This is a genomic window from Citrobacter freundii complex sp. CFNIH9 (assembly GCF_002903305.1).
GTDB lineage: Bacteria > Pseudomonadota > Gammaproteobacteria > Enterobacterales > Enterobacteriaceae > Citrobacter > Citrobacter portucalensis.
In genome coordinates this window covers 55329-168541 of sequence record NZ_CP026241.1, presented here as the reverse complement: position 1 = coordinate 168541, position 113213 = coordinate 55329, and the positions used below count along the sequence as shown (strand labels likewise).

Annotated in this window: 117 protein-coding genes and 12 pseudogenes (2 of these 129 cut by a window edge); 51 read left to right on the top strand and 78 right to left on the bottom strand. The window is 49.5% G+C overall.

Going from position 1 to position 113213, the window contains the following annotated elements; genetic code table 11:
- A protein-coding gene (locus tag C2U43_RS27025; RefSeq protein ID WP_000842134.1) for an S-(hydroxymethyl)glutathione dehydrogenase/class III alcohol dehydrogenase crosses the window boundary here: on the top strand, nucleotides 1–260 show its end. The gene continues 850 nt to the left of window position 1, outside the view; the window shows 260 of its 1110 coding nt (coding positions 851–1110); its start codon lies off the left edge, out of view; it ends in the stop codon at nucleotides 258–260.
- Nucleotides 261–281: 21 nt separating this feature from the next.
- Nucleotides 282–704 (top strand): annotated as a pseudogene (locus tag C2U43_RS27020) (alpha/beta hydrolase-fold protein); the annotation flags it as partial.
- Between the two features lie 45 nt (nucleotides 705–749).
- Here the strand turns inward: C2U43_RS27020 and C2U43_RS27010 are convergent.
- From C2U43_RS27010 to C2U43_RS26965, 9 genes and pseudogenes are all read right to left on the bottom strand, one after another.
- Nucleotides 750–1454: an IS6-like element IS26 family transposase gene (locus tag C2U43_RS27010; RefSeq protein WP_001067855.1), complete on the bottom strand. Its 705-nt coding sequence runs from the start codon at nucleotides 1452–1454 to the stop codon at nucleotides 750–752.
- 64 nt (nucleotides 1455–1518) lie between these two features.
- A pseudogene (locus C2U43_RS27005) lies at nucleotides 1519–2769 on the bottom strand (transposase); the annotation flags it as partial.
- Between the two features lie 74 nt (nucleotides 2770–2843).
- A complete protein-coding gene (locus C2U43_RS26995; RefSeq protein WP_001300294.1) occupies nucleotides 2844–3512 on the bottom strand; it encodes an EAL domain-containing protein in 669 nt (222 codons plus the stop codon).
- 35 nt (nucleotides 3513–3547) lie between these two features.
- On the bottom strand, nucleotides 3548–3784 hold the full coding sequence (gene merE / locus C2U43_RS26990; protein ID WP_000993386.1) for a broad-spectrum mercury transporter MerE: 237 nt from the start codon (nucleotides 3782–3784) through the stop codon (nucleotides 3548–3550).
- The gene (gene merD / locus C2U43_RS26985; protein WP_001277456.1) at nucleotides 3781–4143 is read right to left on the bottom strand and encodes a mercury resistance co-regulator MerD; all 363 of its coding nucleotides are present in this window, start codon (nucleotides 4141–4143) and stop codon (nucleotides 3781–3783) included. Before merD ends, merE begins: the two co-directional genes overlap by 4 nt.
- A 17-nt stretch (nucleotides 4144–4160) precedes the next feature.
- Nucleotides 4161–5855, bottom strand: coding sequence for a mercury(II) reductase (gene merA / locus C2U43_RS26980; RefSeq protein ID WP_000105636.1), 1695 nt, complete (start codon nucleotides 5853–5855; stop codon nucleotides 4161–4163).
- Nucleotides 5856–5906: 51 nt separating this feature from the next.
- Nucleotides 5907–6329 carry an organomercurial transporter MerC gene (gene merC, locus C2U43_RS26975; RefSeq protein WP_001447540.1) on the bottom strand — a complete coding sequence of 141 codons (423 nt, stop codon included), beginning with the start codon at nucleotides 6327–6329 and terminating at the stop codon, nucleotides 5907–5909.
- Between the two features lie 35 nt (nucleotides 6330–6364).
- Nucleotides 6365–6640 carry a mercury resistance system periplasmic binding protein MerP gene (gene merP, locus C2U43_RS26970; protein ID WP_000732292.1) on the bottom strand — a complete coding sequence of 92 codons (276 nt, stop codon included), beginning with the start codon at nucleotides 6638–6640 and terminating at the stop codon, nucleotides 6365–6367.
- 13 nt (nucleotides 6641–6653) lie between these two features.
- Complete coding sequence (locus tag C2U43_RS26965; RefSeq protein ID WP_001294663.1) at nucleotides 6654–7004, bottom strand: mercuric transport protein MerT; 351 nt, start codon at nucleotides 7002–7004, stop codon at nucleotides 6654–6656.
- A 71-nt stretch (nucleotides 7005–7075) separates the two neighbouring features.
- Between C2U43_RS26965 and merR the strand changes: the two genes are divergently transcribed.
- The gene (gene merR / locus C2U43_RS26960; protein WP_000429836.1) at nucleotides 7076–7510 is read left to right on the top strand and encodes an Hg(II)-responsive transcriptional regulator; all 435 of its coding nucleotides are present in this window, start codon (nucleotides 7076–7078) and stop codon (nucleotides 7508–7510) included.
- 78 nt (nucleotides 7511–7588) lie between these two features.
- Complete coding sequence (locus C2U43_RS26955; protein ID WP_000427623.1) at nucleotides 7589–8593, top strand: IS110-like element IS4321 family transposase; 1005 nt, start codon at nucleotides 7589–7591, stop codon at nucleotides 8591–8593.
- A gap of 525 nt (nucleotides 8594–9118) precedes the next feature.
- On the opposite strand, the gene C2U43_RS26950 is transcribed toward C2U43_RS26955, so the two are convergent.
- From C2U43_RS26950 to C2U43_RS26935, 4 genes are all read right to left on the bottom strand, one after another.
- On the bottom strand, nucleotides 9119–9979 hold the full coding sequence (locus C2U43_RS26950) for a broad-spectrum class A beta-lactamase TEM-1 (RefSeq protein WP_000027057.1): 861 nt from the start codon (nucleotides 9977–9979) through the stop codon (nucleotides 9119–9121).
- Between the two features lie 820 nt (nucleotides 9980–10799).
- Complete coding sequence (locus C2U43_RS26945) at nucleotides 10800–12170, bottom strand: IS1182-like element ISCfr1 family transposase (RefSeq protein WP_000971921.1); 1371 nt, start codon at nucleotides 12168–12170, stop codon at nucleotides 10800–10802.
- 114 nt (nucleotides 12171–12284) lie between these two features.
- Nucleotides 12285–13421, bottom strand: coding sequence for a DUF3883 domain-containing protein (locus C2U43_RS26940; protein WP_000080861.1), 1137 nt, complete (start codon nucleotides 13419–13421; stop codon nucleotides 12285–12287).
- Nucleotides 13422–13471: 50 nt separating this feature from the next.
- Entirely contained in the window at nucleotides 13472–13699 is a 228-nt protein-coding gene (locus C2U43_RS26935; protein ID WP_000248278.1) for a hypothetical protein, read from the bottom strand.
- Nucleotides 13700–13722: 23 nt separating this feature from the next.
- Between C2U43_RS26935 and C2U43_RS26930 the strand changes: the two genes are divergently transcribed.
- On the top strand, nucleotides 13723–13914 hold the full coding sequence (locus C2U43_RS26930) for a hypothetical protein (RefSeq protein ID WP_000951934.1): 192 nt from the start codon (nucleotides 13723–13725) through the stop codon (nucleotides 13912–13914).
- A 481-nt stretch (nucleotides 13915–14395) separates the two neighbouring features.
- Here C2U43_RS26930 and C2U43_RS26925 read toward each other — a convergent pair whose 3' ends face one another.
- Both C2U43_RS26925 and aac(3)-IId read right to left on the bottom strand, forming a co-directional pair.
- Nucleotides 14396–14938 (bottom strand): AAA family ATPase, encoded by a 543-nt coding sequence (locus tag C2U43_RS26925; protein WP_000587837.1) that lies wholly within the window; start codon nucleotides 14936–14938, stop codon nucleotides 14396–14398.
- Nucleotides 14939–14950: 12 nt separating this feature from the next.
- Nucleotides 14951–15811, bottom strand: coding sequence for an aminoglycoside N-acetyltransferase AAC(3)-IId (gene aac(3)-IId / locus C2U43_RS26920; protein ID WP_000557454.1), 861 nt, complete (start codon nucleotides 15809–15811; stop codon nucleotides 14951–14953).
- A gap of 232 nt (nucleotides 15812–16043) precedes the next feature.
- Between aac(3)-IId and C2U43_RS26915 the strand changes: the two genes are divergently transcribed.
- The 4 genes from C2U43_RS26915 to mphR(A) all read left to right on the top strand — a co-directional run bounded on the left by C2U43_RS26915 (nucleotide 16044) and on the right by mphR(A) (nucleotide 19594).
- Nucleotides 16044–16748 (top strand): IS6-like element IS26 family transposase, encoded by a 705-nt coding sequence (locus C2U43_RS26915; RefSeq protein ID WP_001067855.1) that lies wholly within the window; start codon nucleotides 16044–16046, stop codon nucleotides 16746–16748.
- Nucleotides 16749–16869: 121 nt separating this feature from the next.
- The gene (locus C2U43_RS26905; RefSeq protein WP_000219391.1) at nucleotides 16870–17775 is read left to right on the top strand and encodes an Mph(A) family macrolide 2'-phosphotransferase; all 906 of its coding nucleotides are present in this window, start codon (nucleotides 16870–16872) and stop codon (nucleotides 17773–17775) included.
- Complete coding sequence (mrx(A), locus tag C2U43_RS26900; RefSeq protein WP_000004159.1) at nucleotides 17772–19010, top strand: macrolide resistance MFS transporter Mrx(A); 1239 nt, start codon at nucleotides 17772–17774, stop codon at nucleotides 19008–19010. Before C2U43_RS26905 ends, mrx(A) begins: the two co-directional genes overlap by 4 nt.
- Nucleotides 19010–19594, top strand: a complete 585-nt coding sequence (gene mphR(A), locus C2U43_RS26895) for a macrolide-binding transcriptional repressor MphR(A) (protein ID WP_001137892.1) — start codon at nucleotides 19010–19012, stop codon at nucleotides 19592–19594. The genes mrx(A) and mphR(A) overlap by 1 nt, the downstream gene beginning before the upstream one ends.
- A 492-nt stretch (nucleotides 19595–20086) precedes the next feature.
- Here mphR(A) and C2U43_RS26880 read toward each other — a convergent pair whose 3' ends face one another.
- From C2U43_RS26880 to C2U43_RS26800, 16 genes and pseudogenes are all read right to left on the bottom strand, one after another.
- Nucleotides 20087–20851 carry an IS6-like element IS6100 family transposase gene (locus tag C2U43_RS26880; protein WP_001389365.1) on the bottom strand — a complete coding sequence of 255 codons (765 nt, stop codon included), beginning with the start codon at nucleotides 20849–20851 and terminating at the stop codon, nucleotides 20087–20089.
- A 157-nt stretch (nucleotides 20852–21008) separates the two neighbouring features.
- A complete protein-coding gene (locus tag C2U43_RS26870; RefSeq protein ID WP_001067855.1) occupies nucleotides 21009–21713 on the bottom strand; it encodes an IS6-like element IS26 family transposase in 705 nt (234 codons plus the stop codon).
- 44 nt (nucleotides 21714–21757) lie between these two features.
- Nucleotides 21758–23230, bottom strand: a pseudogene (locus C2U43_RS26865) (AAA family ATPase); the annotation flags it as partial.
- Nucleotides 23227–23664: a VPA1267 family protein gene (locus C2U43_RS26860; RefSeq protein ID WP_016807539.1), complete on the bottom strand. Its 438-nt coding sequence runs from the start codon at nucleotides 23662–23664 to the stop codon at nucleotides 23227–23229. The gene C2U43_RS26860 and the pseudogene C2U43_RS26865, both read right to left, overlap by 4 nt.
- A complete protein-coding gene (gene gmtX, locus C2U43_RS26855) occupies nucleotides 23664–24341 on the bottom strand; it encodes a gamma-mobile-trio protein GmtX (RefSeq protein WP_016807538.1) in 678 nt (225 codons plus the stop codon). Before gmtX ends, C2U43_RS26860 begins: the two co-directional genes overlap by 1 nt.
- Nucleotides 24341–24985 (bottom strand): annotated as a pseudogene (locus C2U43_RS26850) (gamma-mobile-trio integrase GmtZ); the annotation flags it as partial. The gene gmtX and the pseudogene C2U43_RS26850, both read right to left, overlap by 1 nt.
- Before the next feature lie 41 nt (nucleotides 24986–25026).
- Nucleotides 25027–26562 (bottom strand): IS66 family transposase, encoded by a 1536-nt coding sequence (gene tnpC, locus C2U43_RS26845; protein ID WP_001000409.1) that lies wholly within the window; start codon nucleotides 26560–26562, stop codon nucleotides 25027–25029.
- A 49-nt stretch (nucleotides 26563–26611) separates the two neighbouring features.
- A complete protein-coding gene (tnpB, locus tag C2U43_RS26840) occupies nucleotides 26612–26959 on the bottom strand; it encodes an IS66 family insertion sequence element accessory protein TnpB (RefSeq protein ID WP_000609174.1) in 348 nt (115 codons plus the stop codon).
- Nucleotides 26956–27339, bottom strand: a complete 384-nt coding sequence (tnpA, locus tag C2U43_RS26835; RefSeq protein ID WP_001201739.1) for an IS66-like element accessory protein TnpA — start codon at nucleotides 27337–27339, stop codon at nucleotides 26956–26958. The genes tnpB (C2U43_RS26840) and tnpA (C2U43_RS26835) overlap by 4 nt, the downstream gene beginning before the upstream one ends.
- A 79-nt stretch (nucleotides 27340–27418) precedes the next feature.
- Nucleotides 27419–29446, bottom strand: a complete 2028-nt coding sequence (gene gmtZ, locus C2U43_RS26830; protein WP_048242292.1) for a gamma-mobile-trio integrase GmtZ — start codon at nucleotides 29444–29446, stop codon at nucleotides 27419–27421.
- A complete protein-coding gene (gmtY, locus tag C2U43_RS26825; RefSeq protein WP_016807536.1) occupies nucleotides 29446–30903 on the bottom strand; it encodes a gamma-mobile-trio recombinase GmtY in 1458 nt (485 codons plus the stop codon). The genes gmtZ and gmtY overlap by 1 nt, the downstream gene beginning before the upstream one ends.
- A 151-nt stretch (nucleotides 30904–31054) precedes the next feature.
- Complete coding sequence (locus C2U43_RS26820) at nucleotides 31055–31243, bottom strand: hypothetical protein (RefSeq protein ID WP_007372207.1); 189 nt, start codon at nucleotides 31241–31243, stop codon at nucleotides 31055–31057.
- Between the two features lie 35 nt (nucleotides 31244–31278).
- Nucleotides 31279–32283, bottom strand: coding sequence for a hypothetical protein (locus tag C2U43_RS26815; protein WP_233899716.1), 1005 nt, complete (start codon nucleotides 32281–32283; stop codon nucleotides 31279–31281).
- Between the two features lie 20 nt (nucleotides 32284–32303).
- Nucleotides 32304–33511 (bottom strand): IS3 family transposase gene (locus C2U43_RS26810; RefSeq protein ID WP_089617520.1). Its coding sequence is split into 2 segments (ribosomal slippage): nucleotides 32304–33190 and nucleotides 33190–33511, totalling 1209 coding nucleotides; the frame shifts between segments, so codons are not numbered across the junction.
- An 88-nt stretch (nucleotides 33512–33599) separates the two neighbouring features.
- Nucleotides 33600–33821, bottom strand: a complete 222-nt coding sequence (locus tag C2U43_RS26805; protein WP_233899715.1) for a hypothetical protein — start codon at nucleotides 33819–33821, stop codon at nucleotides 33600–33602.
- 112 nt (nucleotides 33822–33933) lie between these two features.
- Nucleotides 33934–34332, bottom strand: coding sequence for a hypothetical protein (locus C2U43_RS26800; protein WP_016241897.1), 399 nt, complete (start codon nucleotides 34330–34332; stop codon nucleotides 33934–33936).
- A 160-nt stretch (nucleotides 34333–34492) separates the two neighbouring features.
- Between C2U43_RS26800 and C2U43_RS26795 the strand changes: the two genes are divergently transcribed.
- From C2U43_RS26795 to C2U43_RS26765, 6 genes and pseudogenes are all read left to right on the top strand, one after another.
- Entirely contained in the window at nucleotides 34493–34999 is a 507-nt protein-coding gene (locus tag C2U43_RS26795; RefSeq protein WP_007372203.1) for a hypothetical protein, read from the top strand.
- Between the two features lie 468 nt (nucleotides 35000–35467).
- Nucleotides 35468–35716 (top strand): annotated as a pseudogene (locus C2U43_RS26790) (transposase); the annotation flags it as partial.
- 64 nt (nucleotides 35717–35780) lie between these two features.
- Complete coding sequence (locus tag C2U43_RS26785) at nucleotides 35781–36932, top strand: IS30-like element IS30 family transposase (RefSeq protein ID WP_001254932.1); 1152 nt, start codon at nucleotides 35781–35783, stop codon at nucleotides 36930–36932.
- A 9-nt stretch (nucleotides 36933–36941) separates the two neighbouring features.
- A pseudogene (locus C2U43_RS26780) lies at nucleotides 36942–37370 on the top strand (IS3 family transposase); the annotation flags it as partial.
- Between the two features lie 672 nt (nucleotides 37371–38042).
- Nucleotides 38043–39551: a group II intron reverse transcriptase/maturase gene (gene ltrA, locus C2U43_RS26770; RefSeq protein WP_001189111.1), complete on the top strand. Its 1509-nt coding sequence runs from the start codon at nucleotides 38043–38045 to the stop codon at nucleotides 39549–39551.
- Between the two features lie 80 nt (nucleotides 39552–39631).
- Nucleotides 39632–40108, top strand: a pseudogene (locus C2U43_RS26765) (IS3 family transposase); the annotation flags it as partial.
- 152 nt (nucleotides 40109–40260) lie between these two features.
- On the opposite strand, the gene C2U43_RS26760 reads toward C2U43_RS26765, so the two are convergent.
- From C2U43_RS26760 to C2U43_RS26750, 3 genes are all read right to left on the bottom strand, one after another.
- Nucleotides 40261–40686 (bottom strand): hypothetical protein, encoded by a 426-nt coding sequence (locus tag C2U43_RS26760; RefSeq protein WP_016241518.1) that lies wholly within the window; start codon nucleotides 40684–40686, stop codon nucleotides 40261–40263.
- A 13-nt stretch (nucleotides 40687–40699) separates the two neighbouring features.
- Complete coding sequence (locus C2U43_RS29920; protein ID WP_032155219.1) at nucleotides 40700–41128, bottom strand: hypothetical protein; 429 nt, start codon at nucleotides 41126–41128, stop codon at nucleotides 40700–40702.
- 133 nt (nucleotides 41129–41261) lie between these two features.
- Nucleotides 41262–41576 (bottom strand): hypothetical protein, encoded by a 315-nt coding sequence (locus C2U43_RS26750; protein ID WP_009652923.1) that lies wholly within the window; start codon nucleotides 41574–41576, stop codon nucleotides 41262–41264.
- Nucleotides 41577–41790: 214 nt separating this feature from the next.
- Here C2U43_RS26750 and C2U43_RS26745 point away from each other — a divergent pair, with 214 nt between their 5' ends.
- Nucleotides 41791–43194 (top strand): ISNCY-like element ISKpn21 family transposase, encoded by a 1404-nt coding sequence (locus C2U43_RS26745; RefSeq protein WP_001567368.1) that lies wholly within the window; start codon nucleotides 41791–41793, stop codon nucleotides 43192–43194.
- 28 nt (nucleotides 43195–43222) lie between these two features.
- On the opposite strand, the gene C2U43_RS26740 is transcribed toward C2U43_RS26745, so the two are convergent.
- Nucleotides 43223–43855, bottom strand: a complete 633-nt coding sequence (locus C2U43_RS26740) for a DUF6904 family protein (RefSeq protein ID WP_001567369.1) — start codon at nucleotides 43853–43855, stop codon at nucleotides 43223–43225.
- A 227-nt stretch (nucleotides 43856–44082) separates the two neighbouring features.
- On the opposite strand from C2U43_RS26740, the gene C2U43_RS26735 reads away from it, so the two are divergent.
- The 11 genes from C2U43_RS26735 (at nucleotide 44083) to C2U43_RS26680 (ending at nucleotide 54574) form a co-directional block, all read left to right on the top strand.
- Nucleotides 44083–45429, top strand: coding sequence for an ISNCY-like element ISLad2 family transposase (locus C2U43_RS26735; RefSeq protein WP_076611902.1), 1347 nt, complete (start codon nucleotides 44083–44085; stop codon nucleotides 45427–45429).
- Nucleotides 45430–45487: 58 nt separating this feature from the next.
- On the top strand, nucleotides 45488–46291 hold the full coding sequence (locus C2U43_RS26730) for a hypothetical protein (protein ID WP_000589340.1): 804 nt from the start codon (nucleotides 45488–45490) through the stop codon (nucleotides 46289–46291).
- Between the two features lie 13 nt (nucleotides 46292–46304).
- Nucleotides 46305–47666: an FRG domain-containing protein gene (locus C2U43_RS26725; RefSeq protein ID WP_103286029.1), complete on the top strand. Its 1362-nt coding sequence runs from the start codon at nucleotides 46305–46307 to the stop codon at nucleotides 47664–47666.
- Between the two features lie 152 nt (nucleotides 47667–47818).
- Nucleotides 47819–48259 carry a hypothetical protein gene (locus C2U43_RS26720; protein WP_016239970.1) on the top strand — a complete coding sequence of 147 codons (441 nt, stop codon included), beginning with the start codon at nucleotides 47819–47821 and terminating at the stop codon, nucleotides 48257–48259.
- Between the two features lie 17 nt (nucleotides 48260–48276).
- Nucleotides 48277–49083, top strand: coding sequence for a hypothetical protein (locus C2U43_RS26715; RefSeq protein WP_016239971.1), 807 nt, complete (start codon nucleotides 48277–48279; stop codon nucleotides 49081–49083).
- A 365-nt stretch (nucleotides 49084–49448) separates the two neighbouring features.
- The gene (locus C2U43_RS26710) at nucleotides 49449–49853 is read left to right on the top strand and encodes a hypothetical protein (RefSeq protein WP_045269655.1); all 405 of its coding nucleotides are present in this window, start codon (nucleotides 49449–49451) and stop codon (nucleotides 49851–49853) included.
- Entirely contained in the window at nucleotides 49850–50185 is a 336-nt protein-coding gene (locus tag C2U43_RS26705; RefSeq protein WP_045269657.1) for a hypothetical protein, read from the top strand. Before C2U43_RS26710 ends, C2U43_RS26705 begins: the two co-directional genes overlap by 4 nt.
- A 16-nt stretch (nucleotides 50186–50201) precedes the next feature.
- Nucleotides 50202–50561 (top strand): hypothetical protein, encoded by a 360-nt coding sequence (locus C2U43_RS26700; protein ID WP_045269654.1) that lies wholly within the window; start codon nucleotides 50202–50204, stop codon nucleotides 50559–50561.
- A gap of 782 nt (nucleotides 50562–51343) precedes the next feature.
- Nucleotides 51344–52276: a hypothetical protein gene (locus C2U43_RS26695; RefSeq protein ID WP_045269653.1), complete on the top strand. Its 933-nt coding sequence runs from the start codon at nucleotides 51344–51346 to the stop codon at nucleotides 52274–52276.
- An 860-nt stretch (nucleotides 52277–53136) separates the two neighbouring features.
- Complete coding sequence (parM, locus tag C2U43_RS26685; RefSeq protein ID WP_009652920.1) at nucleotides 53137–54174, top strand: plasmid segregation protein ParM domain-containing protein; 1038 nt, start codon at nucleotides 53137–53139, stop codon at nucleotides 54172–54174.
- Between the two features lie 13 nt (nucleotides 54175–54187).
- Nucleotides 54188–54574, top strand: a complete 387-nt coding sequence (locus tag C2U43_RS26680; RefSeq protein WP_009652914.1) for a plasmid partitioning/stability family protein — start codon at nucleotides 54188–54190, stop codon at nucleotides 54572–54574.
- Nucleotides 54575–54600: 26 nt separating this feature from the next.
- Here the strand turns inward: C2U43_RS26680 and C2U43_RS26675 are convergent, their stop codons facing one another.
- The 19 genes from C2U43_RS26675 to C2U43_RS26585 form a co-directional block, all read right to left on the bottom strand.
- Nucleotides 54601–55317: a GntR family transcriptional regulator gene (locus tag C2U43_RS26675; protein WP_080940394.1), complete on the bottom strand. Its 717-nt coding sequence runs from the start codon at nucleotides 55315–55317 to the stop codon at nucleotides 54601–54603.
- Between the two features lie 324 nt (nucleotides 55318–55641).
- Nucleotides 55642–56247: a hypothetical protein gene (locus C2U43_RS26670; RefSeq protein WP_043016718.1), complete on the bottom strand. Its 606-nt coding sequence runs from the start codon at nucleotides 56245–56247 to the stop codon at nucleotides 55642–55644.
- 10 nt (nucleotides 56248–56257) lie between these two features.
- The gene (locus tag C2U43_RS26665) at nucleotides 56258–56680 is read right to left on the bottom strand and encodes a hypothetical protein (protein WP_043016719.1); all 423 of its coding nucleotides are present in this window, start codon (nucleotides 56678–56680) and stop codon (nucleotides 56258–56260) included.
- 14 nt (nucleotides 56681–56694) lie between these two features.
- Nucleotides 56695–57450 carry a hypothetical protein gene (locus C2U43_RS26660; protein ID WP_009654999.1) on the bottom strand — a complete coding sequence of 252 codons (756 nt, stop codon included), beginning with the start codon at nucleotides 57448–57450 and terminating at the stop codon, nucleotides 56695–56697.
- Nucleotides 57451–57603: 153 nt separating this feature from the next.
- Entirely contained in the window at nucleotides 57604–59313 is a 1710-nt protein-coding gene (locus C2U43_RS26655) for a DUF4942 domain-containing protein (RefSeq protein ID WP_007372173.1), read from the bottom strand.
- Between the two features lie 191 nt (nucleotides 59314–59504).
- Entirely contained in the window at nucleotides 59505–60089 is a 585-nt protein-coding gene (locus tag C2U43_RS26650; RefSeq protein WP_032951326.1) for a hypothetical protein, read from the bottom strand.
- Between the two features lie 51 nt (nucleotides 60090–60140).
- Nucleotides 60141–60581, bottom strand: a complete 441-nt coding sequence (locus C2U43_RS26645) for a hypothetical protein (protein ID WP_223226831.1) — start codon at nucleotides 60579–60581, stop codon at nucleotides 60141–60143.
- The gene (locus C2U43_RS26640) at nucleotides 60571–61053 is read right to left on the bottom strand and encodes a hypothetical protein (protein ID WP_032951323.1); all 483 of its coding nucleotides are present in this window, start codon (nucleotides 61051–61053) and stop codon (nucleotides 60571–60573) included. Before C2U43_RS26640 ends, C2U43_RS26645 begins: the two co-directional genes overlap by 11 nt.
- A 97-nt stretch (nucleotides 61054–61150) precedes the next feature.
- Nucleotides 61151–61579, bottom strand: coding sequence for an HNH endonuclease (locus tag C2U43_RS26635; RefSeq protein ID WP_032951321.1), 429 nt, complete (start codon nucleotides 61577–61579; stop codon nucleotides 61151–61153).
- An 18-nt stretch (nucleotides 61580–61597) separates the two neighbouring features.
- Nucleotides 61598–62200: a hypothetical protein gene (locus C2U43_RS26630; protein WP_223226832.1), complete on the bottom strand. Its 603-nt coding sequence runs from the start codon at nucleotides 62198–62200 to the stop codon at nucleotides 61598–61600.
- Complete coding sequence (locus C2U43_RS26625) at nucleotides 62197–63075, bottom strand: hypothetical protein (RefSeq protein ID WP_009654998.1); 879 nt, start codon at nucleotides 63073–63075, stop codon at nucleotides 62197–62199. Before C2U43_RS26625 ends, C2U43_RS26630 begins: the two co-directional genes overlap by 4 nt.
- An 11-nt stretch (nucleotides 63076–63086) precedes the next feature.
- Nucleotides 63087–64070 carry a recombination-associated protein RdgC gene (rdgC, locus tag C2U43_RS26620; RefSeq protein WP_103286028.1) on the bottom strand — a complete coding sequence of 328 codons (984 nt, stop codon included), beginning with the start codon at nucleotides 64068–64070 and terminating at the stop codon, nucleotides 63087–63089.
- The gene (locus C2U43_RS26615) at nucleotides 64057–64287 is read right to left on the bottom strand and encodes a hypothetical protein (RefSeq protein ID WP_007372166.1); all 231 of its coding nucleotides are present in this window, start codon (nucleotides 64285–64287) and stop codon (nucleotides 64057–64059) included. The genes rdgC and C2U43_RS26615 overlap by 14 nt, the downstream gene beginning before the upstream one ends.
- Nucleotides 64284–65105 (bottom strand): DNA adenine methylase, encoded by an 822-nt coding sequence (locus C2U43_RS26610; RefSeq protein WP_007372165.1) that lies wholly within the window; start codon nucleotides 65103–65105, stop codon nucleotides 64284–64286. Before C2U43_RS26610 ends, C2U43_RS26615 begins: the two co-directional genes overlap by 4 nt.
- Before the next feature lie 150 nt (nucleotides 65106–65255).
- Nucleotides 65256–66524 carry a DNA polymerase III subunit beta gene (gene dnaN, locus C2U43_RS26605; RefSeq protein ID WP_223307982.1) on the bottom strand — a complete coding sequence of 423 codons (1269 nt, stop codon included), beginning with the start codon at nucleotides 66522–66524 and terminating at the stop codon, nucleotides 65256–65258.
- Nucleotides 66525–66611: 87 nt separating this feature from the next.
- Complete coding sequence (locus C2U43_RS26600; protein WP_009653866.1) at nucleotides 66612–66911, bottom strand: hypothetical protein; 300 nt, start codon at nucleotides 66909–66911, stop codon at nucleotides 66612–66614.
- 13 nt (nucleotides 66912–66924) lie between these two features.
- Nucleotides 66925–67269 carry a hypothetical protein gene (locus tag C2U43_RS26595; protein WP_032951317.1) on the bottom strand — a complete coding sequence of 115 codons (345 nt, stop codon included), beginning with the start codon at nucleotides 67267–67269 and terminating at the stop codon, nucleotides 66925–66927.
- Entirely contained in the window at nucleotides 67259–67585 is a 327-nt protein-coding gene (locus C2U43_RS29915; protein WP_223227020.1) for a hypothetical protein, read from the bottom strand. The genes C2U43_RS26595 and C2U43_RS29915 overlap by 11 nt, the downstream gene beginning before the upstream one ends.
- A 62-nt stretch (nucleotides 67586–67647) precedes the next feature.
- Entirely contained in the window at nucleotides 67648–68061 is a 414-nt protein-coding gene (locus tag C2U43_RS26585; RefSeq protein ID WP_007372162.1) for a hypothetical protein, read from the bottom strand.
- A 133-nt stretch (nucleotides 68062–68194) separates the two neighbouring features.
- Between C2U43_RS26585 and C2U43_RS26580 the strand changes: the two genes are divergently transcribed.
- A complete protein-coding gene (locus C2U43_RS26580; RefSeq protein WP_127649446.1) occupies nucleotides 68195–68542 on the top strand; it encodes a hypothetical protein in 348 nt (115 codons plus the stop codon).
- Nucleotides 68543–68559: 17 nt separating this feature from the next.
- Here the strand turns inward: C2U43_RS26580 and C2U43_RS29495 are convergent, their stop codons facing one another.
- The 11 genes from C2U43_RS29495 to C2U43_RS26530 all read right to left on the bottom strand — a co-directional run bounded on the left by C2U43_RS29495 (nucleotide 68560) and on the right by C2U43_RS26530 (nucleotide 75182).
- Complete coding sequence (locus C2U43_RS29495) at nucleotides 68560–68874, bottom strand: hypothetical protein (RefSeq protein ID WP_127649449.1); 315 nt, start codon at nucleotides 68872–68874, stop codon at nucleotides 68560–68562.
- A 27-nt stretch (nucleotides 68875–68901) separates the two neighbouring features.
- A complete protein-coding gene (locus tag C2U43_RS26575) occupies nucleotides 68902–69582 on the bottom strand; it encodes a hypothetical protein (RefSeq protein ID WP_007372161.1) in 681 nt (226 codons plus the stop codon).
- Between the two features lie 277 nt (nucleotides 69583–69859).
- Nucleotides 69860–70213, bottom strand: a complete 354-nt coding sequence (locus tag C2U43_RS29490; RefSeq protein ID WP_154050669.1) for a hypothetical protein — start codon at nucleotides 70211–70213, stop codon at nucleotides 69860–69862.
- 55 nt (nucleotides 70214–70268) lie between these two features.
- The gene (gene ssb, locus C2U43_RS26565) at nucleotides 70269–70826 is read right to left on the bottom strand and encodes a single-stranded DNA-binding protein (protein ID WP_008786804.1); all 558 of its coding nucleotides are present in this window, start codon (nucleotides 70824–70826) and stop codon (nucleotides 70269–70271) included.
- A 322-nt stretch (nucleotides 70827–71148) separates the two neighbouring features.
- Nucleotides 71149–71679, bottom strand: a complete 531-nt coding sequence (locus C2U43_RS26560; RefSeq protein ID WP_007372158.1) for a hypothetical protein — start codon at nucleotides 71677–71679, stop codon at nucleotides 71149–71151.
- A gap of 82 nt (nucleotides 71680–71761) precedes the next feature.
- Nucleotides 71762–72214, bottom strand: coding sequence for a hypothetical protein (locus C2U43_RS26555; RefSeq protein ID WP_007372157.1), 453 nt, complete (start codon nucleotides 72212–72214; stop codon nucleotides 71762–71764).
- Nucleotides 72215–72226: 12 nt separating this feature from the next.
- On the bottom strand, nucleotides 72227–72532 hold the full coding sequence (locus C2U43_RS26550; RefSeq protein ID WP_032941601.1) for a hypothetical protein: 306 nt from the start codon (nucleotides 72530–72532) through the stop codon (nucleotides 72227–72229).
- A 5-nt stretch (nucleotides 72533–72537) separates the two neighbouring features.
- Nucleotides 72538–73065 (bottom strand): hypothetical protein, encoded by a 528-nt coding sequence (locus C2U43_RS26545; RefSeq protein ID WP_007372155.1) that lies wholly within the window; start codon nucleotides 73063–73065, stop codon nucleotides 72538–72540.
- A 79-nt stretch (nucleotides 73066–73144) separates the two neighbouring features.
- Nucleotides 73145–74029 carry a hypothetical protein gene (locus tag C2U43_RS26540; protein WP_007372154.1) on the bottom strand — a complete coding sequence of 295 codons (885 nt, stop codon included), beginning with the start codon at nucleotides 74027–74029 and terminating at the stop codon, nucleotides 73145–73147.
- Between the two features lie 199 nt (nucleotides 74030–74228).
- The gene (locus tag C2U43_RS26535) at nucleotides 74229–74630 is read right to left on the bottom strand and encodes a hypothetical protein (protein WP_020996135.1); all 402 of its coding nucleotides are present in this window, start codon (nucleotides 74628–74630) and stop codon (nucleotides 74229–74231) included.
- Nucleotides 74631–74720: 90 nt separating this feature from the next.
- Entirely contained in the window at nucleotides 74721–75182 is a 462-nt protein-coding gene (locus tag C2U43_RS26530; protein WP_009653863.1) for a hypothetical protein, read from the bottom strand.
- 481 nt (nucleotides 75183–75663) lie between these two features.
- Here C2U43_RS26530 and C2U43_RS26520 point away from each other — a divergent pair.
- Nucleotides 75664–76892, top strand: a protein-coding gene (locus tag C2U43_RS26520) for an IS3-like element ISEc27 family transposase (RefSeq protein ID WP_148116659.1) whose coding sequence is annotated in 2 segments (ribosomal slippage) — nucleotides 75664–75979 and nucleotides 75979–76892 — 1230 coding nt in all. Because the reading frame shifts where the segments join, the coding sequence is not laid out codon by codon here.
- A gap of 305 nt (nucleotides 76893–77197) precedes the next feature.
- On the opposite strand, the gene C2U43_RS26510 is transcribed toward C2U43_RS26520, so the two are convergent.
- The 4 genes from C2U43_RS26510 to C2U43_RS26495 all read right to left on the bottom strand — a co-directional run bounded on the left by C2U43_RS26510 (nucleotide 77198) and on the right by C2U43_RS26495 (nucleotide 80419).
- Complete coding sequence (locus tag C2U43_RS26510) at nucleotides 77198–78178, bottom strand: IS5-like element ISKpn26 family transposase (protein WP_016947617.1); 981 nt, start codon at nucleotides 78176–78178, stop codon at nucleotides 77198–77200.
- Nucleotides 78179–78455: 277 nt separating this feature from the next.
- Nucleotides 78456–78737 carry a helix-turn-helix domain-containing protein gene (locus tag C2U43_RS26505; protein WP_000780222.1) on the bottom strand — a complete coding sequence of 94 codons (282 nt, stop codon included), beginning with the start codon at nucleotides 78735–78737 and terminating at the stop codon, nucleotides 78456–78458.
- Nucleotides 78718–79047, bottom strand: a complete 330-nt coding sequence (locus C2U43_RS26500) for a type II toxin-antitoxin system RelE/ParE family toxin (protein WP_000493286.1) — start codon at nucleotides 79045–79047, stop codon at nucleotides 78718–78720. The genes C2U43_RS26505 and C2U43_RS26500 overlap by 20 nt, the downstream gene beginning before the upstream one ends.
- Before the next feature lie 418 nt (nucleotides 79048–79465).
- On the bottom strand, nucleotides 79466–80419 hold the full coding sequence (locus C2U43_RS26495; RefSeq protein ID WP_022652300.1) for an IS110 family transposase: 954 nt from the start codon (nucleotides 80417–80419) through the stop codon (nucleotides 79466–79468).
- A 187-nt stretch (nucleotides 80420–80606) separates the two neighbouring features.
- Between C2U43_RS26495 and C2U43_RS26490 the strand changes: the two genes are divergently transcribed.
- From C2U43_RS26490 to C2U43_RS26445, 9 genes and pseudogenes are all read left to right on the top strand, one after another.
- Nucleotides 80607–81215 (top strand): TetR/AcrR family transcriptional regulator, encoded by a 609-nt coding sequence (locus C2U43_RS26490; protein WP_004393990.1) that lies wholly within the window; start codon nucleotides 80607–80609, stop codon nucleotides 81213–81215.
- Entirely contained in the window at nucleotides 81212–82363 is a 1152-nt protein-coding gene (locus tag C2U43_RS26485; protein WP_022652304.1) for an efflux RND transporter periplasmic adaptor subunit, read from the top strand. Before C2U43_RS26490 ends, C2U43_RS26485 begins: the two co-directional genes overlap by 4 nt.
- A complete protein-coding gene (locus C2U43_RS26480) occupies nucleotides 82360–83565 on the top strand; it encodes an ABC transporter permease (RefSeq protein ID WP_022652303.1) in 1206 nt (401 codons plus the stop codon). The genes C2U43_RS26485 and C2U43_RS26480 overlap by 4 nt, the downstream gene beginning before the upstream one ends.
- Nucleotide 83566: 1 nt before the next feature.
- A complete protein-coding gene (locus tag C2U43_RS26475; RefSeq protein ID WP_022652302.1) occupies nucleotides 83567–84277 on the top strand; it encodes an ABC transporter ATP-binding protein in 711 nt (236 codons plus the stop codon).
- Nucleotides 84278–84305: 28 nt separating this feature from the next.
- Nucleotides 84306–84746 (top strand): annotated as a pseudogene (locus C2U43_RS26470) (hypothetical protein); the annotation flags it as partial.
- Nucleotides 84747–84897: 151 nt separating this feature from the next.
- On the top strand, nucleotides 84898–85851 hold the full coding sequence (locus C2U43_RS26465) for an IS110 family transposase (protein ID WP_022652300.1): 954 nt from the start codon (nucleotides 84898–84900) through the stop codon (nucleotides 85849–85851).
- Between the two features lie 557 nt (nucleotides 85852–86408).
- The gene (locus tag C2U43_RS26455) at nucleotides 86409–86951 is read left to right on the top strand and encodes a sigma-70 family RNA polymerase sigma factor (RefSeq protein WP_022652305.1); all 543 of its coding nucleotides are present in this window, start codon (nucleotides 86409–86411) and stop codon (nucleotides 86949–86951) included.
- 189 nt (nucleotides 86952–87140) lie between these two features.
- Nucleotides 87141–88109, top strand: coding sequence for a permease (locus C2U43_RS26450; RefSeq protein WP_225986354.1), 969 nt, complete (start codon nucleotides 87141–87143; stop codon nucleotides 88107–88109).
- Nucleotides 88110–88122: 13 nt separating this feature from the next.
- Nucleotides 88123–88353, top strand: coding sequence for a thioredoxin family protein (locus tag C2U43_RS26445; RefSeq protein WP_021314637.1), 231 nt, complete (start codon nucleotides 88123–88125; stop codon nucleotides 88351–88353).
- 277 nt (nucleotides 88354–88630) lie between these two features.
- On the opposite strand, the gene C2U43_RS26440 is transcribed toward C2U43_RS26445, so the two are convergent.
- The 3 genes from C2U43_RS26440 to C2U43_RS26430 all read right to left on the bottom strand — a co-directional run bounded on the left by C2U43_RS26440 (nucleotide 88631) and on the right by C2U43_RS26430 (nucleotide 91239).
- On the bottom strand, nucleotides 88631–88834 hold the full coding sequence (locus tag C2U43_RS26440; RefSeq protein ID WP_022652307.1) for a hypothetical protein: 204 nt from the start codon (nucleotides 88832–88834) through the stop codon (nucleotides 88631–88633).
- 81 nt (nucleotides 88835–88915) lie between these two features.
- Complete coding sequence (locus tag C2U43_RS26435) at nucleotides 88916–89743, bottom strand: universal stress protein (protein ID WP_032430841.1); 828 nt, start codon at nucleotides 89741–89743, stop codon at nucleotides 88916–88918.
- A 17-nt stretch (nucleotides 89744–89760) separates the two neighbouring features.
- Entirely contained in the window at nucleotides 89761–91239 is a 1479-nt protein-coding gene (locus C2U43_RS26430) for a SulP family inorganic anion transporter (protein ID WP_022652309.1), read from the bottom strand.
- Nucleotides 91240–91745: 506 nt separating this feature from the next.
- Between C2U43_RS26430 and C2U43_RS26425 the strand changes: the two genes are divergently transcribed.
- Nucleotides 91746–92768, top strand: a complete 1023-nt coding sequence (locus C2U43_RS26425) for an IS110 family transposase (protein WP_032430957.1) — start codon at nucleotides 91746–91748, stop codon at nucleotides 92766–92768.
- Between the two features lie 291 nt (nucleotides 92769–93059).
- Here C2U43_RS26425 and C2U43_RS26420 read toward each other — a convergent pair.
- Nucleotides 93060–93367: pseudogene (locus C2U43_RS26420) on the bottom strand (IS1-like element transposase); the annotation flags it as partial.
- Between the two features lie 476 nt (nucleotides 93368–93843).
- Here C2U43_RS26420 and C2U43_RS26410 point away from each other — a divergent pair.
- Nucleotides 93844–94584, top strand: coding sequence for a tyrosine-type recombinase/integrase (locus C2U43_RS26410; protein ID WP_022652310.1), 741 nt, complete (start codon nucleotides 93844–93846; stop codon nucleotides 94582–94584).
- Nucleotides 94585–94909: 325 nt separating this feature from the next.
- Here C2U43_RS26410 and C2U43_RS26405 read toward each other — a convergent pair whose 3' ends face one another.
- Entirely contained in the window at nucleotides 94910–95899 is a 990-nt protein-coding gene (locus C2U43_RS26405; protein ID WP_022652311.1) for a RepB family plasmid replication initiator protein, read from the bottom strand.
- Between the two features lie 855 nt (nucleotides 95900–96754).
- Here C2U43_RS26405 and C2U43_RS26400 point away from each other — a divergent pair.
- From C2U43_RS26400 to C2U43_RS26385, 3 genes are all read left to right on the top strand, one after another.
- On the top strand, nucleotides 96755–97024 hold the full coding sequence (locus C2U43_RS26400; RefSeq protein WP_022652312.1) for a type II toxin-antitoxin system TacA family antitoxin: 270 nt from the start codon (nucleotides 96755–96757) through the stop codon (nucleotides 97022–97024).
- A 3-nt stretch (nucleotides 97025–97027) separates the two neighbouring features.
- A complete protein-coding gene (locus C2U43_RS26395; protein ID WP_022652313.1) occupies nucleotides 97028–97558 on the top strand; it encodes a GNAT family N-acetyltransferase in 531 nt (176 codons plus the stop codon).
- Between the two features lie 167 nt (nucleotides 97559–97725).
- Nucleotides 97726–98583 carry an IS5 family transposase gene (locus C2U43_RS26385; RefSeq protein WP_022652314.1) on the top strand — a complete coding sequence of 286 codons (858 nt, stop codon included), beginning with the start codon at nucleotides 97726–97728 and terminating at the stop codon, nucleotides 98581–98583.
- Between the two features lie 140 nt (nucleotides 98584–98723).
- Here the strand turns inward: C2U43_RS26385 and C2U43_RS26380 are convergent.
- A pseudogene (locus C2U43_RS26380) lies at nucleotides 98724–99617 on the bottom strand (IS3 family transposase); the annotation flags it as partial.
- A gap of 67 nt (nucleotides 99618–99684) precedes the next feature.
- Here C2U43_RS26380 and C2U43_RS26370 point away from each other — a divergent pair.
- The 4 genes from C2U43_RS26370 (at nucleotide 99685) to tnpC (C2U43_RS26355) (ending at nucleotide 103257) form a co-directional block, all read left to right on the top strand.
- Complete coding sequence (locus C2U43_RS26370) at nucleotides 99685–100836, top strand: IS30-like element IS30 family transposase (RefSeq protein WP_022652315.1); 1152 nt, start codon at nucleotides 99685–99687, stop codon at nucleotides 100834–100836.
- A gap of 108 nt (nucleotides 100837–100944) precedes the next feature.
- Complete coding sequence (tnpA, locus tag C2U43_RS26365) at nucleotides 100945–101328, top strand: IS66-like element accessory protein TnpA (RefSeq protein ID WP_001201739.1); 384 nt, start codon at nucleotides 100945–100947, stop codon at nucleotides 101326–101328.
- Nucleotides 101325–101672 (top strand): IS66 family insertion sequence element accessory protein TnpB, encoded by a 348-nt coding sequence (gene tnpB, locus C2U43_RS26360; protein WP_000609174.1) that lies wholly within the window; start codon nucleotides 101325–101327, stop codon nucleotides 101670–101672. Before tnpA (C2U43_RS26365) ends, tnpB (C2U43_RS26360) begins: the two co-directional genes overlap by 4 nt.
- A 49-nt stretch (nucleotides 101673–101721) precedes the next feature.
- A complete protein-coding gene (tnpC, locus tag C2U43_RS26355) occupies nucleotides 101722–103257 on the top strand; it encodes an IS66 family transposase (protein WP_001000409.1) in 1536 nt (511 codons plus the stop codon).
- A gap of 56 nt (nucleotides 103258–103313) precedes the next feature.
- Here tnpC (C2U43_RS26355) and C2U43_RS26350 read toward each other — a convergent pair whose 3' ends face one another.
- Together C2U43_RS26350 and C2U43_RS26345 are read right to left on the bottom strand one after the other, a co-directional pair.
- The gene (locus C2U43_RS26350; RefSeq protein WP_008786676.1) at nucleotides 103314–104654 is read right to left on the bottom strand and encodes an IS110 family transposase; all 1341 of its coding nucleotides are present in this window, start codon (nucleotides 104652–104654) and stop codon (nucleotides 103314–103316) included.
- 230 nt (nucleotides 104655–104884) lie between these two features.
- A pseudogene (locus tag C2U43_RS26345) lies at nucleotides 104885–105127 on the bottom strand (transposase); the annotation flags it as partial.
- Nucleotides 105128–105497: 370 nt separating this feature from the next.
- Here C2U43_RS26345 and sopA point away from each other — a divergent pair.
- Entirely contained in the window at nucleotides 105498–106664 is a 1167-nt protein-coding gene (gene sopA, locus C2U43_RS26340; RefSeq protein ID WP_022652317.1) for a plasmid-partitioning protein SopA, read from the top strand.
- Nucleotides 106664–107629, top strand: a complete 966-nt coding sequence (locus tag C2U43_RS26335; RefSeq protein ID WP_022652318.1) for a ParB/RepB/Spo0J family plasmid partition protein — start codon at nucleotides 106664–106666, stop codon at nucleotides 107627–107629. Before sopA ends, C2U43_RS26335 begins: the two co-directional genes overlap by 1 nt.
- Nucleotides 107630–108361: 732 nt before the next feature.
- On the opposite strand, the pseudogene umuC reads toward C2U43_RS26335, so the two are convergent.
- A pseudogene (gene umuC, locus C2U43_RS29645) lies at nucleotides 108362–109416 on the bottom strand (translesion error-prone DNA polymerase V subunit UmuC); the annotation flags it as partial.
- Between the two features lie 241 nt (nucleotides 109417–109657).
- On the opposite strand from umuC, the gene C2U43_RS26320 reads away from it, so the two are divergent.
- Nucleotides 109658–111796, top strand: coding sequence for a hypothetical protein (locus C2U43_RS26320; protein WP_022652236.1), 2139 nt, complete (start codon nucleotides 109658–109660; stop codon nucleotides 111794–111796).
- Between the two features lie 303 nt (nucleotides 111797–112099).
- Nucleotides 112100–113213: the 5' portion of a DNA cytosine methyltransferase gene (locus tag C2U43_RS26315; RefSeq protein WP_022652237.1), read on the top strand. Its footprint extends 320 nt past the window's final position; only the first 1114 of its 1434 coding nucleotides appear in the window; its start codon is at nucleotides 112100–112102; its stop codon lies beyond the right edge, outside the window.

The window sequence follows — 113213 nt, the reverse complement described above, 5'->3', positions numbered from 1 at the left end:
CGGTAATTATCGGGGTGGCGGGTGCCGGAAAAGAGATTTCAACCCGTCCGTTCCAGCTGGTGACCGGCCGGGTCTGGAAAGGCACGGCGTTCGGCGGCGTGAAAGGGCGTACCCAGTTGCCGGGAATGGTGGAAGATGCCATGAGCGGCAAAATCGAGCTGGCGCCGTTTGTCACGCACACCATGGAACTGGATAAAATCAATGAAGCTTTTGATTTGATGCACGACGGCAAATCCATCCGCACAGTCATTCATTACTGATAACGTATTCAGGGAGATACTATGGAACGGATTGAACATCACGTCTGTTTCGGCGGCAGCCAGGAAGTCTGGCGTCACCACTCTGCGGTGACCGGCACGCCGATGACTTTTTCCGTGTTTCTGCCGCCGCAGGCAAAAACAGAGAAATGTCCTGTGCTGTACTGGCTTTCCGGGCTGACCTGCAACGAGCAGAATTTTATCACCAAAGCCGGGGCACAGCGTTACGCAGCGGAACACGGCCTGGTGATTGTCGCGCCGGATACCAGTCCGCGCGGCAGTCAGGTGGCGGATGATAAAGAGTACGATCTCGGCCAGGGTGCCGGGTTTTATGTCAATGCCACACAGGAGCCGTGGAAAGCGCATTATCAGATGTATGATTATATTCTGAATGAGCTGCACACCCTGGTAAGCGGGCATTTCGGCACATCGGAAAAACGGGCACTGTTGCAAAGTTAGCGATGAGGCAGCCTTTTGTCTTATTCAAAGGCCTTACATTTCAAAAACTCTGCTTACCAGGCGCATTTCGCCCAGGGGATCACCATAATAAAATGCTGAGGCCTGGCCTTTGCGTAGTGCACGCATCACCTCAATACCTTTGATGGTGGCGTAAGCCGTCTTCATGGATTTAAATCCCAGCGTGGCGCCGATTATCCGTTTCAGTTTGCCATGATCGCATTCAATCACGTTGTTCCGGTACTTAATCTGTCGGTGTTCAACGTCAGACGGGCACCGGCCTTCGCGTTTGAGCAGAGCAAGCGCGCGACCATAGGCGGGCGCTTTATCCGTGTTGATGAATCGCGGGATCTGCCACTTCTTCACGTTGTTGAGGATTTTACCCAGAAACCGGTATGCAGCTTTGCTGTTACGACGGGAGGAGAGATAAAAATCGACAGTGCGGCCCCGGCTGTCGACGGCCCGGTACAGATACGCCCAGCGGCCATTGACCTTCACGTAGGTTTCATCCATGTGCCACGGGCAAAGATCGGAAGGGTTACGCCAGTACCAGCGCAGCCGTTTTTCCATTTCAGGCGCATAACGCTGAACCCAGCGGTAAATCGTGGAGTGATCGACATTCACTCCGCGTTCAGCCAGCATCTCCTGCAGCTCACGGTAACTGATGCCGTATTTGCAGTACCAGCGTACGGCCCACAGAATGATGTCACGCTGAAAATGCCGGCCTTTGAATGGGTTCATGTGCAGCTCCATCAGCAAAAGGGGATGATAAGTTTATCACCACCGACTATTTGCAACAGTGCCCATCGGCGTAGTAGTGGATGTGGTCGATGACAAAGCCGGTGCGGGTCAGCGTGCGCCGGAGGATCGGCAGAAAATCGACCAGGAACGAAGTAGCGCGTGTGACGACGGCCGGTACGCCGACACGCGCCACGGCCTCGGCCCAGCGCGCGGCCGGCGGTTGGAGCAGGCCGTTGTGCACCGAACCGTGGTAGGTGCCGACCGCCAATGTGAGCCAGCGCTCTAGCTCGCGCAGCGTCAGGGCGGCCTTGTTTTCGGAATCGTAGTCGCCGCGCTGGTCAGGGTTGGAGAAGGTCGTTCCCGGCAGTTCGTCGTGAATCATCTGCATCGCCGTGCCGATGATCCGTTCCACGATGCCGCCATAGTGCGGCTGTCCCAGCGGGCGATAGTCCAGCCGGATGCCATGCTGCTCGCAACCCCGGCGCAGGGCCTCGCTCTTGAACTCGGCCGCGTTGTCTAGGTAGAGCAGCAAGGGCTTGCCGCTCATCTGCCAATCCATTTCCACGTTCAGTCCTTCCAGCCAAGGGCGCTTGTCGCAGGCGACATGCACGAGGCACAGGCCAACCGAAACGGCAGACGGCGCTTCCAGCGTGACGACCATGCCGAGCACGCAGCGGGTGAACACGTCGATGGCGAGGGTCAGGTACGGGCGGCCAATAGGTTGCCGGTCGCGGTCATCGACCACGATCAGGTCGATGACCGTATGGTCTATCTGCACCTGCTCCAGCGGCGCGGTCACGGCAGGAGGCTCGCCGCCCACACCTTGTAGGTCACGAGCGGCATCCTGGCCTTCCCGCCGGCGGATGACCTTGCGCGGGTCAAGGCTAGCGATCCGTAAGGCCACGGTATTGCGCGCCGGCACTCGCAGTTTTTGAGCCTTGCACACCTGAGTGACTTCGCGGTGAAAGGCCGCTAGGCTGCGCTTCTGCTTGGTCAGGAACCGCTTTTGCAGTAGCTCGTGGATGACGCGCTCGACCGGTTCCGGCAAGCGCCCCTTACCTTTACCTCCACCGGACTGGCCGGGCACCAGATCCGTCACGAGGCCGCTGCCTTGCCGGGCACGCCGGATCAGAACGTATACCTGGCGCCGAGACAAGCCCAGCGCCTGAGCCGCCATATCGGCCGCTTCGTGCCCGACCGTCTCCGACTGCGCCAACGGACTGATGATCTCCGCACGACGGCGCGCACGCTCCCAAGCCTCATCAGGCAGAGTGGCCACGCCTTGTTCTGGAATCCGTGGGGTGTCCGTCGCCATGCTCACCTCGCTTTGGTGCACACGAGTATTGAGCATAGTCGAGATTGGTGCAGATCACTTCTGATATTGAACTGTCAGGAGCTGGCTGCACAACAGCCATTACGCCCAATCAACTGGTGCAGTCGTCTTCTGAAAATGACATCCATGCCCAGCCCGTGCGCGAGCTGGATCACCGCCCGCACGATAGTTTGGTCACGGGCATCATCCGGGAGCCTGGCGACAAAGGATTGGTCGATTTTCAATGTGGTGATGGGGCAGCATTTCAGATGTTGCAGGCAGGAATAGCCGGTGCCGAAGTCGTCGGCGGCGAAGCGCACGCCGATGGCGCGCAAGGCGTCGAAACTGGCGAACAGGGCTGGATTGCCGAATGCGACCGATTCGGTCAGTTCGATCTCCAGAAGCTCGGCGGGCAGGGCCATATCGGCCAGCACCCGCTTTACCTCGTCGTCGAACGTTGGCCCAACCTGGCTGGCGGACACATTGATGGCAAGACGGAACGGTTGCCATGCCGGTCCTTGCCACTTGTGCATCTGGCGACAGGCCTCGCCCAGCACCCACGCGCCTATTTCCGGCATCAGGCCGAACGACTCGGCCAGCGGCAGGAACTGGCCGGGCGGCAACAGGCCAAGCCTCGGATGCCGCCAGCGCATCAACGCTTCCGCGCCAGCGATCCGGTGATCGCGCAGATCGACCAGCGGCTGGTAATGCAGGTCAAGCTGTCCGCGCGCCGCCGCCTGCGCCAACTCGGCCGCCGTCCATCCGGCGGGCTGCGAACTCGTCATGATCCGCCCCGGAAGGCGCGCAGCAGCCGCGTTACGGCCAGAACGAACAAGCCGGTCAGCGCGAGCGCGGCAACACCCCAATGCTCGCCAAGGAAGGCACCGGCGGTCGTCCCGGCCAGCACGGCGGCGAGAATCGGCAGATGGCAGGGGCAGGTCAACACGGCCAGCGCACCCCACAGGTAGCCGGAAACGGGTTGGCGCGTCTCGGGCGGCAGTTTGTCAGGGGCGTTCACGGCAATGCCTCCTCGTGCGCCCGCTCGGCTGGCATGGAGGCCAGTTGCGCGTCCAGATGGGCCAACGCCGCGCGCCGCCGCTCGACCAACTGGCGCAGCACGGCAAGCTGCGCTGCGGCTTGTGCGCCGTCCGCTGCGTCGAGCGCACGGCACAGCCGCGCCAGGGCATCCAGGCCGATACCCGCCTCGAAGGCCGCGCGCACGAAGCACAGCCGTTGCAAGGCCGCATCGTCGAACACGCCGTAGCCGCCCGTGGTGCAGGCCACCGGCCGTAACAAGCCGCGCACCAGGTAGTCGCGCACGATATGTACGCTCACCCCAGCGTTATGGGCCAGTTGCGATACCGTGTAGGCGCTCATCGCACACCTCCTTGTCCTCACCCGGCGCAGCAGGAAAGCTGCTTCACATCCTTGTTGAAGGTCTGCGCCGCGAGCTTCAACCCTTCGACCATCGTCAGGTAGGGGAACAACTGGTCGGCCAGTTCCTGCACCGTCATCCGGTTGCGAATCGCCAGTGCGGCCGTCTGGATCAGTTCGCCCGCTTCCGGGGCCACTGCCTGCACGCCGATCAGTCGTCCGCTGCCTTCTTCAACCACCAGTTTGATGAAGCCGCGCGTGTCGAAGTTGGCGAGCGCGCGCGGCACGTTGTCCAGCGTTAGCGTGCGACTATCAGTTTTGATGCCGTCATGGTGCGCTTCCGCCTCGCTGTAGCCTACGGTCGCCACTTGCGGGTCGGTGAACACCACGGCCGGCATCGCGGTCAGGTTCAGGGCCGCGTCACCGCCGGTCATGTTGATCGCGGCGCGAGTGCCGGCCGCTGCCGCCACATAGACGAACTGCGGCTGGTCGGTGCAGTCGCCTGCGGCGTAGATGTGTTCCACGCTTGTACGCATGCCGGGGTCGATGACGATAGCGCCTTGCGGGGTGAGCGTGACGCCCGTCGCATCCAGTGCCAGCTTGCGTGTGTTGGGCGCGCGGCCGGTGGCGACCAGCAGCTTGTCGGCGCGCAGTTCGCCGTGCGCCGTGGTGAGCACGAATTCGCCGTCCCCTTCACCATTGATATACGCGACCTGGCTGGCCTGGGTGTGTTCCCTCACCTCGATGCCCTCCATGCGGAATGCGGCCGTGACGGCTTCGCCTATAGCTGGGTCTTCGCGGAAGAACAGCGTGCTGCGAGCCAGGATCGTCACCTTCGCTCCGAGTCGGGCGAACGCCTGCGCCAGCTCCAGCGCCACCACTGATGAGCCAATCACGGCCAGGCGCTTAGGAATCGTCTCGCTGACCAGCGCTTCAGTGGAAGTCCAGTACGGAGTGTCTTTCAGGCCGGGAATCGGCGGCACGGCCGGGCTCGCGCCGGTGGCGATCAGGCAGCGGTCGAATGCCACCACGCGCTCGCCGCCGTCGTTGAGTTGCACGATCAGGTTGCGATTGTCCTTAAAGCGGGCGGAGCCGTGCAGCACAGTGATCGCCGGATTGCCCTCCAAGATGCCTTCGTACTTGGCGTGGCGCAGTTCATCGACGCGGGCCTGCTGCTGGGCCAGCAGCGCCGTGCGCTGGATGGTCGGCGTGGTAGCGGCGATGCCGCCATCGAACGGGCTTTCCCGGCGCAGATGGGCGATATGGGCGGCGCGGATCATGATCTTGGACGGCACACAACCGACATTGACGCAGGTGCCGCCGATGGTGCCGCGCTCGATCAGCGTGACACGTGCGCCTTGCTCGACGGCCTTCAGCGCCGCTGCCATCGCGGCCCCGCCGCTGCCGATGACGGCGATATGCAATGCGCCGCTGCTACCCGTCTTGTCGTTTCTGCCCAGCAGATCGCGCATCTTGTCGAGCAATCCGCCCGGCGTCGAAACTGAGGGGGCATCGGCCAGCGTGGCCCGATAACCGAGTCCAGCTACAGCGGCCGTCAGCGCGTCGGGTGACGTGCCGACCTCAATGGCGAGCTTGGCGCTGCCCTTGGCGTAGGAGACATCCGCTGATTGCACGCCGGGCACTTTCTCCAGGGCGTCCTTGACATGCACTGCGCACGAGTCGCAAGTCATGCCGGTGATTTTGAGAGTGCTCATACCATCGTTCCTTATTCGTGTGGGCCGCCGTGTCGCACGGTCAGCCGTCTTTCACAAGCGCTTGGCGGGGAGTTCGCAGCCGTCCAGTCCGCAACGGCGATGCGCCGGCGACACGAAGTCCCAGATCGACACCCCAATCATCAAGGCCAGGCCGACGTACATCAGGTTCGCCGTCCACCAGTTGCCGAGCAGCCAGACCGTGGCCGCAAACACGATGGCCGGGCCGATCATGCCGAGCAGACTGCGCAGCCATTGCCGATGACTGAACCAACCCAGCGCGTTCGCCAGGAAGGCCAGCGCGGCAAACAGCGGCAGCAGGCGGCTGATGAACAGTCCCTCGTACTGGCTCAAGAAGCCCAGCCCGATGGCCGCGCCGAAGCTGGCGAGGGCTGGAAAGCAGGCGGCGCAGCCCATCGCGGAAACGACGCTGCCGAGCGCGCCGGTTTTATCGGCAATGCGTGTCATCAGTCCCATGAAGCGGCTCTCGCTGTTGTCGTTGGCTTGCTGGCTCACTGCTTGACGCTGGACGGATAGCCGGCGTCTGCGGTGGCCTTGGTCAGCTTCTGTACGCTGGCCTTGGTGTCGTCAAAAGTGACGACGGCCTCGCGCTTCTCGAAGCCCACATCGACCTTGCTCACGCCTTCGACCTTGGAGAGCGCTTTCTTGACTGTGATCGGGCAGGCGGCGCAAGTCATGCCGGGAACCGCTAGCGTGACGGTCTGGGTAGCGGCCCACACCGGGGCAACAGCGGCGGCGAGGGCAAGGGAGGCAAACAGTTTCTTCATGATGAACTCCTGGTTAATAGAAAAATGGAACGACATAGGGAAATCCAAGCGCGACCAGGACCAGCACGGCCACGATCCAGAAAATCAGCTTGTAGGTGGCGCGCACCTGCGGAATCGCGCAGACCTCACCTGGCTTGCATGCCTGCACGGGCCGGTAAATCCGCTTCCAGGCGAAGAACAGCGCCACTAGCGCCGCGCCGATGAACAACGGTCGATAGGGTTCCAGCACCGTCAGGTTGCCGATCCAAGCACCGGAGAAGCCCAGGGCGACCAGTACTAGCGGCCCCAGGCAGCAGGTCGATGCAAGAATGGCGGCCAGCCCGCCGGCGAAGAGCGCACCGCGCCCGTTTTGTGGTTCAGACATACGTTGGCCCTTTTGAATTTGGATTGGATAGCGTAACCTTACTTCCGTACTCATGTACGGAGTCAAGCGATATGGAAAATAATTTGGAAAACCTGACCATTGGCGTTTTTGCCAAGGCGGCCGGGGTCAACGTGGAGACAATCCGCTTCTATCAGCGCAAGGGCCTGTTGCGGGAACCGGACAAGCCTTACGGCAGCATCCGCCGCTATGGGGAGGCGGACGTGGTTCGGGTGAAATTCGTGAAATCGGCACAGCGGCTGGGGTTCAGTCTGGACGAGATTGCCGAGCTGTTGCGGCTCGACGATGGCACCCACTGCGAGGAGGCCAGCAGCCTGGCCGAACACAAGCTCAAGGACGTGCGCGAGAAGATGGCCGACTTGGCGCGCATGGAAACCGTGCTGTCTGAACTCGTGTGCGCCTGCCATGCACGAAAGGGGAATGTTTCCTGCCCGTTGATCGCGTCACTACAGGGCGAAGCAGGCCTGGCAAGGTCAGCTATGCCTTAGCGTGCTTTATTTAATGAGATGGTCACTCCCTCCTTCCCGGTACTATGCTGAGGACAGGCTTTCATTCGGAGAACTATCATGGAAAACATTGCGCTCATTGGTATCGATCTGGGTAAAAACTCTTTCCATATTCATTGCCAGGATCGTCGCGGGAAGGCTGTTTACCGTAAAAAATTTACCCGGCCAAAGTTGATCGAATTTTTGGCGACATGCCCCGCTACAACCATCGCAATGGAAGCCTGTGGCGGTTCTCACTTTATGGCACGCAAGTTGGAAGAGTTGGGGCATTCCCCAAAGCTGATATCACCACAATTTGTCCGCCCGTTCGTTAAAAGCAATAAAAACGACTTTGTCGACGCCGAAGCTATTTGTGAAGCTGCATCGCGTCCGTCTATGCGTTTTGTGCAGCCCAGAACGGAATCTCAGCAGGCAATGCGGGCTCTGCATCGTGTCCGTGAATCCCTGGTTCAGGATAAGGTAAAAACAACCAATCAAATGCATGCTTTTCTGCTGGAATTTGGCATTAGCGTTCCCCGAGGAGCTGCCGTTATTAGCCGACTGAGTACCATTCTTGAGGATAATAGTTTGCCTCTTTACCTCAGCCAGTTATTGCTGAAATTACAACAGCATTATCACTATCTTGTTGAGCAGATTAAAGATTTGGAATCCCAGTTGAAACGAAAGTTGGACGAAGATGAGGTTGGACAGCGCTTGCTGAGCATTCCCTGCGTCGGAACACTGACAGCGAGTACTATTTCAACTGAGATTGGCGACGGGAAGCAGTACGCCAGCAGCCGTGACTTTGCGGCGGCAACAGGGCTTGTACCTCGGCAGTACAGCACGGGAGGTAGGACGACATTGCTGGGAATTAGTAAGCGAGGTAATAAAAAGATCCGAACTTTGTTGGTTCAATGTGCCAGGGTATTCATACAAAAACTGGAACACCAGTCTGGCAAATTGGCCGATTGGGTCAGGGATTTACTGTGCCGGAAAAGCAACTTTGTCGTCACTTGTGCTCTGGCAAACAAGCTGGCCAGAATAGCCTGGGCCCTAACGGCACGACAGCAAACTTATGTAGCATAACGGCAGAAATACACCGGTTTAAAGAATTACTGATCTGGTTTTGCGAATACTGATATTGATGATACTAACGGCCCACCGGCCTGTTGAGGAACCTGTAAAACGGAAAGGCTCATTGAAGCCGTATATTTTCTGGAGGTTCATCAGGCGCGGAACTCATCAAGGCGCGGGAATAAAATCCCATTCAGACGCCGGATAGATTCAAGCAAGCCAACTTGTCGTCAAAATCGGTGTTGCAAAAACGGGAGTGACCATAGATTCCGTTTTCTGAGGTGCCCCCTAATAGTGTTCTTCCATTTCGGTAAAAATCCCTACCATGGATTCCCACTCGTCCGGGGGGTAATGACTCCAACTTATTGATAGTGTTTTATGTTCAGATAAGGGGTCTGACGCTCAGTGGAACGAAAACTCACGTTAAGGGATTTTGGTCATGAGATTATCAAAAAGGATCTTCACCTAGATCCTTTTAAATTAAAAATGAAGTTTTAAATCAATCTAAAGTATATATGAGTAAACTTGGTCTGACAGTTACCAATGCTTAATCAGTGAGGCACCTATCTCAGCGATCTGTCTATTTCGTTCATCCATAGTTGCCTGACTCCCCGTCGTGTAGATAACTACGATACGGGAGGGCTTACCATCTGGCCCCAGTGCTGCAATGATACCGCGAGACCCACGCTCACCGGCTCCAGATTTATCAGCAATAAACCAGCCAGCCGGAAGGGCCGAGCGCAGAAGTGGTCCTGCAACTTTATCCGCCTCCATCCAGTCTATTAATTGTTGCCGGGAAGCTAGAGTAAGTAGTTCGCCAGTTAATAGTTTGCGCAACGTTGTTGCCATTGCTGCAGGCATCGTGGTGTCACGCTCGTCGTTTGGTATGGCTTCATTCAGCTCCGGTTCCCAACGATCAAGGCGAGTTACATGATCCCCCATGTTGTGCAAAAAAGCGGTTAGCTCCTTCGGTCCTCCGATCGTTGTCAGAAGTAAGTTGGCAGCAGTGTTATCACTCATGGTTATGGCAGCACTGCATAATTCTCTTACTGTCATGCCATCCGTAAGATGCTTTTCTGTGACTGGTGAGTACTCAACCAAGTCATTCTGAGAATAGTGTATGCGGCGACCGAGTTGCTCTTGCCCGGCGTCAACACGGGATAATACCGCACCACATAGCAGAACTTTAAAAGTGCTCATCATTGGAAAACGTTCTTCGGGGCGAAAACTCTCAAGGATCTTACCGCTGTTGAGATCCAGTTCGATGTAACCCACTCGTGCACCCAACTGATCTTCAGCATCTTTTACTTTCACCAGCGTTTCTGGGTGAGCAAAAACAGGAAGGCAAAATGCCGCAAAAAAGGGAATAAGGGCGACACGAAAATGTTGAATACTCATACTCTTCCTTTTTCAATATTATTGAAGCATTTACCAGGGTTATTGTCTCATGAGCGGATACATATTTGAATGTATTTAGAAAAATAAACAAATAGGGGTTCCGCGCACATTTCCCCGAAAAGTGCCACCTGACGTCTAAGAAACCATTATTATCATGACATTAACCTATAAAAATAGGCGTATCACGAGGCCTGTGGGAGGAAAATAAAGTGTCATCCTAACTACAGGACCCTGCAACGTAGCAATTCCTGCAAAAATCCATTTAAAACAATGACTTATTTCAATTCTGCCATCTGCAAGCGTTTTGTGGGGATGGAGGCCGGAATCATTAAAGTATCATCCTAATTTTCGCTCAACCTTGGAAAATGCTGAGAATCGTAAAAATAAAGTTTCATCCTTTCCGCTACTAGTTCAAGGCTTTCTTCCGGCCGCCGGCAACAACGCTGCTTGGCTGAGGCGATCCACTTGCGCTACCGCTCACTGATCAGATCGAACTTGAACTCGACGAGCAGCCAACCATCAGGCCGAGCGTGATCGCCAAAAAAAACGGATCATGCGAAATCCTTCGTTGAGTTTGGCGCGGGTTTTAGCAAATCAGCTGGCCCGCGATCCGGTTGAGAGTGATCCGAAGCGGTCCTTGACGACCGGCACAAATCGGCCGATTCTGTTGAAAAAGTAGCTTTAGCGGCAGCCTGCCGATCAGGTGTGCCTGCTGTCGAAGTGGCTGCAAGCCACTTCAAGTTGCCTTCCGGCGTTTCACTGAGCGTCCTTGCTCAGGTTTAAGGGTTAATTTGAGGGTTTCTGCTCGTAGCAGGCATACCTATCCCGTCAGCGGTGGCCCTTGAGGCAAAAGCTTGGCCATGCGGCGCAGGTTCTGCACCATCGCAGCCAAGGTGAATTCGTCAGTGGCACCCGTTAGGCCACGCAGTCGTAAACGGTCGAGTTTCATGATCCGTTTGAGGTGGGCGAAAAGCATCTCCACCTTCTTTCGTTCGCAGCGAGAGACGAGGTACTCCGGTGTCTTGGCGATGCGTCGAGCCACGTCGCGGGCAGCCTCATGGATGCTGCGGACGATCTTCCGATTCGGCGTGTTGGGGCAGCATTTCGCTTTCAACGGGCAGGTGGCGCAGTCGGTTTGGCTGGAGCGGTAAATGACGGTTTTGGCCTTAGTTACCCGCGACCTTTGCTGGGTGAAGGCGCGCCATTCACTGCGTAGCGGTTTGCCGGCTGGGCAGCGATATTCATTGGCGTCCTGACTCCAGTGAAAGTCGTTACTGGAGAGGCTGTCGTCCTTGCGCTCGGTCTTGTCCCACACCGGCACATGCGGTTCGATGTCCTTTTCTTCGACCATCCAGGCCAGCATCGGGGCGGTGCCATAAGCGGTATCGCCGATAAGGCGTTCCGGTGTGAGATCGAACTGCGCCTCGACACGCTCGACCATCGTCCTAGTCGAATCGACTTCGGCGGTACGGTGCGCCGGGGTAGCTTCCACGTCCATGATCACACCGTGCTCAGTGTCGATCAGGTAATTCGTGGAGTAGGCAAAAAAGGCCGGGCCACCTGGCGCTGCTGTCCAACGGGACTGAGGATCAGTGAGCGAAATTTTCTTGGGAAGAGCCTCAGCCAGCGCCTCTTCATCAAGGGCTTCGAGGTACTCGCGCACTGCGCGGCTGCTGAGCTTTGGATCGTTCCAATCGACCTCATCTCCCGCCACCCCACGTTGCCGGCTGGCATCCGCCTTAATGATGCTGGCGTCGACGGCGAAACCTTCACCCTTGACTAGGCCGGCTGCCATGCAGCGCCGCAGCACCTCATTGAATAACCAGCGGAATAGATCGCTGTCACGAAAACGCCCATGGCGATTCTTCGAGAAGGTCGAGTGATTGGGGACTTCGTCTTCCAGACCCAACCGGCAGAACCAGCGATAGGCCAGGTTCAGGTGCACCTCTTCGCACAATCGCCGCTCGGAACGAATGCCATAGCAGTAGCCGACGACCAGCATGCGCACCATCAACTCCGGGTCAATCGAGGGACGCCCGATGGGGCTATAGAAATCTGCCAGGTAGGCACGTAGATCACTGAGATCCAAGCACTGGTCGATGCTGCGCAGGAGATGTTGGGCCGGGACGTGATCTTCCAGATTGAACGAGTAGAACAGGCGCTGCTGTCCTCCCGGTAACTGTCCCATCATGCTGTTCGCCCCCACGCTCGCTGACAAAGCAATTTTGCCAACGGCATGGGGAGGCCGCTACTTTTTCAACAGAATCGGCCGCACACAGCCATTCGGCTCAACAGAACCCTGCCTTTACCCCACCAAACTCCGGAAACTCGCCCGGTAGTCCGTCGGCTTGAGATGCACATGTTGGCTGAGGTCGCCGGGTAGCGTGAACAGGCGCGGACCGTCCCGAAACTGGAACACGCGATACAGATGGAATTGATCGCCCGCCTCCTTGGAGAATTCGAGTTCGTTGTGGCTGACCAAGAAAGACGAGCCTACCCCGCCATTGGTGGTTTTCACCTCGATGAAGCGCTCATGGGCGTCCTCTTCGAACGACAGGATGTCGAACCCCGCACCGTCTCCCTGGGTGTCGGACACCCAATCCAGCCGCTGAAAAAGCTCTGGGTGGCCGAGCTCGGTCAGGCGTTGCTGTTCGTAGCCAATCACCCACTGCTCCCCTGCCCGGCCCAGCTTGCGGTTGGCTTCATCGCGAGCGGCATAATCGAACTTTCGCGGTAGGCGTTGCCGTAGAGATGCCGGGGTACGCACAAGCACTTCACGGGCGGGTGGTTCTACCAAAGCCGCTCGGTAGGTTTTGTCACCCGGAAGTTTTACCTCCTCCAGGGCATCGACAAGAGCGCCGACCGTCTGCTGATGTTCCAGAACGTAGGCGTGTACGGATTTACGCAGCAGCAGTTGGCTGTTGCCGCGTGGCTTGTAGCCGTTGATATAGGGCAGGCCCAGGGCATCGAGTACGGCGCTAATGTTCTGGTGCTTGAGCTCGACTGAAGACTTGCTGCGACCGTTCAGCAGTTGGCGCAGTGCCTGGTTGTGCTCGGACTTGTGGTACGGCTCCCCAGCCGCCTCGGCACGCAGCATGTCGAAATAGTCTTCGACCGTGGCCAGGACCTCTTCTTCGGACCAGTCTTCGCCGATGCGAATGATGCGAAACCCGAGCCGCGTCAGCGCCGGAACGACGGTCGTCTCGCCACCGGAGAAGCTGTCAGCAGTGAGCGGGCCCTGCTCGGGAAATTGCTTGCCGAAGGCCACACCGGCGATGGCCTTGGAATCGCAATCGGTGCCGGTCTTCGGATCACGTACCAGGAAGTCGCGGGACTTGCCGTAGCCGTGGCGCGCCAGGAATTTCGTGCGGCCCAGTTGCACGAACTCATCGATGGCAGCCTGCACGGCGGCGGGGCTTCGAAGCTGGGAGAGTTGAGACACAGGGTCCTTCCTTACTGTCATGGTGTGCCGGGAACCGCCGAGCCACGAGATTATGAGTAGCCCCTGAACAGAAACGTCACGATAAAAGCCGTGAACGCCACCAGGCCCATTAAATCCCTTGCGTATTTGCAGCCCGTGCTGTCCAAACCTGTACCAGGTCCGATCAACACGCTCCAACCATTGAGGTACGAAAACACCGCCTGACCGAACAAAAAATGCGTGATAGCCGCCGCAGCCATGACGCCGGAATCGTCAGACAGGCTGTAGCTGTTGACCATTGCCCTGTACGCCTGCATCTGAAATGGCTATTGCCCTGATGGGAGCCGGCTTTTCAGCCACCGACACCAGCGATGCCGTCAATATTCTTTACCCGATAACCATGACCGTACAAGCTAACAAGGCCTGGCAAGCCAGCGGACTTAAAAAGTCTTTTTTTCTACCATCCCACAAAAAAGTTCGTGGTGGAGAAAAGATAAGCTATGCAAGGCTTTAGGAGACGTGGTTTTTCAGGATGACGAAGAACGATTCGGCGCTAGGTGCAACATAGGTGCATCGCACGAGCGCTAGGAACGGCGAAAAAAGGCGGACGTGGCGAAATCGGTAGACGCAGCAGACTTTAAAATTGGAGTGCCCGCGGGGAAATCCGCGGAGTAGAACCGCTCAAAGTCGGGGAACGCTAACGGGCAATACCCTAAGCCAATCCCGAGCCAAGCCCCTTCGGGGGAAGGTGTAGAGACTGGACGGGCGGCGCCTAAAGCCTTCGGGCAATGGCGAAGGGACAGTCCAGACCACGAACGTCATCAGACGGCGGCGAAAGTCGAGGTGGTACGAAAATCTGCTTCTCTGTGAGAGTACGGGTTCGAGTCCCGTCGTCCGCACCACAAAGCCAAACATCCCTGCGATGATCGACCTCTGGGCGTTTGGTCGTGAGCCCGCCACCCTCGCGCTACGCTTTGCGCAGGCGTCGAAGGCGATCAGGTGCGCCCATCGATTCCGTCGAGCACCATCGCTGCGAGTTCATCGCTGGTGTGTGCACCACTATCGAGAACACGGGTTGTGCATGGAAGCCGTTCCCTTGCGGCCAAGCATCGGGCGACATTCGCTAATCGCCACTCTCGAATCTCCGCATTTCGATTCGGGTCAGGATGCATGGTCTGGTTCGCGATCCGGTGACGCAATAGGTCCTCGTTGAGCGTCAGAAAGATGTGCAGCAGCTGATCGTCGATCCGCCTTACCCCGTCGAGTATCTCAGTCAGATAGTCCGGGTGCACGAGCGTCATTGGGATGATGATGTCCTGCGAGTAATTCCTTCGAATCTCCCTGACCGCCGCGATCGTAAGTCCCCTCCACAAGGGGAGATCCTGATAGTCTCCGCTCGCTGGCATGGGGACCGTTTCTTTCACCACGAACCCGATTTCCTCGGGGTCAAAGATCAGCGATTTGGAACGCCGATCGCGCAGCCGCTTAGCGAGCGTCGTCTTTCCGGCGCCGAAAGGTCCGTTGATCCAGATTATCATTGTCGACGGCCTCTAACCTGAAGGCTCGCAAGAGCGCTCGACGGCCTCGTGCGGAGGCACGATCGGAGTGGTTCCGAAATGCTTCTCAAGATAGGTGACGCCGAACGTCACGATGTCCTGCGCGTCGAACAGGTAGCACTGAGCAAAGCCCACGACACCTTCTCGATGGCGACCGAGCTTCACGTAAGCATTTGCTATAGTTTCAACCGCATCCGGCTTTCCTTCGATAGCAAAGCAATCGAGAATGCCGTTTGAATCGTAATCCGATGCCGTTTTCCAGGCGACTTCACCGTCTCTTCCAAGCATCGGCATCTCATACGTCACCCACCGTTTGTTGGGGATATCGGCAACCGCCTCGGCGTAGTGCAATGCGGTAACGGAGTTTAGCGGCGCACCCAACAGCAGGGCCTTCCCGCCAAGGCGAACGAACCGCTCGACGGGCGATCCTTCCCCCAAGGCGTGACCGAGTTCGTGAGGCTCCGTCAGCGTTTCAGCCAGCGGACCAACCGCGACCATCGATGCATCGGGGTGCGCGCTGCGCCGCGCGCCGGGGGCTTGAACCAGAAATTGATTCAGCAGGCCGAACCCACGGTAAGTCCCGGCTGTTGCGGGATCGAACGGCAGCCAGGTACGGCGGGCTTCGTCATCCAGCCGAGCGCCATTCAGAGTCTCCTCGTAGGGTGATCGGTCCCACGACGCGTATCCCATCACAGTGCCAGTCGGCCCAACCGCGGAGCGTAACGCGGCAACGACCGTCTCCGCTCCTCCTTCGACCGGACCAATCGCTTTAAGTGAGGCATGCACCATCAAGAGGTCACCGGTTTGGACTCCGAGTTTTTGAAGCGCCTCCGTTATTGCCTTCCGCGTATGCATCGCGATATCTCCTCTAAACTGCAAAACACTATACGGGGTCTGACGCTCAGTGGAACGAAAACTCACGTTAAGGGATTTTGGTCATGAGATTATCAAAAAGGATCTTCACCTAGATCCTTTTAAATTAAAAATGAAGTTTTAAATCAATCTAAAGTATATATGAGTAAACGGCACTGTTGCAAATAGTCGGTGGTGATAAACTTATCATCCCCTTTTGCTGATGGAGCTGCACATGAACCCATTCAAAGGCCGGCATTTTCAGCGTGACATCATTCTGTGGGCCGTACGCTGGTACTGCAAATACGGCATCAGTTACCGTGAGCTGCAGGAGATGCTGGCTGAACGCGGAGTGAATGTCGATCACTCCACGATTTACCGCTGGGTTCAGCGTTATGCGCCTGAAATGGAAAAACGGCTGCGCTGGTACTGGCGTAACCCTTCCGATCTTTGCCCGTGGCACATGGATGAAACCTACGTGAAGGTCAATGGCCGCTGGGCGTATCTGTACCGGGCCGTCGACAGCCGGGGCCGCACTGTCGATTTTTATCTCTCCTCCCGTCGTAACAGCAAAGCTGCATACCGGTTTCTGGGTAAAATCCTCAACAACGTGAAGAAGTGGCAGATCCCGCGATTCATCAACACGGATAAAGCGCCCGCCTATGGTCGCGCGCTTGCTCTGCTCAAACGCGAAGGCCGGTGCCCGTCTGACGTTGAACACCGACAGATTAAGTACCGGAACAACGTGATTGAATGCGATCATGGCAAACTGAAACGGATAATCGGCGCCACGCTGGGATTTAAATCCATGAAGACGGCTTACGCCACCATCAAAGGTATTGAGGTGATGCGTGCACTACGCAAAGGCCAGGCCTCAGCATTTTATTATGGTGATCCCCTGGGCGAAATGCGCCTGGTAAGCAGAGTTTTTGAAATGTAAGGCCTTTGAATAAGACAAAAGGCTGCCTCATCGCTAACTTTGCAACAGTGCCGGATTGAATATAACCGACGTGACTGTTACATTTAGGTGGCTAAACCCGTCAAGCCCTCAGGAGTGAATCATGACCGTAGTCACGACCGCCGATACCTCCCAACTGTACGCACTTGCAGCCCGACATGGGCTCAAGCTCCATGGCCCGCTGACTGTCAATGAGCTTGGGCTCGACTATAGGATCGTGATCGCCACCGTCGACGATGGACGTCGGTGGGTGCTGCGCATCCCGCGCCGAGCCGAGGTAAGCGCGAAGGTCGAACCAGAGGCGCGGGTGCTGGCAATGCTCAAGAATCGCCTGCCGTTCGCGGTGCCGGACTGGCGCGTGGCCAACGCCGAGCTCGTTGCCTATCCCATGCTCGAAGACTCGACTGCGATGGTCATCCAGCCTGGTTCGTCCACGCCCGACTGGGTCGTGCCGCAGGACTCGGAGGTCTTCGCGGAGAGCTTCGCGACCGCGCTCGCCGCCCTGCATGCCGTCCCCATTTCCGCCGCCGTGGATGCGGGGATGCTCATCCGTACACCGACGCAGGCCCGTCAGAAGGTGGCCGACGACGTTGACCGCGTCCGACGCGAGTTCGTGGTGAACGACAAGCGCCTCCACCGGTGGCAGCGCTGGCTCGACGACGATTCGTCGTGGCCAGATTTCTCCGTGGTGGTGCATGGCGATCTCTACGTGGGCCATGTGCTCATCGACAACACGGAGCGCGTCAGCGGGATGATCGACTGGAGCGAGGCCCGCGTTGATGACCCTGCCATCGACATGGCCGCGCACCTTATGGTCTTTGGTGAAGAGGGGCTCGCGAAGCTCCTCCTCACGTATGAAGCGGCCGGTGGCCGGGTGTGGCCGCGGCTCGCCCACCACATCGCGGAGCGCCTTGCGTTCGGGGCGGTCACCTACGCACTCTTCGCCCTCGACTCGGGTAACGAAGAGTACCTCGCTGCGGCGAAGGCGCAGCTCGCCGCAGCGGAATGAGCGAACGTCGATATAGCCCGCTCGCGACGCTGTTCGCGGCGACCTTTCTCTTCCGGATCGGCAACGCGGTGGCGGCCCTCGCGCTTCCATGGTTCGTCCTGTCTCATACAAAGAGCGCGGCCTGGGCGGGCGCCACGGCCGCTAGCAGCGTCATCGCGACCATCATCGGCGCGTGGGTTGGTGGTGGCCTCGTCGATCGGTTCGGGCGCGCGCCCGTCGCATTGATCTCGGGTGTGGTGGGCGGCGTGGCCATGGCGAGCATCCCACTGCTCGATGCCGTTGGCGCCCTCTCGAACACTGGGCTGATCGCTTGCGTGGTGCTCGGTGCCGCGTTCGACGCACCCGGTATGGCCGCGCAGGACAGTGAGCTGCCCAAACTCGGCCACGTCGCCGGGCTCTCCGTTGAGCGCGTCTCGTCACTGAAAGCGGTGATCGGGAACGTCGCGATTCTAGGTGGCCCGGCCCTTGGGGGGGCCGCAATCGGCCTGCTTGGCGCTGCGCCAACGCTCGGGCTGACGGCGTTCTGCTCCGTCCTTGCAGGTCTGCTCGGCGCGTGGGTGCTTCCCGCGCGTGCCGCTCGGACGATGACCACGACGGCGACTCTCTCCATGCGCGCCGGCGTCGCTTTTCTCTGGAGCGAACCCCTGCTGCGCCCTCTCTTTGGTATAGTGATGATCTTCGTGGGCATCGTTGGCGCCAACGGCAGCGTCATCATGCCTGCGCTGTTTGTAGATGCAGGACGCCAAGTAGCAGAGCTCGGGCTGTTCTCCTCAATGATGGGGGCTGGTGGTCTCCTTGGCATTGCCATTCATGCGTCGGTCGGCGCCCGGATATCAGCGCAGAACTGGCTGGCGGTGGCATTTTGTGGCTCTGCGGTGGGCTCGCTTCTGCTTTCACAGTTGCCAGGCGTGCCGGTGCTGATGTTGTTGGGCGCGCTCGTGGGACTGCTGACCGGCTCAGTCTCTCCCATTCTCAACGCTGCCATCTACAACCGCACGCCGCCAGAACTTCTCGGCCGGGTACTCGGCACGGTCTCGGCGGTGATGCTGTCAGCCTCGCCCATGGTTATGCTTGCGGCCGGCGCGTTTGTCGACCTTGCTGGTCCGCTCCCTGGCCTCGTTGTATCGGCCGTGTTTGCGGGGCTCGTGGCTCTACTCTCGCTCCGTCTTCAATTTGCTACAATGGCGGCGGCAGCCACAGCCTCCGCCCCAACCCATACAGAAGGTGAACACTGATGCCCCGCCCCAAGCTCAAGTCCGATGACGAGGTACTCGAGGCCGCCACCGTAGTGCTGAAGCGTTGCGGTCCCATAGAGTTCACGCTCAGCGGAGTAGCAAAGGAGGTGGGGCTCTCCCGCGCAGCGTTAATCCAGCGCTTCACCAACCGCGATACGCTGCTGGTGAGGATGATGGAGCGCGGCGTCGAGCAGGTGCGGCATTACCTGAATGCGATACCGATAGGCGCAGGGCCGCAAGGGCTCTGGGAATTTTTGCAGGTGCTCGTTCGGAGCATGAACACTCGCAACGACTTCTCGGTGAACTATCTCATCTCCTGGTACGAGCTCCAGGTGCCGGAGCTACGCACGCTTGCGATCCAGCGGAACCGCGCGGTGGTGGAGGGGATCCGCAAGCGACTGCCCCCAGGTGCTCCTGCGGCAGCTGAGTTGCTCCTGCACTCGGTCATCGCTGGCGCGACGATGCAGTGGGCCGTCGATCCGGATGGTGAGCTAGCTGATCATGTGCTGGCTCAGATCGCTGCCATCCTGTGTTTAATGTTTCCCGAACACGACGATTTCCAACTCCTCCAGGCACATGCGTAAACGGAGGTGTGCAGAGTCCCTGCGGCAGGCGACGAACACGACCGTCGTCGATTAGTACCGGTACGGTCGGTGGTATCGAAGTCTTGATCACCACTCAGGTCTACGGCTTACAAATGGTGACCATCCCGATACTTGCGTCAGAGCACCGGGCCGATTCTTTGACAGTGAATCACTCCCGTAAGGTTGTGCCGGTGTGGGTGTCCCGGGTCGAGACGATACTCCGCCAATGCGCCCAGCAAACAACCTGGCCATCGCAGGTGGTGGGGAGCGGTGTGGCGGATGAGTTGGACAAGTTGGTGTAGCAGCACGAGCACGGCGAGATAACATCGCAGGAGTTCGACATGCTCAAGAGACAGCTGATTGCGAATCGCGATGCAGATTCATAACCCGATTGCGGGTTGGCTTCACTCCACCATCACCGAGCAGACTAGCACGGCGGGCTCTGTTGCAAAGATTGGCGGCAGTCAGAGGTAGGCTGTCGCTCTGCGCCGATCAGGCGGCTGCTGCGAAATGGTGGTTGAGCATGCCCATGGCCTCCGTCAGCGCCGAGGGCCCAATGCCAAAAGCTCTCTCCACAAGGCGCACCTCGCCCCTGATGCCGGGCTGCAGGCACCAGGGGCGAGCCTGTCCTTTGCGCAGGGCTCGCATGACTTCGAATCCCTTGATCGTGGCATAGGCCGTGGGGATCGATTTGAAACCGCGCACCGGCTTGATCAGTATCTTGAGCTTTCCGTGATCGGCCTCGATCACGTTATTGAGATACTTCACCTGCCGGTGGGCCGTCTCCCGGTCCAGCTTTCCTTCGCGCTTCAATTCGGTGATCGCTGCACCATAGCTCGGCGCTTTGTCGGTATTGAGCGTGGCAGGCTTTTCCCAGTGCTTCAGGCCTCGCAGGGCCTTGCCCAGGAACCGCTTCGCTGCCTTGGCGCTGCGGGTCGGCGACAGGTAGAAATCGATCGTGTCGCCCCGCTTGTCGACTGCCCGGTACAGGTAGGTCCACTTGCCCCGCACCTTGACGTAGGTTTCATCCAGGCGCCAGCTCGGATCAAAGCCACGCCGCCAGAACCAGCGCAGCCGCTTCTCCATCTCCGGGGCGTAGCACTGGACCCAGCGATAGATCGTCGTATGGTCGACCGAAATGCCGCGTTCCGCCAGCATTTCCTCAAGGTCGCGATAGCTGATCGGATAGCGACAATACCAGCGCACCGCCCACAGGATCACATCACCCTGGAAATGGCGCCACTTGAAATCCGTCATCGTTCCGTCCGTCCAATCTCCGCCAAGCATGCTCAAGCTTCACGATTTTTGCAACAGAGCCCACACGAGTATTGAGCATAGTCGAGATTGGTGCAGATCACTTCTGGCACTGTTGCAAAGTTAGCGATGAGGCAGCCTTTTGTCTTATTCAAAGGCCTTACATTTCAAAAACTCTGCTTACCAGGCGCATTTCGCCCAGGGGATCACCATAATAAAATGCTGAGGCCTGGCCTTTGCGTAGTGCACGCATCACCTCAATACCTTTGATGGTGGCGTAAGCCGTCTTCATGGATTTAAATCCCAGCGTGGCGCCGATTATCCGTTTCAGTTTGCCATGATCGCATTCAATCACGTTGTTCCGGTACTTAATCTGTCGGTGTTCAACGTCAGACGGGCACCGGCCTTCGCGTTTGAGCAGAGCAAGCGCGCGACCATAGGCGGGCGCTTTATCCGTGTTGATGAATCGCGGGATCTGCCACTTCTTCACGTTGTTGAGGATTTTACCCAGAAACCGGTATGCAGCTTTGCTGTTACGACGGGAGGAGAGATAAAAATCGACAGTGCGGCCCCGGCTGTCGACGGCCCGGTACAGATACGCCCAGCGGCCATTGACCTTCACGTAGGTTTCATCCATGTGCCACGGGCAAAGATCGGAAGGGTTACGCCAGTACCAGCGCAGCCGTTTTTCCATTTCAGGCGCATAACGCTGAACCCAGCGGTAAATCGTGGAGTGATCGACATTCACTCCGCGTTCAGCCAGCATCTCCTGCAGCTCACGGTAACTGATGCCGTATTTGCAGTACCAGCGTACGGCCCACAGAATGATGTCACGCTGAAAATGCCGGCCTTTGAATGGGTTCATGTGCAGCTCCATCAGCAAAAGGGGATGATAAGTTTATCACCACCGACTATTTGCAACAGTGCCTTAGCAATGGCTTTTGATAGAACGATATCAGCCAAAACCTTGCCGCACCCTATAGGTGGTAACTGGTCAGGGTCGCCAGTAAAGATAATACGAACCGATGGGTGAATATGGTTGACCAGGCGATACATGGTTGGCAAGTCAATCATACTGGCTTCATCTATTACCAGTAAATGCTTTGGCTGGTCTGAACTTGGCTCAATAGGTTCTCTACGTAATAACTTAGCGATAGTTGAGGTGATAAAGCCAATTGACTCATGCAAGCGCATAGCAGCTCGGCCACTCAGTGCTACTGCATGTATTTCAAATCCCATTTGATGGTAGGCTCGAAGTGCGGTTCTAAGGACTGTGGTTTTACCTGTGCCAGCTCCGCCCGTAATACAGCTCACGGCGTTATCCAAACACGTTGTCACTGCTTCAATCTGTTTCTTGGTTAGCTCGTATGGTAATTCATCAACCGAAGAGCAATATGCAGAATTTGCAACTTCGTCATAAAGGTTGTTTTGATTAGCTAGTGCTTTAAGTCGTTTGGCAACGACATTTTCCATCAACAACTGGGCGGTTGGATGATAAGAGCCAGTGTCAGGGTTTAGGATGTATTGCGCTTTGTTGTGACCTGCTTTAAACGCTTCCGTCACCAGTTCCTTATCTTTGAGCAATTTGGTTAGGTATGGGCGTAAACACGCTTGAGTTGTATAGGTGTGGCCTTTCTCAATCTCTTTTCGAATCGCGGTTTCAAGTGCGGCACTTAGTCTGCGGTGATCACAAACTGTGATCTTAAACTGGTCAAAATTAACCAGTTTATCGACATCCGTAAACGACATTCCAAACCCAATAAGGACATACGGATTTTGTTTAATAGCCTCAATGGACTCTTCTCCATGATGCTTCAATAAGCGCTGCTGAATACTTGCTGGTATCTTGTGTTCGGTCATCCAGTTGCAGTAGGCCAGATTCTTATATTTGGCGTAACCCTCAAATAACGCATTGATAGAATCTTCACTCAGGACACTTCTAAGGCGCTCTCTTGATTCATGAGTGTCTTTTCTAACCGTTGGGTGAAAATCCTTTCCTAACAGTTCCCAAAGTGCTCTAGCTTTACTTTCACCGATACCTTTGAAATCACTTTCTCTGGCAATAAAGCGAATAAGCTGTTCACCCGTTTCTGGCAGGCTGCATTCGATGTGCTCTGGTGATTCATAGGTATGCTGCTGCATCACGAAATCACCTGTTTCTACTTCCTCTACCAAACGAGTTCCCTTCACTGACCAGTGCTGGCCGAGGGCTGGTTGAACGGGGATGGCATCTGGATCAGCTTTGATGGTGACGTAATACTTGCCGCTATTGGTTTTGTGTGAGTTTTTTTTCAGTGGCACGCCACTGAATATCACCATTTTGGTAGAGCTGTACGGAATGCTCGTGACACGCATTTGGTCTTGATGGAGTGTAAATTTCATCGTGGCATAAACCCCATTTCTGACAAGGTTTCATTCAGTTCGCCAAACCGCTCCAGTTTACCTTCCAGCTCTTTAACTTTGGCTTTTAGCTCAATGTTTTCAGCTTCTAAGGTCGATACTCGTTTTGAGTCGAGCAGCTTGCGATTAGCCGTGTTGTCGTATTGCTTTGGTTTGTCGGTATTGTTCCTTGCAGATTCGGTCAGTGGCGGGAGTATACCTTTATCACGCAGTTTGTCTTCTAATGCCTTGAGCGCTTTTCTAAGCGTAGGATTTTGGTTAAGGGCAGACTTACCGCAACCAACCCCTTTTGCTACTTCGATGCGGTTGAGCTTGCCTTTAAAGGCGATTTGCTTAAAGTCATCATCAGTTTGAGTGGCTTGCCATACTTCAAATGCTTCGAGGTTTTGCTGCGCTCTTTGCTGACCGTTCGCCATTAATCATCTACCTCACCTAACAACTTGCGTAGACCTGTCGCAAAGCCTCTAGGGAATATTTCTGTGTTGTATTCCATGTCTTTTACTTGGCCTGCTTGTGTGGTTTGCCAGTTATGTTTTTCCATACATTCGTCAGAGATAGCGTAGGCTAAGGCGTTCTTCTCAGATTCGGTCAAGATGCCAGATAGTGAAGGCAAGACTTCAACACTCGGCTCTGCGCTTGCATCAAACTGACGTACAGGACGCTTATCAATGGTAATATTCGCGTGCTGTTTTAGCAGATTAACCTCTTTGCGATAACGGTTGCGCTCGGCAATAATCTGACCAAACAAAGCCCGTACCGCAGGGTCTGGAATACGCTCAAGTAGCTTGTTATCCTGTGGAACAGACTTAGAGCGTGAGGTTGGCGATAACGGCTTTTTGGTGGTTGTTTTGCACTTTGCTGCCCATGCTTCAATCAAGGTGCGGTAGTGCTTGTTTTTGGTTGCTCGTAACGCTTCGTAACCTGGGCCACCCTCTGCTGCTGATACTCGCCCCATTTGTGCAATGGAGAAATCACGCTGCCCCGATCCTGCATAGGCTTTCAGGATGTCGTTAAGCTTATCTAGGTTTTTTTGGGTTCTTGGCACTTTGTCGTCTTTTAAGTCAGCCAAGATGATATCAATATTAATGTCCATTAACCCTCCAATAGCGCAGGTTGGGTGAGATTTTCTAAGCGTAAGGCTTTATCCGACAGTGCATTCATGCCAGCGTTAAATAGCTTGTGATTAGACAGGTATTCACCCGCTTCGATGTAATTAGCCACTTTACGGTAGCCTTCCATTTTATCGTCAGGGTCGGCTATCTTTGCCATTTGGCGTAGCATGGCATTACCAGCGATTAGCTGCTGTTTTTCATCCATTTCCATAAAGATAGGCTCAAAGCCTTTCTTCATCAGAGCACGACTAAGTTGGCGGGAGCGCTTTTCAATAGCAGGCGTCTTACGCAATTCATCCTGCAAGTCAGGGAAGAATTCGGCATCGTCACATAGAAGGGATAAGTGCAGTAACTCAGACTCTGTTTCAACGAATTTCAAGGCATGGCTAATATCTTGTTCATTCCCTACTGCAATCAATTTATCTTTGGTGTCGTCATCGTTTCGGGCTTCCTCGACGTGAATGATTTTGCTGATTAGCTCGAAGCACGCTATCCAGTCTTTGGTGTATTCATCGGCTTCTACTTGTTGCTTTTCATAGCGGCGCTGTAGAACCTGCATGTCATTATGTTTGGTAAAAGGCGCACCTTGCTCTTCACAGAAGAACTGCTCGTCTTTGAGTGCTTCGTAAGCGTGCAGTGAGAACCGTATTGACGAAGTGAAGCTGGTCAGGCAGGCAGAGTAACCCGCCACGGGAGCAGAGCACCCACCCGGTTCACAGGCCAGTCGGCGATGACATCAAGTACATAATGCAGATAGCGTTCCGGATCCACGCCGTTTAATTTGCACGTCCCGATAAGACTGTACAGTGACGCACCGCGCTCACCACCATGATCCGAGCCGAAGAACAGCCAGTTTTTTCTCCCCAGACTGACCCGTCGTAGGGCGTTTTCGGCAATGTTATTATCCACCTCCACCCAGCCATCTTCTGCATAGCGGATCAGCGCCGGCCACTGGTTCAGCGCATACCCGAACGCCTTCGCCAGTTCTGAGTGCCTTGAGAGGGTTTTCTGTTTCTCCCGCAGCCACCCCTCCAGTGACGCCAGCAGCGGCAGCACTTTTTGGTGCCGGACTGCCTGCCGTTCCTCTGCTCTTTTACCTCTGATCTCCGACTCGATGGCATACAGCTCGCCGATCCGTTTCAGCGCCTCCTCCGTCAGGACTGACGGGGTACGGACGTGAACATCGTGGATTTTTCGGCGGGCATGGGCCCAGCACGCGGCTTCCTTTATATGGCCGTCGCGGTAGAGCTCGTTGAACCCGGCGTAGGCATCAGCCTGCAGTACGCCACTGAAGCCTGCAAGATGGGTCTGAGGGTGGATACCTTTTCTGTCCGGGCTGTAAGCGAACCACACTGCGGGGGCCAGCGCTGATCCGGCGTTGCGGTCGTCTCGAACGTACGTCCATAAGCGCCCGGTCTTCGTCTTCTTATTGCCCGGCAACAGCACCGGGACAGGCGTATCGTCAGCATGGAGTTTGCCGTCGGTCAGGACATAGTGCTGAAGGGCTTCATCCAGCGGTGCCAGCAGACGACAACACGCATCCACCCAGCCCGACAGTACAGAACGACTCAACACTACACCCTGGCGGGCATAGATCTCCGACTGGCGATACAGCGGTGTGTGCTCTGCATACTTTGAGGTCAGCACTCGGGCCAGCAGCCCCGGTCCGGCGATCCCCCGTTCGATGGGGCGCGAAGGAGCCGGGGCCTGAACGATGCGATCGCACCGACGGCAGGCATGCTTTTCACGGACTGTCCGGATAACCCGGAAGGCGCTGCGCATCAGCTCCAGCTGTTCGGCGGCATCCTCACCCAGGTAACTCAGCGAACCACCGCACTCCGGGCAACACGGCTCAGTCGGCAGCAGCCGCTTCTCATCCCGTGGGAGTGACTCAGGGAACGGTTTGCGGGTGCGGGTCTGACGCAGCGGGCGCTGCACTGCCGGGTCATCCACCCGGCCGGTCAGCGTATCGCTTTCCTGCTGCAGCAGGTTCAGGTCAGCTTCCATTTGCGCGATACGGCGGGATACCTTTTCGGAACGACTGCCGAAGTTCATCCGGCGCAGCTTATCCAGTTGCGCCTGCAGATGGTCTATTTCGCGTTCCCGGTTGCTCAGCTTTTCCTGCAGGGCGTGGATCAACGCTTCCTGTTCGGCCAGGCGCTGTTTCAGCAGAAGGATGTCGTCAGAAGAGGTATCGTTCATAAGCCTGTATTTTACCAGGCTTATTCTGCGACAACCAGGATAAAGAGCGCTACAACATGGTCAGGGATGTCAGTAACCGCTTTGGCTGTCGCCAGTCGATACCTTCCATCAGCATCGCCAGTTGCGCCGGCGTCAGGAACACTTTGCCATCGCGGGCTGAGGGCCAGGCGAAGCGACCACGTTCCAGTCGCTTTGTCAGCAGGCACAGACCATCGCCGGTGGACCAGAGCAGTTTTACCTGACTGCCGCTGCGTCCCCGGAAGATGAAGACGTGGCCGGACATCGGGTCATCTTTCAGCGCGGTCTGCACCTTTGCGGCGAGGCCATTGAAGCCGTTGCGCATATCGGTGATACCGGCAACCAGCCAGATTTTTGTGCCTGCGGGAAGATTTATCATACCGGCCCCCGCATCAGTTCGCGCAGGACAGTGCTCATGAGTTCAGCAGAGGGATGAGTCAGTGTTATTTCTCCTCCCCGACATTTTATGTGGCAGGTAGCGGGAGGAGAGCAGGATGGTAGTTCGAAGGTTGGGAGAGAAGAGCCCGCCTGAAGCTGCACGGGTATCAGGGCAGGAAGCGACGATGAGTTTTTTCGGGGCCGACAGACCCGCCCTTCACGCTGCCAGAGCCTTATCCATTTAAAGAGCAGGTTATCATTGACGTCATGTTTCCGGGCCAGTGCGGCAATACTGCCTTCTTCTTCAAGAGCCAGCCTGACCAGTTCCATTTTGAATTCAGGGGAATAGTGTTTCCGGGGAAGTCTTTCTTTAGCGCGCATGAGGTGTCCACCTGCAAAATAAGTGGGTGCTTAAGTTACAGGATCCTGGATTCGGGACCAGACGGTACTCAGACGACGCTTACAGTGCTTCTAGCTCACCCTCGATTTCAACCGATAGGTTAGCCGCTTGGTGCGCCTTGTAACTAAGTTGATTAAACTGAGCGTTAAGCGCTGGCAGGTATCGCGCCTCAGTAATAAACCAACGGCAACGAATGCAGTTTTCAGGGCCATGCGGTACGCTGCCATAGATGCGATTAACGGCAGCACTTGCATCTCTAATCAACTCACCACCGTTCCAGCACCCGCCCAGCGTACTGACTTCATCGGATTTTACGGTGTTGCCTCCGACCAAACATAAGCCAGCTGAACGCTCCTCCCAGCCGATGGGATTACGGTTAACTAATGCCGCCTGAATGCTATCTTCTTTGTGATAGACCATTTTGCATTGAATTTGCGCTAGTGAGGCATCTTTGAGGAAGTTGCGCACTGATTGCTTGGCTTTACCCTCAAGCTCCCCCTCGGCTTCACTCATTTTTTCCGCCATCACGGACGGGGTAATTTTGTTGTAGTAGATGGTCATTAGGATACGTGAGTGCCCTGCCAGTAGTTTGGATATGACCGGTAGTGGCAATTGGGTATCCATCGTGTAGGCAGTTATCAGCGATACACGCAAGCTGTGCAGGGGGAAATTTGTGGCAACCTTAGCGTTTTCTGGAGTGTCTTCTGGGTAATCCACAACCAGTTTAAGTCGCTCTCCATTATCAAGCGTATTACCTTGCTCAGCGAGCTGGTTTTCCAATTCCAGTAACAATTGATACCAGAAAGGTGCTATATTCGCAGCCCCACAAATTGGTTTGTATTTATCTTCTCCTTTCGCTGACGCATCCCGAAACAGAAAGGCGATTTCACCCATGCTTTCTAACTGGGTTTGTGACTTATGTTTGCCAATATGTTTAGTTAACAGCGTGGTGCAGTCTGTCGGTTTCACTATAGGGTTGTATTTTTCCTGCCAGTTACGCAGTTTTTCCAGCCAATATAATACTTCCTCATTCTGCCAAGGGATGATGTAGCCCCGCTCAAGTTCGTCTTTATTTTGGTCAGCGGTTTTGTTGGTGTTGATATATAAACCTGTGGAATACTGGCCTGTCATGGTGTCATGGATACGGCGAATGATGCCTTTACCAAAAGGGCGTTTTTCGCTACCGAGCGCAAAGTCATGCTTGTCATTGAGCTTCCAACGACCGCTTTCATAACGCCACGTATCCGCTTCACCACTGTCTAACATACGCACTTGATAGGTGCGCAGTGGCAGATGCAGCTTCATAAATATAACCATCGCTTTGACAGGTGACCAGATTTGGTGGAGGGTGATTCTTTTATTATCTCTAGTCACCTCTTTGGTACGCCACACACAATCGGGGTCAGATTTGTCAATCAAGTCAGGCTCAACTTCAAACCAATCGCCACCTGATTTCCTTTGCCCTGCCTGCTCTTGTGCCCATGTCCAATGCTTGAAATGTCGGTAGTGATAGCTAGGCAGTAACGACTCGCCTTGTGGTAGGTTTTGCTCAATCACCGTCAGTTCCGCTTTATCTGGCAATGGACACAGAATTTGGCGCAGGTCTTGGATGTAACGATACGGAAGTGGGTTACGCACGGTTTCAGTGTGTGATTGTTGCCTCTTAATTTTGCTCAGCGGATTGCGAACCAGTGGCATTAAGTTGCCGCTATCATCTTCTTCAGATAGATGATGCTCAATGACGTAATTAATGAAGTCACCGAGGTGGTTGATAGATTTTGATACTTTGACGGGGTCGTTAATAGTTTTTCTCACAGTAGCTTCTAGCTCTTCAGTGGAGCAGATATGGCCATTGTAGCCCTTGAAAAACAGACCAATATCAGTTGCATAGGGAGCGCACTCCAACAGGTAGGACTCAAAAAAACGGCTCAACGCGGAAAGCTTGTGGTCAACCCCCACATGCTGTGTCGCCATCCACTCAGCGGCTAATTCCTGCCATTGCTCCCACTCAGGGCCAAGGGTGGTGAGCATCCATTTAAACGTTAAGTCCGATGTACGCCCGTCATGTTTCTTGACTTTTTTTGCCATTATTTACCTCGTAATTTCGGATGCTTGCCTGTGAAATAGCCTTGCGGGTCAATATCGTCAAAACCGTGCTCGACCAACTCTTTCCAATCTAGCGATTTTACTTTGGACTCAGGATTTGCCAGTTGTAGCGTGGCCTTGTTGAGTTCATCGGAAATTTCCTGCTGCCCTTTACCTGTGTAGGGAACTTGAGACTCCAGTGATTTATGGTGCATACATCGTCGTATCACCAACGGGTTAAGTCCTGAACGCTCTAAGCGTCTGCCATAACTATGACGATGACCGTGCGGGTCGAACCCTTCCGATTTGTTTGGCTCTAAGCCAATGCGCCTTAATCCCGCCGCATAGCTTTGGTGAAACGCATTCAAAGTGTATGGGTTTCCAAGGGCGCTGTGATGGAATGAAATGAACGCATAGGTGTGATGGCAGTCAATACTGGCTCGATATTTTTGGTATCTCTTCCACAGTGACATAAAAACCTTGCCATAATCCGTTGGAAACCACTGAACTTGTATGTAGTTATCTCGATGGTCTACAACTCTTGTTTTCCAGCCAACGTATGCCGTGCCTTTCATTCGTTTGCGTGGTATACGAGCGTATTTTTCTTGTAAATAGGCTTCTCTGGTTTTTGTCCCTGAGCGACTACGCCAACCTTCGGGTGCTTTACCATCGACTTCGTTGTAAATTCGAACTATCGCTTTTTCAGGGTCATACGGATCTTCAAGTACATCAGTCACCCACAGCATAATAGCTTCGCTTTCACGCAAACCGCCACCGTGCATCAAGAGCAGCATAAGCTTATCTCTCAACGCAACTCGTGGATCTTTTGCTCCGCCAATACCATCTTTATAGAATGATTCCCAATGCTTATCTGGGAATGCTAAAGCATCGTCTTCGGCTTTCGTCAATGGAGTACGTCCTTTCATTGTGCGAGCTTTACGGATGGTTTTGTTAACGGTTTTATCTTCAATATGTCCAAGGAAGTCATTTTGGTTTTTTCGATACCAAGCAGCGTAATTAAGGCGTTGCTCATGAGGTGTGGCATCTCGCAAAGGGTTCATTGGCTCTGCGCCATGCTTGTTAGCCAGCCAATCAGTAAATGCCGTTAATCGATGAATATGTTTATTGACGTTATCAGTTGAGCTTGGCACCCAGTACAAGCCAGAGGGATCTAAACCATCTTCACCGATGGTGCCTGTGTAAAGACGCTTAGCAAAGGTTTGGAATAGCATTTTAGGATCTTCAAATAATCCTTTGTTGGCTTCCATGTAATCCAAGAGCAAAGAAGTGGCTTGTATAAAACCATTCATTAAAGCATTACTAGCACCATCAGCTTCCATCTTTAGCAAGTAATCGGTAACTGAACCAACTTCACCTTGTTCGGTGATCAAGATGGGGAGCTGACTTTTAATGCCAGTATTATCTTCTACGATAGTTGCTTTGACTTTAACCGATGACAAGGTTCATTCCTTTATACACGTTAAACATACAATACACTATAATTCTAAAGAGTTTATTGTCAAATAAAAAGGCAGATTTCTCTGCCTTAATACACAATATACATAGTTCAAGGTACTATATATAACTTAAGGGCGTTTTATTTTTGTGTGCTTATTTACCATCCGTTTCATCATCTACTTTCTGAGTCATGATTGGAGGCGGCGCTTCATTATCAATTTTCCTACGGCCTTCATCGCTGAAGAAGATTTTCCAGATAAAGTGCCCGACAAAAAGGATTCCGCATCCTATAATCAGCGCCCAGTCGAAAGTGTCAAATGGTCTGTTAAAATAATCAAACATATAGTTCTCCAGGGTAGAGTTCGTGACTAAGCCCGTTAAACGTTGTGTGGATAATTGCTCCACCAGACCGGGCAATGCAATTCATTGTTTTTTTCAGACCATCCGGCATCTATGAGTAATCTCTTCACAAAAAATGGCTGGTTTCTGAAGATATCTGTAGAAATTGATGTAGCTTTAATGACACTTCCTTTTTCACCAGGTTTTGTTGGTTTCTCGTAACGCGTTATACCGATATGCTGTAGACGTGACCTAATCGCGCCATCTGTCCTATTCATTTTCTTGGCAATCACTTCTATTGAACGATGCTCAGATAGAAGTGTAATTAAAAACTTATAGTTTCCACATACCCATTTGGCTGGTTTTTGTGGTTCTCTTTGGTTCCGTTCAGGCACTGATCTTTCCTTAATTTGTTGTGGTTTTTCACTATCACAATCAATGTCAGTTCTGGCCGGGTAATTTGAAATGGTTTTATCTGGTACGGTTTCATAGATAATTTCATTAAGCACTATATGCTTGCTCCACCAATCTGGGGCGGTAAGGTCGAATCCATCAATGTGCCAGCCGAATTCGATTAGTGGCAGGACATCAAGAAAACGTTTTTTTGATAATTTCGCAGAACTTATTTTTTTATTTAACCATATAACCGTACTAGATGAATCGTCTTCAGCGCCCACGGTAATCATTCCAAGCTCTATAAGTTGCTGAAGAGTGGATTGATGGCTTCTTAAGGTAAGCTCGGCAAGTGCCGTTTTACTGATACCATGTTGTATCGCCTTAAGTAAGACCCGAGTATCGTCAGGAGTCCACGGTTTACCGGTAATGAGGTGTGAAGATGTTTTCTTATGTAGCTGATCAGTATCCTCATCTTCGGGTACTAACAGGCTTGTGTTTCTTGTTCGCCACCATTCTGGAGAGTACAGAACATTTTCACCATTTATGCAGTGTGCTACCCATCCATTATCTAGCAGGGTTTTAAGAGTTATACCTGAAGCTGGTTCAGCCGGTGGCACTCTGATTGAAGAGTGATCTTGACCCTCCATCTCCGAACAGCTTTTGTATCTTAAGTTAACGATGTCCGCTGCCGCCGGTATTCCCTCGGGGAGTGATATCCCAGCGCGCTGTGCGGGTGGTTTTCATTGTAATGCGTGAACGCTACTGCAAGGTTTCGCAGTGCTGTTCTCACATCCGGTTTTGGCATGAACGCGATATAGTCTTCTTTCATCGTTTTCACGAACCGTTCGGCCATGCCATTACTCTGCGGGCTGCTCACCGCTGTTGTGCAGGGCTCCAGATTCAGCTCTCTCGCGAACCTCCGCGTTTCATACGCGGTATACGCTGAACCGTTATCCGTCAGCCACTGCACCGCTGTGTCGGGCAACCTGTCGCCGAAGCGCTTTTCCACCGACCTCAGCATCACATCCTGCACGGTCGAACTGTCATAGCCTCCCGTGCTTGCTGCCCAGTCTATGGCCTCACGGTCGCAGCAGTCCAGCGCGAACGTTACCCGCAGTTTTTCGCCGTTGTCGCAGCCGAACTCGAAGCCATCTGAACACCAGCGCATATCGCTTTCTGCCACCGCTATCTTGCCCTTATGTTCACGCTTCGGTCGCTCTGGTTTGTGATGCAACAACAACAGGTTATGCTCGCTCATTATCCTGTAAAGCCGTTTGGCATTCACAGGTGGCTGTCCCTCTGTGCGACGTTGCTTGCGCAGGATGCCCCACACGCGTCGATAACCATAACTCGGCATATCGCTGATAATGTTGAGGATAGCCGACAGTATTTCTGCGTCTGCTTCTTCATTACGCCGGTTACAGCGCCTGTCCTGCCAGTCGGCAGAACGGTTAATCCGCAGTGACAGTTGCGCACGCGACACGCCCATGGTCCGGCTGACCATGGCTATTCCCCGTCCTTTGGCAACAAGGGCGCGTGCGCTATCCATTTTCGCGACTGACCGTACTCCACGGCTTCTTTCAGGATCTCAACTTCCATCGTTTTCTTGCCCAGAAGGCGCTGAAGCTCCCGGACCTGCTTCAGAGCAGCAGTAAGCTCAGAAGCAGGAACGACTTCCTCTCCAGCCGCAACGGCGGTGAGGCTGCCTTCCTGATATTGCTTCTTCCACTTAAACAGCAGGCTGGGCTGGATACCATGCAGGCGGGCGACATGGGAGACATTCATACCCGGCTCCATCGTCTGCTGGATAATGGCGATCTTCTCCTGAGGAGTTTTACGTTTACGGACTTCTTGCCCTAACAGGATCCCGGTCATCTCAAAATTGGCGTTAGTGTTAGACATATATTCAAGCCTATCTCTTATCTGGAGATACAGCTACTGTCCGGTGTTTCAGGGGGCTACATCACACTCTGATTGAAGAGTTAGGCTTGAGGGTAATTTCGTTAGGCTCGGAGAGATTTTCTCTTATGAGAAGGTATAAATCCAACTCGATACATCTTAACTGGATTATCCTTTCATTGTATCCAAGAATGGACGTAAGCGCTGCAAATGAGTAACCATCCTTAAGCCCTTTTATAAGCTTCAGATCTTCAGCTGGTGACCATGACGGTAATTTCTTCTTCATTCACTTGCCTTAGAGTGAACTAAATATTTCTGATATTACTTGTAAATCAATAATTCTTGAATCGAGAATGGGGGCGTTTTGAGGTGTATAAATCGCACTTAGACTCGACCATTTAGTATCCGTGGTTGAAGAGCTCCTCAACTCCAGCATTTACGACATCCTGGTTTCCAGGGATGTAACGTGGCCAGCCTTCTACCTCTTTGATGTTCTTAACGATAACTCCTTCGAAGCCAAATTGATCTGCCGATATATCAACAATATGGAATTCATCGTTGTTGGAGATCTCACACCAGTAATGACCGAACCCGCCATACATAGTGAATAACCCGCCGTCAGATTTCCCATCGCCACCTCTAATCACAGCTGATAACCCTTTGCTATGTGCCAGACGAGCTAATAGCAGACTGGCAAATAGGCATGTGCCCGTTGTGTCATCGGTATCACAGTCAGCGAGGATACCGTTCAGTAATGCCCGTGCTTCAGTCGCAACATCATTAATGAGGTTTTTCATCAGGGTTACTTATCGCAAATCGGTTTCAGGGGATTCTGCCAGACAGGCCGTAGCGTGACAATTTTTTATGACCCCAATAGGGGGCGAAATTAACGGGTCTTAGAATTTCGTCACCGATGAATGTTGCGTTAATCTTTTTTTATATAAAGAGGAGCTAACCATGAATAAAATGAAGTACAGTGCAGTATTGAATGAATGGAATTTTAAGTATGATTCTGCTGAAAGATTCGGTGACTCACACTTTCTTTATATCCATAATTTCATGAACGATCAGAGCCAGTTACTTGGTATTATCATAGCTGATTTTTTGAAGGTTCCTCAGATAGAACTTCTTCCTATTCAGACCGCCATAGATAACCTTGTAAGGTTATTAAAGGTTCAGACATCCAGGTCGTTAACGTCTGATGAGGGTGTTGATCTTGCTCAATTCCTCACTCAGTACCTCAGACAGACACAATCTTATGCTGCGGTTTCAAGTATGTGTCCGGTTGGTCAAAAGTTGAATTTTTTCCTGAACATCTACCCAAGAAAAGGTAATAAAGAGTTTTCTTTTCGATTATTCGCAATCACCACACTCAATGAAATTACAAGCGTGTCTGAATTTGTTGAAATGGCACATAGTACTCAACAAAGTGATCTGATTAATAATCCTGGTTATTTTGTTTGATTACTAAATAATTCCATATTGAAATCATTAACCATCACTTAACAGTGATGGTTTTTTGTTTTATTTCAATTATCTTTTTGTTCGATATGACTATCTGCTTTTTATAATCTGATTTCACTTACTATCATGCTGATACTACTAGGTAAAATGGTCGTGATGACTTTAATTCATGCTATTCCATTGAGATTTGTGTTTACAATCAATAAAAATATTGTTAATAAAATGTAATCCTTAACATAAATCAACATGGATATGGAACCTACACTACAATGGCAAAGAAAAACATACATCAGGAAGAGATTGTATTCGCGAAGAAACAGCTTGTTCTCCTTGCAACATTAAAAGGGAAGGTAAGTGAATTGATTCTAAAGTGGGAAGGGAACATTGGAGCTGAGACTCCTGACTTGAATCGCCACGGGTTTAACAGACACCTCAGAGTCATTTAAGATGGCTTAAAGAGAGGTGCCCATGAGCAGTAAGCGTTATCCCGAAGAGTTTAAAATTGAAGCAGTCAAACAGGTTGTTGATCGCGGTTATTCTGTTGCCAGCGTTGCAACACGTCTCGATATCACCACCCACAGCCTTTACGCCTGGATAAAGAAGTACGGTCCGGATTCTTCCACTAATAAAGAACAGTCAGATGTTCAGGCCGAGATCCGCCGTCTCCAGAAAGAGCTGAAACGGGTTACCGACGAACGGGACATATTAAAAAAAGCCGCTGTAGATTCAATTGGTCAACGCAACAGTTATGTGAAAACATGGGGTTGCGGAGGTTTTTTGAATGAGACGAACATTTACAGCAGAGGAAAAAGCCTCTGTTTTTGAACTATGGAAGAACGGAACAGGCTTCAGTGAAATAGCGAATATCCTGGGTTCAAAACCCGGAACGATCTTCACTATGTTAAGGGATACTGGCGGCATAAAACCCCATGAGCGTAAGCGGGCTGTAGCTCACCTGACACTGTCTGAGCGCGAGGAGATACGAGCTGGTTTGTCAGCCAAAATGAGCATTCGTGCGATAGCTACTGCGCTGAATCGCAGTCCTTCGACGATCTCACGTGAAGTTCAGCGTAATCGGGGCAGACGCTATTACAAAGCTGTTGATGCTAATAACCGAGCCAACAGAATGGCGAAAAGGCCAAAACCGTGCTTACTGGATCAAAATTTACCATTGCGAAAGCTTGTTCTGGAAAAGCTGGAGATGAAATGGTCTCCAGAGCAAATATCAGGATGGTTAAGGCGAACAAAACCACGTCAAAAAACGCTGCGAATATCACCTGAGACAATTTATAAAACGCTGTACTTTCGTAGCCGTGAAGCGCTACACCACCTGAATATACAGCATCTGCGACGGTCGCATAGCCTTCGCCATGGCAGGCGTCATACCCGCAAAGGCGAAAGAGGTACGATTAACATAGTGAACGGAACACCAATTCACGAACGTTCCCGAAATATCGATAACAGACGCTCTCTGGGGCATTGGGAGGGCGATTTAGTCTCAGGTACAAAAAACTCTCATATAGCCACACTTGTAGACCGAAAATCACGTTATACGATCATCCTTAGACTCAGGGGCAAAGATTCTGTCTCAGTAAATCAGGCTCTTACCGACAAATTCCTGAGTTTACCGTCAGAACTCAGAAAATCACTGACATGGGACAGAGGAATGGAACTGGCCAGACATCTAGAATTTACTGTCAGCACCGGCGTTAAAGTTTACTTCTGCGATCCTCAGAGTCCTTGGCAGCGGGGAACAAATGAGAACACAAATGGGCTAATTCGGCAGTACTTTCCTAAAAAGACATGTCTTGCCCAATATACTCAACATGAACTAGATCTGGTTGCTGCTCAGCTAAACAACAGACCGAGAAAGACACTGAAGTTCAAAACACCGAAAGAGATAATTGAAAGGGGTGTTGCATTGACAGATTGAATCTACAGCGGCGTACTTCGCAAAGCTGTCCGACTGAGGTACGCCTTTATCCGTGACAACACCTGTTGCTGGCCTGTTCGCCTGCTCTGTCGGGTGCTGGATGTTCATCCCAGTGGTTTTTACGCCTGGCTTCAGCAGCCGCATTCACAACGCCATCAGGCAGACCTGAGACTGACAGGACAGATTAAACAGTTCTGGCTGGAATCGGGATGCGTCTATGGTTATCGTAAAATCCATCTGGATCTGCAGGACAGCGGGCAACAGTGCGGAGTGAACAGAGTCTGGCGACTGATGAAACGTGTCGGGATAAAGGCTCAGGTCGGATACCGGAGCCCGCGGGCACGTAAAGGCGAGGCCAGTATCGTGTCGCCCAACAGGCTCCAGCGACAGTTCAATCCGGATGCTCCGAATGAGCGTTGGGTAACGGATATAACCTACAGTGTGCCCGGAGTTCAGGGCGGGCATGGATGCTTAAATGAACCGCGAGTCTGTCTGGAATATTGAACCGGTAACTCACGATGAGAAACCCAACAATCCCACCGGGTGTGACGGTGGAGAACCTGAGCGGCAGTGACCTGCGGCATGCCCGCAGGGTGATGTAACCCGCTGACAACGGGGATTGAGGCGAGATCACTAAGCCGAGATGATCCTCAAGGTTAAGTACTGAAAGGCTGAAGAACATGAACCCGTTAATCCGCCTCTGTGGGTTGAAAACGTCACCACGGCCTACGTGATCTGACAGGCCGTGCAGGAGGAACTGGCAGTGATACGTAAGCACTGCCGGTCGAAGGTGTTTTGACATGTATGCGAAACACCGGGGCAGCAGCGTCTATCACGCTTGCGTTGCTGACTTCTGCCAACTTGCGGCAAGCAAGGATAAAGAGTGCGACGGGCAGCCTCCTCAGTATGCCTGAGTCCAGGCAGGTAAACCGGGGAAGGTCAGCGACGGATGTTAAGGGGGCATGGCTCCGATGACGCGCTGGCTGGCGGAGCTTCCGTAGTAGTCCGCGATGGGGAAAGCCCATTACATGGCGAAGGGAAGCAGTTTGAATGTGTTTGCGACGTGAATTAACTGACCTAACGAGGTGAAGACCTTTGATAATCAGCGAAATGCAACGCAAGCTTGCCACATGGGCAGCCACCGATCCGTCCCTACGGATTCAACGGCTGCTGCGTCTGATAACACAACCAGAATGGCTGGCTGAAGCGGCGCGGATCACGCTTTCATCAAAGGGGGCCCATACCCCCGGCGTTGATGGCGTGAACAAAACAATGCTACAGGCCAGACTGGCTGTTGAGCTGCAAATCCTCAGGGATGAATTACTCTCAGGCCACTACCAGCCCTTGCCCGCCAGACGGGTTTACATCCCTAAAAGCAACGGCAAACTGCGACCACTGGGTATCCCCGCGTTGCGGGATCGTATTGTTCAGCGGGCCATGCTGATGGCGATGGAGCCGATATGGGAGAGTGATTTTCATACGCTCTCATATGGCTTCCGGCCTGAGCGCAGTGTCCACCACGCGATCCGCACGGTGAAATTACAGCTCACAGACTGTGGTGAAACCCGGGGACGCTGGGTGATTGAAGGCGACCTGTCCAGTTACTTCGACACCGTACATCATCGACTGCTGATGAAGGCTGTACGCCGCAGGATCAGTGACGCACGTTTCATGACTCTGCTGTGGAAAACCATCAAGGCGGGACATATCGATGTCGGTCTCTTTCGGGCGGCCAGTGAAGGTGTACCACAGGGCGGTGTTATATCGCCGCTATTATCGAACATCATGCTGAATGAGTTCGATCAATACCTGCATGAGCGCTACCTGAGCGGGAAAGCCAGAAAAGATCGGTGGTACTGGAATAACAGTATCCAACGGGGCCGAAGTACGGCGGTCAGAGAAAACTGGCAGTGGAAACCCGCGGTGGCGTACTGCCGCTATGCCGATGATTTTGTCCTCATCGTCAAAGGCACCAAAGCACAGGCGGAAGCCATCAGGGAGGAGTGTCGGGGTGTGCTCGAAGGCAGTCTGAAACTCAGGCTGAACATGGATAAGACTAAAATCACCCATGTTAATGACGGCTTTATCTTTCTGGGGCACAGGATCATTCGCAAACGCAGTCGTTATGGCGAGATGCGAGTGGTCTCAACGATCCCGCAGGAGAAAGCCAGAAACTTCGCCGCATCGCTGACAGCACTGTTATCAGGCAACTACAGTGAAAGCAAAGTCGATATGGCTGAACAACTCAACCGAAAACTGAAAGGCTGGGCCATGTTCTATCAGTTCGTTGATTTTAAGGCCAAAGTCTTCAGTTATATCGACCGTGTCGTGTTCTGGAAGCTGGCTCACTGGCTGGCCCGCAAATACCGTACAGGTATCGCTTCCCTGATGAGGTGGTGGTGTAAATCACCGAAACCGGGTCAGAGCAAAACGTGGGTTTTATTTGGTAAAACCAATCACGGCAAGCTCAGCGGCGAAATACTGTACCGGTTGGTGGGGCAAGGCAAGAAGCTGTTCCGCTGGCGGCTACCCGAAGGTAATCCCTATCTGAGGACGGAGACCAGAAACACGTATACATCGCGCTTTACAGAAGTGGCAATGGCGTTCGCCAGCATTTAAATGGAGAGCCGGATGCGCTGAAAGGTGCACGTCCGGTTCGGGGAGGAGAGGCAGGGAAATAGTCCGACTACGCCCTGCCTCTTACTCTACTCAGAACCCACGAAGGCTGGCTGTATCTTGCCGTGGTTGTTGATCTGTTCTCACGCAAAATTATCGGCTGGTCCATGCAATCCCGGATGGCAAAGGACATTGTCCTGAACGCACTGCTGATGGCTGTATGGCGGCGTAATCCCCAAAAACAGGTGCTGGTTCATTCGGATCAGGGCAGTCAGTACACAAGCCATGAGTGGCAGTCGTTCCTGAAATCACACGGCCTGGAGGGCAGCATGAGCCGTCGCGGTAACTGCCATGATAATGCGGTTGCAGAAAGCTTTTTCCAATTGTTGAAACGCGAACGGATAAAGAAAAAGATCTACGGAACGCGGGAAGAAGCCCGCAGCGATATTTTTGATTACATCGAAATGTTTTATAACAGTAAGCGTCGGCATGGTTCTAGCGATCAGATTTCACCGACAGAATATGAAAACCAGTATTATCAACGGCTCGGAAGTGTCTAGATTATCCGTGGCGATTCAACTATCATCTTTTAATGAACCAACTTGAGTCAGTAGAAAAGCAAATATTTTCTAAGATTGGTGCTTGGAAAAAGACATCTTTGCTTTGAGTGTCAGTGAAGAAAAACTTTATGAACAAACTTAATCCTCCTGCTTTATGTAATTCTTTTTTTACCAGGGATTTCTAGGAGAATCTTAGTCCATAACCCATCTGTCATAAAATCAATTATCGAGTCTGATATCATGGCTTTATTTGCAATTCTTTGAGCAGTGTAAATTGCCTGACTTTTATCTTCGATAAAGATGCCATGAGGCACTAGACTAACATTATCTTCGGTTTTCCTTGCCCACATGCGGAGGCGGTAATCTATTATGTATTCGTCATACTCTATCCACAGATGAGGTCGAATTATCTGGCCAGTTCCAGCCAACGTTACTTCTCCAACGATGCGCTGGTGCGGTATACAGAATCTATCTAGCAGGCAACTTACAACCATAGTATGACCATCACATTCGAGTGGAAGTACATCATATTTATGTAACAGCTCGCAGACATAAGCAACTTCAGGGGTTATGAACATTTACGGCCTCATATTAGACGGGGAGGGTGCTTAATTGGTCATTAAGCCTAAGTGATGATGGAGCCCAGTAGCCGGAACCGCACATCCACCGTTCACCAGGAAATGAAAAACCCTCTCTGATAAGAAACTCCCTAAGTTCGGTGCTGATGACATTCTCAACCTTTAAGATGTAGTTATTTGTCTCAGCTGCTTCTTTTAATTTCGAGAGTAACTGTCTGAAAAATCCTTTGCCTGGGGTCTTCACTGAAATGGTTGCGACTACCAGTACCGACGAACCGAGGTATGACATTTTTCCCGTCCGGGCACGGATGTATAACTCATCTACTAACTGAAGACCTTGAACCTTCATTGATTTTGAATGAAAGATGCTTTTTTTTGCTTCAACCATTAAGTGAGTGAATGATTGAAGGATCTTATTGATGTCTCTGTCATGACAACTCATATAATCACCAAATTAAATCAGCATAATAAATTGCACAGTGTATAGCGTAACTTTTCAATAAAGTTGATGCTTTGAAATAAAAGCAACAATACATAATCTTTGTGTCTTATTGACTAAGGTTGTTATGTAATTATCAGAGGTTTTTAATCCTTTCTAAAGATGCTAGATATGCTTCATAGTTATCTCCAAATTTTTTCTTTGCCCGTCTTACTCTCATCTTTTCTGCCAGTTCACTCTTATGCTCGGTCTGGTATTTTTTATTGTTTTGGAGTTTTACACCTGCACCGGAACCGGCAGCATAATTTCTGTTTTTATCGCTAATGCACAACTTGCATTTACTTTTAAGGCCAAACTTACCCTTAAGTTCCTTACCGAATTCTTCGAAGGGTTTAACCTGATTGCATCCTTTACAGCGTTTGCACCCAGAGGGGAGATCTTCATTAGCCATGTCTAGTTCCAGTGGTTAAAGGTAATGAACTGCATTTTACTGCAAACAGGCACTTCCAACCATAAAATCGACTACTTAACCATAATTCAACATAAGGTTCATTATGCGCACTTAGATTGTAATGGCTCAATAGTAATGTCCGCCTGTGGCTCAATTCAGATGTCCGCGCTATGGTAAGCTTCACTGGTCCGTTTAAACTACCGGGAGGCATATCATGAGCGCAGAAAGCTCAGGAGTGTTTACTTTGAAAGAGATCAACCGGATCAAGATTATACAGGACGTCATTGAACGTCGCATCACAACGCGCCGTGCGGCCGAGCACCTCGGTATCAGCGACAGGCAATGCCGCAGACTTCTTGCCCGTTACCGTGAAGGCGGACCGCTTGGTATGGCCAGCAGACGATGTGGCATGCGTGGTAACCGCCAGTTGCCACCCGGGCTCGCAGATCAGGCTCTGGAACTGATCAAGACGCGTTATGCTGATTTCGGTCCGACTCTGGCGCGTGAAAAGCTCGAAGAACTCCACGGACTGTTTCTTGGCAAAGAAACTGTCCGGCGCATCATGGTGCGGGCTGGCTTATGGGTTCCCCGTAAACAACGTGCCGCAAGGATCCCTCAACCACGGTACCGGCGTCCGTGTACTGGTGAGCTGATACAAATAGATGGCTGTGATCACGACTGGTTTGAAGGCCGTGGCCCGGCCTGCACCGCGCTGGTCTATGTTGATGATGCAACCAGCAAACTGATGGAACTGTTGTTTGTTAAATCGGAGTCCACGTTTTCTTACTTCGAAGCCACGCGGCGCTATATCGATAAGCATGGTAAACCGCTGGCACTGTACAGCGATAAAGCCGGTGTTTTTCGTGTTAACAATAAACACGCCACAGGCGGAGACGGGCATACTCAGTTTGGGCGAGCCATGCATGAACTGAACATCCAGACTATCTGTGCAGAAACCAGTCCCGCCAAAGGGCGTGTAGAACGAGCTCACCTCACTTTACAGGATCGTCTGGTCAAAGAGCTGCGGTTACAGGGCATTTGTTCAATGGAGGCTGCAAATGACTTCGCTGAGGCCTATATGGCTGACTATAACCGCCGTTTTGGCAAAGTACCGCGACATGATTTTGACGTACACCGTGCTGTAGAACATGATGAGGACCTGGGGCTTATTTTCACTGTTCGTGAAAAACGTAAAGTCTCAAAATCGTTGACGATACAATATGATAAAATGTTGTACCTGATTGAAGACAGCGAACTGAGTCGCCGTGCAATAGGTAAATATATCGATGTGTATCACTATCCTGATGGCAGAAAAGAGCTGCGCCTGAACGGTACGCTACTTCCCTACTCTACCTACGACCGACTGTCAGAAATCGACCAGGGCGCGATTGTCGATAACAAGCGTCTTGGCCGAACCCTGGAGTTTATCAGTCTGGTGCAGAGCAAGCGGGATAACACGCGCTCTCAGTCAATTCCCGCTGGAGATGGCCCTTCCCGACGACGGCCAAAGCAGGAAGGGAAGAAATCCCAGCGCTCACTGGATAATGATGACATGCTCGAAGCACTCAAACAGCTTCAGTCACGTTCAGAGGACATTTTTGGTAAAAGAGCCCGCTGATGGTACTCACTGGCCGGACAGTGGTTGCTCACCAGTTGATATTGTCCGGCCAGACCCATGATGTATTATTCATTTCGTTCAGCATCTTTATGTCCTGCTTTTCACGGGCATACTTACCCCATAATGAATGAAAAGAACGAACAATACTGATTAACTGCTTTTTTCTTTGCTCCGGAGATAGGCTGATAAAATAGCAGCACCTGCTGTCAATATTATCCTCAATGAAATTAAAATCAGAGTCTGATGCATATTTTACTGTTAGCATAATATCATTCGACGTTGTTCTCTCAGACTCTGTTAATGCTGATTCTATCAGGTATTCAAAGGCATACATGACAGACAGCTGGTTTTTGTCTGTCTGAATATAACCCATTGAGTTTCTGAGTATTGAGGACTGTACCAGGACCAGAGGCCATAAAAGCTCAACACCATAAAGCTTATATGTATCATGTTGATCATACTGATGTTGCTCAACACGACGATTACCTTCCCGTGCTTTACGAATATCATAGGCAAGGGATAACATAAATCCGTCTTTAACTTTAATCAGTGGGCTTTCATCCACGATGTAATGAATGAGTTCATGTAATTCATTCAGGGCTTCTGAATCTCCCCACAGTATAAAACCTGCATTGTTCGGCGTTAACTCGTATCGAAGCATGGGCTCAATCATCCTGTTGTTTCAGTCGGAGGAAAGTCTATCAGTAAAGAGAATGAGAGATCAAAGTGGTCATTTTAATTGAGCTGGATAACGGACATTTCAATTGAGCCTTGACATTAGATTGTTAGAACCATTTAGTAATGTCACTTTTTATCCAGATAGAAACGTCACCTTAGAGTAAGCTAAACTGAATGCAATTCTAAGGGGCTCAACGCATGTTGGTGACCATGTCAGATAAAGAGATCCACCGCCTACCGGTGATACAGGCAGTTTGTGAAAAGCGTCTACGCCGTCGTGATGCAGCATCACAGCTTGGCATTTCAGAACGTCAGGCGCAACGACTTATCAATCGTTACCGAGTTTCTGGTGCTGAAGGACTTGTCAGCCGCAAACGCGGCCAGCCCAGCAACCGCCGGTTGACCGAATCTCTCAAACTACGAGTACTCACGCTGATACGTGAAAACTACAGTGACTTTGGGCCCACACTGGCCGCAGAAAAACTCAGAGAGCGCCATAATATCCGGCTTTCAATCGAGACCGTCCGCAACTGGATGACGTCTGACGGACTCTGGGTCCCGCATGCTCGCCGTAAGTCACGGGTTTATCAACCCCGACATCGGCGTGATTGTCTGGGTGAACTTATCCAGATCGACGGCTCCCACCATGACTGGTTTGAAGGCCGTGCGCCAAAATGCTGCCTGCTGGTCTTTATCGATGATGCCACCGGGCGTCTGATGCATTTGCGGTTCAGCGAGTCAGAAACAGCCTTTGACTACATGCTGGCAACCCGGGAATACATCGAGCAGCATGGGAAGCCGGTATCGCTGTACAGTGACAAACACGCAATATTTCGCGTCAGTGGTCCGGAGAAACGCAATACCACCGTTACCCAGTTCGGACGTGTGCTTTATGACCTGGCAATCGAGCTTATTTGTGCCAACAGCTCTGAAGCTAAAGGCCGCGTGGAACGTGCGAATCAGACACTTCAGGATCGGCTGATCAAAGAAATGCGTCTGGAAGGTATAACCGGCATTGAGGCCGCAAATGCCTGGCTTGCCACTTTCATCGCTGACTTTAACAGCCGGTTTTCACGACCGGCTAAGTTCCCCAAAGATTTGCATCGTCCGGTGCAGGAAAGCCCCGATGAATTAAGAGACATCTTTGCCTGGCATGATGTTCGTACCGTGTCGAAATCACTGACCTTCCAGTACGATAAGATCCTTTATCTCATGGACACCACAGAAGAAAATAGCCGTCTTGCCGGTGAAAAAATTAAAGTACTGGATTATCCCGATGGCACCCTCGCCTTCCTCTATGGGCACCGGAGCCTTAAGTGCCAGGCATTTGATAAGCTGGCCTGTGTCGACCAGGGGCAGATTGTTGATAACAAACGTCTCGGGACTGTACTCCGACTGGCTCAGGTAAAACAGGATGAGCGGGAAAGCGAAGGCAAACGGGAACGAAGCAAAAAATCGCCCAGCCGTAAGGCTCAGGTGCGCATCCAGGAACAGCTCCGGGCTATCAATCCCGTTCTGGCAGACCCGAGCTTGTTTGTGGCAAGTTCAAAGCGATAGAATCGACCATCAGTGCTGCAAAGTACCGGAACAGTGAGTCCCCAAAAGGATACTTGAGATGATTAAATTCCCGACTACAAAGCGCGTTGATTTGTATAAAACTGCTGTCAGCTCTGAGCAATTACATCTAGATCTGGTTGCGGCTCAGGAGTTCATGTTCGATGCCTGGGAAAATGATGACCTGGAAGTTGTGCTGAAACTCATCAGAAAAGCTATCAAGAAATCCCCGCTCTGTGCTGACGCATACTCATTCTACTGCGAGATATCTCAAGAACCTCCTGAGTCAAAAATCGGGAAGCTGGAGACTGCTTTGTACGCAGCCAGCATTGCACTTGGCGAGGATTTTCAGGAGTTCGCAGGACGTTTCTGGGGATTTGTCGAAACACGTCCATATATGAGAGCAAAAGCAGCTTTGGCTGAGGCCTTATGGGAGTCTGGTAATTTTTATCCGGCTATGGCTCATAGCCGCGAAATGCTGAAGCTCAACCCGAACGATAACCAGGGGATTCGTCATTTATTAGCGAACTATTACCTTGAGCTTGAAATGGTGGATGATCTGGCCTTGCTACTGGACGATTATCCTGGGGATATGCGTTCGTTTTTTCAGTATACACGCGCCCTACTCGCCTACCGACAGTCATCCCCGGATGCCGATGATATCGCTAAAGCTGCGATTGATTCTAATAGACACATCCCCGGCTTGTTATCGAAGTGCAGATTACAGATCAAGTCTAACAGTGGATATATCACGTTAGGTGGAATGGATGAAGCCATTTATTATGTGAATCATAATATAAAGCCTTGGATTCGCACCTCTGGCGCAATTGATTGGATTGTAAATAATTCATTAAGTAAAATATAAGGATTTAGTTTTAATGTTTAATCTAATTATGGGCGGAGAACCTGACTATTTTGAACATTGGCCCATGTATGAACGGGTTAGTGGGAGTTGTGATTTTCCTATATCACGTATGTTAGAAGGCACCTCTGATGACATCCGGTTGAAGTTAACGCCTTTGAATGATAAAGCATTATCTTATATTGAGAAATTACCTACGCTTTTTATGTCAGAACTTTATTCCCGAGACAATGTTGAATACATTACTTTGCGACTTGGTGTAATTTCAAATCTACGAACAGTTAACAAAAATGTTGAGTTTGATTTCAGAATCACTCACTCACAAGATGATGTCGTAGTGATAAACAAAGAGTTATATCAAACAGCTTTAGAATTAGGTGCATATGGGCTGAAACGGACTCACTGGGGAATAAAAGCACGTGATTTAAATCAAACATTAGCACTTCTAAATATAACGACAAGAAGTACACCACTTCCTCCTACTGAAGCACTTCCTGATGAAGTTGATAACTACCCAATAATAGATAATGTTCAAAGTTTCATGGCGCGTGTTTTAGAACAAGATCATGAAGAAGATGCAGAAATATTTTATCGTGGACATTCTGATGTATCTTACGAGTTGGCTCCATCAGTTTTCAGGAAAAACAAAAAAGGTAACTTCAAGCATTTGCACAGTGAATCAAATTTAGTCCGTGAAGCCCTAACAGCAAGGCCAACTGAGTTTGTTGATGATAAAACAATGCTAGACAAGTTAGTAAGGATGCAACACTACGGACTACCAACTCGTTTGTTGGATATAACATCAAATCCACTAATCGCTCTGTATTTCGCTTGTTGCGACATTAGTAATAATGAAAATACAAATGAGGTTGATGGACATGTTATTATTTTCAAAACAAAAAGGGATCGTATAAAATTCTTTGACTCTGAAACAGTAAGTTGCATATCAAATATATCAATGCTAAGTCAAACACTGAAAGATCAGCTGGATTGTAAAATGGACAAGGAGGCTTTCAATAAAACTGAAGCTTGTCAAAAACTCATACATTACATTAAAGATGAAAAACCTTATTTTAAAGATGTAATTATACCATCAGATTTGGAAAGGTTAATTTTCGTTAAAGGAAGAAATAATAATGAAAGGATGTCATCACAGTCAGGTGCATTCTTATTATTTGGGAATAATGCTGTTTATCCCGATTTAGTTTCAAACCCTGATGATGCTATGCAAGAGTTTAAAGTAGAAAAAATAGTGATCAGAAACAAAGCTAGAATACTTAAGGAACTCGCAAGGTTAAACATTACAGATGCGACAGTTTATCAAGGCATGGAAAGGACAATGAAACTAATTGCGGCCAAATTTTCCGCAGGAGATTGATCTTCATGTGGTTTTTTGACACACTAGCCTGTCGCTACTGGCATTGGTCCCTTGTATGCTAAGCATATGAACTCTGGTGTGTGTTGGACAGGAGCAATTAACCAGTCGTATAGTAAAATTTGAATGTAAAAATATAAAACAAGGAGTTGAGAATGAACCCCATTACTTTGAGTGAAATGAGTGATGAAGATGAAGAGGTAAAAATCATTTCTTCATATGAACCTCAAGATGATGAGATTGCGATCGTTTTTGATAGTTCAAAAATTACTGGAGGTAATGCACTGGATTTTTTCCAGTTCACCAAGCAATCACATTCTAATGTTAAAGTGTACGGAGATTCTAATGGTGTTTCGTACCTGCAATTAAACAGTATAACGTTAGCGTTAGGCACTTTCTTTGCCACATCAGTAATGATACCTTTTTTAGTAAATCTTGTTTCAAATTATATTCAGAAAAAAATTGATAACTTTGGAACTAGAGATATAGACGTTAAAGTCTCTATAATTAAAAAAAATAAATCAGGAAAACATGTGAAATACACTGTTTCTGGAAAAGTAGACGATGTTTTAAAAGTAATTAACAAAATCAAATAAAAATCTATATAGATATTATGAATATTCACGAAAAGTTAAAGCGTTGGATGTGTATTACTCAAGAAGATAGTGCTATTCTTGATTATCTTAATGCTGAGTTAAAAAAAGCTCAATCCTTGAGCTTGAATAATGAATCAAACAGATTGTTTTTATACAAAACAATTTTACTAGCCCATTTAAAATATATTCAAGTCATTAATTTACTTACAAGAGGTGATTTTTATGAAGCATGGGTAGAACTTGAAAGGATAGAAATAGATTTAATACATATTAAAGAAAATAATGAGTTTCTGCCTGAGGTTAATTTCTATGGTGTTAACTTCTTAGCGAGAATGGTATGTAATTGGCAGGCGTTATTCCCATATAAAATCTTCGGTAGTTCTCGTGAAATAATAAAAGAAGTGAAATGTTCAGTATGTAATACAACCCGTAGTTTTATTAATGATTGTGGTCATGTTAAAAATAAACTTTATAATGGAGTTCTTTGCTTTGATGAAGTGATCGATTTTGAATTAATTACTTATGACATAGTTAGTAATCCCGTTAACAAATGTAGTGTTTTTTTCTCCAATGATGGTGATCATTATAACTATTCAACTTTAATTAGTGTTGTCAAATACATACAATCCCCACATCAAATTTTCAATATTACGACCTGGAGATTTAAGGCGAAAGAACATGATGGAGTATTATCGCCAGAAAATATTTGTCCATGTGGAGATTCTTTAAAAAAATATGCAGATTGTTGTTTGCCACGTAATGGTATTTATAAAAAACATATAGATATTTGGTTTCCCTTCCCGTTGAATGTAGAACCTATTTAGAACCAGATATTCAATAACTAAAGATCCCGTTGACACAGATATTTCCATATTAAGATGTTTTCGTTATATTTTTATTCCAGTCTTTCATATTTAACTTTTGCTTTATTAATTGGTTGAGTGGGATAACGCAGCAGTCACATTAATATGATTACATAGGCTGAAAGTGCCCTTTCTATCTTGCACAAAGAGGTGACATTTTAAACTTGCTTTGACAAACGTAGATAAAGGCTGAATCTGATGTTTTATGGTCATCCTTGTGCTGGCTGTGTTGCCCGTACTCTCTGTTGCGCATAACGATTGAAATGTCTTGCGGCCTTCACTGAGATTACCGGGCGTCCTGATAATTTTCTTAGGACCTGATTCGAATGAAACGATTGATACCAATCCTTACCTTTGCCGCCAGTATGACCATTCCGGTTACTGCAATGGCAGACAATATTGTTTGTCATGATGGCTGGAGCATTGAGCGACACGTTACCGGTAGTGCCAGTAGTGGATTCATGAGCTACATGAAAGACGCTGGCGTCATAAAGTTACTGCATCACGGCAAGCTCATCTCACAAAAACGTATTCAGGATATTCAGCAATCGGTGTATCAGACCAGTGGCGCTCCACTTGTTAACTACGAGTTTGATGTTGATGAAAACAGTTTCTATATCCTTGCTCTGGATATGAGCACTCAGGGTGCATCAGGTGGTGAACCGGATATCAAGCTTTGGGGTACTGATGCAATGGGAATTGATTGTATTTTACAGGGAGGTGCTGAATGAAAAATTCAACCACCCTTCCCTTATTGATATCAATCGCCGGTTTGTTATTTGCAAATCAGTCACTGGCGATTACGCAATCACAGATGCAGATGAGAGTGACTGCTACATGTGATTCTTACGCAAATTTTTCCAGAATTGCCAACCCGGATGTTATTTATGGCGCATGTATAACCGGAGCCAGGGACGCAATACAGCATCGCAATTCCGTCTGTGAGAAGAAAATAAAGAAATTTAATAAACAGACGGAAAACTTACGAGGAATGGAACGAGCCGAGCATATTGAAGTTACTCAGGCATATCGCGCCGGATGCAACACTGGAAAACAAAACTAAAAAGGAATACAAAAAAATGAACAGTTCATTTTTGACAAAACATCTTTCAAAATTAACGCTCGCTATCAATCTTACAATAACCATACTGATTTGGCTCTATTTTATTGGAACTGACAACCCGTCATGGTATTCGATACTTCAGGGGTATGCTTTCATCAGCTTTGATACGGCAAAAATCATTATCACCGTTGTCTGTGCTGCATGGATAATCAAAAGCATTACATCCTATGAGCTAAAAACAGTTCTGTTTACTCAGGCGGACATTCAGAAGGAAATACTCAAAGAGCTTCAGTTATTAAGAAATGGAAAGCAAATGAATAATGCCGATGCCATGAAAGATGATTTCAGGATAGACTTTGATAAAGTAGATTGCTGATATTTCTCTGATGCTGACATGTAAGGGTCTTCATTTTGGTGGAGATTCTTATTTTTTTATTCTGATTCTTTGTTAACTCAAGCCGTATGGCTCTCCTGCGGAGGGCTTAATATTGGGATAATATTGAGAGGTTCAGAGTAAGTACAGAAAACCGATTAAGAATAAATATATCATAATAAGGGTTTAACCCCGGTTGGCGATTTGGCGATGGTAGCATGGATATTTGAATCTGTAAATTGATTATATTTATTTTTATTTTACCACCCTATCGGGTGATTCCGGCACAGCACATCAGCATAACCAGAAGCATATAACGCGCTACAGGCCATCAGGGGAATGCAGTCGGTGCAAAGCCATACTTCAGCCCTGAAACAGCCCACAATCACGCCAGTGCAACCTCCGGTCACAATCTGCACTAATTTCATTTAACTGTATAAATGAACAGTGGTGCATATGCCGGAATCCTGCCATCAGACAGACTCTGCACACCCTGCCCTGACCCGTATTTACAGTGCCTGTAGCGCATTCTGAGCGCACCAGTGCATGATAAGGCAGGGTGCTGAGCCTGCTTTGTGACAACCTCAGATTACTGCTGACAGAACGACACGATACCTGTCACATTGCATTGTCTGTATTATTTTAAATTTTATTTTTTTGAATGGATTCTTAAATTTAATTCCTGACCTCCACCCGGAGTGCTGGCCTGACAGAAGTTAAAGGGGAAAAACAGGACCCGACCCGATTCTTTTTCTCCCTCCAATTCTTTACTCAGGAAATATTAAATGACGCTTTTTCGAAACAAGAGATACCACCAGAACTACAACCATAACACGTTATTTCCCGGTGCTGTATTTACCACGAAGCATAATGGTGAATGCTCTGTTCTTGGTCGCTCCGAAGATAAATCAAGACGCGGATATTATGTTGTGCAATTTAAAGACAGCGGCATAATCAAAGAGGCCTACGGTACGCATATTAAATCAGGTGCAGTCTCAGGTGACGCGTTCCCGTCCTCAGAAGATGAACGAATAACACTGTTGATGAAGCCCCGTTATTATGATGTGGGATATATTGGAAATGGAAAGCATTCCACAATTGAAAACACCCGAAGCCATCAGAGAACAAGAGCGTTCATTCTCTGGCATAATATGTTGGCAAGGTGCTACATGACAGTTAAAGGGAAACAATATTTTAAAGGATATAAGGGAGTGACGGTTTGCGAAAGATGGCATAACTTCCAGCATTTCTGCGATGACCTTCCAAAACTTAATGGCTATGCCCGCTGGAAAAATAACCCCGGAGAATATGAGTTGGATAAAGATTTTTCACATCGTCGTTTCTATTCCCCGGACACAGTTTCTTTCATCAGTACAATGGAGAATGCAAAGGAAGCAGCATTACGACGCTCAGCAATGAAGATACTGAGCCAGCATTATCACGAAGTGAATAAAATACGAAATGAAATAGTTATGGATACGGAGGATGAACTTAAGAAAAACAATATTGTTTATGAAATTGCATATAACGGGAATACTAAAATCATTATCTCAGAAACACCCTATGGTACGGTGGCATTCTATCCCCTGACCAGAAAGATTCAGCGAAACAGTTACATGACGGAGGGTGATACACAGATTTATGTATCCTACCTGAACTGGCTCAGGCTTCAGTGGGAAATCAGGAATCCCTTCATTAACTGCATTGCTGTAAAATGATGATAATGCTATAAATAGCTGCACTATATACTTAACAAATAAACATCAGGGCAATCTGTAAAATCTGAGTTTCAGTGATGTTGCTGCATCAGAGACGATATTAACTGTCTGAAAGTTCATCGCTGAAGGCTAAATGTCTGCACTTCATGCAGCCATTTAACATGTTCAATACATTAAGCGCACCAAGGTAAGGTGTTGATTGTTAAGGGTTTATCAGGGGGTTCTCTTGACTTGTTGGTATCCTCGGACTCAGGCTGTTACGTATCCTGTGACTAACTGAGCCCCGTCCGTGGTGACCAGTTAACAGATTCTCCAAGGAACCTTGTTAACGCTGCTTTAGCATACTGAGGCTTTGAGTAGTATCTGGGAAACCAGCCATCATAAGTTTGTGTGCCATTGCGCCGGTATTCTGGCCTGACTGACAGCTTACATCCATTACCATCAGTAGAAATACAAAAAGTGTACCCATCAACAGAATCAGAAGTAAGCAGAATGGATGTCATTGGGGATACCTCATTATTGAACTAACCAGAAACTACAATGGTGATCCGACATGGTTTCCTCGATTTTACCGACTGAGCTGTCATATAGCGATACCTTTTATTCTTAGGTTCTCTTGCAGTATTGGCTATCGATTGTCACAATTTAGTCTGGTGGCACTGGTTCATTTTTCGGGTGGTTTGTTACTTTTTCCGTTGGTGTTCCAGGGCTACCGACCTCTGCATGTACGTATACATCCCTCTTTCTCGTTTACCCCGCCAGATTTCAATCCGATAGAATCGTTCCTGTTTTACTCACTCGTAATTCACTTTTCATAGTCATTTTGTGGACATTAAACGTGCGCTACAGGTGCGCATTCCTTGCTTCAGGATGGCTTACTATCTAAAATGGCAGAGATTTTTGATACTTTTGAACATTTTAATGAGGTATATACCATGATGAACATCGCTTGTGATGACGGCTCAACGAACGTAAAACTTGCCTGGATTGAGAATGGTGAAATCAAAACTCATGTTTCGCAGAACGCCTTCCGCGAAGGCTGGGCTACTCCACTCGCATTTGGTGGTAAAACTATCTACAACTATCTCATTGATGGGCGGAAATTTACTCACGACATTGGTTCAACATCTGCAATTACAACAACGCATACCTCTTTCCAGTTCGACGCTGTAAGTCGCGTAGCAATTCATCATGCCCTTTTGACTTCCGGTCTTGAGCCACAGGATGTTGAACTTACAGTGACACTGCCGGTGGCCATGTTCTTCACGAGCGATGCGCAGTTGAACGAAGCTAATATTGAAAAGAAAAAGGCCAACGTTATGGGCCCAATAACCCTGAATAATGGCGAAACTTTTCATGTTGTAAAAGTTAACGTAATGCCTGAATCAGTACCTGCGGCTGAATATCTGATTGATCCTAAAACAACCACGCAGCTTACACGAACCCTGGTTGTCGATCTGGGGGGAACAACCCTAGACCTGGCCATCATTCAGGGGGCAATGGAGGGCATATCTGATATCTTTGGCAACAGCGATGTTGGCGTTTCACGAGTGACAAAAGCTGTTATGGCTGCGCTCCAGGATGCCCAGTCTCCAAGTAGTTATGCCATTGCGGATATCATCATTAAAAACCGTCATGATAGAGCGTTGATTGCTTCTGCGGTCAATGATCACTCTAAAATTGATGCCATCATTGACGTTATCGATTCTGAGTCGAAAAATCTGGCCGAAGCTGTTGCAGCTGATATACGTCGTCAGAACAGCGTCCACAAAATCATACTGGCCGGGGGCGGTGCTGAGCTCATCCATTCTCATATTGTCGAACTATTCCCTAAGCTGGATGTCATCAAAGCGCCTGACGCGCAGCTCGCGCTCGTCAAAGCAATGGCAAGCGTCTAAACGAGGTTATGTGATGGAAGAAGATAAACGTTTACTCGTCTGGCTCCGCCCCGGCAATAATCCAGAAGACGGTAAAGCTCTTGATATTATGGAGCGCTTACCCCGCCGATCCCGGGGGGAATTTTACCGTAAGGCACTGGTAATTGCGTCTGCCTTGCATGAGCTCGACCCTCGGTTAATAAATTTGCTGGCCGCACAAACCACGACATCGTTTAATGCCGAAACGCTGAGCAACATTCTGTCGCAAACGCTGGGCATTGCCGTTGAACGGAATTCTTCACCAGTGGAAACCCAGGCCACAGGTATCCGAGCAACAACCATCATTGATTCGGATAAGCCTGCTGAGCAGAAAGAACCAATTCCTAAACCCTCCCTGATGATGCAAACCCTCAAACGTTGAATCCGAACCGGCTACTAGTAGCCGGTTTACTCACCTTGCTCGGTTAACAAGCTGAGATAGATCCGCAACCCCTTATCCAGTGACTCTCTAATGGCATCTGCTGCTGCCCCTGCATCCCTGTTTGAAAGAGCGAGTTCAAGCGACGAGAAAAATATTGGCCATTTATCCTCCGAGTCAGATTCGAACGTGTAACTCAGAGTTGGCCACAGGTTAATCCACAGTTGGGTTACAATTTTGAAAAACTCAGGCAGACCGGCGTATATGTAAAGCTTCAGCCGCAGAGTGAGGTTTAGCTGGTGCGCCAGATAAACATCCCTACGTTCATATGCGGAACGCAGCTTTTGGCACAAAGACAGGCATTCTTCAAAGCCATTGGCATCCATTTTCAGTACGGCCTTTTCTGCCAGTTCTGGCTCAATCAATCGCCTCATTCTCATGTACTCGTTGAACTGCTCACTGGTGATGATGGGAACAAAAAAGGCATGTGATGGAGTCAAAGCAAGAGCACTACTGGCAGACAGACGTATCAGGCTTTCACGGACGGGCGTGACGCTCATTTTCATAGCATCGGCGATGTTTTTTGTTACCAACTTATCACCGGGCTTGAGGTAGCCGAGGATAAGGGCGCATTTAAGGCGATCTTCAACTCGTCTCGTTAAGCTAGGTCTGCCTGACGGAGAGTAACTAATTAGTTCCGGTAAATTCCCGGGGTTTTTGAGGAAGCTTTTGTAATCATCAATCATATATCACTCATACTGAACTTTTTGACCACATAGAAAACAGAATATTTTTAATCACACTACATAGTAAGTAGATCCCTCTACCTACATATTTCAAATAGTTCCAGTATGCACATCCATAAACTGGCATCCGCCAGAACAGAGAAGGTAAACGGTTATCATTCGTTTTACTCTACCAGCATGTCTTACATTTTCAATAACGGATCTATTACTACCCATATTTTATGCTTAACAGAATCCATTATAGATGCATGGTTAATTCTTTCTAATGTGTTTGTTTGCTATTTGTGCAAGGTCGAAATATATTCAGCTTGTGCGTCAATGACATTAATCTTTGTGGATGTATAGGTCAGGTTGTCCGGTGTGTGTATACGAAATGTCTGAAATCAACCTTCCCTCAAAATCGTGCCAATCCCATTCCTTTTGAATTTTTTCTCCCATTAAAACACGATCCATCCTTTGAAGTTGCCAATCCATATAAATCAGTAAAAGAGCCATTTCTTCTTTTTCATTATTAGTCATGCCCTGCCCTAATTTATAAGCTTCTTTTGTGAGCTGATAGATCTGAACAGAGTTTTCAACAATGTATTTAAATATTTTTTCTACGCAGCCGGAAATGGCAATTGAATTTTGGCAATTAATGTCATTAACGAGTTCGCGTGTATCTATTTCCCAGTTCCTATATAAATCAATCTCTGCGGTATAATGTTGATTTGTGTTTAAAGGAATACCACCAAAGATTCGACAATAGAGTTCTACTGCATCGGCCTGTTCCAGGCAATTAGCCATGTAGGGAAAATCAGGCAACGTGGAATGAATCAATTGGAGATAAGCTAACCTCTGAACAACCTTTTCATATGGCTGGTTAGTTTCTACGCCATAGAACATGTCTTTATTGATGTCATAACGATGAGTGATCCTGATCTTCGCCATTGCTAGCCTCTTAATTCAGATAATTGATATCAGCATCGTCCGCACGTGCGGCATTACCAGCTACTAGCTGAGCGCATTTTGCAACGCGGACTGAGTGGTCAAGGTTGACCTTGTCGAATTCAGCCTTCAGTTGCTCATCTGGCTTAGCTTCGTTAACAGTTACCAGAATCCGACTAGCATACTCGCTACCCTTGGCTTGATTGCCTACCATCTTACCCAGTACACGGCCAGCTTTTGATTTCGCTTCAGTCAAACGTTCCTCGCCATTTTCGAGGTAGTCTTTACATGCGATAACAGCAGCAATCTCGGAAGCATGAACTTTCATCACGTCATTCAGTTCGTCACGAGATGGAGAGCTTTCCGCTGATATTGCGAAACTTGATGCATTAATTGCAAATAAACAAACAACCGCATTTAATATTATTTTTCTCATCACAGGTTTCCTTTTTATTGGTTACGAGGCAATGCTGCTTCAGACAGCTGGTAATTCAATATTGATAAGTAGGCCAGAGGTATAGTTGCTGCCGGGATTAACCATTCATACCTGAGCGAAAAGTATGACCACGAAAGTAAAACAACACCAGAGATAGCTGAAAATGCGAACAACGGCCCAATATTCATAAAAGTACTTTTACAAATGACTGGTATACTTTTCAGCAGAGAACCTTTACACCGCGTAACTGTTGGTATGAATAAAACGAGCATTGGCGTAGCGATAAATACGCTCAAAGTGGCAAGGGCGTACATATTGAAATACACTATTAGGTTGGAGTAAGCCAGACTAATGCTTGTTAATGTTGGTTGTTTATATTCAACATGGTTGGTTTCACCCGCAACCGCTGAAGCAATCATAAATTTGACCAACCACAATATTACGATCATTAGTACGGTCAGGAATAATGCATAAACTAACACAACGATAAAGTTGCGTAGTTCTTCCCAGATATTCAATCTTAGCTCTGAGCTTTGATATCGGCATAAGATAGCCGTAAGGTAGAGGGTGAGTACAACTGGCTGTAAGATAAAAAATGCAAGCCCCTCCATTGTCACATTTTTCATGATGAGTGTCAGGAGTCCACCACCAGCAATTATCGGCAAGAATATTGCCAAAATACCATGAAGAGATGCCATTGTTTTCATGGAGGACAACATTATTTGTTTGGTATCTTCGAAAGATAATTTATTGATGAGAAATGCTGACATTGTGTTTCCTCTTCATGTAGTTGGCTCAATTGTCGCATGTTGAAAAATTTGAATAGCATTTAACATCGACAAACTGACGGCTTTTTCTCTATCTCATTTTTTCTGTTCAGTTACGGGTGACGAAATTAACTCGACCAGCTCTTCCTTTCCCCACTATTCATGGGCATCAACGGAGAAAAGTTTTATGGATTCTGCGGTTCCTTCAAAGGCGTTGTCATAGCAACCCAGAATATTGATGTCGTAACCGGGCCCAGCTTCTCGGGTTAAAAGATGCTCCTTTGCGCTCCCTGGCAGTATTGCTATCAAGCGTCCTCCCGGTTTCAGGAATCTCATCGCATGTTGAAAATGTGCAATCCAGCGTGAGTCACTAAATGGAGGATTCATCAGAATTCTTTCAAACAAGCCGGTATTTTCAGGCTTGACCAATAGAAAATCATTAAGGGTGACGTTCCAGCGCAGGCCAGTAATTGCAACAGCTGCGGGGTGTATATCAAAACCAGTAACATCCACCCCCTCTGGTAACCCTTTCAGTAGCGCACCAAGACCGATATTCGGTTCCAGCAAACGCATACCTGAAGCCACCATACATTCATCAATTGCTCGTTTCTGGAGTTCTCCGACCGTTGCATAGAACTGGTGCGTATAGCGGTCAGGTATAGAACCATGTAATGCCAGAAGTTTGAATGCTTCAACGGGGCTAAAGTCAAAGTCATATACTTCTCTATATCTTCTGACAGCACCCAATGACTCCCATATGTTCACCAGTTCTTTTTTCTCACTAACAGACTGGTTGTCCCGCAGGATAAAAGTGTGCGGCCCCGGTGACAGGTGTTTGCCCGCGTTCAAATGGTCAGTGGCATATGATATTAAGGAGTTAACAGCAGAGAATGATATCAACTGCGACCGATATTCATTGGTTTTTACAGTTCTTGCGGAGTTATGGCCGGTGGTGTATCGGCGATCGAGAGGAATGCAGCCTGGCATTAAATGGGATAGTACCAGATTGAGATTGTCACAAGTTTCCTCCTCAATCAGGATATGCACATTGCCGTTAATAAACCCCTTCACTTTAAGACTATCGTTATCAATACTTACCCATTCGCCAGGGTTACTCATCATGTACTCTTTGACCGCAGCCGAATTCACATCCTCAGCACCGCTTCGTCCATACATCAGTCCAATAACCTTACGAAGGTCATTAAAATAGTTGAGATAGTCATAGGATCTGCGGTTATCTCTACTTGGTAAGCAGCTGGCTATGATGAGTTTGTTGCTGAAGCCCTGGGCACGGTTAGTCTTATGCAGAGCGGAGAGCTTTTCAAACACACCATGAACCATCTGGGCGAAGTAGTCTTTTTTCTCTTCATTCAATGCGAATGCGGTAGAAAAGATACTTTCTTCGTTGAAGGGTACAGGCTTAAGCTTCTCAAAATTTGATTCTGATGATTTTCGCCATGCCCTTAATCCTTCGTTCCAGTCATCGTATCTTTCGGTGGGCATAAATGGTTTTACGCCGGTCAGATCGAGCAGCTTTTGCCAGTACTTTTCATCGAGAGCACAGCGGGCCCGTTCTATACAGAACAAATTTTCTACAGCCAGCGTATATTTGATGGAATTGTCACAAGAATCACAGAACATGCGCCATGCTTCATCATGCCGGTTCCGCATCACTGCATCATACATGGCCTGCATGTGCTTCAGTGTTGTGTTGTATTCCACCAGCAGATCGCGCATGGCATTTAGTTTTTGAAAGCCGTCATGTTCAATGAGGCCACTTTGACTGTCTACGGGATTAGCATAAAGGCTGAGGACGTCTGATTCATTTTCATCGTTATTCGCTAATACAGCTGTCGGTAGGTTCATCAGATTTCTCCAAATAGAGAAATTATGAGACAGGTATGGCAGGTGACGAAGCAAATCGACGAACTACATAAGCCGGGATATTTGGGGATACCGTGAAGTACATAGCACGGCGGAAGTCCAAAAAAAGAGACCCCAGTAAGGGGTCTTAAATGAGGTATATATAACTATCAGATCACAGAGCCCGAAGCAGACTACTCAACGTCCTGAATTTCAGGAAGCTTCAACCCTTTCGGATAGAAGATTGTATGAACAGTCAGGTCAGCCAGGAACGTAGATTTGATAATTAATTTTATTATAGGGTTAATACTATCCCAAGAATCGGGCGAATTCCAGATAGTGGCATCACAGCTTTCAGGATACTGGTTAACTCCAGGAGCATGGCCAGCCGTGCAGCGCATTGGGTCGGTTGATTCATGCTCGCATTTAGGGCAAATATAGCGCCGCAGCTGGTGTTCACCTAGGTCTTGGTCAAAATCGTGAGGAGTTTCCCAGCAATGAACATCTTCAAGCTCAGGTAGCCTGGACGGAGTGTAAAAAGCCCACGGCACTTCCGTACCTCGCAGTACCTCAAGTGCGTGTATCACCCGCTCAGGCTCGATTTTAAGCACGTCACTGTATGCTTCTATTCGATCACGTAACAGGCTGGCCATTACAGAGATTGTATGGATATCGATACCGGCTGCTTGAGCGTCCCTTTCCAGCTGCTCAATAACGACATCAATACTTGCTGGTGGTGCAGACATAAATAACTGCGTTGCGGCTTCTTGTCGTGACATATACGAAGGTTCCTTCGGTTACCGGTGACAGTAACCGATATTTTCCCCTCGCTACAGCTGGTCACGAATTTTTTCAGCTTGTACATCGGATACCAGAACACAATCACCTGTTGCAGAATTACAAACGTAATATTTTCCGTCCTGATGCTGCTGTAATTTCAGTTTTGTACCCGTAAGTGACACTGTAACGCCACTTGCTTCAAACTGCCCTTTGTTGGTGATGAAAAAGTTGTTTTTTGCGAGGGTTCCGGCTTTCAAATCAACGCCTCTGATCACTTCACCCAGGTCCCATTCGTTCATTACTGAGCGTTGTTTATGGATCAAGGAGCCAAGACAGACAAACACCACGACACTGATTGCAGCAAGACCCATAAGGTTTTTAAACGAATGGTGGGCTTTCAGGTCAAGCGTCTTCGCTTCTACCAGCTGCTCGGACGTTAACTGGACAGCTCGATTGTTACGCGAAGGACGTTTACGTTGGTTAGCAGTCATGGTTCACCTCTGTTTGAAGGAGAGATAATTTTAAACCTGCCAGTATATAAGCGATCTGAATTGGGTGAAGCGAATCATCAATGCTCATGGCCAGTCTACCCTTCTGATTGGTATCTACGGCTTTGCTGCCTCGGTACTGGTATCCATATCTCTTCCTGGCAAGTTCCAGGCCAGCCAGCATGTACTGGACTTGCTGTAACGATAATGAATCAATTTGCAGAGACTTGAGCCTGTTTTTTTGCTGGCACAGACCAAATAACTCCCTCGACTCGAAATCGTCGGGGTAAGAGTGTAGTAACCCATCAACTGAGCAGGCATTCAACTTATCGAATTCACGTTCAATACCCTCGACCGAGAAATGTCGGTCTCGAACGGACTCGACTCTACATTTGCTGAGCTGGCCATCTGGTGTGGCTACAAATATAGTTGCGCCTTCGGTCAGGTCTCCAGTCCAGTTTGTATGATTAGTCATATACGCTCCGTAATGGGCCTACTAAACAATATTATCACGGCTGAATATTTGACGAAGCAGTGCGCGATACGCGCCATGATAATGTTAAATTAGTCGTTTATTTGATAGCACCATTTTTCTCTGAATACTGTTCAAACCAGAAAACAATGGGTTTCTCTACAATGCTTATCTGGCCGAATCTTTCTGCCGTTCTGAAATTCATACTACTCTTCCGTGCCCTTTCAACCTGTAAACTTATTTGTTTGCGGAACATTTCCAGTGAATATGTTGTTTTGAGCAGATTGCAGGGCGCACAGGCTGGGAAAAGATTTTCTAAGCAGTTGGCACTTTCATTAAACACTTCACCGGTAGCCTTAAGCTTAAATTTCCCTCTGGCCGCAGCTTGCATATCCTGGACGGATTTCCTTAGCACAGGTTCTACGTGATCAGCGTGCCAACCTTTTTCTTTCAGTACCTCGCCACAATATGCACATCGACCACCAAATTTAGCCCTCAGTACTATTCTTTGTTTTTTTGACAGAGACATAATAAATTCCTTGTGGAACTAAGAGAATCGGCCATCGTCTATTGATTCAGCGATGTTGACTGCCAGGGCGTTATCGTCCAAGCCTGACAACGTTTCATAGCGAAAGACAGGAATGTGAGTTCTTTTAAAAAGGGCAATAATGAACTCTCCTTCAGGCTGAGCGCTGATAGCATCTTCATTGATCATTGCTAGCACTAGTTCCCCGGTATGCGCATCGGAGAGAACAAAATCGAACACGAATTCATCTGCGTACTGTTGCGCCTGAAGTACGTCAACCGGGGCAACCGGTTCATCTTCGAGCTCCAGCTCTACTAAGTCCCGGGCAAGCACCTGGGGTGCGATAATGTACTGACCATTGAACACCGCACTCAAGCGCACATAAAGATCCATCAGGACTTTTGGCAATATCGAATTTTTTTTGATGAAGTACTCGCTCAACCCATCAAGTGCGGCGTTCTCGTCGGCATCGGCATTAATATCTGCCTGCTGATCATGCTCGTCCAAAGGTTGCTGAGTTTGTTGTTGTTCTCGTTTTGTTCGACTCGCGTAGATAAGTATGAAAGCTGCAAAGCACACAAATGTCAGAAATATTGCGAGAGCGATTATATATTTTAGAGTCATGGGTTCATTCCTATAGTCTGGAGATACTCAGGCTCCTTGAACTTCATATTTTCGGGTATATGCCGCATCACCTTTTTGATGTATGGTTGTTCAATTCTCTTAAGCGTATCTAATTGAGATTGATAATCCTTAGTTCTCAAATCATGCTCAGCACCCAGTTGTCCTAATAACGTCTGAAGTTTCTTTAAGGCTTTGCTGCACTGCACTTCGGCATTATCCAGCTTTTCAATATTTAACCAGGAGAGAATATCGATAACAGGATTTATAGTCAGATCGACAAACAGATCAAGCGTGTCATCTGGTAAATTTGAATCAATAGGTGATTGCCGGGCAGGCATTTCATCTGCTAATCGCTTAAGCGCACCCATAGCTCTCTTTAACGAACTACTCGCAGAGGATGTGTCTATTGCTGAAAGTATGGATATTGCTTTACTGGTAGTAACCATATCCAGAAATTCAGTTGTGGAAGCACTATTACATTCATCCTTTGCTGTTTTTAATAGTTCACGGGCATTTTCTGCAAGTTTGAGTCGTCTGCCTGACTCGTTATATTTTATCTGAGCTTCTTTCCAGCAGTTGACTAGATGCTGATAAATCTCACAATCTGGTGATTTCGAAATTTCTTCCAACGAGGACATAACTACGTATTGAAGAAAGATGCTCCTGCATTTTGGCAGCAGCAGGTTAAGATGCAATTCACATTCGTTCAGCTTTTTTCGCGCCGGTGTCTCTCTGAAGAGACCAATAAATAGCGCCCACAATGAAAACTGACGATCTCTTGTCTCTTTAACCAACTCTTTAACTGCCAGGGCTCGGGCAATGTTAGCATTTTCAACCTGGCGTGATAACTCTTGGAGTTCTGTAGCTGTAATCATCTCTCAGCCCTTTAATGGAAGGTTTTTTCTGGTTGTTTGGCTTCTGCCGCGACACCTTGTTGTTCGTCTGACGGCGTTGTGATGAGTCCTGGGCTTTCACCCCCGAGGGCTTTTATCATTGTGTCCAGAACCTCCATAACAACAGAGGTAAACAAAACGAAATCGGCATCAAATCTTTGGGCGTGATCTTCTGGCGAAATGTCATCGTTCTGTTCAATAAGTTCTTCCGTAAAGGTCAGTCGTGAAAAGATGAAATTGTCATTCAGGATGAAAAACATCTGGTTCATCCAGCCCAGTGCAACCTTTGTCACAAGCTTTCCGGCCTCGATGTGATGAGCGATCTCATCACATATCAAATCCTGGCGTTTTGTTGTAACGCCCCCCCCGTTTTCGAGCACATCTTTGAGCGTGGCTTCGTCGCATAAAGCTAGGCCAGGCGGCAGACTTCCTGTTTTGACCCACTCTGTTAACGTCAGTTCTACCGGCGTTTCCAGCGTGAATGGGATAATTGGAAGTGAGCCAATAGTTTTACGTAGCAAAGCTGTTACATCATCTGCTTTTTTATGGCTGGTGGTCTCAACAAGCAGTAGACGTGATTTAGTATCCACCCAAATGTTTGTAGTGCTGTATTTGCTGAAAGCCTTTGGTATGAGCTCAGCGAGCACGGCATCGTTGACGGCCTGGATCTCCATTTTCTTTAGCCTGCGGTTTTGCTCTTTCTCCAGTTTCTGAACCCGGGTTCGCACAATTTCTTTGATGGTCGCGGGAGGAAGTATTTTCGATTCGTGCTTAACAGTCAGAAGAATGAGATTATTCGACTCATGCTTTAACAGCTCGACATCTTCACCCAATGGCGGGATCCATCCTGACCGTGCCATATCATTAGGCCCGCAGGGAGTGTATTTCAACTCACTTAACTGTTCATCCAGCTTGTCTAATTCCAGAGCTTTTTGGATGCGGTAGACTACAAGGCTTTTGGGTTTAAATTGGCTCATCGTGGCCCTCAGCTGTTGCTTGATTAATTTTAATAAGGTCAGAGACACGCTCGCGGATCACGACACACTCCCAGTAAGTTAGAGGCTTAGAGCTCAGCACTTGTTTAAACTGCGCCACGGCAATATCAGGTGCTGTCCGATATTGTTCGGCGATATCCTGACAAAATTTCTCAGTCTCTGGGTTATGCAGCTTTTCAGAACAATGGAAGCGTTTCATGCCGCAGCTCCCTTTTTCGAGTTATCCGCTAATTTGACCGCGAAGATTTCTGAAGCTTTTTTCCCATCCCCGCTGCCTTTAAATATGCTTCTCCGGGCAGTCACACCATGAATAGCGAAGGCTTGATAAAGCTCACGAATATCAGGCGCATCGTGGCATGATGCGATGACATGAACCCCGCGTTCAGGCAGCAACTGGAGCAGTTTGGTAAGCTCAATCTGCATAGCGGGTGTAAAACCGCTGGCATGGTAAGCCGTGAATCTGCCGGGATTAACATATGGTGGGTCGCAATACACCACATCACCCGGGCGGGCCATTGATAGCGTGGTCTGGAAGCTGGCGCAAAGTAAAGTTGCTGAGGACATTTTCTCAGCCATTGCGTATAACTCTGTCTCTGGGAGATAGGGGTTGGCGTAATAACCCCAGGGGACGTTAAAGATGCCTTTCCGGTTGTATCGGCATAGTCCGCGATGGCCAAACCTATTCAGATAGATAAACAGAGCAGCTTGAGTGTCACTTGCACTATCATGATTATTGAACTGGCTTCGCAGCTCATAATAGGCGTCCTCAGAACGCCCGAGACAGTAAAGGCGTTTAAGCTCAGAAAGTACCTTTTCAGGCGACTTAAAAATACTCTGGTATGTATCGATCAGGTCGCTATTAATATCGGCCAAAATGTATTCTGGGTAATTCGTATTCATCATTACAGCGCCTGAACCGCCAAAGGGCTCAATAAGCCGACCACCTTTCGGTAGTACATGCTTAAGACTTGCCATAATGTTGTGTTTGGCTCCTACCCACTTCAGAACGCTTTTCATTTCATTCTGGCTCCAGAATATTAGGACGCAGTGATCGCGACCAATGGGAGCGAGATGGCATATAGCCATCCCGTCAGGAAGCTTGTTTTAACGTTATCACGCCCATGAAATTGGCTATTTCGAAAAGGCCGACAAAACGAGAGCGTTTTGTCAGACACGGACAGGCATGATGATGTCGTAATTGTTTTTGTTTACTGAAATCAATATGCCGGTCGTTGTATCACGCAAAGCAATCTGTGCGGCTTCTCCTTCTTCCGAACACGCCCCCAGGCTTGCCAGTGATTCCAGGAGGTAATCGGCATTCATACCGATATCAACAATTGTTTCGGGCTCGCCTGCCTCTTTCGCAATGTCCATCACCTCTTTGCAACTGATTGCATTTGAGCCGGGCGACTTAAGCTGTAGGGCGTTGTCTTTGAATGACATCACACAAACACTGGTGTTGTTTGGCGAGCCCTCTTTAAGCAATGGGGTTGCGCGTTTTAGTGCGGTGGTGAGTTCAGAAGGATCAACCTTAAACAGTTCAGTATTTTTGGCTACCGTGCTGGCCACGCGCTTCCAGTCCGGGTAACGGCCATCGACAAGATTTGAAATGACTGTATGGCTTCCGAGCGTAAATGTCAGGTTACGGTTGCTGTAGTCAATTTTGAATTGACCCTGGCTACCGCTCAGGATTTTATGGAGCACGGGGAAAACCCCGTTGGGTAAAATCACACCTGCATTCGTGTTACTGATAGAGGTAGGAGCTGTCGGAGATTGAATCTCATCGCCCACGTCATCGCTGAAGTCGATATCATGAGAACTGACGGCCATACGATGTCCATCAGTGGCTACAGCAATAAATTGGCCATTATCGATACCGAGGTAGACCCCATTCATATAAAAGCGGACATCGTTCTGAGCCGCAGCGTGGCTGACACGCTTGATAATCTGACTCAGCATCTGCGTTGGAAAGTAAACGCTGTAATTATGTTCCAGCGTCTCAGCCTGAATTTCGGGTATATGGTCTAAGCAAACCGGGATGTTATAGGAGTTTTTGTCGGTGCGAATGACAAGATGGTTTTTTGCCGCATGGAAGCGGACGTTAATTTCATCTTCGCCGCGCATGTTGCGGATTAAAGAAAAGAGTTGTGTTGCAGGTACTGATACGTCCATATCACCATTGCCCCCCGATACCGTCCCTTTACTGGTAATTTGGGCAGAGTTTAAGTCAATGCCAAGGGCAGAAAGACAATCCCCACGTAACCGCAGCGTGATCATCTCCAGTACTTTCATTGCAGGAGACCGGCGAATAACCATACACGGCATTTCGATAATTTTGAGAAGTGCTTCAGCAGAAATATCAAACCCTGGAAGCTCTTTAAATGATAAGCGTCTTGCCTTTGGTTGAACTGCGTCTATTGTAGATGCGTCTGTCATTTTACTGTCTCCCATAATTATCCGTGTTAAATTAATCGTACCCCCGGTCAATCAAGTGACGAATAGCAAATTATGAAAAAATGAAGTTTATTTGTGGTGACGGCGATAACCTAATTCAAACGCGAACTGCCATTGGTATTCATTTAAAGCACATCCAAGAGATGTGATGGCCTCAACAATTTCCTTTATAATGAGGTTGCCTGAATTCAATCTGTACTCGTAGTACCAACCTATATCAAATGCGATAAGCTGGAGGCGGAAAAGATGGATCTGAGGAACGTAACCAGTAACGCCGCTAAGCGCTTTTATATAAATGAGTTCCCCTTCCATTTCTGATAGAAAAACCATGTCAAGAATATTGGACGCGAAATTCGTCATGGTGAACATAAATTGAGCCTCTTTATTGAGCCTCGCGTAACACATCGGATGCCTTAAAGTAGCCGAGTCGGTGCATCATTTTATTGATCTGACCTACTTTGCCATCAGACCCTTCATACTTACTCAACCGGTGAAGTAAGATACGCATGGACATCAACACACTGTCTGATGCGTTATCACCACGGGTAAGTAGTTTATCAGTACTATCTGAGTATGACCCCGTAAGTGCCGCGCTCACCAAATCACCGGCAATAGCATCCGGGTGGCACAATGCCATCAAACCGATAATCAATGCCTGCCGATTAAGTTCCGTTTCTGTCAGGCCTGTTTTTGAAGTGAGTTCTGCTAGTAAATTATCAGTGCTCATTATCATGCTCCTTTTGCTTATGTTCTCCCGGTTGAATGGCGGAAGAGTCTTTACTACTGCGTGAAAATACATCCGCGACCAGAAATTTAGCTTTCTCTGAAGGACTCATAAATTTCCAGAGTTCATCAGGATATTCATCGTCATGCTTTTCAGATTTTTTCAATCGGGAGATTCCTTTTAATTTTGCAGCCATGCGGCTCCGTCCATACGGACGGATTGGCATTGTAAAATTTTGCTGCGAACTATCAATCAGACCAGTAAAGTGACGACCCATATAAATACCTCTAAGTGCAGTAGTTATTTTTTCCCGATTCAAAGCTCCGCCTTTAACGTCATACTACGGGATAGCATTACTGCAACGAAATATTCAGGGATTGTTTACGGCGTTTTGAAGGTGTTATCCATTACCGTTTTACTTCTCGCTACCCAGTCGTTTGCATCACTGCAATTGATGTTTGACGCTACGACCTGACGGGCGGATGTATAGATTGGACTTGCATAACCACCATTCCCGGCAACTACCAGACGGATACTGTTGAGATATGCGTAAACAGGATCCTGTAGGATTGTAGAATCGATGGATGCCTGCTGTTTACAGCTATCGCTACGCATCTTTACTACATCAGTTGCGACCATGACGCATTCAGGACATTCATTTTTAAGCTGAATGAACTGAGTTGGTGTCTGCCCCGCTGCTGGACTTCCATCTGCTCTAAGAGGAATATTGGCTTCAGCAATATTGATGCAGAAAGTCGATCCCGCAATTAGCGCCAGCAATAATTTCGTTTTCATATAACCTCGCCTTATTTAATTCAGATTTATCGAACTGAGCTTACTGCTTTAAGTGGTGAGTAAGAAAAAAAAAGGGTGACAAAACGGGGGGTGTTTTTTAACCTTAATCATATCCCATATGATTAGGTTGATTATGAACAATGCCAATATGCAGGGAGATGGTACTGAACATCGCCTGGAGCGCTTTTCCCGTATTCAGAAGGATGCGTTGGTACTTCTTCTTTTGTGCAAAGAAAAAGGCACTGCGATAGTGCCATTCACCAGGTTGCTGGGGTTTATTAACTCTGTTCCAGACAGCCAGGATGTAGCTGAGCCCAACCTACGTAAGTCACTCAAAACATTGCAGCAAAATGGCTATGTATGGAAGTACCGGAACAAAAACGATCTTACAGTTTCATTTGAGTTAACTTCATCAGGAGAACTCCAGGCAACTTCATTTCGGGTGCGAAGATTAGAGGCATGGGGCCAGGCAGACGAGTAAAACTCGTCTGCTGGTGGTTACACAGAAAGATACTTTTTACTGATAGTTAAAGCGCTGCGTCGTTTTAATGCAAATGGACGATTATCAGAAAGTCTGGAAGCATTACCGGCGCGAATGAATATGCGTTTCATCCTGCGGTCAAAATGTTCTTCTGACCAGCCGAAGGGATACGTACCCTTAATACCATCTATTGGCCCGGCAAGAATGCGAGCGGTTTCGCTACGAAGAGTACTTCCCCTTAAACCAAATGAGCTAAGTTTATTTCTTATCAGACTTACAGAAAATTTCCTGGGTTTTAAAACACCCTTAATACAGTACAGATGTTTACTCATAGCATTACCCTTTTATTATGGGAACGATTAGCTGCGCTGCATAAAGTCGATGGATTGGCGTTTGTTTTCTTCGATTATCTTCATTGCCTCTTCAAGCCATCCAGCATCTTCACCCCGGCTGGTTAGCTCTTTGTGCTTTAGTTTGAGTGCAAATACTGCGTCATCAGCACCGGCAGTAAACAATTCTTGTCTGACTTGTTGTGTGCTGGTTGTACCATTTATAACACCAACCATATAATTCACGATATCAATAACTTGGGGGAGTAAATCTGGATCCTCATGATTAATCTCCTCGATACTGACAAACGGCAGTAACCGGTCAATCAGCATATGGGCTAGGTTGGTGATATTCAGCAGGAATAGGTTATCGTTCTCGGTGTCGCTTTTGCTTTTTACTTCTGATGCGGTAAACGACTGAACCCGGCGATTGTATTCGCACTGCCACTCCTTACAGGCACTGATCATCCAGTTCTGTATCTCTTCATCAGAAGCGTTGGATGATGGAATGTCCATCGCAGCAGGGAGAACTTGATCCCACGGGTAAACATGAGAATCAATCATCACGCCTTCCGCGTTACGCATTAACTCAGATAAAGCCACTATGATGCGGCGCATCAGATGGTTTTCAGTGAGGAGAGTAAACTCTTGTTTCGATGCACCAACGAGCTCGACGTTGAGTCCTGTCAGCGAGTCGTTAGTGTTTGGCATAGTAACAGGCCTCCTGCCCTAAAAGATGATTATGAACCAGTCCGTGGTCGCAGGGTTTAGTAGTGCCAGTCAGCGTATCCGATTTTACGCTTTCGTCTTGATCACCAGTGTTCACTGAGGGTAGTAAAGTTTTGACGACGTTTTTCATAAAGACCTTATACTGTCATGACAGTCGTATGTAATTTTAGATAAGTTCTATAAGACATCTCAAAAAATAATGGTAATCCGCGAGCAGATTACCATTCAGGCATTCATCAATCATAATATGCTACGGTTATTATTTTATAATACCGCACTGCTTTGCTATCTCGATAACATCGCCATTTTTTATGATGATACCCAGAGTTTGCGCATCCTCAATGTGTCTAGTGGCGCATCCACCGACAGCTTTAACCTGCTCGATGAGACGGTCTGAGGCAGCAGCAGTATACGCCAGTGTACTGTCTGGAGTGTTGAGACTGAACAGATAAAAGCCTGAGACAATTCCCAAAATTACCAGTAGTCCACTTCTGAGTATCGCCGAAAAAAGGGCCGCAACGCAAATTGCACCACCGGCATAAATAGCAGCCTGGCCATATGACATAGACCCATTTTCCAGTATCGTCTGGAGTGCGTTATTGAATTCATTCACGGCAATAATTCCCCATTAGTTATGATACAAATTAAAACAGATATGCTGCTAATCATTAAAAGGCTATCTCAGTTCCATAAGCACCAGTGCTTCCTGGAACTTCATCCTGATTTCCCAAATAATAATTTTCCATTGTTGGGGGCGAGTTGCGTGGTGTTGCTGGCCTCGCGTTCGTGTTTTGTGGCCTGCGGCTATAACTGGTATTCTGCCGGTGATCCTGCCCACGGTTCTGCTGGAGGTGACGACTCACCAGTTTATTACCGCCTACATTGACTTTGCGAAGAACATGCCCCTTCACGGGGTTGACAAGTACGTCCATAAAGAAGCGTTCTTTACCATCCTCCTTGATTAGGCGGGTACGCAATTGGGCCTCCAGGTACACTCCTGTCCCGACATGAAGATGATTGCGGGCCACATCAGCAAATTGACCAAGCAAAATGATCTGATAGTGTTCTTCCGTAATTTTCTCCAGACCAGATTTATCCTCCATTGAGGACTCAGATGTTGTTACATAAATCTTTGCGTAGATGCCGTGGGTAGGGTGTTGTCGGATTTCAGGCTCACGGCCTACAGTACCTTCGATAATTACTTTGCTATAGCCACGATTAGTCATACACCCTCCCCAGCTCTGTATCGGATGACATTATTATCAGCCTGTCCGGTCTGGTGACGAATGGTAATTCGTTAAATAATTGCACTGCACATCCATAAAAATAGTCAGGATATTAAGTTTGTGGTGAGAAGGACGGCACATCAGACAAAAAAAATCCCGGCCAGGCCGGGAAAGGTGATCTTTATGCCAGCGTACTCGCCAGCGTTCTCTTTGTTATGTCCCCATACTAAACATGTATGGCCCAGAGTGAAACAATTTTTGAAACCTGCAATGAAAATACATTGTGTTTCCATTTTGTTTACCTGAAAAGAGACGAAATGTATTATTGCTTGAGATGCCTTTTTGCCATACGTTTTAGGGTTTGGAGTATTGTTTGGTAAGCAGCGAGTTCATTTTTGTACTCAGCAATCTCCGTCTCATTCTTAACATAGTCGTTTTCAAGCTTAGCTATAGTATCAGTGTATTCTTGCATACTCTGTTCAACTTTTTTTGTTGCTGTACGAAACGCAGCGCTTTTAGTCGTTCTGATACCAACGGGGAATGTTTTCCCGATTTCCACGTCATGTTTATAGAAACTGCTGATGCTTGTATTCCAGACGCTTGGCTTTTTGTCGCTAGGCCGAATTTTGATAAATGTGATTCCAGGGATTTTATCCACAAGAAAAACAGTTTTTTCACTGCCTTCTGCCGCATTCTTTTTCATTCGAATTGTTTTTACGCCAACTTCTATTAATTCGACGCTGGTTTTTATTTTCGACGGGTTGTCTACGTCCATATCAATAAATACCCGCCAGCATGACTGGCCCTCTTTTATCGATGAAGGACACGCTTGTGGAAAATGGTCTTTGTACATGGTAAACCCCAACAACCTGAAATATGTAGGATAAAGATTAAGGGCATTTATGCTGCTTACGAAATTCGGGGCGACTCACTAATCACAGGGTGCGCTGGATTGACTCTGCGGCCTGTTGCCTTAGTGCGTTGCTGATACCAATTGCTTCAGCGAGATAAGCAAGATTATCCACCAGCACACATCGTGTCCCGGAACTGAGATCTCCAGTTACTCCCCAGCGGAGCATTTCACCAGGAGCCGGTTCATAATTATCCAGTTCACACTCAGGAAGGTCTACTGGCTCTCCCAGATAATCAATTAAGACCGGCCTGATATCGCTATATTCGGCATCAATACCAAGTGGCAGATCTTTCCTGACATATTGCCTCAGAACAAATAAATCCCTTTCGCTACATTGAGGGAAAATTCCAACCGGCAAGTTTGTGATAAGAATAGCTGCACCTTTTGAATCGCCAATTTCCTGAACGAGTTTTGCGGCGCACCAGACCGCCCCCTTCAGGAACTCCAGATTTTCATGCGATTGCTGTAATGACATATAACCTCTTTCTTATTGTCTGGCCCGCTTAAATCCATCGTTGCCATATGATTTAAAATACTCAGTAAACCCCTTATCGCTTTCACGAGTGTCGGCTGCGGCTTTCGAATTTGCCTCTTGCATGTCTCTTTCGCCTTTTTCCTGGCTGAGTTTCATGAAAGTCTTAATGTTATCGTCATTAGGGTCAGCCAGTACTTTCTGATAAGCCTTCTGGTAGCGCTCATCCAGGCTTAACCCTATTCCGAGACTCTGGCATCCGCTAATGCCGGTTATGAAAGCAATGATCAGAAACTTTCGTAGGTACGCACATTTCATCATTACTCCTACCGGGATGACCCGAGCATTTTGTTCCAGGCCGTAATCAGTGACTGAATCCCAGAAGTGGGCACAGGAGCAACCCATTTACAGCAGCTGAACCACAGGCGGTTAAACCGGTGAGGCATTTTCGTGATGTAGTTTTCCTTATACTCAAAGTTGTATTTATCACCAACGATGCGCGGAACTTCTTTGCAGAACGGACAGCGTTGAGCACCCGCGCTCATTTCAGGAACGATGATGAACTCGGTTTCCCCCAGCGTATCTGGATCCCACGGTTCGCGTTCACGCCAGCATGTGCCTTCTGGGAGCACGATATTCTCGTCGCATACGATGTATTCAAAGGTGGGAAATAACAGTTGATGAACACCGTGTTTACGCCAGCGCACTAACGCCAGAAACTCAATATGTTCTGAGCTATCGGCTTCCCGGGGAACAATAAAACGGTATACACCTGCTTTAGTCGGTAACCCTTCGCCCCGGATGCCAACTGGAGTCCAGCTTGGTTCTGTTGAGATACGGCGTAGTGCAGTCATAGTTACTCCCATTAAATTTTCTTCGTTCAATTTCCAGAATGAATCGATCTTTAAATCACTCTAACGGTAACTATTCCGATTACGAAATTCCGTTACCTTTAGGAATGATCGTGTTAACAGCCAGCATTGCATTTTTGAAGAAGTGTGCATTGCTACTTCTTAACTTAACAGAAGCATTAGAACTGACCGGGCTCAATGCCAGTAATGCGGTGCTGCGTCCCAGCCAGCGATAATATGAGAATAAACCCCACGAATTCAGGAATTCTCGTTTCATAATTGACATCAATTCAGATCTATCAGTCTGGTTAACTTTTGGGAACGTAATGAAAACTGCGCTATCCGGGTTCCGGGACAACCAACTGAAAACCTCTTCATTGGTGTAATAATACTTACCTTGCGTAAACACTCGCCCATTAAATCCTAATCGCACGACTGAGGACGGTATAATGTTATGGCAATAATCGAGCATGGGATATCCCATTTTCATCTGAGCGATATCAATGCGATTATCGCTCGGAATGCTTGCAGGTGCATTTGCATTTTTGAAACCGCGAGTACTGATCGAGTAATGACCGTCATCTGCATTCTGATAAACCCAGAATGGCTTGCAATACTCTTCTGAGTCTATAGCGGCTGTAAGATACGCTTCATCATAACTTTCAAATAACTTTTTTACTTTAGTCTGGTGGTCTGCAATATTTCTGGATTGAAGGTCTGGCCTGATTTTTAAAGGAATAGAATACACCGGTTCAAATGCCTTGACCGTATGGCCAGAACTCGTATGGTTTAGCAAATACCCAACCCACTCACGTTGAATTCCTTTTCCTATATACTCGCCGCTGTTCGCCCCTGCGTTGGTATCAAAACGCACGATAGATGTTCCACGCGCAGAAAGCATATTTTCAAATTCAGCACGGATAATGTTGGTATTTTTGCTAGTTAACGAATTCTGGAGATCATGCATATGTAGCCACCATTCATGTTTCAGCTTCGACTCTCACTATAATCACATGTTGAAATTTATTGTTACAGTGAGAATGAGGACGTTTTGCACCCAAAAATAAATAGCTTTTTCAACCGCAATTTGTGGGCATAAATGGTTTTTCTTAGCGTAAAAAAATAGCCGACTATGTCGGCTATTGTGACGATTCAACAGCTGGTGGTCAGAAAATGCACATCGAGGCGTATGCCGTCTTCTGGGAAACTTCAGTAGGGTTACGACCAATGAAAATACTACGGTTATTTTCTTTCTCGCTACGCATGAAGCGGTAGAGGTGGATGGCTACTCCATGAGCTTTCTGCACATCACGTCGGTGCAGCACAAGGTGCATTCTTTTTGGTGGTATGTGTGGGAAACGTTTCGCCAGAATTTGTCCAAGCACGTTAAGTGATTCACTGTTCTCGCGTAGCTGGTAAAGGTCTTCCACGATGAAAAAGATGTTATTCCCCCTGTCGAGTTCGTCAGGTACGGGGCACACTTTTAATCGGCACTCGATGACTTCACAACTCCAGTCACGATGAGGCAGAGACATGATGATGTTTTCTTTCTGCAAGACATTCGACATAAATCCCACCTCACGGTAAAAGCTGTATCAGTTTAACTCCCAAAACCCTTCGGCTGTGGGTTCTGCATTACGCACCGGCTCTCAGATTCCTTAAGGCTTTGATCCAGTATTATTCTTGAGAAATTTGAGTTCAGAACTACCCGGCTTCCCTTTTTGGGCCGTCTTGATAAATTCCCGCTCTTTGAAATACCACCGTTCAACAATTTGTGAAGATAGCGTATTGGATTCCAAGGCATAAGCCTGCAACTCCCTCCATGCAGCTATGTTATGCGGTTTGTATTTTGCCAGCTTAATATCCAGTTCTTCTTGCCAAGATCTGGCGCGTTTTGTAAAAACCTTTCGACCCAGCATTGGGAAAACCAAGAGCCCTGCTATATTGCCGACGAACTGTACAGACCAGTCAGAGGTTATGTAAAACCATATCCCGGCATTAACCGAAACCAGAACCAATAACCATGTTCCATACGCTCGCTGAAATGGAGGGAAGCAGTTATCTCGCCACATTCGAATACTTTTTCCAATGCTGTTCAGCAGGTTTTCGTTTGTTTTCATCAGTTATCTCTGTTCCTCTTCAGCATAGGCCGTTTGTATCAATTCAAACCTGTTCACCCTGACTACTTGAAGAACTATCTGATCGGTAATGCACCTAACCGGCGTAGTGCATCAGTAACCTCGTCTATGCCGAATAAAGACATTGGCGGGACTTTATCTCCAGAGATTGAGCAGGCTGTACACAATGCATTGTATGAGCTTACTCGTTCACGATGTAGAGACTGAAGGCTTACGATCAACAGATCTCGCTCTGGGCCCGTGGTAGCTCCTATAAGGTCAAATAAACTTTGTTTAACCACTTACGTAATCCTCCGTCAAAATCAGTCAAGAGTGCGCTCATTCTCCTCAGTTTCATTTTTTAATGAACGGAAAAGGTCGACAAATCAGGCGTAGACTGGCCCCCTGAATCTCCAGACAGTTGGTATCACTTAAGTTAGTGATAGTCTTAATACTAGTTTTTAGACTAGTCGTTGGAGTCCGAATGATTGATGTTTTAGGTCCAGAGAAGCGCAGACGGCGAAGTGTTCAGGAAAAAATCGCCATTGTTCAGCAGAGTTTTGAGCCCGGAATGACCGTGTCGCTGGTCGCCCGTCAGCATGGCGTTGCTGCCAGTCAGCTGTTCCTGTGGCGTAAGCAGTATCAGGAAGGCAGCCTTACAGCCGTTGCCGCAGGAGAACAGGTTGTGCCCGCGTCGGAGCTGGCATCTGCGATGAAGCAAATTAAAGAGCTGCAACGCCTGTTGGGCAAGAAAACCATGGAAAACGAGCTGCTAAAAGAAGCCGTTGAATATGGCCGACAAAAAAAGTGGATAGCGCACGTGCCCTTGTTGCCGGAGGATGGCGAATAAGCCTTGTCAGTCGTTGCCTCCGGGTCTCACGTGCGCAACTGCATGCCATGGCCCGTCGGTCGAAGGACTGGCAGGATCGTCGGTGCAAGCGCAAGCCTGATGATACTGACGCGCTGGCCCGTATCCATACCGTTATCGGCGATCTGCCCACCTATGGTTATCGTCGGGTATGGGCACTGCTGCGCAGACAATCAGAAACTGACGACATGGCGGTGATCAATGCCAAACGCGTATACCGCATCATGCGTCAGAATGCGCTGCTGCTTGAGCGTAAACCGGAAATACCGCCATCGAAGCGGGCGCATACAGGGAAAGTGGCCGTTGGAGAAAGTAACCAGCGGTGGTGCTCTGACGGCTTCGAGTTCAGCTGTGATAACGGTGAAAAACTGCGGGTCACGTTCGCTCTGGACTGTTGCGATCGCGAGGCACTTTACTGGGCGGCCAGTAACGGTGGATATGACAGTGAAACCGTGCAGGACGTCATGCTGGGTGCCGTGGAGCGTCGTTTCGGTAACAGCCTGCCGACATCCCCAGTTGAGTGGCTGACAGACAACGGTTCAGCCTACCGTTCTTATCAGACGCGTCAGTTCGCCAGAATGGTAGGACTGGAGCCTAAACATACGGCGGTACGTAGCCCGGAAAGCAACGGGATGGCAGAGAGCTTCGTGAAAACGATGAAGCGCGATTACATCAGCATCATGCCGAAACCCGACGGGTTAACAGCGGTAAAGAACCTTGCGGAGGCCTTCGAACATTACAACGAATGGCATCCGCATAGTGCACTGGGGTATCGTTCGCCACGGGAATATCTGCGGCGGCGAACCAGTAATGGGTTAAGTGATAAAAAGTGTATGGAAATATAGGGGCCAATCCAGTTTTACGCCTCCTCAGAAAATCTGTTTTACATCAGAAACAGAGGTTTATGCCAGTGAACATTTGATACCCAACACGTCATAGTGATTTTTTAACTTAGCGTTTTTATATCGTGCCAAAAATGTCTCTGCTTGTGTCTTTATATTAAGGAAGGTGCGAATAAGCAGGTCATTTCTTCCCAAGCTGACTCGCTGATTAAAATTTCGCGGATCTGGGCCGATTTTTTTCCCGCAAACACATCGAATCAGCCTATTTAGGCTATTTTTTCCACCATTTCTGGCGTTATTTCCGGTTTTTACTGAGATCTCTCCCACTGACGTATCATTTGGTCCACCCGAAACAGGTTGGCCAGGGTGAATAACATCGCCAGTTGGTTATCGTTTTTCAGCAGCCCCTTGTATCTGGCTTTCACGAAGCCGAACTGCCGCTTGATGATGCGAAACGGGTGCTCCACCCTGGCACGGATGCTGGCTTTCATGTATTCGATGTTGATGGCCGTTTTGTTCTTGCGCGGATGCTGCTTCAAGGTTTTTACCCTGCCGGGACGCTCGGCGATCAGCCAGTCCACATCCACCTCGGCCAGCTCCTCGCGCTGTGGCGCTCCTTGGTAGCCGGCATCGGCTGAGACAAATTGCTCCTCTCCATGAAGCAGATTACCCAGCTGATTGAGGTCATGCTCGTTGGCCGCGGTGGTGACCAGGCTGTGGGTCAGGCCACTCTTGGCATCGACACCAATGTGGGCCTTCATGCCAAAGTGCCACTGATTGCCTTTCTTGGTCTGATGCATCTCCGGATCGCGTTGCTGCTCATTGTTCTTGGTCGAGCTGGGTGCCTCAATGATGGTGGCATCCACCAAAGTGCCTTGGGTCATCATGACGCCTGCTTCGGCCAGCCAGCGATTGATGGTCTTGAACAATTGACGGGCCAGTTGATGCTGCTCGAGCAGGTGGCGGAAATTCATGATGGTGGTGCGATCCGGCAGGGCGCTATCCAGGGATAATCGGGCAAACAGGCGCATGGAGGCGATTTCGTACAGGGCATCTTCCATGGCACCGTCGCTCAGGTTGTACCAATGCTGCATGCAGTGAATACGCAGCATGGTCTCCAGCGGATAGGGCCGTCGGCCATTGCCCGCCTTGGGATAAAACGGCTCGATGACAGCGGTCATATTCTGCCATGGCAGAATCTGCTCCATGCGGGAGAGGAAAATCTCTTTTCGGGTCTGACGGCGCTTAGTGCTGAATTCACTATCGGCGAAGGTGAGTTGATGGCTCATGATGTCCCTCTGGGATGCGCTCCGGATGAATATGATGATCTCATATCAGGAACTTGTTCGCACCTTCCCTAAGTCACCGGCGGCTTGCCTGCCACACATTGAACATTACAGACCAATTAGCACTTTGTCACCGGGGAAAGATGTAAAGATTATGTATAAATAGATTGGCTTAGAAGTGACATTTCAACTTTGGAGAAACAGGTGACATTTTAAACTTGCTTTAACAAAATTTTGGGACTGACCGAAACAAAAAGGCCAGCCCCGGAGGGCTGGCTATTCAGTACAGGGCAATGACAGGTTTCTTGATGCCGCAGGCGTGAGCGTAGCGGGTCAGTGTGTCGATGCTGGCTTTGGTGATGTTGTTTTCCAGGCGAGAAATAACCGGAGGTGTAACCCCCATGCGTTCAGCAACCTGCGCTTTTGTCAGGTTGTCATGCTTGCGCCATTCAGCAAGCAGCTCCCTGAGCTTTTCCTTACGTTCTTCTTCCTGCCATGCAGCGCGATATTCATCGTCCTGCATCCACTCGTTATGCAGTTCTTTATGGCTTACCAGTTTCATTAAGTACCTCCGCTAACCGCTTTTTGGCGAGATCGATTTCTTTCGCTGGCGTTTTCTGTGACTTCTTGATGAAAACACGGAGCATGATGATGGTATTGCCTTTGTGGTATACCCAGATTCCCCTGGCTATGTCCGTCCCCATCGTGCGGATCTCAAAAAGTCCATCGCCCAGGGGCTTCGTGTCCGGCTCCCGCAGTAATCGGGCGTCATACTCCAGTTTGCCGATGAGACGGTCAAACTTCACCCTGATTTTTACGGGTAATGCTGTGGCTTCTTCCCTGGCTTCCGGGTGATAAACAACGCTAAACATGTGACCTCCCATTTCTATTAATATTAACCTATAGGCTAATTTCAGACAAGGTAGAATTAACCTATAAGCTAATTTTGTTGGCAGTTATCGTGGCTACCCGGTCACTACCCTGTTAGCGTGAGTTTTCGTTCCACTGAGGAAGGGGGCCGCTTGGAAAACGGAATCTATGGTCACTCCCGTTTTTGCAACACCGATTTTGACGACAAGTTGGCTTGCTTGAATCTATCCGGCGTCTGAATGGGATTTTATTCCCGCGCCTTGATGAGTTCCGCGCCTGATGAACCTCCAGAAAATATACGGCTTCAATGAGCCTTTCCGTTTTACAGGTTCCTCAACAGGCCGGTGGGCCGTTAGTATCATCAATATCAGTATTCGCAAAACCAGATCAGTAATTCTTTAAACCGGTGTATTTCTGCCGTTATGCTACATAAGTTTGCTGTCGTGCCGTTAGGGCCCAGGCTATTCTGGCCAGCTTGTTTGCCAGAGCACAAGTGACGACAAAGTTGCTTTTCCGGCACAGTAAATCCCTGACCCAATCGGCCAATTTGCCAGACTGGTGTTCCAGTTTTTGTATGAATACCCTGGCACATTGAACCAACAAAGTTCGGATCTTTTTATTACCTCGCTTACTAATTCCCAGCAATGTCGTCCTACCTCCCGTGCTGTACTGCCTCCCGTCGCCAATCTCAGTTGAAATAGTACTCGCTGTCAGTGTTCCGACGCAGGGAATGCTCAGCAAGCGCTGTCCAACCTCATCTTCGTCCAACTTTCGTTTCAACTGGGATTCCAAATCTTTAATCTGCTCAACAAGATAGTGATAATGCTGTTGTAATTTCAGCAATAACTGGCTGAGGTAAAGAGGCAAACTATTATCCTCAAGAATGGTACTCAGTCGGCTAATAACGGCAGCTCCTCGGGGAACGCTAATGCCAAATTCCAGCAGAAAAGCATGCATTTGATTGGTTGTTTTTACCTTATCCTGAACCAGGGATTCACGGACACGATGCAGAGCCCGCATTGCCTGCTGAGATTCCGTTCTGGGCTGCACAAAACGCATAGACGGACGCGATGCAGCTTCACAAATAGCTTCGGCGTCGACAAAGTCGTTTTTATTGCTTTTAACGAACGGGCGGACAAATTGTGGTGATATCAGCTTTGGGGAATGCCCCAACTCTTCCAACTTGCGTGCCATAAAGTGAGAACCGCCACAGGCTTCCATTGCGATGGTTGTAGCGGGGCATGTCGCCAAAAATTCGATCAACTTTGGCCGGGTAAATTTTTTACGGTAAACAGCCTTCCCGCGACGATCCTGGCAATGAATATGGAAAGAGTTTTTACCCAGATCGATACCAATGAGCGCAATGTTTTCCATGATAGTTCTCCGAATGAAAGCCTGTCCTCAGCATAGTACCGGGAAGGAGGGAGTGACCATCTCATTAAATAAAGCACGTTAAGCCCATTGCAGACTCTAGATATTGACGAGTACGTCGGGTTTTCTCTTGTTTGAGTTGCCTCTTGTGGTAAGATAGTAATCAATTACTATCTTACAAGGAGTGCTCGTGGACACCCATCCAAAGCATCTGCCGGCCGATGAACGTCGTGCCGTAACTGTCGAGTCCGTCGTGGCGCTTGCCGGTTCACAAAACCCAAGCGAGATAACCACTGCGGCTATCGCTAAACACATGAACTTGACCCAGGGTGCGCTGTTTCGGCACTTCCCGAACAAGGAAGCCATTTGGCAGGCGGTCATGGAGTGGGTAGCAGAGCGCCTATTAGCCAGAATCGATCGATCCGCACAAGGAATCGAGTCGCCCTTGGCAGCCATGGAGGCGATGTTCATGAGTCATATCGAATTCGTAGCTGAGCACCCAGGCGTGCCAAGAATGATGTTTGGTGAGCTTCAGCGTGCCGAATCGACACCGGCCAAGCGCATGGTGCAAACCTTGATTCAGCGCTACGGCGAACGTTTGCATCGTCTCATCGAGAAAGGCAAGGCCAGCGGCGAGTTGTCTCCCTCGCTTGACAACGAGGCGGCGGCAACGCTGTTCATTGGCACGATCCAGGGCTTGGTCATGCAATCGCTGTTGGCGGGTGATGTGGGACGTATGCACCGCGATGCGCCGCGCGTCTTTGCAATTTATCGGCGTGGCATAAGGAGTGCGCAATGAAAAAGTTACCCTTGCAAGGCCGCACCCTGGCACTGCTTGCCGTCATCATTCCTTTGCTGGTGCTTTTTATTTATGTCGGTCTGCGATCAGGGCCGCTCGCCCCGGTCGCTGTGACGGTGGCAAGCGTGGAATCACAGGCTATCACACCGGCGCTGTTCGGCATCGGCACGGTGGAGGCGCGCTACACCTACAAGATCGGACCGACGTTTGCCGGGCGCGTCAAACGCCTGGAGGTGCATGTAGGCGACCAGGTCAAGGCCGGACAGGTGCTCGGCGAGATGGAGCCGGTCGACCTTGATGATCGGGTGCGCTCACAGGAGTCTGTATTCAAGCGGGCGGAAGCGGCTTTGCGCGAGGCAGAAGCCCGGCAAGCCTACGCGCAAACCCAGGCGCGCCGCTATGAGCAATTGTTTGCGGTGCGCTCGACCAGCGAGGAAATCGTCACCACCAAGCGGCAGGAACTGCAGATCGCCGATGCCGCCCTATCCGCCGCTCGGGAAGATATTGCCCGGGCACGCTCCGACCGCGAAGCACTCGTCGCGCAGCGGAGCAATCTGCGCCTGATCGCGCCGGTCGACGGTGTAGTCGCCGTGCGCGATGCCGATCCCGGCACGACCATCGTCGCGGGCCAGGCCGTGGTGGAAGTGATCGACCCCAAGAGTTTGTGGATCAATGTGCGCTTCGACCAGATCAGCGCATCGGGGCTGGCTGGGGGGCTGCCGGCTCATATCGTCCTGCGTTCGCGTGGTGGCCAGACCTTGAAAGGTCGCGTGCTGCGGGTGGAACCCAAGGCCGACGCGGTAACCGAGGAAACGCTTGCCAAGGTGACATTCGATAACAAACCAGAACCTTTGCCACCAGTGGGTGAACTGGCCGAAGTCACGGTTGACTTGCCGGCGCTTCCGGCCGCTCCACTGATCCCCAACGCTGCCGTCCAGCGTGAAGGCGATAAAGTTGGTGTCTGGCAAATCGTGGATGGTGATCTGCATTTCTCCCCGGTCAAGCTCGGCACTTCCGACCTCAATGGTTACGTGCAGGTGCGCGAAGGGCTCAAGAATGGGGACCAGGTTGTGACCTATAGCGAAAAGGCACTGACGGCGCGCAGCCGCATCCATGTGGTCGAGCATATCCCGGGAGTTTCACGATGATCAGCCTGGCCGGCCGCGACATTCTCCATGCCTGGGGGAAATTCGTCTTCACCGGCATCGGTCTGGGTCTGCTGATCGGCGTCACCCTAGTCATGGCTGGGGTGTACCGAGGCATGGTGGACGACGGCAAGGCGTTGCTCGACAACAGTGGCGCTGACCTTTGGGTGGTGCAAAAGGATACTCTGGGTCCTTATGCGGAGTCGTCCAGCCTCAACGATGACGTGTATCGCGCCATTCTCGCCATGCCGGGAGTCTCACAGGCAGCGAACGCGACCTACCTGACCATGCAGGTACGCAAGGGCGAGAGTGATGTACGCACCATGGTGGTCGGCATCGCGCCCGGTGCGTTGGGGGCTACACCCGGATGGCCTCCTTATCTCGTCGCTGGACGCCAGATCACGCGCGGTCACTACGAGGCTGTGGCCGACATCGCCACCGGCTTCAAACTGGGAGATCGTCTTGCCATTCGCCGCAATCATTACACCGTCGTGGGGCTGACACGGCGCATGGTGTCGTCCAGCGGCGACCCGATGGTATTCATTCCGCTCAAAGATGCCCAGGAGGCCCAGTTCCTCAAGGACAACGATGCCATCTGGCAAAGCCGGCGTCGCACCGAAGCCAACCCGGTCTTCAATCGACCCGGTGATCCAGGTTTGCTGGATGCCGTGATTGCTTCACAGAGCAGCAACGCGTTCGTCAATGCCGTGCTGGTCACTCTGAAACCTGGTCATGCGCCGGACGAGGTTGCCGAATCCATCCAGCGCTGGAAGCGTTTGACGGTCTACACCCGGGCACAGATGGAAGACATCCTCGTCGGCAAGCTGATCGCCACCTCGGCCAAGCAGATCGGCATGTTCCTTGTGATTCTGGCCATCGTTAGCGCGGCCATCGTTGCCTTCATCATCTATTCGCTGACGATGGACAAAATCCGTGAGATCGCGGTGTTGAAGCTCATCGGCACACGCAACCGAACCATCGCCGCGATGATCATGCAGCAGGCGCTCGCCCTGGGCGTGATTGGCTTCGTGGTCGGCAAGATCACAGCCACCTTTTCAGCACCGGCTTTTCCAAAATATGTCCTGCTCACGCCAATGGATTCTGTCGCCGGTTTTTTTGCCGTGCTCGTGATCTGCGTTCTAGCTAGCCTCGTCGCCATTCGCATAGCACTCAAGGTTGATCCGGCCGAAGCCATTGGAGGTTGAGATGAGTAGCAAAGGGATACACATCGAAAGTTTAAGCAAGCGGTATGGCGATGGTGACACCGCTGTCTTTGCCTTGAGAGACGTGAATATGCATGTTGCGCCTGGTGAAGTGGTGGGACTGATCGGCCCTTCCGGGTCCGGCAAGAGCACGCTGCTCAAGTGTCTGGGTGCGGTGATCGAACCGACCGCCGGTCGCATGACGCTGGGCGATGAAGTGATCTACGCCGATGGCTGGAAAGTCCGCGACCTGCGCGCCTTACGGCGTGACAAGATCGGTTTCGTTTTCCAGGCGCCGTACCTGATTCCGTTTCTCGATGTCACCGACAACGTGGCGCTGCTGCCGATGCTTGCAGGCGTCGCGAATGGAGAGTCGCGCGCGAAGGCACTGGAATTGCTCACAGCGCTTGATGTGCAACACCGAGCTCGCGCAATGCCCTCGCAACTCTCCGGTGGCGAGCAGCAACGGGTCGCCATCGCGCGCGGACTGGTCAATCGTCCGCCGGTGATCCTGGCCGATGAACCCACTGCGCCGCTGGATTCCGAGCGCGCCATGGCTGTAATCCGCATCCTCAACGACATGGCCCGGAAGTTCGAGACCGCCATCATCGTCGTCACCCATGACGAAAAGATCATCCCCACATTCAAGCGCATCTACCACATCCGCGACGGCGTGACCCATGAGGAAGCTGGCGAAGGGCGGGAGTTCGAATGAGAGAACGATTGAATTACAGGAGAATTTCATGACCCACCGCAAACACAGCCACGCATTTGGAACTATCACCCTGACCGTTACGGCCTGCCTGCTTTTATGGGGTTTTCTGTTGCCAGCTTGGGCTGGTGACGCTACCCAGGTTGAGCCACTGGCGCTACGCAAGATCATGCAGGAACTCGGGCGCAACATGCAGGCTATTACCGGTGCGATTTCGCAGGAGGAATGGGTTCAGGTCGTTCAGCTCGCCCCAAAAGTTGCTGCACACCCCGAGCCACCGCTTACTGAAAAAATGCGCATCCTTGCTTACCTCGGCGCTGATGCGACCAAGTTCAGAAACTTTGACGCGCAGACTCACGAGGCGGCGCTGGCCATGAAGCTGGCTGCTGCGAGCAGCGACGGCAAGGCGGTGATCCAATCATTCGCCCTATCTGTCCCCGCTGGGGTGGGAGCATATCAACCTGACCGGCGATTACCTATGGCGCAGCAGTGCCAAGGTCGGTGCGGGGAAGTTCAGGCCATTGCGACCGCTGCCACCGGCTTAGCGTGCTTTATTTAATGAGATGGTCACTCCCTCCTTCCCGGTACTATGCTGAGGACAGGCTTTCATTCGGAGAACTATCATGGAAAACATTGCGCTCATTGGTATCGATCTGGGTAAAAACTCTTTCCATATTCATTGCCAGGATCGTCGCGGGAAGGCTGTTTACCGTAAAAAATTTACCCGGCCAAAGTTGATCGAATTTTTGGCGACATGCCCCGCTACAACCATCGCAATGGAAGCCTGTGGCGGTTCTCACTTTATGGCACGCAAGTTGGAAGAGTTGGGGCATTCCCCAAAGCTGATATCACCACAATTTGTCCGCCCGTTCGTTAAAAGCAATAAAAACGACTTTGTCGACGCCGAAGCTATTTGTGAAGCTGCATCGCGTCCGTCTATGCGTTTTGTGCAGCCCAGAACGGAATCTCAGCAGGCAATGCGGGCTCTGCATCGTGTCCGTGAATCCCTGGTTCAGGATAAGGTAAAAACAACCAATCAAATGCATGCTTTTCTGCTGGAATTTGGCATTAGCGTTCCCCGAGGAGCTGCCGTTATTAGCCGACTGAGTACCATTCTTGAGGATAATAGTTTGCCTCTTTACCTCAGCCAGTTATTGCTGAAATTACAACAGCATTATCACTATCTTGTTGAGCAGATTAAAGATTTGGAATCCCAGTTGAAACGAAAGTTGGACGAAGATGAGGTTGGACAGCGCTTGCTGAGCATTCCCTGCGTCGGAACACTGACAGCGAGTACTATTTCAACTGAGATTGGCGACGGGAGGCAGTACAGCACGGGAGGTAGGACGACATTGCTGGGAATTAGTAAGCGAGGTAATAAAAAGATCCGAACTTTGTTGGTTCAATGTGCCAGGGTATTCATACAAAAACTGGAACACCAGTCTGGCAAATTGGCCGATTGGGTCAGGGATTTACTGTGCCGGAAAAGCAACTTTGTCGTCACTTGTGCTCTGGCAAACAAGCTGGCCAGAATAGCCTGGGCCCTAACGGCACGACAGCAAACTTATGTAGCATAACGGCAGAAATACACCGGTTTAAAGAATTACTGATCTGGTTTTGCGAATACTGATATTGATGATACTAACGGCCCACCGGCCTGTTGAGGAACCTGTAAAACGGAAAGGCTCATTGAAGCCGTATATTTTCTGGAGGTTCATCAGGCGCGGAACTCATCAAGGCGCGGGAATAAAATCCCATTCAGACGCCGGATAGATTCAAGCAAGCCAACTTGTCGTCAAAATCGGTGTTGCAAAAACGGGAGTGACCATAGATTCCGTTTTCTGAGACGTCCCCTAGCTGGCTTATCAGGCAGATTCCGGACCGCTTTTTTGACGTTTTATCCGGAACCGAATGCGCGGAAATTGATGGTATTGCGCATGACGGTTTACTGCATGATACTGAACACAAGACAGCATACCCTGTTGCAGGAAGAGGTTTCCGAAAGGTGGATAACTGATCGGATGCTATCAGTCCATCACATCATCATGGCACCGACAGTTCCCGGACCCCATCCCCGACAGCATCAGAACCAATATCCTCCCGCTATGCGGTGTATTTAACGAGAGAGTCATAAATGGAGCAACTGAACGGCACGCCGCCTTGCCTTATGAAGGCGTGGAAGAAGCATGAACACGAACTTCTTTGCTGGTTACTCAGACAAGTGGGTAATGAGGCTGATGCTGATGATCTGATACAGGAAACCTTTCTCCGGGCAATACGACAACATGGGAAATTCTGTGCCATCGTGAATGCCAGAGCCTGGCTGTTTGAGGTTGCCCGGCATCTGCTTATTGATAAAAGCCGCCAGCAGCGTCCATTTATGCCTCTCCACGATGATTTATCATTGCCGGATAATACGCCTGAAACTGTCGACTCACTGGCTGGTTGTCTGCCCCGCATCCTGGATAAAATGGCAGAGTCTGATCGGATTATCCTTACGCTCTGTGATCTTGAGGGGATGAAACAGGCTGATTTTGCAGACCGAAATGGTCTGACACTTGCGGCAACCAAATCGCGTTTATCCCGGGCGAGGGATAGGCTGCATAGGAAACTTTCCAGCAATTGCCAGATCAGACTGGATGAGTATGGTCGGGTATGTTGTTTCACTCCCAAGTGAAGAATCTGTTTCCCCTTCTGGGGTTACCGATAAGCTATTGCAGTGAAATCCTGTTCAATAACATTTCTCAGCAAATGAAATAAATCGAAAAAAACTGCATCCTTTTCTGTCAAACAGCGTCTTCCCGAAAAACAACCGTCGTGAGGCCTGTCCGTTATGTTCCAGATTTTCACTGATTTTGCCACCTAGCTGGTCTATGAATGCCTTAGTCTGAGTCCTGCAACCAAACTCGGGGAGGCGATCCACTTTTTTGTCGAAGACGTGAGCAAAATTTTCGTTCTCTTGCTGGTCATGATCTACTTTGTGGCCATACTACGGGCCTCGCTGGATATTGAGAGGGTAAGAAACTATCTTGCAGGTAAGCACCGTGGAATGGGGTATTTACTGGGCTCCTGCTTTGGCGCCGTTACTCCGTTCTGTTCCTGCTCAAGTATCCCGGTATTTCTGGGGTTTACTTCGGCTGGTATCCCCCTCGGGATTACCATGGCCTTTCTCATCACATCCCCCCTTATCAATGAAGTCGCCGTCCTGCTTCTGGTCAGCCTGCTCGGATGGAAGTTCACGCTCATTTATATTGCTGTCGGAATGGCTGTTGGTATGGCTGGCGGTGCTTTTCTTGATCGGATTAAGGCCGAACGCTGGTTAGCCGATTTTGCCGCCGATGCCCTCAGAGACGGGCAGCAACATCAAACTGATGAGATCCGACAATCTACCATGGCACCGCATATGCCTCTCTCAAAGCGACATGCCTTTGCTAAAGAGGAAACTCTCACCATTTTTAAGCGTGTCTGGCTCTGGGTCATTCTCGGAGTAGGACTTGGTGCGGCATTGCATGGATTTGTGCCCGACGGATGGATCGCGTCGCATCTCGGTGCCGGTCAGTGGTGGACTGTCCCTGTAGCTGTGCTGGTTGGCATACCTCTCTATTCCAATGCTACCGGTGTGATCCCTGTGATGGAGAGTCTGATCACGAACGGCCTGCCAGTGGGGACAACTCTGGCTTTTTGCATGAGCACTGTGGCTGCCAGCTTTCCTGAGTTCATTCTGCTCAAACAGGTGATGAAGTGGCAATTACTGTGCACCCTGCTGTTGCTGTTGTTGACCTCTTTCACACTGGTTGGCTGGATTTTTAACGTTGTATTCCCGTTAATTCCCTGAAGAGGATTATAAAATGAAGCATGTAAAAGTACTGGGTACAGGCTGTTCCGGTTGTAAAACAACCATCCGCCTTATCCAGCAGGTGGCTGATGAGAGAGGCGTCGCTATTCAGCTTGAAAAAGTGGAGTCACTGTCTGAAATAATGAAACACAAAGTGATGGCGACCCCGGCGGTTGTCGTTGATAACATCGTTGTACATACCGGAGGAATACCATCAAGAGACATTATCGAAAGCTGGCTCTGACCTGCAGGCAGGGAAATAATTCCTGTTCGTTCATTGCCTGAAATATCAAGCTCTGATCTCTGTAGAGGACTTCCGGCAGCCCCTTTTTTAATGAAAAGTTCAGACCCAGAGATGAAGGTATACCTTCATCTCTGTCGCGGAGCTCCGCCACAGCAGGTAAAGTTTACACTCTGATATCTCACTTATCACAGTCAGTTCAGGTCCGTTTTTTGCTCTCTGACAGCTGGCCGTCTTACTGCAGTCCCTGTTCAGCCTTTAGTTATCATATTCCTGACGCTTATTCGTTTAAAGTCTGAAACTTCGCTTCAAGCTCAAGTATTCTGAGACACATCTGCTCAATAAGTTCTGGTGTGATGGTTTTTTTAAAACGAGCGATGAGTTCAGCATCCGTGTCATCCATATATTTTATGGGTTTATCAAATGCAACCTGGCTAAGCTGGGCAAGCGCAAGAACTTCATCAATCATAAGGATTTTCTTCATAATGTCGCCTTTTCTTCCCGACTCAGGGTTTTAATGCCAGTCTGGAATTAAGTTTTCCCGGATTTTCCTCCGGGTTCCGACTTATCTGAGCATTAACAGCGGGACTCTGGTCTGTTCGAGCATCGCAGTTGTGTTACTGCCGATGAAAAAACGTCGCAGGGAAGAGTGCCCATATGCCCCCATGACAATCAAATCCACGCCGTTGTCTGCGGCGTAACGACAAAGCGCCTCCGTTACCGAGCGTCCTTCAGCTAACCGGGATATCGCACTGATGCCAGCGCACTGCAGACTACGCTTTGCCTCTTCGAGGGTATGAGCATCGCCGTTAACCATTACGATATGACATTCCAGGCTCTGCAGCAGAGGGCTGAGCGTCAGTCGACGCAGGTTTCTCCGGCTTTCCTCACTGCCATCAAACGCAAACATGACTCTTGAAGGTACAGAAAAAGTTTCAGGTACAATCATTACCGGCTTTTTCTGCAGGCGGATAATGCTCTCCAGATTGCTGCCAACCGGGTTCTGTGCTCCCCGGCGACCGAGCACCATCATACGAATACCCTTCAGGTCAGCCAGGATGATATCCAGTGCGCCATGTTTCTGAAGTTGCTGAACATCCGGGATACCGATCTGGCTGAGCAGTTCCGCGCATCCGGCAAGAATGGCGCGTCCCTGAGTCATCAGCAGGCGGTTACGCTCCCCTTCTATTCGGACAAGGTCCTGCGTCAGTTGCTCCCGGCTGTCAATACCGATAGTCCCCGTAAGGTCAGAAACTGCCGGTTGTTCATTTTTTTCAAGCACATGCAGCAGGGCAAGAGGAACGTCAAGCTTCCCGGCAATCCAGGCTGCATACTCACACACGGCGCGTGTTGATGACGATCCATCCACGCAGGCAATAACGGTGTTGTCCATAGCATTAATTCCTGACATTAATGACCTCCCATCAGTTTTTCGATTTCTTCGGGTTTATCGTGAACACCAAAGCGATCAACGATAGTACGGGTTGCTTCGTTCATCCCGCGGATCTCAACGTCTGTTCCTTCTCTGCGGAATTTAATAACCACCTTATCCAGTGCGCTGACCGACGTGATATCCCAGAAATGGGCATGCGTAACATCAATGACAACTTTCTCTGCAGCTTCGCGAAAATCAAAATACGCCATAAAGCGGTCGGCGGAGGCAAAGAACACCTGCCCGGTGACCTTATAGAGCCGGGACTCTTCCCTGAGTTCTGAAGAGACAGCCAGAAAACGCGCCACTTTAGTGGCAAAATTCAGGGAAGCGATAAGCACACCGGTCAGTACCCCGAATGCCAGATTATGAGTGGCCACCACCACCACCACTGTTGCCAGCATCACCACGCTGGTAGAAATGGGATGGCTTTTAAGGTCGGTAACTGAACGCCATGAAAAGGTACCAATCGAAACCATGATCATTACGGCGACAAGCGCGGCCATAGGGATTTGCGAGACCAGGTCCCTCAGAAAGACTACCATACACATCAGGACCACACCGGCAGTGAGGGTGGACAGACGGCCCCGACCGCCGGATTTCACGTTGATAACAGACTGACCAATCATTGCACAGCCCGCCATTCCCCCGACAAATGAGGTGCAGATATTAGCGATGCCCTGAGCCTTGCATTCCCTGTTTTTATCACTGGGGGTATCCGTCATATCGTCCACAATCGTGGCTGTCATCATTGATTCCAGTAACCCTACAATGGCGAGGCCTGCGGAGTAAGGGAGAATAATCAGGAGCGTATCAAGATTCAGCGGGATATCCGGCACCAGGAAGACCGGCAGACTGTCAGGCAGTTTGCCCATATCCCCGACCGTACGCACGTCCACATGCAGCCATATGGCAATCGCCGTAAGCACCACGATACAGACAAGGGGTGAGGGGATTGTTTTATTCAGATACGGGAAGAGGTAGATAATGGCGAGCCCTACTGCCGTCATAGCATAAACATGCCAGGTCACATTGGTGAGCTCAGGTAACTGCGCCATGAAAATCAGGATCGCGAGTGCATTAACGAATCCGGTCACCACGGAGCGTGAGACGTAGCGCATGAGACCGCCGAGTTTAAGATAACCGGCTATCAGCTGGAATACGCCGGTCAGTACGGAGGCAGCCAGTAAGTACTGTAGTCCATGATCCTTCACCAGGGTCACCATCAGGAGCGCCATTGCCCCCGTTGATGAAGATATCATCGCCGGGCGACCACCAAAGAAGGCCATAATCAGCGGGATACAGAAAGCGGAGTAAAGCCCCACCTGAGGGTCAACACCGGCAATAATGGAAAAGGCGATCGCTTCTGGAATGAGTGCGAGCGCGACAACAATACCAGCCAGCACGTCACCACGGACGTTACCCAGCCAGTCCTTACGCGTCGAGGACAGCAACATAGTAATTTCTCAGTTTTTAGATGTAGTTAGCCCCGGAGGACATAAGTTTCAAATACGATAAAACACATCCGCAGACGGGATGTTATTACGTGCGTTCTGAGGCTCGCTCAGTACGGCGGAGGAAGGGAAAACTCAGGGTGGCGTAATGCGCATGATCAGCAGATAAATCCTTGAAAGCAGGTACTCAGCCCTCAGTGAACAGAATAAGTCAGCGTAATGTACTTTAGTGCTGACCACGTGCTCTGTATGATACAGAATCTATCTACTATAAACGAAAATACAGCACGATCAATGCTCACACTCTATATGGGACGTTCGTACCTGGACATGATTATCTGTGTTCAATGTCCCCGCATGACCGTCTTAACATCCAGAATATTACGTTTCCAAAAAAACCAGAAATGATTAAAAAATGAGCTTAACGAATGGAAGGGACTTCCCCTGGATATGCGCCTGATTAACTCTTGTGCAATCATGGGGTAAACATAGCCCCGGAGGGATTCGTTATGACCATCACGACTGTCGGTATCGATCTTGCTAAAAATGTGTTCGCTGTTCACTGCGTTGACCAACACGGTAAAACTGTTCTGGTTAAACCCAAAGTATCGCGTGCTGCCCTTCCTGAGCTGATTGCCAGTTTACCTCCCTGTGTTATCGGGATGGAGCCATGCTCCGGGGCTCACTACTGGGCAAGGTTGTTTCGGCAATATGGTCATGAACCACGGCTGATGGCTGCTAAATTTGTATCTCCTTACCGCATGGCCGGTAAATCAGGCAAAAATGATGCAGCTGATGCTCAGGCTATCTGTGAAGCAGTTCGTCGCCCGCATATGCGGTTTGTACCAGTGAAGGATGAGAGCCAGCAGGCGATGCAATGCCTACACCGTATCAGACAGGGTTTTATCGAAGAGAAAACAGCAACATATAACCGATTGAGAGGTTTGATATCGGAATTCGGTGTCATCGCCCCACAAAGTACAGATGCCCTGCGTCACATGGTTTCTGAGCAGAAGAGTTCTTTGCCACTTCAGGTTCAACAATGTGTTAATGACCTGCTGGAACACATTGATCGTATTGAAGATAATATTACTGAATATGACCGGATTTTGTCCCGCATGGCAAAAACAGATCACCGCAGCCAGCGATTGATGGAACTGAAAGGGATTGGTCCCACAACGGCCTGTGCGCTGGTCGCCAGTATCGGTAATGCACACGATTTTAAAAATGGGCGACAACTGGCAGCCTGGCTGGGACTAACGCCATCGCAGTACAGCAGTGGTGGGAAATCAAAGCTTGGCAGGATAACTAAAGCTGGCGATTCGTATCTGCGAACGCTACTGGTTCAGGGGGCTCGTTCGGTTCTGATTGGTGCCGAGAAAAGGACTGATTTATTCAGTCGTTGGGTCTGTTCACTGGTCGATCGCAGAGGATACTGGCGTGCCGTTGTAGCCATCGCCGCCAAAAACGCAAGGCTGTGCTGGGCATCATTGCATTACGGTGATGATTTCAGGCTGTACTCAGCCAGCTAAAGCACGAAACAAAATAACCATCTGACCTGCAATTCGTTGATGATAAAGGGTTAGACCCCGTGAGGCCTATCTGGCTATTGTACAGGATATACGTATCCGCTTAACGAACAAGAACCTCACGCGCGTCTTTCATCAGGGTCCGAATCGATGACGATTCATCATGGCCGTTTATAGTACCGCAGTCTCTCCCCTTTATTTTTACTGAAGAGCAGACAGAAACCATAAACACCGGCGTTGACACGCCGGGGAAGCCCTTATAGTACAATAATTTTCGATATCCAAACTGACCCCAATCACATCACTGCCCGGTTGTATGCGCGAGGTTACCGACTGCGGCCTGAGTTTTTTAAGTGACGTAAAACCGTGTTGAGGCCAACGCCCATAATGCGTGCACTGGCGCGACATCCGACGCCATTCATGGCCATATCAATGATTTTCTGGTGCGTACCGGGCTGAGAGGCGGTGTAAGTGAACTGTAGTTGCCATGTTTTACGGCAATGAGAGCAGAGATAGCGCTGATGTCCGGCAGTGCTTTTGCCGTTACGCACCACGCCTTCAGTAGCGGAGCAGGAAGGACATCTGATGGAAATGGAAGCCACGCAAGCACCTTAAAATCACCATCATACACTAAATCAGTAAGTTGGCAGCATTACCTATTATCCGTATATTAAGTCAGCATCAGAATGCCGGCCGTCATATCAACTGGCAATAGTCAGTTACCACATTGCGCTACGTGAAAACTGACAGGGTTACAGGGGTGTACCAGGTCAGAATTCACGTAGCGCATCCTCTTCTTCTCTGCTCCATTCTCATTATGGTCCGATCATGTATGTCCTGGCATTACCCCATTTCTCCCAAAAACCGTAAAACAGCCCTCAGGCCGCGTCATGACTGGCTTTAACGTGGATCTATGTTGAAAAAGGATCCTTTACGCATTTGGTTTTACCCGCAATAATGCGGGATAAGACAATAAAAGGATCCGCGCGCTGCGATTTATTGTCATGGCAGGATCGGCCGGTCAGGTGCAAAATACCTGTATCCATAAAAAGTGCGTGCGCTACGTGAAAAATAGCCGATGAACAACGTCATTCCCCTGCAGAATTCACCAGAACGCGTTTCGTTGTTGCCGATCGCCCCGGGCGTTGATTTTGCGACCGCCGTGGCATTACGACGCATGGCCACCTCCACCGGTGCCACCCCGGCTTATCTGCTGGCGCCGGAAGTGAGTGCCCTCCTCTGGTATATGCCCGACCAGCGCCATCACATGCTGTTCGCCACCATGTGGAACACCGGTATCCGTATCGGAGAAGCCCGGACGCTGACCCCGGAGTCATTTGATCTCGATGGTCTGCGACCCTTTGTGCGGGTACTGTCTGAAAAAGTACGGGCCCGACGCGGGCGCCCACCGAAAGATGAGGTCCGCCTGGTCCCGCTGACCGATATAAGCTATGTCAGGCAGATGGCGAGCTGGATGGTCACCACCCGTCCCCGCCGGCGTGAACCGCTGTGGGCCGTCACCGATGAAACCATGCGTAACTGGCTGAAGCAGGCCGTTAAGCGGGCCGAAGCTGACGGGGTCCATTTTTCAATTCCGGTAACGCCCCATACCTTCCGGCACAGCTATATCATGCATATGCTCTATCACCGCCAGCCCCGGAAAGTGATTCAGGCGCTGGCCGGCCACAAGGATCCGCGCTCGATGGAGGTATATACCAGAGTGTTTGCGCTGGATATGGCGGCCACACTAGCCGTGCCGTTCACCGGTGACGGGCATGATGCCGCGCAGATCCTCCGGACACTTCCCCCTCTGACGTGACAACGTCACTCGCCACAGTTTATATAAGCTGTAGTGAGTAAATCTTCCCGGAGATAAGCTGTAGTGAGTGAAATAAGCTGTAGCAGGCAACATAAGCTGGAGTAAGCAGATTGTGATATGTGGAAGCCTGATGCAATAAGTCCGCAGGGCTGCGGCAACTGCAGAAAAACAATGGTGGAAGTTTGTTGCTCAGGAAGCACGGGCCTCAGACATGAGCCGCACTCATCACCGCTTATATAAGCTGTAGTGAGCAGGACACTCACCAGAGGCAGCAATATAAGCTGTAGCAAGTAAACAGAGAGGTGTTACTCACTACAGCTTATGTTCAGCGGGATTTGAAGAGTTTTTCCAGGTCATCGAGCGTGATGCCAAGTTTCTCTAAAAGCGCCAATTTCTCAGCCATCTCCGGACTCACATCACCCGGTGCGGCTGGCAGTTGAGGGTTCTCAGCACTCTCATCATGCGGTGGTTTTAACTTGGGCCGCCGGTAATGAATGCAGAAGAGTTTAGTGCGTCCCCGCTGGATCTCCGTGTAATCCAGATAGCCAATCTCCCGGAGCTGCTCCATGGCACGCCTCACCGTCTGGTTCTGCGAGAACACAGGGGATTTCAGGTTCAGGCGGGCCCGCAGACGCGCCAGAGATATCGGTGCCGGATCCCGGGGCAGACTCTCTATAAAGGTATAAAGGGCCTGGGCGGACTCCCGGCGTTTCAGGGCATTGATGGCCTTGAGCTGCAGTAACACTTTCCGGTCAAACTGGTAGAGTTCAAAGAGGCGCGGATCGGCCTGCAACTGGACGATATCCTTCTCCGTATCATAGTAGGCCGACTGCACCAGGTGTGTGATGTACTCTTTGGTGTGACTTTCGGTCGTGCGGGAAAACGAGATCACGGTACCCGCGATACGTTTTAGCGAGGGGCTGATACGCTCCCGGAGCTTGCGTGATGACTGACTGGAGGGGATCCCACAGAGTTTGGCGAACTCAACAAACGGCAGTTCAACCTTATCGCCGATAACCTTATGGCGTGCAAAGGAATGGATCACCCCTACCCAGGTCTTGAAGTCATTATCCATATCCAGGCGGGGACCGGTGATCTCCACCTTATCAAACCCTTCGGCTCTGGCGAGAGATAGACGCGTCAGTTCTTCCGTCGCATCAGTACGCGAAAGCGTGTTCTTTTTACTGTTTTTCAGTGATTTGAGAGTAGGGACAAACACTCCGAGCCGCATCAGTGCCACTGGCTGCACTGTATTACTGGCATTAGGAGTGAGATTTACGACTTCACCGGAGGATTTATCCACCTCTTCAAACAACTTTTTTAAGTCCAGATTGTCCTTGTCCAGAGAGCCCCCCGATCGGTGGATTGTTTTAGAATAAAAGCAGCCACTGTTCTCATGTTATGGCCTGTAAAACGCCAGACAACTGGCTTCAGTTTATGCACAGCCCTGATGAACTTTCAGGTGACATACTCACTGTAGTTTATATCAATCGCTTATTACAGCATATCCGTTGCATAATACAGCTTATTGTCTACCAGTTACAGCTTATGATTAACATGCTACAGCTTATGTGATCATGCTCCAGGCTCAGTCCTGACGCGGCCTTCAGAGGTGTCGGGATCTTCTTTGGATCTTACAGGGATCGCTTTAAGGATCTTATTACTGGATCGAATGACTGTATATGTGGATAACCTGCTGACCGACAAGGTAATTCAGACTGTTCATTAATGATCCCTTTTCATACCGGCAACAACGCGTACCTGCTCCTGCCAGCATCTGTGCTATTGCGCTTCCTCGCCGGTTCGCGGGCATAAGCCCGGTCACCGGACTGCGGCGAGCACTGATCTATTCATTTCTCAATACAGACTATGTCAAAACTGCACTTCTCTCAGAGCCATGATACGGAGGTTACATAGTACAGTTTGATTCTGGTTTCTTCCGATCAGACACAGCAACGGTAATTTGAGCCTGACCGATCAACATCGAGAAGTTTTTCTCTACACCTTTACGTGCTGTACCCGGATCCACAGCCAACTAGTGGTTGAAACATGCATACCATAACTCTATTATAATTGTACGGTATACATCCGTACATGCTATCGCCTTAAGTCCCGAACTCAACAAAACTGTCCGCTCTCTCAGATTAAAGAGTGGCCTGGGAGAGAAACCATGTCAGCACTGAAAAAGCAGCGCATTGACCTGAGATTAAATGAAGACGACAAACACATGATCGAAGAAGCTGCAGCAATGACTAACCAGTCAATTTCGCAGTTCATGGTCAGTACCGCCTCAGAACGCGCTGCAGAAGTTATTGACCAGCACCGTCGTCTGCTCCTCAATGAGGAGTCTTGGAACCTGGTTATGGATGCAATCATTAATCCGCCAGCACCGAATGACCGGCTGAAACGCGCCGCTAACCGTCTCCGGGAACTGGAGTAATAAATGGAGGGTTTAAGGATTGAGATTTTTTCAGAGGAAGTTGAATATGAATTAAGCAACTTCGATTGTGGAGAAGAGTATCTGAATACTTTTCTTACTGACCATCTGAAACGGCAGCATAACAGTAAGATCTTACGTGGTTATGTTCTCGTGACGAGAGAGAATAAACCGCGTGTGATGGGGTACTACACGCTATCAGGAAGTTGCTTTGAGAAAATACTTCTACCCAGCAAAACACAACAAAAGCGTGTACCCTACAAGAATGTGCCGAGCGTGACTTTGGGCCGTCTGGCAATTGATAAAAGCATTCACCACCAGGGATATGGAGAAACACTTGTTACCCATGCGATGAAAGTCGTGTATCAGGCCTCGCAGGCTGTGGGTATACACGGAATGTTCGTGGAAGCGCTGAACGACAACGCCAAAAAATTCTACCTTCGACTGGGTTTCATTCAGTTAAAGGAAGAAAACTGTAACTCGCTCTTTTACCCGACAAAATCTATTGAAGAATTGTTCGAAGTAAATGATGAATAAAACAGGTTTAGACTGATCCAGTAAAGCCGTACCGCTTATGTAAAGCGGCCTAGTCCTATTACAGTATTTTTGCCGAAACAGCTCTTCTGCGGTATCTAGGGAAGGTGCGAACAAGTCCCTGATATGAGATCATGTTTGTCATCTGGAGCCATGGAACAGGGTTCATTATGAGTCATCAACTTACCTTCGCCGACAGTGAATTCAGCAGTAAGCGCCGTCAGACCAGAAAAGAGATTTTCTTGTCCCGCATGGAGCAGATTCTGCCATGGCAAAACATGGTGGAAGTCATCGAGCCGTTTTACCCCAAGGCTGGTAATGGCCGGCGACCTTATCCGCTGGAAACCATGCTACGCATTCACTGCATGCAGCATTGGTACAACCTGAGCGATGGCGCGATGGAAGATGCTCTGTACGAAATCGCCTCCATGCGTCTGTTTGCCCGGTTATCCCTGGATAGCGCCTTGCCGGACCGCACCACCATCATGAATTTCCGCCACCTGCTGGAGCAGCATCAACTGGCCCGCCAATTGTTCAAGACCATCAATCGCTGGCTGGCCGAAGCAGGCGTCATGATGACTCAAGGCACCTTGGTCGATGCCAAGAGTGGCCTGACCCACAGCCTGGTCACTACCGCGGCCAACGAGCATGACCTCAATCAGCCGGGTAATCTGCTGCATGGAGAGGAGCAATTTGTCTCAGCCGATGCCGGCTACCAAGTGGCGCCACAGCGCGAGGAGCTGGCCGAGGTGGATGTGGACTGGCTGATCGCCGAGCGCCCCGGCAAGGTAAGAACCTTGAAACAGCATCCACGCAAGAACAAAACGGCCATCAACATCGAATACATGAAAGCCAGCATCCGGGCCAGGGTGGAGCACCCATTTCGCATCATCAAGCGACAGTTCGGCTTCGTGAAAGCCAGATACAAGGGGTTGCTGAAAAACGATAACCAACTGGCGATGTTATTCACGCTGGCCAACCTGTTTCGGGCGGACCAAATGATACGTCAGTGGGAGAGATCTCACTAAAAACTGGGGATAACGCCTTAAATGGCGAAGAAACGGTCTAAATAGGCTGATTCAAGGCATTTACGGGAGAAAAAATCGGCTCAAACATGAAGAAATGAAATGACTGAGTCAGCCGAGAAGAATGAATCGCCACGGAAAATCTAGACACTTCCGAGCCGTTGATAATACTGGTTTTCATATTCTGTCGGTGACATCTGATCGCTAGAACCATGCCGACGCTTACTGTTATAAAACATTTCGATGTAATCAAAAATATCGCTGCGGGCTTCTTCCCGCGTTCCGTAGATCTTTTTCTTTATCCGTTCGCGTTTCAACAACTGGAAAAAGCTTTCTGCAACCGCATTATCATGGCAGTTACCGCGACGGCTCATGCTGCCCTCCAGGCCGTGTGATTTCAGGAACGACTGCCACTCATGGCTTGTGTACTGACTGCCCTGATCCGAATGAACCAGCACCTGTTTTTGGGGATTACGCCGCCATACAGCCATCAGCAGTGCGTTCAGGACAATGTCCTTTGTCATCCGGGATTGCATGGACCAGCCGATAATTTTGCGTGAGAACAGATCAACAACAACGGCAAGATACAGCCAGCCTTCGTGGGTCCTGATGTAGGTTATGTCCGTTACCCAACGCTCATCCGGAGCATCCGGATTGAACTGTCGCTGGAGCCTGTTGGGCGACACGATACTGGCCTCGCCTTTACGTGCCCGCGGGCTCCGGTATCCGACCTGAGCCTTTATCCCGACACGTTTCATCAGTCGCCAGACCCGGTTCACTCCGCACTGTTGCCCGCTGTCCCGCAGATCCAGATGGATTTTGCGATAACCATAGACGCATCCCGATTCCAGCCAGAACTGTTTAATCTGTCCTGTCAGTCTCAGGTCTGCCTGATGGCGTTGTGAATGCGGCTGCTGAAGCCAGGCGTAAAAACCACTGGGATGAACATCCAGCACCCGACAGAGCAGGCGAACACGCCAGCAACAGGAGTTGTCACGGATAAAGGCGTACCTCAGTCGGACAGCTTTGCGAAGTACGCCGCTGTAGATTCAATTGGTCAACGCAACAGTTATGTGAAAACATGGGGTTGCGGAGGTTTTTTGAATGAGACGAACATTTACAGCAGAGGAAAAAGCCTCTGTTTTTGAACTATGGAAGAACGGAACAGGCTTCAGTGAAATAGCGAATATCCTGGGTTCAAAACCCGGAACGATCTTCACTATGTTAAGGGATACTGGCGGCATAAAACCCCATGAGCGTAAGCGGGCTGTAGCTCACCTGACACTGTCTGAGCGCGAGGAGATACGAGCTGGTTTGTCAGCCAAAATGAGCATTCGTGCGATAGCTACTGCGCTGAATCGCAGTCCTTCGACGATCTCACGTGAAGTTCAGCGTAATCGGGGCAGACGCTATTACAAAGCTGTTGATGCTAATAACCGAGCCAACAGAATGGCGAAAAGGCCAAAACCGTGCTTACTGGATCAAAATTTACCATTGCGAAAGCTTGTTCTGGAAAAGCTGGAGATGAAATGGTCTCCAGAGCAAATATCAGGATGGTTAAGGCGAACAAAACCACGTCAAAAAACGCTGCGAATATCACCTGAGACAATTTATAAAACGCTGTACTTTCGTAGCCGTGAAGCGCTACACCACCTGAATATACAGCATCTGCGACGGTCGCATAGCCTTCGCCATGGCAGGCGTCATACCCGCAAAGGCGAAAGAGGTACGATTAACATAGTGAACGGAACACCAATTCACGAACGTTCCCGAAATATCGATAACAGACGCTCTCTGGGGCATTGGGAGGGCGATTTAGTCTCAGGTACAAAAAACTCTCATATAGCCACACTTGTAGACCGAAAATCACGTTATACGATCATCCTTAGACTCAGGGGCAAAGATTCTGTCTCAGTAAATCAGGCTCTTACCGACAAATTCCTGAGTTTACCGTCAGAACTCAGAAAATCACTGACATGGGACAGAGGAATGGAACTGGCCAGACATCTGGAATTTACTGTCAGCACCGGCGTTAAAGTTTACCTCTGCGATCCTCAGAGTCCTTGGCAGCGGGGAACAAATGAGAACACAAATGGGCTAATTCGGCAGTACTTTCCTAAAAAGACATGTCTTGCCCAATATACTCAACATGAACTAGATCTGGTTGCTGCTCAGCTAAACAACAGACCGAGAAAGACACTGAAGTTCAAAACACCGAAAGAGATAATTGAAAGGGGTGTTGCATTGACAGATTGAATCTACAGCGGCTTTCCTGAGAAACGTAAGCGTCGTCTGAGTACCGTCTGGTCCCGAATCCAGGATCCTGTAACTTAAGCACCCACTTATTTTGCAGGTGGACACCTCATGCGCGCTAAAGAAAGACTTCCCCGGAAACACTATTCCCCTGAATTCAAAATGGAACTGGTCAGGCTGGCTCTTGAAGAAGAAGGCAGTATTGCCGCACTGGCCCGGAAACATGACGTCAATGATAACCTGCTCTTTAAATGGATAAGGCTCTGGCAGCGTGAAGGGCGGGTCTGTCGGCCCCGAAAAAACTCATCGTCGCTTCCTGCCCTGATACCCGTGCAGCTTCAGGCGGGCTCTTCTCTCCCAACCTTCGAACTACCATCCTGCTCTCCTCCCGCTACCTGCCACATAAAATGTCGGGGAGGAGAAATAACACTGACTCATCCCTCTGCTGAACTCATGAGCACTGTCCTGCGCGAACTGATGCGGGGGCCGGTATGATAAATCTTCCCGCAGGCACAAAAATCTGGCTGGTTGCCGGTATCACCGATATGCGCAACGGCTTCAATGGCCTCGCCGCAAAGGTGCAGACCGCGCTGAAAGATGACCCGATGTCCGGCCACGTCTTCATCTTCCGGGGACGCAGCGGCAGTCAGGTAAAACTGCTCTGGTCCACCGGCGATGGTCTGTGCCTGCTGACAAAGCGACTGGAACGTGGTCGCTTCGCCTGGCCCTCAGCCCGCGATGGCAAAGTGTTCCTGACGCCGGCGCAACTGGCGATGCTGATGGAAGGTATCGACTGGCGACAGCCAAAGCGGTTACTGACATCCCTGACCATGTTGTAGCGCTCTTTATCCTGGTTGTCGCAGAATAAGCCTGGTAAAATACAGGCTTATGAACGATACCTCTTCTGACGACATCCTTCTGCTGAAACAGCGCCTGGCCGAACAGGAAGCGTTGATCCACGCCCTGCAGGAAAAGCTGAGCAACCGGGAACGCGAAATAGACCATCTGCAGGCGCAACTGGATAAGCTGCGCCGGATGAACTTCGGCAGTCGTTCCGAAAAGGTATCCCGCCGTATCGCGCAAATGGAAGCTGACCTGAACCTGCTGCAGCAGGAAAGCGATACGCTGACCGGCCGGGTGGATGACCCGGCAGTGCAGCGCCCGCTGCGTCAGACCCGCACCCGCAAACCGTTCCCTGAGTCACTCCCACGGGATGAGAAGCGGCTGCTGCCGACTGAGCCGTGTTGCCCGGAGTGCGGTGGTTCGCTGAGTTACCTGGGTGAGGATGCCGCCGAACAGCTGGAGCTGATGCGCAGCGCCTTCCGGGTTATCCGGACAGTCCGTGAAAAGCATGCCTGCCGTCGGTGCGATCGCATCGTTCAGGCCCCGGCTCCTTCGCGCCCCATCGAACGGGGGATCGCCGGACCGGGGCTGCTGGCCCGAGTGCTGACCTCAAAGTATGCAGAGCACACACCGCTGTATCGCCAGTCGGAGATCTATGCCCGCCAGGGTGTAGTGTTGAGTCGTTCTGTACTGTCGGGCTGGGTGGATGCGTGTTGTCGTCTGCTGGCACCGCTGGATGAAGCCCTTCAGCACTATGTCCTGACCGACGGCAAACTCCATGCTGACGATACGCCTGTCCCGGTGCTGTTGCCGGGCAATAAGAAGACGAAGACCGGGCGCTTATGGACGTACGTTCGAGACGACCGCAACGCCGGATCAGCGCTGGCCCCCGCAGTGTGGTTCGCTTACAGCCCGGACAGAAAAGGTATCCACCCTCAGACCCATCTTGCAGGCTTCAGTGGCGTACTGCAGGCTGATGCCTACGCCGGGTTCAACGAGCTCTACCGCGACGGCCATATAAAGGAAGCCGCGTGCTGGGCCCATGCCCGCCGAAAAATCCACGATGTTCACGTCCGTACCCCGTCAGTCCTGACGGAGGAGGCGCTGAAACGGATCGGCGAGCTGTATGCCATCGAGTCGGAGATCAGAGGTAAAAGAGCAGAGGAACGGCAGGCAGTCCGGCACCAAAAAGTGCTGCCGCTGCTGGCGTCACTGGAGGGGTGGCTGCGGGAGAAACAGAAAACCCTCTCAAGGCACTCAGAACTGGCGAAGGCGTTCGGGTATGCGCTGAACCAGTGGCCGGCGCTGATCCGCTATGCAGAAGATGGCTGGGTGGAGGTGGATAATAACATTGCCGAAAACGCCCTACGACGGGTCAGTCTGGGGAGAAAAAACTGGCTGTTCTTCGGCTCGGATCATGGTGGTGAGCGCGGTGCGTCACTGTACAGTCTTATCGGGACGTGCAAATTAAACGGCGTGGATCCGGAACGCTATCTGCATTATGTACTTGATGTCATCGCCGACTGGCCTGTGAACCGGGTGGGTGCTCTGCTCCCGTGGCGGGTTACTCTGCCTGCCTGACCAGCTTCACTTCGTCAATACGGTTCTCACTGCACGCTTACTGAGAAACTCCCGGTTCACACGCATAACTCGGGATCTTGCTGGAGAGAGTAACCCAGTGATTTTGCCCTTCGTTTAAGCCCGTCGAGTACGCGATTACGGTAGCGCTCTTCATAATAATCCGCGCCAGGATCGACATATTTCTGACCGTATTTAAGGGCATTGTAGAACAGTATTGCCAGTTTTCTTGCCGTTGCAGTGACTGCTTTTGCTTTCCCGATACGGGATGATAATCGACGATAAAAAGCACCCAGCGCTGTATCGCTCCGGCCAATTGTTGTGGCTGCCAGTCTTAGTGCAGCAGCAATTCGACTGGATGAACGCCGTGTTTTCGAGGACAGTACTTTTCCACCGGAGATCTTATTCCCCGGGGACAAACACAGCCACGAGGTAAAATGGCTCGCATCCGGCCAGCGATTCATGTCAGTACCGCATTCGGCAACGAATTTTAGTGCCAGATAAGGTCCGAACCCATGTATCTGTGTCAGGTCTGCTCCGGTAATTTTCCAGAGTAATGGCCTGACATCAAAGGAAAGCTGATTGGGCTGTTTTGTACGATGTCTGGCGGAGGGCAATACTCCTTCAGGCTCTTCAGTTCCGGTGCTGAGCTGCAATAATGAAGTTTCGATTTGATCATCACACTCACGGATTTTTTCCTGGTAAAAATCGAAAAATGCCACCGACTGTTCAAGTGCAAAAAGATGTTCAGGCTGCCAGTTCCCTGTCAGTGCCTGTTGAAGAACCTCTGGCGTCTTTTTACATCTGACATCACGATACTGGATCAATACTGAAGGATCGCGCTCACCACTGACAATAGCTCTGACGATTGAAAGACCGGTAACGCCAGTAATATCCGATACGGCATGATGCAATTGAACATTCATCTGCATCAACGCCTTCTGCATATGTTGGATATGAGCAGCCCGGTATTCAGTCAGGCGTTCCCGTTGTCTCAAATAAGACCTGAGTACGGAAATGTCGTGTTCAGGTCTGAAACTGGCCCGAAGAAGGCCAAATGAATGCAGCTTCTGCAGCCACTGTGCGTCATTGACATCAGTCTTGCGACCGGGAACATTTTTTGCGTCTCTGGCATTAACAAGGATCACATTGAAACCCGCAGCCTCAAGGATCTCAAAAGCAGGCAACCAGTAAACGCCAGTGGACTCCATGGCAATGGTCGTAATGTGACAGGTTTTGAGCCAGTCGGACATCCGATGAAGGTCGCCAGTGAAACTTTGAAAAGTTCTGACCGGCTCGGCGTCAGCATCCGGTGGAACGGCGACTACGTGGAATTCAGCGCCAATATCAACGCCCGCAGCATGAGGATGGATAACAGACATTCGGGAGGATTTTTTCATGGAAATCTCCTTGCTCATTTTTCGATGAACGAAGGAGGGGACGACGGAGAAATCACCTTCCTGAACGGGATCAAAGTCACCACTGCCGGATCCGCCACAGTCCCTGAACCATGTTTTTTTACGGGGTCATACCACCAAAAGGCCGACGGCTGCTTCCTTCGCTAAATTAGCCTGCCAACTTTTCCGGGGAGTTTCTGAGACTCAGGACGGGGTTTCACCCATGGACAGTTTTTTAATATGTCCCGTTCGTCGGTAACCCGTTTCAGCTCTTTCTGGAGACGGCGGATCTCGGCCTGAGCATCTGACTGTTCTTTATTAGTGGAAGAATCCGGACCGTACTTCTTTATCCAGGCGTAAAGGCTGTGGGTGGTGATATCGAGACGTGTTGCAACGCTGGCAACAGAATAACCGCGATCAACAACCTGTTTGACTGCTTCAGTTTTAAACTCTTCGGGATAACGCTTACCGCTCATGGGCACCTCTCTTTAAGCCATCTTAAATGACTCTGAGGTGTCTGTTAAACCCATGGCGATTCAGTAGTCAATTCCTCACCATTCAAAACCATCCGCTGGATCTTCGTTAGCTTCAGAGCGTCTGCCACACCTTGTTAGTACGCAGTAATTCCTCTTCCTCGACGCATGCGCCTGCGTGCGCACGCTTTCTGCGGCGAGCGGATGATATTGACTGAAGCATGCAGCAGACTTTCAGTTGGATGCTGAACTGAAAACGGCTACATTTTGATCGGCTTTGCAATTTTTAAGGTGGTTTGCAATTTTAATGTTGCTTTGCGATTTTTATCAAGATTTAATAGATTAATGCAAAGATGATAACAAGGAACAGAGAATGGGACTGATGGAAACGCTTGACCAGTGCATTAATGCTGGTCATGAAATGACGAAAGCTATCGCGATTGCACAGTTTAACGATGATAGTCCGGAAGCTAGGAAAATTACCCGTCGCTGGCGTGTGGGTGAGGCCGCCGATCTGATTGGTGTTTCTTCTCAGGCAATCCGTGATGCCGAAAAAGCAGGACGCCTTCCACATCCTGATATGGAAATGCGTGGACGGGTGGAGCAGCGGGTGGGCTACACCATTGAACAAATCAATCATATGCGGGATGTATTTGGCACCCGTTTGCGCCGTCCTGATGACAGCGTTCCGCCCGTTATTGCGGTGGCAGCACATAAAGGGGGGGTTTATAAGACATCGGTATCTGTCCACCTGGCACAGGATCTGGCGCTGAAAGGGCTGAGGGTACTACTTGTCGAAGGGAATGATCCTCAGGGCACAGCCTCCATGTACCACGGTTGGGTTCCTGATTTGCATATCCATGCCGAAGACACACTGTTGCCTTTTTATCTCGGTGAGCGCGATGATGCAGCCTATGCCGTCAAATCCACCTGCTGGCCGGGTCTCGACATCATTCCGTCATGCTTGGCTCTGCACCGCATTGAAACAGAGCTCATGGGAAGGTTTGACGACGGAAAACTCCCGACAGAACCCCACATGATGCTTCGCCTGGCCATCGAAACGGTGGCTCATGATTATGATGTCATTGTTATCGACAGTGCACCGAACCTCGGTATTGGTACCATCAATGTTGTTTGTGCTGCGGATGTACTCATTGTGCCAACGCCAGCTGAGTTATTCGATTACACCTCTGCCCTTCAGTTTTTTGACATGCTGCGCGATCTGTTAAAAAACGTGGATCTGCAGGGTTTTGAGCCTGACGTCAGAATTCTTCTGACCAAGTACAGCAATAACAATGGCTCGCAGTCACCCTGGATGGAAGAACAGATCCGCGATGCCTGGGGAAGCATGGTACTGAAAAACGTTGTACGCGAGACCGACGAGGTCGGTAAAGGTCAGATCCGTATGAGAACAGTGTTTGAGCAGGCTATCGATCAACGCTCGTCTACAGGAGCCTGGCGAAATGCGCTGGCTATCTGGGAGCCTGTTTGTAATGAAATTTTTGATCGCCTGATTAAACCTCGCTGGGAGATCAGATAATGAAACGTGCTCCAGTTATTCCAAAACATACCATAAAAGATATTCGCCCCGAAACTGAGCCGTCAGCGGCACCCGCTGCACCGATGGTTGATTCATTAATCGCACGTGTAGGAGCCATGGCTCGTGGAAATGCCATACTGCTTCCAGTTTGCGGCCGGGAAGTGAAATTTATTCTGGAAGCCATCCCGGGCGAGAGTGTTGAAACGGCATCGAGAGTCTGGTCAGGTAATGAACGAGACCAGGAACTACTGACCGAAGACGCGCTTGATGATCTAATCCCCTCTTTCATCCTGAGTGGTCAGCAGACGCCTGCGTTCGGACGACGGGTAGAAGGTGTCATTGAGATTGCAGATGGTAGTCGCCGTCGTAAAGCCGCCATTCTGACATCATCGGATTATCGTGTTCTCGTCGGGGATCTCGATGACGAACAGATGATGGCTTTATCACGGCTGGGTAATGATTACCGCCCTGTCAGTGCTTATGAACGGGGCAACCGCTATGCAAAGCGGTTGGAAAATGATTTTAACGGCAATATCTCTGCTCTGGCTGAAGCTGAGAATATTTCCCGTAAAATCATCACGCGTTGCATCAACACGGCCCATTTGCCAAAATCAGTGGTTGCCCTGTTTACTCACCCTGGTGAACTTTCCGCCCGCTCTGGGGAGGCGCTGTATAAAGCATTTTCGGGAAAAGAAGCTTTATTGTTGCAACGGACACAACAGCTTCATGAGCAAAAGAAAGCGGGAGTTATCTTTGAATCCGAGGAAGTTATTGGTTTACTGACAGATGTTCTGAAAGAGCCATCAGGTAAAAAAGTTAACCTTAATACCCGTCATCAATTTGTACCTGGTGCGACAGCCCTATACAAAGGCGATAAGGTGATTTTTAATCTCGATAAATCTCGTTTACCTGCCGAATGTATCGAGAAGATAGAAAGCATACTGCGTGACTTACAAAAAGTTTAGCCTGTTTAATGTTACAAGCGAGCGTTATCATTAATTTCAAATATCCTTAATGCGTTACATGCTGCTTCGGAATATATACATCCGAAGCAGCTATTCTCTGCACTATAACACCAGTGGTGTTAAAAAGGTCTGTTTTCTTATCTCAACCTGATTGTTACCATAATCTAAGATCTAGTTTCTGCTACTTTTTCTTAACTAGTTCCACGGTTCACCCCTCAGCCTGCATATCAGAACTCAGACGGTAACCCATCCCGGAATACTGATTCCACACACCAGATTAACTGGGACCACGGTCCCACCTCCTACTTGCGTGGCAAAACTCACCCGCTAATCCCGCCCGGAATACGGATTCCACACACCAGATTAATGGGACCACGGTCCCACCTCCTACTTACGTGTCAGAACTCACCCGTTAATCCCGCCCGGAATACGGATTCCACACACCAGAATAACTGGGACCACGGTCCCACCTTCTACTTGCGTGGCAGAACTCACCCGTCAACCCCAACCGGGAATATCGATTCCACACGCCGGATTCACTGGAACTATGGTTCCACTCTGTTCAGCTGTTTTTATCACAATACCGATTTTAAGATTGTTACAGTGATTCCTGTATTCGGTGCGTAAGAAGATTATGTTCGTTTTGTTCCCTGGTGCTTCCTCGCTCACTCGCGGGCTTCGCCCTGTCGTTCGGCTGCGGCGAGCACTACTGATTCTCTCTGAAAGGGGAATTTAACTGAACCTAGCAATGGGGATATCTTTCCAACGGGTGGTGTAAGCAGGGGAGAGCATATCGCGTTTCATCTGCCAGGAAGGCGCAATCCCTCGGCTGGTAAACCAGACCTGTCCCAGACCGGAATGATTAATATCATCGAGAACCTTCATTAGCTCAGCGCGGTGAGGACGTGGCGAACGTTCGTCAAACAGCTGCAGCTGCGAAACGCCGGAGCCGGTGAAGTCATTCAGCATCACACCGGCTTTGGCATACCGGTGCCCGTCCTTCCAGATGCGCTCCAGAGCCGTTGTGGCGGCCGCAATGATGTCCCGGGTGTCCTGAGTGGGGGTAAGCAGTTTCTCAGTGGCCACGTTGCCGTAGTAAGGCTCTTTAACGGCGAACGGAGACGTTTTGATGAATACGGAAATATGCCGACAATACTGGCGCTCTTTACGCAGCTTTTCTGAGGCCCGCTCTGCGTACTGACAGACAGCCTGCCGCAGCGAATCGTACTCCGTGATTTTCTCTCCAAAACTGCGGCTGCAGACAATCTGCTGTTTCACTGGCGGGGCTTCCTCAAGCGACATGCAGCTTTCCCCGTTCAGTTCGCATACTGTTCGCTCGAGAACGACGGAGAAATTTTCCGGATGAAGGCCGGGTTCGCCTGGGCCAGATCGAGCGCGGTCCTGATGCCAAGGACATTGAGCTTGCGTGCAATACGGTTTCCCACGCCCCAGATCTCTTCGACCGGCTGCAGTGAAAGCAGTTTCCGCGTTCGCTGTGGATTCCCCCGGGTCAGGGCGAGCACACCACGAAACTGTTTCCACTCTTTAGAGGCCCACTGGGCTGATTTAGCGAGGGTTTTCGTCGGTCCGGCACCCACGTCGATGGTCAGACGGGTACAGTCATACACGTGCTGGCGCAGCTGCCGGCCGAAATCCTCCAGGTCCATGCAGTGCTCCACACCGGTCAAGTCAAGGAACATCTCGTCGATCGAATACTGTTCCACCCTGGGGGCCAGCTCCTCCAGGCAGTTCATCACGCGCGCCGACATCGAGGCATTTATGTGGAATAGAAAATCAATATAAATAATGCATGCTTTAAAAGATTACTATGAACTAAAAGCATACGTCCGAAATTGTTACCACATATCAAGATTCACAACTAATAATTTCGTATATTAATCCTCCAAGGCAGGTAGTCAGCTATCTGTTTGGCTTCCCTGATGCGATGGTAAAATGAAAAGACCACCGTTATGGGTTTAATAAAAAGATGCAGTCTTCTCCAGCTCAGCATGTTAGAAGGATTTTTCAATGGATGTTGAAATCAAATACTGCAATAACATAGATAACGCTTGCATTACACTCTCTGAAAATAAACTTAACATTAAGTTCGCTCCAAATGGCACGGGTAAAAGCACCATATCACGTGCCATTTTGCACAGTGTTTCTCGTGATGCCGCTGGTCTTAACAGTCTGCTACCTTTTAAGTTTCGAGCAGTGAATCCCGACGATTTTCAGCCCAGTGTAACGGGTACAGAGCAAATTCAGGATGTAATGTGCTTTGATGAAAAGTACGTGTCTCAGTTCACATTTCAGCCTGATGAACTGATTAGTAACAGCTTTGACATCTTTATCAAAACAGAAGCCTACAACCAAACGGAGCGAGAGATCGACTCGATGGTAATGGCAATCCGGCAGGAATTCAGTGGTAATGATGAGCTTGAGCTATTTATTACACATCTTCAGGAGCTTAGTGGTGCGTTCAAGCTGACAAGCAAGGGCTTATCTAAAGCCTCTACGGGGATGAAGGGGTTGGCAGGGGGTAACAAGCTTCAGCATATTCCCTCCGGGCTAGAGCCTTATCAGCCATTTATTCAGAGTCATCGTAATGTAGAGTGGATCGAGTGGCAGACCAAAGGGTATGAAAATTTCTGCTCACTCTCTGAGGGATGCTGTCCTTTCTGCACAGGTGATTCTCACGAAAAAGCAGAACAAATTAGCAAAGTAAGCGCTGAATATGACAAAGCAGTGATCAAAAATCTGGTTGGTATCATCACAGTACTTGATAAATTAGGCGAGTATTTTTCCGAAGCCGCACGCTCCCGTCTGAGGGAAATAACGACGTTACAGGGAGGATTGGAGAAGAAGCATGAAGACTACCTTGTTACCGTAAAGCAGCAGACAGAAAATCTTCTGGCCATGCTCTTAACATTAAAAACCCTGAACAGTTTTACTTTTAACGACGCCGGAAATATTCGTGCCTCTTTAGCCTCTTTTCGTTTGGATGTGAAGTATTTTTCCGAGCTGCAATCTGATAAAACTCTTGCAACAATTGGGAGACTGAACGCCTCGTTAGATAGCCTCATTTCCCAGGCTGGTTTGCTGCAGGGGCAAATCAACAAGCAGCGCGCTGGCATGCAGCGGCTCATTCAGAAACACAAGAAGGATATCAACACTTTTCTGGCATATGCGGGTTACCGCTATCAGGTAGATATATCTGGCGATGGAGAACAGTGCCGTCTTAAGCTTCGCCATGTCGACTATACCGACTATCTCAGTGGAGGTAGCCAACATTTGAGCTACGGCGAGCGTAATGCCTTTTCGATCGTTCTTTTTATGTACGAATGCCTGGCTCGTAAGCCCAACCTGATTATTCTCGATGATCCTATCTCTTCGTTTGATAAAAACAAAAAATTTGCCATCCTGGAAATGTTGTTCCGCCGTGACTCATCTGAGTGTTTGAAAAACCAGACGGTACTGATGCTTACACATGACGTTGAGCCAATCATCGATACTCTGAAGTCGGTGAAGAAGTTGTTTAGTAACCAGGTTACTGCATCCTATTTACGTTATAGCACTGGCACGATAACTGAATTACCTATCCGCGAAAGCGATATTCTGACGTTTGCCCAAATCTGCAAAGTGGTTCTCGAATCCGACTGTGATGACCTGATCAAGCTCATTTATCTTCGCAGGCATTATGAAATCATGGACAATCGAGGTGATGTTTATCAGGTACTTTCTAACTTATTTCACCGCCGAGAGGAACCAATCGACACACGCCTACCTCTGATTGAAGGAACAGGGTACCCGATGATGGACCCGGAGAGCTTCCTTAATGGATGCAGTTTAATCACTAAAAATATTTTTGGTTTTGATTACCCCCATATGCTGAGCTTGCTGAATGATCCTGACAAAATTCTGTCGTTATATCGAAGCTGCACGAATGGCTATGAAAAACTTCAGGTGTTCCGACTACTGGAACCTGAGGCCGATAACCGTGTCATTCGCAAGTTTGTGAATGAAACCTATCATATTGAAAACGAGTTTATCTGCCAACTAGACCCCACACGATTCGATCTTATCCCGGAATACGTTATTGTTGAATGTGACAGGCTGCTCCTTAATATCGGGGCGTCGAACGATGATGCTGAACTGGAAACGGCCTGAGCGTATGGTCTAGATGTAACTCTTCTTAGCAGTGAAGGTGAGTAGTAATACTCACCTACTTGGATCTCCAATTCAATTGAGCCTGCTGATAAGCACGCCTTTTTGGCGAGAAACAGAAGCCTCTAAAGTTGGGACATGCGAGACATGGCGCTTTTTATGCCGCCAGATAGTATCTTTCTGGCCCTGTAATGACAAAAAGCTGATTTTCGTTAACAATAACCCTGTTTAAATATCCAGATAAAAACATTTCCTCTGGGTCAAATGAGTGATACAGTTTCACCCATAAGACCCAATGGAGGCAATATGTCTGAATTTGAATTACTGGCGCAGGATCTGCTTGAGAAAGCAGAGGCGGAAGAACAACTGCGACAGGAAAATGATAAAAAGCTGCTCGGGCAGGTGCTGGAAATCTATGACCAGAAGTACGTGGCTGAACTGCTTAGAAAAGTTGGTAAAAATGAGTGGAGTCGCGAGACTCTTAATCGCTGGATTAATGGTAAGTGCTCACCTAAGTCGCTGACGTTAGCCGAAGAGGAACTTCTACGAAAAATGCTTCCGGAAGCGCCTGCTCATCACCCTGACTATGCCTTCCGGTTTATTGACCTGTTTGCTGGCATTGGAGGTATACGGAAGGGCTTCGAAACCATCGGTGGCCAGTGCGTTTTTACCAGTGAATGGAATAAAGAGGCTGTGCGCACATATAAAGCTAACTGGTTTAACGATGCTCAGGAACACACTTTCAATCTCGATATTCGGGAAGTCACGCTCAGTGATAAACCTGAAGTACCTGAAAACGATGCCTATGCTTACATTAATGAGCATGTGCCGGATCATGATGTACTTCTGGCAGGTTTCCCCTGTCAACCGTTCAGCCTTGCGGGTGTAAGCAAGAAAAACTCGCTCGGGCGCGCGCATGGTTTCGAATGTGAGGCTCAGGGAACGCTCTTCTTCGATGTGGCGCGTATTATCCGCGCAAAAAAACCTGCCATCTTTGTTCTTGAAAACGTTAAAAACCTGAAGAGCCATGACAAGGGTAAAACCTTTAAAGTCATCATGGATACCCTCGACGAACTGGGCTATGAAGTTGCGGATGCAGCTGAGATGGGCAAAAACGATCCTAAAGTTATCGACGGAAAGCACTTTTTACCTCAGCACCGAGAACGTATCGTTTTGGTCGGTTTCCGTCGTGATCTGAATATTCACCAGGGTTTTACCCTGCGCGATATTAGTCGTTTTTATCCGGAACAGCGTCCGTCATTTGGCGAACTGCTGGAACCCGTGGTTGACAGCAAATATATACTGACGCCGAAACTCTGGGAGTATCTCTATAACTACGCCAAAAAGCACGCAGCTAAGGGTAACGGATTCGGTTTTGGCCTCGTTAATCCTGAAAATAAAGAAAGCATTGCCCGTACGC

What these genes read in the sequence shown, in the direction of transcription:
- C2U43_RS27010 (WP_001067855.1), bottom strand. Translation starts at nt 1,454, where the DNA reads ATGAACCCATTCAAAGGCCGGCATTTTCAGCGTGACATCATTCTGTGG.
- merD (WP_001277456.1), bottom strand. Translation starts at nt 4,143, where the DNA reads ATGAGCGCCTACACGGTATCGCAACTGGCCCATAACGCTGGGGTGAGC.
- merA (WP_000105636.1), bottom strand. Translation starts at nt 5,855, where the DNA reads ATGAGCACTCTCAAAATCACCGGCATGACTTGCGACTCGTGCGCAGTG.
- merC (WP_001447540.1), bottom strand. Translation starts at nt 6,329, where the DNA reads ATGGGACTGATGACACGCATTGCCGATAAAACCGGCGCGCTCGGCAGC.
- merP (WP_000732292.1), bottom strand. Translation starts at nt 6,640, where the DNA reads ATGAAGAAACTGTTTGCCTCCCTTGCCCTCGCCGCCGCTGTTGCCCCG.
- C2U43_RS26965 (WP_001294663.1), bottom strand. Translation starts at nt 7,004, where the DNA reads ATGTCTGAACCACAAAACGGGCGCGGTGCGCTCTTCGCCGGCGGGCTG.
- merR (WP_000429836.1), top strand. Translation starts at nt 7,076, where the DNA reads ATGGAAAATAATTTGGAAAACCTGACCATTGGCGTTTTTGCCAAGGCG.
- C2U43_RS26955 (WP_000427623.1), top strand. Translation starts at nt 7,589, where the DNA reads ATGGAAAACATTGCGCTCATTGGTATCGATCTGGGTAAAAACTCTTTC.
- C2U43_RS26950 (WP_000027057.1), bottom strand. Translation starts at nt 9,979, where the DNA reads ATGAGTATTCAACATTTTCGTGTCGCCCTTATTCCCTTTTTTGCGGCA.
- C2U43_RS26945 (WP_000971921.1), bottom strand. Translation starts at nt 12,170, where the DNA reads ATGATGGGACAGTTACCGGGAGGACAGCAGCGCCTGTTCTACTCGTTC.
- C2U43_RS26935 (WP_000248278.1), bottom strand. Translation starts at nt 13,699, where the DNA reads ATGGTCAACAGCTACAGCCTGTCTGACGATTCCGGCGTCATGGCTGCG.
- C2U43_RS26930 (WP_000951934.1), top strand. Translation starts at nt 13,723, where the DNA reads ATGGCTATTGCCCTGATGGGAGCCGGCTTTTCAGCCACCGACACCAGC.
- C2U43_RS26925 (WP_000587837.1), bottom strand. Translation starts at nt 14,938, where the DNA reads ATGATAATCTGGATCAACGGACCTTTCGGCGCCGGAAAGACGACGCTC.
- C2U43_RS26915 (WP_001067855.1), top strand. Translation starts at nt 16,044, where the DNA reads ATGAACCCATTCAAAGGCCGGCATTTTCAGCGTGACATCATTCTGTGG.
- C2U43_RS26905 (WP_000219391.1), top strand. Translation starts at nt 16,870, where the DNA reads ATGACCGTAGTCACGACCGCCGATACCTCCCAACTGTACGCACTTGCA.
- C2U43_RS26880 (WP_001389365.1), bottom strand. Translation starts at nt 20,851, where the DNA reads ATGACGGATTTCAAGTGGCGCCATTTCCAGGGTGATGTGATCCTGTGG.
- C2U43_RS26870 (WP_001067855.1), bottom strand. Translation starts at nt 21,713, where the DNA reads ATGAACCCATTCAAAGGCCGGCATTTTCAGCGTGACATCATTCTGTGG.
- C2U43_RS26860 (WP_016807539.1), bottom strand. Translation starts at nt 23,664, where the DNA reads ATGGCGAACGGTCAGCAAAGAGCGCAGCAAAACCTCGAAGCATTTGAA.
- gmtX (WP_016807538.1), bottom strand. Translation starts at nt 24,341, where the DNA reads ATGGACATTAATATTGATATCATCTTGGCTGACTTAAAAGACGACAAA.
- tnpC (WP_001000409.1), bottom strand. Translation starts at nt 26,562, where the DNA reads ATGAACGATACCTCTTCTGACGACATCCTTCTGCTGAAACAGCGCCTG.
- tnpB (WP_000609174.1), bottom strand. Translation starts at nt 26,959, where the DNA reads ATGATAAATCTTCCCGCAGGCACAAAAATCTGGCTGGTTGCCGGTATC.
- tnpA (WP_001201739.1), bottom strand. Translation starts at nt 27,339, where the DNA reads ATGCGCGCTAAAGAAAGACTTCCCCGGAAACACTATTCCCCTGAATTC.
- gmtZ (WP_048242292.1), bottom strand. Translation starts at nt 29,446, where the DNA reads ATGGCAAAAAAAGTCAAGAAACATGACGGGCGTACATCGGACTTAACG.
- C2U43_RS26820 (WP_007372207.1), bottom strand. Translation starts at nt 31,243, where the DNA reads ATGTTTGATTATTTTAACAGACCATTTGACACTTTCGACTGGGCGCTG.
- C2U43_RS26815 (WP_233899716.1), bottom strand. Translation starts at nt 32,283, where the DNA reads ATGGAGGGTCAAGATCACTCTTCAATCAGAGTGCCACCGGCTGAACCA.
- C2U43_RS26805 (WP_233899715.1), bottom strand. Translation starts at nt 33,821, where the DNA reads ATGAAGAAGAAATTACCGTCATGGTCACCAGCTGAAGATCTGAAGCTT.
- C2U43_RS26800 (WP_016241897.1), bottom strand. Translation starts at nt 34,332, where the DNA reads ATGAAAAACCTCATTAATGATGTTGCGACTGAAGCACGGGCATTACTG.
- C2U43_RS26795 (WP_007372203.1), top strand. Translation starts at nt 34,493, where the DNA reads ATGAATAAAATGAAGTACAGTGCAGTATTGAATGAATGGAATTTTAAG.
- C2U43_RS26785 (WP_001254932.1), top strand. Translation starts at nt 35,781, where the DNA reads ATGAGACGAACATTTACAGCAGAGGAAAAAGCCTCTGTTTTTGAACTA.
- ltrA (WP_001189111.1), top strand. Translation starts at nt 38,043, where the DNA reads ATGCAACGCAAGCTTGCCACATGGGCAGCCACCGATCCGTCCCTACGG.
- C2U43_RS26760 (WP_016241518.1), bottom strand. Translation starts at nt 40,686, where the DNA reads ATGTTCATAACCCCTGAAGTTGCTTATGTCTGCGAGCTGTTACATAAA.
- C2U43_RS29920 (WP_032155219.1), bottom strand. Translation starts at nt 41,128, where the DNA reads ATGAGTTGTCATGACAGAGACATCAATAAGATCCTTCAATCATTCACT.
- C2U43_RS26750 (WP_009652923.1), bottom strand. Translation starts at nt 41,576, where the DNA reads ATGGCTAATGAAGATCTCCCCTCTGGGTGCAAACGCTGTAAAGGATGC.
- C2U43_RS26745 (WP_001567368.1), top strand. Translation starts at nt 41,791, where the DNA reads ATGAGCGCAGAAAGCTCAGGAGTGTTTACTTTGAAAGAGATCAACCGG.
- C2U43_RS26740 (WP_001567369.1), bottom strand. Translation starts at nt 43,855, where the DNA reads ATGCTTCGATACGAGTTAACGCCGAACAATGCAGGTTTTATACTGTGG.
- C2U43_RS26735 (WP_076611902.1), top strand. Translation starts at nt 44,083, where the DNA reads ATGTCAGATAAAGAGATCCACCGCCTACCGGTGATACAGGCAGTTTGT.
- C2U43_RS26730 (WP_000589340.1), top strand. Translation starts at nt 45,488, where the DNA reads ATGATTAAATTCCCGACTACAAAGCGCGTTGATTTGTATAAAACTGCT.
- C2U43_RS26725 (WP_103286029.1), top strand. Translation starts at nt 46,305, where the DNA reads ATGTTTAATCTAATTATGGGCGGAGAACCTGACTATTTTGAACATTGG.
- C2U43_RS26720 (WP_016239970.1), top strand. Translation starts at nt 47,819, where the DNA reads ATGAACCCCATTACTTTGAGTGAAATGAGTGATGAAGATGAAGAGGTA.
- C2U43_RS26715 (WP_016239971.1), top strand. Translation starts at nt 48,277, where the DNA reads ATGAATATTCACGAAAAGTTAAAGCGTTGGATGTGTATTACTCAAGAA.
- C2U43_RS26710 (WP_045269655.1), top strand. Translation starts at nt 49,449, where the DNA reads ATGAAACGATTGATACCAATCCTTACCTTTGCCGCCAGTATGACCATT.
- C2U43_RS26705 (WP_045269657.1), top strand. Translation starts at nt 49,850, where the DNA reads ATGAAAAATTCAACCACCCTTCCCTTATTGATATCAATCGCCGGTTTG.
- C2U43_RS26700 (WP_045269654.1), top strand. Translation starts at nt 50,202, where the DNA reads ATGAACAGTTCATTTTTGACAAAACATCTTTCAAAATTAACGCTCGCT.
- C2U43_RS26695 (WP_045269653.1), top strand. Translation starts at nt 51,344, where the DNA reads ATGACGCTTTTTCGAAACAAGAGATACCACCAGAACTACAACCATAAC.
- C2U43_RS26680 (WP_009652914.1), top strand. Translation starts at nt 54,188, where the DNA reads ATGGAAGAAGATAAACGTTTACTCGTCTGGCTCCGCCCCGGCAATAAT.
- C2U43_RS26675 (WP_080940394.1), bottom strand. Translation starts at nt 55,317, where the DNA reads ATGATTGATGATTACAAAAGCTTCCTCAAAAACCCCGGGAATTTACCG.
- C2U43_RS26670 (WP_043016718.1), bottom strand. Translation starts at nt 56,247, where the DNA reads ATGGCGAAGATCAGGATCACTCATCGTTATGACATCAATAAAGACATG.
- C2U43_RS26665 (WP_043016719.1), bottom strand. Translation starts at nt 56,680, where the DNA reads ATGAGAAAAATAATATTAAATGCGGTTGTTTGTTTATTTGCAATTAAT.
- C2U43_RS26660 (WP_009654999.1), bottom strand. Translation starts at nt 57,450, where the DNA reads ATGTCAGCATTTCTCATCAATAAATTATCTTTCGAAGATACCAAACAA.
- C2U43_RS26655 (WP_007372173.1), bottom strand. Translation starts at nt 59,313, where the DNA reads ATGAACCTACCGACAGCTGTATTAGCGAATAACGATGAAAATGAATCA.
- C2U43_RS26650 (WP_032951326.1), bottom strand. Translation starts at nt 60,089, where the DNA reads ATGTCACGACAAGAAGCCGCAACGCAGTTATTTATGTCTGCACCACCA.
- C2U43_RS26645 (WP_223226831.1), bottom strand. Translation starts at nt 60,581, where the DNA reads ATGACTGCTAACCAACGTAAACGTCCTTCGCGTAACAATCGAGCTGTC.
- C2U43_RS26640 (WP_032951323.1), bottom strand. Translation starts at nt 61,053, where the DNA reads ATGACTAATCATACAAACTGGACTGGAGACCTGACCGAAGGCGCAACT.
- C2U43_RS26635 (WP_032951321.1), bottom strand. Translation starts at nt 61,579, where the DNA reads ATGTCTCTGTCAAAAAAACAAAGAATAGTACTGAGGGCTAAATTTGGT.
- C2U43_RS26630 (WP_223226832.1), bottom strand. Translation starts at nt 62,200, where the DNA reads ATGACTCTAAAATATATAATCGCTCTCGCAATATTTCTGACATTTGTG.
- C2U43_RS26625 (WP_009654998.1), bottom strand. Translation starts at nt 63,075, where the DNA reads ATGATTACAGCTACAGAACTCCAAGAGTTATCACGCCAGGTTGAAAAT.
- rdgC (WP_103286028.1), bottom strand. Translation starts at nt 64,070, where the DNA reads ATGAGCCAATTTAAACCCAAAAGCCTTGTAGTCTACCGCATCCAAAAA.
- C2U43_RS26615 (WP_007372166.1), bottom strand. Translation starts at nt 64,287, where the DNA reads ATGAAACGCTTCCATTGTTCTGAAAAGCTGCATAACCCAGAGACTGAG.
- C2U43_RS26610 (WP_007372165.1), bottom strand. Translation starts at nt 65,105, where the DNA reads ATGAAAAGCGTTCTGAAGTGGGTAGGAGCCAAACACAACATTATGGCA.
- dnaN (WP_223307982.1), bottom strand. Translation starts at nt 66,524, where the DNA reads ATGACAGACGCATCTACAATAGACGCAGTTCAACCAAAGGCAAGACGC.
- C2U43_RS26600 (WP_009653866.1), bottom strand. Translation starts at nt 66,911, where the DNA reads ATGTTCACCATGACGAATTTCGCGTCCAATATTCTTGACATGGTTTTT.
- C2U43_RS26595 (WP_032951317.1), bottom strand. Translation starts at nt 67,269, where the DNA reads ATGAGCACTGATAATTTACTAGCAGAACTCACTTCAAAAACAGGCCTG.
- C2U43_RS26585 (WP_007372162.1), bottom strand. Translation starts at nt 68,061, where the DNA reads ATGAAAACGAAATTATTGCTGGCGCTAATTGCGGGATCGACTTTCTGC.
- C2U43_RS26580 (WP_127649446.1), top strand. Translation starts at nt 68,195, where the DNA reads ATGAACAATGCCAATATGCAGGGAGATGGTACTGAACATCGCCTGGAG.
- C2U43_RS29495 (WP_127649449.1), bottom strand. Translation starts at nt 68,874, where the DNA reads ATGAGTAAACATCTGTACTGTATTAAGGGTGTTTTAAAACCCAGGAAA.
- C2U43_RS26575 (WP_007372161.1), bottom strand. Translation starts at nt 69,582, where the DNA reads ATGCCAAACACTAACGACTCGCTGACAGGACTCAACGTCGAGCTCGTT.
- ssb (WP_008786804.1), bottom strand. Translation starts at nt 70,826, where the DNA reads ATGACTAATCGTGGCTATAGCAAAGTAATTATCGAAGGTACTGTAGGC.
- C2U43_RS26560 (WP_007372158.1), bottom strand. Translation starts at nt 71,679, where the DNA reads ATGTACAAAGACCATTTTCCACAAGCGTGTCCTTCATCGATAAAAGAG.
- C2U43_RS26555 (WP_007372157.1), bottom strand. Translation starts at nt 72,214, where the DNA reads ATGTCATTACAGCAATCGCATGAAAATCTGGAGTTCCTGAAGGGGGCG.
- C2U43_RS26550 (WP_032941601.1), bottom strand. Translation starts at nt 72,532, where the DNA reads ATGATGAAATGTGCGTACCTACGAAAGTTTCTGATCATTGCTTTCATA.
- C2U43_RS26545 (WP_007372155.1), bottom strand. Translation starts at nt 73,065, where the DNA reads ATGACTGCACTACGCCGTATCTCAACAGAACCAAGCTGGACTCCAGTT.
- C2U43_RS26540 (WP_007372154.1), bottom strand. Translation starts at nt 74,029, where the DNA reads ATGCATGATCTCCAGAATTCGTTAACTAGCAAAAATACCAACATTATC.
- C2U43_RS26535 (WP_020996135.1), bottom strand. Translation starts at nt 74,630, where the DNA reads ATGTCGAATGTCTTGCAGAAAGAAAACATCATCATGTCTCTGCCTCAT.
- C2U43_RS26530 (WP_009653863.1), bottom strand. Translation starts at nt 75,182, where the DNA reads ATGAAAACAAACGAAAACCTGCTGAACAGCATTGGAAAAAGTATTCGA.
- C2U43_RS26510 (WP_016947617.1), bottom strand. Translation starts at nt 78,178, where the DNA reads ATGAGCCATCAACTCACCTTCGCCGATAGTGAATTCAGCACTAAGCGC.
- C2U43_RS26505 (WP_000780222.1), bottom strand. Translation starts at nt 78,737, where the DNA reads ATGAAACTGGTAAGCCATAAAGAACTGCATAACGAGTGGATGCAGGAC.
- C2U43_RS26500 (WP_000493286.1), bottom strand. Translation starts at nt 79,047, where the DNA reads ATGTTTAGCGTTGTTTATCACCCGGAAGCCAGGGAAGAAGCCACAGCA.
- C2U43_RS26495 (WP_022652300.1), bottom strand. Translation starts at nt 80,419, where the DNA reads ATGGAAAACATTGCGCTCATTGGTATCGATCTGGGTAAAAACTCTTTC.
- C2U43_RS26485 (WP_022652304.1), top strand. Translation starts at nt 81,212, where the DNA reads ATGAAAAAGTTACCCTTGCAAGGCCGCACCCTGGCACTGCTTGCCGTC.
- C2U43_RS26480 (WP_022652303.1), top strand. Translation starts at nt 82,360, where the DNA reads ATGATCAGCCTGGCCGGCCGCGACATTCTCCATGCCTGGGGGAAATTC.
- C2U43_RS26475 (WP_022652302.1), top strand. Translation starts at nt 83,567, where the DNA reads ATGAGTAGCAAAGGGATACACATCGAAAGTTTAAGCAAGCGGTATGGC.
- C2U43_RS26465 (WP_022652300.1), top strand. Translation starts at nt 84,898, where the DNA reads ATGGAAAACATTGCGCTCATTGGTATCGATCTGGGTAAAAACTCTTTC.
- C2U43_RS26455 (WP_022652305.1), top strand. Translation starts at nt 86,409, where the DNA reads ATGGAGCAACTGAACGGCACGCCGCCTTGCCTTATGAAGGCGTGGAAG.
- C2U43_RS26445 (WP_021314637.1), top strand. Translation starts at nt 88,123, where the DNA reads ATGAAGCATGTAAAAGTACTGGGTACAGGCTGTTCCGGTTGTAAAACA.
- C2U43_RS26440 (WP_022652307.1), bottom strand. Translation starts at nt 88,834, where the DNA reads ATGAAGAAAATCCTTATGATTGATGAAGTTCTTGCGCTTGCCCAGCTT.
- C2U43_RS26435 (WP_032430841.1), bottom strand. Translation starts at nt 89,743, where the DNA reads ATGGACAACACCGTTATTGCCTGCGTGGATGGATCGTCATCAACACGC.
- C2U43_RS26430 (WP_022652309.1), bottom strand. Translation starts at nt 91,239, where the DNA reads ATGTTGCTGTCCTCGACGCGTAAGGACTGGCTGGGTAACGTCCGTGGT.
- C2U43_RS26425 (WP_032430957.1), top strand. Translation starts at nt 91,746, where the DNA reads ATGACCATCACGACTGTCGGTATCGATCTTGCTAAAAATGTGTTCGCT.
- C2U43_RS26410 (WP_022652310.1), top strand. Translation starts at nt 93,844, where the DNA reads ATGAACAACGTCATTCCCCTGCAGAATTCACCAGAACGCGTTTCGTTG.
- C2U43_RS26400 (WP_022652312.1), top strand. Translation starts at nt 96,755, where the DNA reads ATGTCAGCACTGAAAAAGCAGCGCATTGACCTGAGATTAAATGAAGAC.
- C2U43_RS26395 (WP_022652313.1), top strand. Translation starts at nt 97,028, where the DNA reads ATGGAGGGTTTAAGGATTGAGATTTTTTCAGAGGAAGTTGAATATGAA.
- C2U43_RS26385 (WP_022652314.1), top strand. Translation starts at nt 97,726, where the DNA reads ATGAGTCATCAACTTACCTTCGCCGACAGTGAATTCAGCAGTAAGCGC.
- C2U43_RS26370 (WP_022652315.1), top strand. Translation starts at nt 99,685, where the DNA reads ATGAGACGAACATTTACAGCAGAGGAAAAAGCCTCTGTTTTTGAACTA.
- tnpA (WP_001201739.1), top strand. Translation starts at nt 100,945, where the DNA reads ATGCGCGCTAAAGAAAGACTTCCCCGGAAACACTATTCCCCTGAATTC.
- tnpB (WP_000609174.1), top strand. Translation starts at nt 101,325, where the DNA reads ATGATAAATCTTCCCGCAGGCACAAAAATCTGGCTGGTTGCCGGTATC.
- tnpC (WP_001000409.1), top strand. Translation starts at nt 101,722, where the DNA reads ATGAACGATACCTCTTCTGACGACATCCTTCTGCTGAAACAGCGCCTG.
- C2U43_RS26350 (WP_008786676.1), bottom strand. Translation starts at nt 104,654, where the DNA reads ATGAAAAAATCCTCCCGAATGTCTGTTATCCATCCTCATGCTGCGGGC.
- sopA (WP_022652317.1), top strand. Translation starts at nt 105,498, where the DNA reads ATGGGACTGATGGAAACGCTTGACCAGTGCATTAATGCTGGTCATGAA.
- C2U43_RS26335 (WP_022652318.1), top strand. Translation starts at nt 106,664, where the DNA reads ATGAAACGTGCTCCAGTTATTCCAAAACATACCATAAAAGATATTCGC.
- C2U43_RS26320 (WP_022652236.1), top strand. Translation starts at nt 109,658, where the DNA reads ATGGATGTTGAAATCAAATACTGCAATAACATAGATAACGCTTGCATT.